General features: G+C 62.7%; 104 protein-coding genes, 1 pseudogene and 1 riboswitch (2 of these 106 running past the window's edge). Of the genes and pseudogenes, 52 read left to right on the top strand and 53 right to left on the bottom strand.

Annotated elements, in window-relative coordinates:
* Positions 1 to 249: the end of an AraC family transcriptional regulator gene (locus F0A17_RS08460; RefSeq protein ID WP_228716845.1), read on the top strand. 693 nt of this gene lie to the left of the window's left edge; the window shows 249 of its 942 coding nt (coding positions 694-942); its start codon lies off the left edge, out of view; its stop codon occupies positions 247 to 249.
* A 58-nt stretch (positions 250 to 307) separates the two neighbouring features.
* Positions 308 to 922, top strand: coding sequence for a flavin reductase family protein (locus F0A17_RS08455; RefSeq protein WP_149327905.1), 615 nt, complete (start codon positions 308 to 310; stop codon positions 920 to 922).
* Positions 923 to 929: 7 nt separating this feature from the next.
* On the opposite strand, the gene F0A17_RS08450 is transcribed toward F0A17_RS08455, so the two are convergent.
* Complete coding sequence (locus tag F0A17_RS08450) at positions 930 to 1,883, bottom strand: LysR substrate-binding domain-containing protein (RefSeq protein WP_149327904.1); 954 nt, start codon at positions 1,881 to 1,883, stop codon at positions 930 to 932.
* Between the two features lie 96 nt (positions 1,884 to 1,979).
* Between F0A17_RS08450 and F0A17_RS08445 the strand changes: the two genes are divergently transcribed.
* Positions 1,980 to 2,909 (top strand): DMT family transporter, encoded by a 930-nt coding sequence (locus tag F0A17_RS08445; protein ID WP_149327903.1) that lies wholly within the window; start codon positions 1,980 to 1,982, stop codon positions 2,907 to 2,909.
* Between the two features lie 15 nt (positions 2,910 to 2,924).
* Here F0A17_RS08445 and F0A17_RS08440 read toward each other — a convergent pair whose 3' ends face one another.
* Positions 2,925 to 3,527, bottom strand: coding sequence for a 2-hydroxychromene-2-carboxylate isomerase (locus F0A17_RS08440; protein WP_149327902.1), 603 nt, complete (start codon positions 3,525 to 3,527; stop codon positions 2,925 to 2,927).
* A gap of 335 nt (positions 3,528 to 3,862) precedes the next feature.
* Here F0A17_RS08440 and F0A17_RS08435 point away from each other — a divergent pair, with 335 nt between their 5' ends.
* Positions 3,863 to 4,183, top strand: coding sequence for a methyl-accepting chemotaxis protein (locus F0A17_RS08435; protein WP_149327901.1), 321 nt, complete (start codon positions 3,863 to 3,865; stop codon positions 4,181 to 4,183).
* 101 nt (positions 4,184 to 4,284) lie between these two features.
* Here F0A17_RS08435 and F0A17_RS08430 read toward each other — a convergent pair whose 3' ends face one another.
* On the bottom strand, positions 4,285 to 4,689 hold the full coding sequence (locus tag F0A17_RS08430) for a carboxymuconolactone decarboxylase family protein (protein ID WP_149327900.1): 405 nt from the start codon (positions 4,687 to 4,689) through the stop codon (positions 4,285 to 4,287).
* 359 nt (positions 4,690 to 5,048) lie between these two features.
* On the opposite strand from F0A17_RS08430, the gene F0A17_RS08425 reads away from it, so the two are divergent.
* The 3 genes from F0A17_RS08425 to F0A17_RS08415 all read left to right on the top strand — a co-directional run bounded on the left by F0A17_RS08425 (position 5,049) and on the right by F0A17_RS08415 (position 7,808).
* Positions 5,049 to 5,408 carry a Na-translocating system protein MpsC family protein gene (locus F0A17_RS08425; protein WP_228716844.1) on the top strand — a complete coding sequence of 120 codons (360 nt, stop codon included), beginning with the start codon at positions 5,049 to 5,051 and terminating at the stop codon, positions 5,406 to 5,408.
* A gap of 165 nt (positions 5,409 to 5,573) precedes the next feature.
* Positions 5,574 to 6,596 carry a Nif3-like dinuclear metal center hexameric protein gene (locus F0A17_RS08420; protein WP_149327898.1) on the top strand — a complete coding sequence of 341 codons (1,023 nt, stop codon included), beginning with the start codon at positions 5,574 to 5,576 and terminating at the stop codon, positions 6,594 to 6,596.
* A 108-nt stretch (positions 6,597 to 6,704) separates the two neighbouring features.
* Entirely contained in the window at positions 6,705 to 7,808 is a 1,104-nt protein-coding gene (locus F0A17_RS08415) for a hypothetical protein (RefSeq protein ID WP_149327897.1), read from the top strand.
* Between the two features lie 57 nt (positions 7,809 to 7,865).
* Here F0A17_RS08415 and F0A17_RS08410 read toward each other — a convergent pair whose 3' ends face one another.
* From F0A17_RS08410 to dctP (F0A17_RS08390), 5 genes are all read right to left on the bottom strand, one after another.
* A complete protein-coding gene (locus tag F0A17_RS08410; protein ID WP_149327896.1) occupies positions 7,866 to 9,377 on the bottom strand; it encodes a malonate--CoA ligase in 1,512 nt (503 codons plus the stop codon).
* Positions 9,374 to 10,744, bottom strand: coding sequence for a malonyl-CoA decarboxylase (locus tag F0A17_RS08405; protein WP_149327895.1), 1,371 nt, complete (start codon positions 10,742 to 10,744; stop codon positions 9,374 to 9,376). Before F0A17_RS08405 ends, F0A17_RS08410 begins: the two co-directional genes overlap by 4 nt.
* Before the next feature lie 11 nt (positions 10,745 to 10,755).
* On the bottom strand, positions 10,756 to 12,090 hold the full coding sequence (locus F0A17_RS08400) for a TRAP transporter large permease (protein ID WP_149327894.1): 1,335 nt from the start codon (positions 12,088 to 12,090) through the stop codon (positions 10,756 to 10,758).
* Positions 12,091 to 12,092: 2 nt separating this feature from the next.
* Positions 12,093 to 12,614, bottom strand: coding sequence for a TRAP transporter small permease subunit (locus F0A17_RS08395; protein WP_149327893.1), 522 nt, complete (start codon positions 12,612 to 12,614; stop codon positions 12,093 to 12,095).
* A gap of 73 nt (positions 12,615 to 12,687) precedes the next feature.
* The gene (gene dctP, locus F0A17_RS08390) at positions 12,688 to 13,686 is read right to left on the bottom strand and encodes a TRAP transporter substrate-binding protein DctP (RefSeq protein WP_149327892.1); all 999 of its coding nucleotides are present in this window, start codon (positions 13,684 to 13,686) and stop codon (positions 12,688 to 12,690) included.
* 154 nt (positions 13,687 to 13,840) lie between these two features.
* Between dctP (F0A17_RS08390) and F0A17_RS08385 the strand changes: the two genes are divergently transcribed.
* Complete coding sequence (locus tag F0A17_RS08385; protein ID WP_149327891.1) at positions 13,841 to 14,524, top strand: GntR family transcriptional regulator; 684 nt, start codon at positions 13,841 to 13,843, stop codon at positions 14,522 to 14,524.
* Between the two features lie 85 nt (positions 14,525 to 14,609).
* Positions 14,610 to 16,088, top strand: coding sequence for a protein adenylyltransferase SelO (locus F0A17_RS08380; RefSeq protein WP_149327890.1), 1,479 nt, complete (start codon positions 14,610 to 14,612; stop codon positions 16,086 to 16,088).
* Between the two features lie 29 nt (positions 16,089 to 16,117).
* Here the strand turns inward: F0A17_RS08380 and F0A17_RS20670 are convergent, their stop codons facing one another.
* The 8 genes from F0A17_RS20670 to F0A17_RS08345 all read right to left on the bottom strand — a co-directional run bounded on the left by F0A17_RS20670 (position 16,118) and on the right by F0A17_RS08345 (position 24,629).
* Entirely contained in the window at positions 16,118 to 16,246 is a 129-nt protein-coding gene (locus F0A17_RS20670) for a putative transporter small subunit (protein WP_223111510.1), read from the bottom strand.
* Between the two features lie 56 nt (positions 16,247 to 16,302).
* Positions 16,303 to 18,000, bottom strand: a complete 1,698-nt coding sequence (locus F0A17_RS08375; protein ID WP_149327889.1) for a sodium:solute symporter family protein — start codon at positions 17,998 to 18,000, stop codon at positions 16,303 to 16,305.
* 629 nt (positions 18,001 to 18,629) lie between these two features.
* Positions 18,630 to 19,943 (bottom strand): TRAP transporter large permease, encoded by a 1,314-nt coding sequence (locus tag F0A17_RS08370; RefSeq protein WP_149327888.1) that lies wholly within the window; start codon positions 19,941 to 19,943, stop codon positions 18,630 to 18,632.
* Positions 19,943 to 20,449 (bottom strand): TRAP transporter small permease, encoded by a 507-nt coding sequence (locus F0A17_RS08365; RefSeq protein ID WP_149327887.1) that lies wholly within the window; start codon positions 20,447 to 20,449, stop codon positions 19,943 to 19,945. The genes F0A17_RS08370 and F0A17_RS08365 overlap by 1 nt, the downstream gene beginning before the upstream one ends.
* Positions 20,450 to 20,529: 80 nt before the next feature.
* On the bottom strand, positions 20,530 to 21,531 hold the full coding sequence (dctP, locus tag F0A17_RS08360) for a TRAP transporter substrate-binding protein DctP (protein ID WP_149327886.1): 1,002 nt from the start codon (positions 21,529 to 21,531) through the stop codon (positions 20,530 to 20,532).
* A 69-nt stretch (positions 21,532 to 21,600) separates the two neighbouring features.
* Positions 21,601 to 22,236 carry a 3-isopropylmalate dehydratase small subunit gene (gene leuD / locus F0A17_RS08355; RefSeq protein ID WP_149327885.1) on the bottom strand — a complete coding sequence of 212 codons (636 nt, stop codon included), beginning with the start codon at positions 22,234 to 22,236 and terminating at the stop codon, positions 21,601 to 21,603.
* Between the two features lie 13 nt (positions 22,237 to 22,249).
* Positions 22,250 to 23,647, bottom strand: a complete 1,398-nt coding sequence (gene leuC, locus F0A17_RS08350) for a 3-isopropylmalate dehydratase large subunit (RefSeq protein WP_149327884.1) — start codon at positions 23,645 to 23,647, stop codon at positions 22,250 to 22,252.
* A 166-nt stretch (positions 23,648 to 23,813) separates the two neighbouring features.
* A complete protein-coding gene (locus F0A17_RS08345; RefSeq protein ID WP_149327883.1) occupies positions 23,814 to 24,629 on the bottom strand; it encodes a GntR family transcriptional regulator in 816 nt (271 codons plus the stop codon).
* Between the two features lie 157 nt (positions 24,630 to 24,786).
* On the opposite strand from F0A17_RS08345, the gene F0A17_RS08340 reads away from it, so the two are divergent.
* Genes F0A17_RS08340 through F0A17_RS08315 form a run of 6 tightly spaced genes read left to right on the top strand, consistent with a single transcriptional unit; the run spans position 24,787 to position 30,344 of the window.
* Positions 24,787 to 25,362, top strand: a complete 576-nt coding sequence (locus F0A17_RS08340) for a tautomerase family protein (protein WP_149327882.1) — start codon at positions 24,787 to 24,789, stop codon at positions 25,360 to 25,362.
* Between the two features lie 49 nt (positions 25,363 to 25,411).
* Positions 25,412 to 26,287: an isocitrate lyase/PEP mutase family protein gene (locus F0A17_RS08335; RefSeq protein WP_149327881.1), complete on the top strand. Its 876-nt coding sequence runs from the start codon at positions 25,412 to 25,414 to the stop codon at positions 26,285 to 26,287.
* Positions 26,288 to 26,328: 41 nt separating this feature from the next.
* Positions 26,329 to 27,003 carry an isochorismatase family protein gene (locus F0A17_RS08330; protein WP_149327880.1) on the top strand — a complete coding sequence of 225 codons (675 nt, stop codon included), beginning with the start codon at positions 26,329 to 26,331 and terminating at the stop codon, positions 27,001 to 27,003.
* Positions 27,004 to 27,020: 17 nt separating this feature from the next.
* A complete protein-coding gene (locus tag F0A17_RS08325; RefSeq protein ID WP_228716843.1) occupies positions 27,021 to 27,983 on the top strand; it encodes a polysaccharide deacetylase family protein in 963 nt (320 codons plus the stop codon).
* Positions 27,984 to 27,986: 3 nt separating this feature from the next.
* Complete coding sequence (locus F0A17_RS08320) at positions 27,987 to 28,922, top strand: polysaccharide deacetylase family protein (protein ID WP_149327879.1); 936 nt, start codon at positions 27,987 to 27,989, stop codon at positions 28,920 to 28,922.
* Positions 28,923 to 28,931: 9 nt separating this feature from the next.
* Complete coding sequence (locus F0A17_RS08315) at positions 28,932 to 30,344, top strand: FAD-dependent oxidoreductase (protein ID WP_149327878.1); 1,413 nt, start codon at positions 28,932 to 28,934, stop codon at positions 30,342 to 30,344.
* 93 nt (positions 30,345 to 30,437) lie between these two features.
* On the opposite strand, the gene F0A17_RS08310 is transcribed toward F0A17_RS08315, so the two are convergent.
* The 10 genes from F0A17_RS08310 to F0A17_RS08265 form a co-directional block, all read right to left on the bottom strand.
* Positions 30,438 to 31,526: a TauD/TfdA family dioxygenase gene (locus F0A17_RS08310; RefSeq protein ID WP_149327877.1), complete on the bottom strand. Its 1,089-nt coding sequence runs from the start codon at positions 31,524 to 31,526 to the stop codon at positions 30,438 to 30,440.
* Positions 31,527 to 31,694: 168 nt separating this feature from the next.
* Entirely contained in the window at positions 31,695 to 32,354 is a 660-nt protein-coding gene (locus F0A17_RS08305) for a cysteine hydrolase family protein (protein WP_149327876.1), read from the bottom strand.
* On the bottom strand, positions 32,351 to 34,216 hold the full coding sequence (locus tag F0A17_RS08300) for a TRAP transporter permease (protein WP_187774656.1): 1,866 nt from the start codon (positions 34,214 to 34,216) through the stop codon (positions 32,351 to 32,353). Before F0A17_RS08300 ends, F0A17_RS08305 begins: the two co-directional genes overlap by 4 nt.
* 77 nt (positions 34,217 to 34,293) lie before the next feature.
* Positions 34,294 to 35,295, bottom strand: a complete 1,002-nt coding sequence (locus F0A17_RS08295; protein WP_149327874.1) for a TAXI family TRAP transporter solute-binding subunit — start codon at positions 35,293 to 35,295, stop codon at positions 34,294 to 34,296.
* Between the two features lie 72 nt (positions 35,296 to 35,367).
* On the bottom strand, positions 35,368 to 36,291 hold the full coding sequence (locus F0A17_RS08290; RefSeq protein ID WP_149327873.1) for an isocitrate lyase/PEP mutase family protein: 924 nt from the start codon (positions 36,289 to 36,291) through the stop codon (positions 35,368 to 35,370).
* On the bottom strand, positions 36,288 to 37,202 hold the full coding sequence (locus F0A17_RS08285) for an isocitrate lyase/PEP mutase family protein (protein ID WP_149327872.1): 915 nt from the start codon (positions 37,200 to 37,202) through the stop codon (positions 36,288 to 36,290). The genes F0A17_RS08290 and F0A17_RS08285 overlap by 4 nt, the downstream gene beginning before the upstream one ends.
* Before the next feature lie 127 nt (positions 37,203 to 37,329).
* A complete protein-coding gene (locus F0A17_RS08280; RefSeq protein ID WP_149327871.1) occupies positions 37,330 to 38,235 on the bottom strand; it encodes a LysR family transcriptional regulator in 906 nt (301 codons plus the stop codon).
* Between the two features lie 65 nt (positions 38,236 to 38,300).
* Positions 38,301 to 39,803, bottom strand: a complete 1,503-nt coding sequence (locus tag F0A17_RS08275; RefSeq protein WP_149327870.1) for a tripartite tricarboxylate transporter permease — start codon at positions 39,801 to 39,803, stop codon at positions 38,301 to 38,303.
* Positions 39,804 to 39,835: 32 nt separating this feature from the next.
* A complete protein-coding gene (locus F0A17_RS08270; protein ID WP_149327869.1) occupies positions 39,836 to 40,306 on the bottom strand; it encodes a tripartite tricarboxylate transporter TctB family protein in 471 nt (156 codons plus the stop codon).
* A 49-nt stretch (positions 40,307 to 40,355) separates the two neighbouring features.
* Positions 40,356 to 41,378 carry a Bug family tripartite tricarboxylate transporter substrate binding protein gene (locus F0A17_RS08265; protein WP_149327868.1) on the bottom strand — a complete coding sequence of 341 codons (1,023 nt, stop codon included), beginning with the start codon at positions 41,376 to 41,378 and terminating at the stop codon, positions 40,356 to 40,358.
* Positions 41,379 to 41,505: 127 nt separating this feature from the next.
* Here F0A17_RS08265 and F0A17_RS08260 point away from each other — a divergent pair, with 127 nt between their 5' ends.
* Entirely contained in the window at positions 41,506 to 42,348 is an 843-nt protein-coding gene (locus F0A17_RS08260; protein WP_149327867.1) for a GntR family transcriptional regulator, read from the top strand.
* 65 nt (positions 42,349 to 42,413) lie between these two features.
* Here the strand turns inward: F0A17_RS08260 and F0A17_RS08255 are convergent, their stop codons facing one another.
* Positions 42,414 to 43,349 (bottom strand): LysR family transcriptional regulator, encoded by a 936-nt coding sequence (locus F0A17_RS08255; protein WP_149327866.1) that lies wholly within the window; start codon positions 43,347 to 43,349, stop codon positions 42,414 to 42,416.
* Positions 43,350 to 43,542: 193 nt separating this feature from the next.
* On the opposite strand from F0A17_RS08255, the gene F0A17_RS08250 reads away from it, so the two are divergent.
* Entirely contained in the window at positions 43,543 to 45,042 is a 1,500-nt protein-coding gene (locus F0A17_RS08250; protein ID WP_149327865.1) for a CoA-acylating methylmalonate-semialdehyde dehydrogenase, read from the top strand.
* Between the two features lie 124 nt (positions 45,043 to 45,166).
* Here the strand turns inward: F0A17_RS08250 and wecB are convergent, their stop codons facing one another.
* From wecB to F0A17_RS08230, 4 genes are read right to left on the bottom strand one after another with little or no spacing between them, the layout of a single operon-like run.
* Entirely contained in the window at positions 45,167 to 46,270 is a 1,104-nt protein-coding gene (gene wecB / locus F0A17_RS08245) for a non-hydrolyzing UDP-N-acetylglucosamine 2-epimerase (RefSeq protein ID WP_149327864.1), read from the bottom strand.
* Positions 46,263 to 47,285 carry a polysaccharide biosynthesis protein gene (locus F0A17_RS08240; protein ID WP_323849411.1) on the bottom strand — a complete coding sequence of 341 codons (1,023 nt, stop codon included), beginning with the start codon at positions 47,283 to 47,285 and terminating at the stop codon, positions 46,263 to 46,265. Before F0A17_RS08240 ends, wecB begins: the two co-directional genes overlap by 8 nt.
* 36 nt (positions 47,286 to 47,321) lie before the next feature.
* Positions 47,322 to 48,185: a dTDP-4-dehydrorhamnose reductase family protein gene (locus F0A17_RS08235; protein WP_149327863.1), complete on the bottom strand. Its 864-nt coding sequence runs from the start codon at positions 48,183 to 48,185 to the stop codon at positions 47,322 to 47,324.
* Complete coding sequence (locus F0A17_RS08230; RefSeq protein WP_149327862.1) at positions 48,182 to 49,453, bottom strand: glycosyltransferase family 4 protein; 1,272 nt, start codon at positions 49,451 to 49,453, stop codon at positions 48,182 to 48,184. The genes F0A17_RS08235 and F0A17_RS08230 overlap by 4 nt, the downstream gene beginning before the upstream one ends.
* A 186-nt stretch (positions 49,454 to 49,639) precedes the next feature.
* Between F0A17_RS08230 and F0A17_RS08225 the strand changes: the two genes are divergently transcribed.
* Together F0A17_RS08225 and F0A17_RS08220 are read left to right on the top strand one after the other, a co-directional pair.
* Complete coding sequence (locus F0A17_RS08225) at positions 49,640 to 51,361, top strand: glycosyltransferase family 4 protein (protein WP_187774655.1); 1,722 nt, start codon at positions 49,640 to 49,642, stop codon at positions 51,359 to 51,361.
* Positions 51,358 to 52,080 carry a glycosyltransferase family protein gene (locus F0A17_RS08220; RefSeq protein WP_149327860.1) on the top strand — a complete coding sequence of 241 codons (723 nt, stop codon included), beginning with the start codon at positions 51,358 to 51,360 and terminating at the stop codon, positions 52,078 to 52,080. The genes F0A17_RS08225 and F0A17_RS08220 overlap by 4 nt, the downstream gene beginning before the upstream one ends.
* On the opposite strand, the gene F0A17_RS08215 is transcribed toward F0A17_RS08220, so the two are convergent.
* The 3 genes from F0A17_RS08215 to F0A17_RS08205 are packed head-to-tail and all read right to left on the bottom strand — an operon-like array spanning position 52,077 to position 55,379.
* Entirely contained in the window at positions 52,077 to 53,855 is a 1,779-nt protein-coding gene (locus F0A17_RS08215; protein WP_149327859.1) for a glycosyltransferase family 2 protein, read from the bottom strand. The genes F0A17_RS08220 and F0A17_RS08215 overlap by 4 nt on opposite strands.
* Positions 53,852 to 54,583 (bottom strand): ABC transporter ATP-binding protein, encoded by a 732-nt coding sequence (locus tag F0A17_RS08210; RefSeq protein ID WP_149327858.1) that lies wholly within the window; start codon positions 54,581 to 54,583, stop codon positions 53,852 to 53,854. The genes F0A17_RS08215 and F0A17_RS08210 overlap by 4 nt, the downstream gene beginning before the upstream one ends.
* A 1-nt stretch (position 54,584) precedes the next feature.
* On the bottom strand, positions 54,585 to 55,379 hold the full coding sequence (locus F0A17_RS08205) for an ABC transporter permease (protein WP_187774654.1): 795 nt from the start codon (positions 55,377 to 55,379) through the stop codon (positions 54,585 to 54,587).
* Positions 55,380 to 55,443: 64 nt separating this feature from the next.
* On the opposite strand from F0A17_RS08205, the gene F0A17_RS08200 reads away from it, so the two are divergent.
* From F0A17_RS08200 to F0A17_RS08185, 4 genes are read left to right on the top strand one after another with little or no spacing between them, the layout of a single operon-like run.
* Complete coding sequence (locus F0A17_RS08200; protein ID WP_323849410.1) at positions 55,444 to 56,484, top strand: GDP-mannose 4,6-dehydratase; 1,041 nt, start codon at positions 55,444 to 55,446, stop codon at positions 56,482 to 56,484.
* 37 nt (positions 56,485 to 56,521) lie between these two features.
* Positions 56,522 to 57,241 (top strand): sugar phosphate nucleotidyltransferase, encoded by a 720-nt coding sequence (locus F0A17_RS08195; RefSeq protein ID WP_149327856.1) that lies wholly within the window; start codon positions 56,522 to 56,524, stop codon positions 57,239 to 57,241.
* Positions 57,238 to 58,176, top strand: a complete 939-nt coding sequence (locus tag F0A17_RS08190) for an NAD-dependent epimerase/dehydratase family protein (protein ID WP_187774653.1) — start codon at positions 57,238 to 57,240, stop codon at positions 58,174 to 58,176. The genes F0A17_RS08195 and F0A17_RS08190 overlap by 4 nt, the downstream gene beginning before the upstream one ends.
* 8 nt (positions 58,177 to 58,184) lie before the next feature.
* Positions 58,185 to 59,033: a glycosyltransferase gene (locus tag F0A17_RS08185; protein ID WP_187774652.1), complete on the top strand. Its 849-nt coding sequence runs from the start codon at positions 58,185 to 58,187 to the stop codon at positions 59,031 to 59,033.
* On the opposite strand, the pseudogene F0A17_RS21000 reads toward F0A17_RS08185, so the two are convergent.
* The 4 genes and pseudogenes from F0A17_RS21000 to dctP (F0A17_RS08160) all read right to left on the bottom strand — a co-directional run bounded on the left by F0A17_RS21000 (position 59,004) and on the right by dctP (F0A17_RS08160) (position 63,130).
* A pseudogene (locus F0A17_RS21000) lies at positions 59,004 to 59,983 on the bottom strand (acyltransferase family protein). The gene F0A17_RS08185 and the pseudogene F0A17_RS21000 overlap by 30 nt on opposite strands.
* Before the next feature lie 271 nt (positions 59,984 to 60,254).
* Positions 60,255 to 61,544 (bottom strand): TRAP transporter large permease, encoded by a 1,290-nt coding sequence (locus F0A17_RS08170; RefSeq protein WP_149327851.1) that lies wholly within the window; start codon positions 61,542 to 61,544, stop codon positions 60,255 to 60,257.
* A complete protein-coding gene (locus F0A17_RS08165) occupies positions 61,544 to 62,089 on the bottom strand; it encodes a TRAP transporter small permease (protein ID WP_228716842.1) in 546 nt (181 codons plus the stop codon). The genes F0A17_RS08170 and F0A17_RS08165 overlap by 1 nt, the downstream gene beginning before the upstream one ends.
* An 18-nt stretch (positions 62,090 to 62,107) precedes the next feature.
* Positions 62,108 to 63,130 (bottom strand): TRAP transporter substrate-binding protein DctP, encoded by a 1,023-nt coding sequence (gene dctP, locus F0A17_RS08160; RefSeq protein ID WP_149327850.1) that lies wholly within the window; start codon positions 63,128 to 63,130, stop codon positions 62,108 to 62,110.
* A 182-nt stretch (positions 63,131 to 63,312) separates the two neighbouring features.
* Between dctP (F0A17_RS08160) and F0A17_RS08155 the strand changes: the two genes are divergently transcribed.
* A complete protein-coding gene (locus tag F0A17_RS08155) occupies positions 63,313 to 64,359 on the top strand; it encodes a GlxA family transcriptional regulator (RefSeq protein ID WP_149327849.1) in 1,047 nt (348 codons plus the stop codon).
* Positions 64,360 to 64,426: 67 nt separating this feature from the next.
* On the opposite strand, the gene F0A17_RS08150 is transcribed toward F0A17_RS08155, so the two are convergent.
* From F0A17_RS08150 to F0A17_RS08140, 3 genes are read right to left on the bottom strand one after another with little or no spacing between them, the layout of a single operon-like run.
* Entirely contained in the window at positions 64,427 to 65,731 is a 1,305-nt protein-coding gene (locus tag F0A17_RS08150; RefSeq protein ID WP_149327848.1) for a TRAP transporter large permease, read from the bottom strand.
* 18 nt (positions 65,732 to 65,749) lie between these two features.
* Entirely contained in the window at positions 65,750 to 66,256 is a 507-nt protein-coding gene (locus F0A17_RS08145; protein ID WP_149327847.1) for a TRAP transporter small permease, read from the bottom strand.
* Positions 66,253 to 67,284 (bottom strand): TRAP transporter substrate-binding protein, encoded by a 1,032-nt coding sequence (locus tag F0A17_RS08140; protein WP_149327846.1) that lies wholly within the window; start codon positions 67,282 to 67,284, stop codon positions 66,253 to 66,255. The genes F0A17_RS08145 and F0A17_RS08140 overlap by 4 nt, the downstream gene beginning before the upstream one ends.
* A 457-nt stretch (positions 67,285 to 67,741) precedes the next feature.
* Here F0A17_RS08140 and F0A17_RS08135 point away from each other — a divergent pair, with 457 nt between their 5' ends.
* Positions 67,742 to 68,389 carry a peroxidase-related enzyme gene (locus F0A17_RS08135; RefSeq protein WP_187774650.1) on the top strand — a complete coding sequence of 216 codons (648 nt, stop codon included), beginning with the start codon at positions 67,742 to 67,744 and terminating at the stop codon, positions 68,387 to 68,389.
* Here the strand turns inward: F0A17_RS08135 and F0A17_RS08130 are convergent.
* Positions 68,296 to 69,006, bottom strand: coding sequence for a hypothetical protein (locus F0A17_RS08130; RefSeq protein ID WP_149327844.1), 711 nt, complete (start codon positions 69,004 to 69,006; stop codon positions 68,296 to 68,298). The genes F0A17_RS08135 and F0A17_RS08130 overlap by 94 nt on opposite strands.
* A 113-nt stretch (positions 69,007 to 69,119) precedes the next feature.
* A riboswitch (TPP riboswitch) is annotated at positions 69,120 to 69,227 on the top strand.
* On the opposite strand from F0A17_RS08130, the gene F0A17_RS08125 reads away from it, so the two are divergent.
* From F0A17_RS08125 to F0A17_RS08110, 4 genes are all read left to right on the top strand, one after another.
* Entirely contained in the window at positions 69,217 to 70,605 is a 1,389-nt protein-coding gene (locus F0A17_RS08125; RefSeq protein ID WP_149327843.1) for a sodium:solute symporter family transporter, read from the top strand. Its footprint overlaps the riboswitch before it by 11 nt.
* A gap of 263 nt (positions 70,606 to 70,868) precedes the next feature.
* On the top strand, positions 70,869 to 72,311 hold the full coding sequence (locus tag F0A17_RS08120) for an APC family permease (protein WP_149327842.1): 1,443 nt from the start codon (positions 70,869 to 70,871) through the stop codon (positions 72,309 to 72,311).
* 133 nt (positions 72,312 to 72,444) lie between these two features.
* The gene (ilvD, locus tag F0A17_RS08115) at positions 72,445 to 74,130 is read left to right on the top strand and encodes a dihydroxy-acid dehydratase (protein ID WP_149327841.1); all 1,686 of its coding nucleotides are present in this window, start codon (positions 72,445 to 72,447) and stop codon (positions 74,128 to 74,130) included.
* Positions 74,131 to 74,232: 102 nt separating this feature from the next.
* Entirely contained in the window at positions 74,233 to 74,421 is a 189-nt protein-coding gene (locus F0A17_RS08110) for a hypothetical protein (protein WP_149327840.1), read from the top strand.
* An 87-nt stretch (positions 74,422 to 74,508) separates the two neighbouring features.
* Here F0A17_RS08110 and F0A17_RS08105 read toward each other — a convergent pair whose 3' ends face one another.
* Positions 74,509 to 74,790, bottom strand: coding sequence for an XRE family transcriptional regulator (locus tag F0A17_RS08105; RefSeq protein WP_149327839.1), 282 nt, complete (start codon positions 74,788 to 74,790; stop codon positions 74,509 to 74,511).
* A 430-nt stretch (positions 74,791 to 75,220) separates the two neighbouring features.
* Here F0A17_RS08105 and F0A17_RS08100 point away from each other — a divergent pair, with 430 nt between their 5' ends.
* From F0A17_RS08100 to F0A17_RS08080, 5 genes are all read left to right on the top strand, one after another.
* Positions 75,221 to 76,180 (top strand): TAXI family TRAP transporter solute-binding subunit, encoded by a 960-nt coding sequence (locus F0A17_RS08100; RefSeq protein WP_149327838.1) that lies wholly within the window; start codon positions 75,221 to 75,223, stop codon positions 76,178 to 76,180.
* A gap of 85 nt (positions 76,181 to 76,265) precedes the next feature.
* Entirely contained in the window at positions 76,266 to 76,829 is a 564-nt protein-coding gene (locus F0A17_RS08095; protein ID WP_187774649.1) for a DUF1850 domain-containing protein, read from the top strand.
* A gap of 11 nt (positions 76,830 to 76,840) precedes the next feature.
* Complete coding sequence (locus tag F0A17_RS08090) at positions 76,841 to 78,862, top strand: TRAP transporter permease (protein ID WP_149327837.1); 2,022 nt, start codon at positions 76,841 to 76,843, stop codon at positions 78,860 to 78,862.
* Between the two features lie 150 nt (positions 78,863 to 79,012).
* Positions 79,013 to 79,522, top strand: coding sequence for a 5-(carboxyamino)imidazole ribonucleotide mutase (gene purE / locus F0A17_RS08085; RefSeq protein ID WP_149327836.1), 510 nt, complete (start codon positions 79,013 to 79,015; stop codon positions 79,520 to 79,522).
* A gap of 25 nt (positions 79,523 to 79,547) precedes the next feature.
* Positions 79,548 to 80,681 (top strand): 5-(carboxyamino)imidazole ribonucleotide synthase, encoded by a 1,134-nt coding sequence (locus F0A17_RS08080; RefSeq protein ID WP_149327835.1) that lies wholly within the window; start codon positions 79,548 to 79,550, stop codon positions 80,679 to 80,681.
* Between the two features lie 66 nt (positions 80,682 to 80,747).
* Here the strand turns inward: F0A17_RS08080 and F0A17_RS08075 are convergent, their stop codons facing one another.
* Positions 80,748 to 82,769: a PhoX family protein gene (locus tag F0A17_RS08075; protein ID WP_149327834.1), complete on the bottom strand. Its 2,022-nt coding sequence runs from the start codon at positions 82,767 to 82,769 to the stop codon at positions 80,748 to 80,750.
* A 184-nt stretch (positions 82,770 to 82,953) separates the two neighbouring features.
* On the opposite strand from F0A17_RS08075, the gene F0A17_RS08070 reads away from it, so the two are divergent.
* On the top strand, positions 82,954 to 85,320 hold the full coding sequence (locus tag F0A17_RS08070; RefSeq protein WP_228716841.1) for a putative bifunctional diguanylate cyclase/phosphodiesterase: 2,367 nt from the start codon (positions 82,954 to 82,956) through the stop codon (positions 85,318 to 85,320).
* 6 nt (positions 85,321 to 85,326) lie between these two features.
* Here F0A17_RS08070 and F0A17_RS08065 read toward each other — a convergent pair whose 3' ends face one another.
* Positions 85,327 to 86,127, bottom strand: a complete 801-nt coding sequence (locus F0A17_RS08065) for a TraX family protein (protein ID WP_149327833.1) — start codon at positions 86,125 to 86,127, stop codon at positions 85,327 to 85,329.
* Positions 86,128 to 86,260: 133 nt separating this feature from the next.
* Between F0A17_RS08065 and F0A17_RS08060 the strand changes: the two genes are divergently transcribed.
* From F0A17_RS08060 to F0A17_RS08025, 8 genes are all read left to right on the top strand, one after another.
* Complete coding sequence (locus F0A17_RS08060) at positions 86,261 to 87,220, top strand: LysR family transcriptional regulator (RefSeq protein ID WP_149327832.1); 960 nt, start codon at positions 86,261 to 86,263, stop codon at positions 87,218 to 87,220.
* 179 nt (positions 87,221 to 87,399) lie between these two features.
* Positions 87,400 to 87,930 carry a TRAP transporter small permease subunit gene (locus F0A17_RS08055; protein WP_149327831.1) on the top strand — a complete coding sequence of 177 codons (531 nt, stop codon included), beginning with the start codon at positions 87,400 to 87,402 and terminating at the stop codon, positions 87,928 to 87,930.
* Positions 87,927 to 89,249 (top strand): TRAP transporter large permease, encoded by a 1,323-nt coding sequence (locus tag F0A17_RS08050; RefSeq protein WP_149327830.1) that lies wholly within the window; start codon positions 87,927 to 87,929, stop codon positions 89,247 to 89,249. The genes F0A17_RS08055 and F0A17_RS08050 overlap by 4 nt, the downstream gene beginning before the upstream one ends.
* A gap of 79 nt (positions 89,250 to 89,328) precedes the next feature.
* Positions 89,329 to 90,387 carry a TRAP transporter substrate-binding protein gene (locus tag F0A17_RS08045; protein ID WP_149327829.1) on the top strand — a complete coding sequence of 353 codons (1,059 nt, stop codon included), beginning with the start codon at positions 89,329 to 89,331 and terminating at the stop codon, positions 90,385 to 90,387.
* An 85-nt stretch (positions 90,388 to 90,472) separates the two neighbouring features.
* Positions 90,473 to 91,852 carry a glutamine synthetase family protein gene (locus tag F0A17_RS08040; protein ID WP_149327828.1) on the top strand — a complete coding sequence of 460 codons (1,380 nt, stop codon included), beginning with the start codon at positions 90,473 to 90,475 and terminating at the stop codon, positions 91,850 to 91,852.
* A 172-nt stretch (positions 91,853 to 92,024) separates the two neighbouring features.
* Positions 92,025 to 93,410 (top strand): aldehyde dehydrogenase family protein, encoded by a 1,386-nt coding sequence (locus tag F0A17_RS08035; protein ID WP_149327827.1) that lies wholly within the window; start codon positions 92,025 to 92,027, stop codon positions 93,408 to 93,410.
* Positions 93,411 to 93,432: 22 nt separating this feature from the next.
* A complete protein-coding gene (locus F0A17_RS08030; RefSeq protein ID WP_149327826.1) occupies positions 93,433 to 94,608 on the top strand; it encodes an iron-containing alcohol dehydrogenase in 1,176 nt (391 codons plus the stop codon).
* 83 nt (positions 94,609 to 94,691) lie between these two features.
* Positions 94,692 to 95,429 carry a glutamine amidotransferase-related protein gene (locus F0A17_RS08025; RefSeq protein ID WP_323849409.1) on the top strand — a complete coding sequence of 246 codons (738 nt, stop codon included), beginning with the start codon at positions 94,692 to 94,694 and terminating at the stop codon, positions 95,427 to 95,429.
* A gap of 15 nt (positions 95,430 to 95,444) precedes the next feature.
* Here F0A17_RS08025 and F0A17_RS08020 read toward each other — a convergent pair whose 3' ends face one another.
* Both F0A17_RS08020 and F0A17_RS08015 read right to left on the bottom strand, forming a co-directional pair.
* Entirely contained in the window at positions 95,445 to 96,695 is a 1,251-nt protein-coding gene (locus F0A17_RS08020; protein ID WP_149327825.1) for an NAD(P)/FAD-dependent oxidoreductase, read from the bottom strand.
* An 8-nt stretch (positions 96,696 to 96,703) separates the two neighbouring features.
* Positions 96,704 to 98,971, bottom strand: coding sequence for a heavy metal translocating P-type ATPase (locus tag F0A17_RS08015; RefSeq protein ID WP_149327824.1), 2,268 nt, complete (start codon positions 98,969 to 98,971; stop codon positions 96,704 to 96,706).
* Positions 98,972 to 99,050: 79 nt separating this feature from the next.
* Here F0A17_RS08015 and cadR point away from each other — a divergent pair, with 79 nt between their 5' ends.
* The gene (gene cadR, locus F0A17_RS08010; protein WP_149327823.1) at positions 99,051 to 99,506 is read left to right on the top strand and encodes a Cd(II)/Pb(II)-responsive transcriptional regulator; all 456 of its coding nucleotides are present in this window, start codon (positions 99,051 to 99,053) and stop codon (positions 99,504 to 99,506) included.
* A 9-nt stretch (positions 99,507 to 99,515) separates the two neighbouring features.
* Here cadR and F0A17_RS08005 read toward each other — a convergent pair whose 3' ends face one another.
* Positions 99,516 to 100,427, bottom strand: coding sequence for a LysR family transcriptional regulator (locus F0A17_RS08005; RefSeq protein ID WP_149327822.1), 912 nt, complete (start codon positions 100,425 to 100,427; stop codon positions 99,516 to 99,518).
* Between the two features lie 134 nt (positions 100,428 to 100,561).
* Here F0A17_RS08005 and F0A17_RS08000 point away from each other — a divergent pair, with 134 nt between their 5' ends.
* From F0A17_RS08000 to F0A17_RS07975, 6 genes are read left to right on the top strand one after another with little or no spacing between them, the layout of a single operon-like run.
* The gene (locus tag F0A17_RS08000) at positions 100,562 to 101,533 is read left to right on the top strand and encodes a TAXI family TRAP transporter solute-binding subunit (protein ID WP_149327821.1); all 972 of its coding nucleotides are present in this window, start codon (positions 100,562 to 100,564) and stop codon (positions 101,531 to 101,533) included.
* 18 nt (positions 101,534 to 101,551) lie between these two features.
* Positions 101,552 to 103,435: a TRAP transporter permease gene (locus tag F0A17_RS07995; protein ID WP_149327820.1), complete on the top strand. Its 1,884-nt coding sequence runs from the start codon at positions 101,552 to 101,554 to the stop codon at positions 103,433 to 103,435.
* Positions 103,432 to 104,358 carry a 3-hydroxyacyl-CoA dehydrogenase NAD-binding domain-containing protein gene (locus F0A17_RS07990; protein ID WP_149327819.1) on the top strand — a complete coding sequence of 309 codons (927 nt, stop codon included), beginning with the start codon at positions 103,432 to 103,434 and terminating at the stop codon, positions 104,356 to 104,358. The genes F0A17_RS07995 and F0A17_RS07990 overlap by 4 nt, the downstream gene beginning before the upstream one ends.
* Complete coding sequence (locus F0A17_RS07985) at positions 104,355 to 105,212, top strand: beta-keto acid cleavage family enzyme (RefSeq protein WP_149327818.1); 858 nt, start codon at positions 104,355 to 104,357, stop codon at positions 105,210 to 105,212. The genes F0A17_RS07990 and F0A17_RS07985 overlap by 4 nt, the downstream gene beginning before the upstream one ends.
* Positions 105,209 to 106,579: an acyclic terpene utilization AtuA family protein gene (locus F0A17_RS07980; RefSeq protein ID WP_149327817.1), complete on the top strand. Its 1,371-nt coding sequence runs from the start codon at positions 105,209 to 105,211 to the stop codon at positions 106,577 to 106,579. Before F0A17_RS07985 ends, F0A17_RS07980 begins: the two co-directional genes overlap by 4 nt.
* Positions 106,576 to 106,911 (top strand): AtuA-related protein, encoded by a 336-nt coding sequence (locus F0A17_RS07975; RefSeq protein WP_149327816.1) that lies wholly within the window; start codon positions 106,576 to 106,578, stop codon positions 106,909 to 106,911. Before F0A17_RS07980 ends, F0A17_RS07975 begins: the two co-directional genes overlap by 4 nt.
* An 87-nt stretch (positions 106,912 to 106,998) precedes the next feature.
* Here F0A17_RS07975 and F0A17_RS07970 read toward each other — a convergent pair whose 3' ends face one another.
* From F0A17_RS07970 to F0A17_RS07950, 5 genes are all read right to left on the bottom strand, one after another.
* Complete coding sequence (locus tag F0A17_RS07970) at positions 106,999 to 107,763, bottom strand: transporter substrate-binding domain-containing protein (RefSeq protein WP_149327815.1); 765 nt, start codon at positions 107,761 to 107,763, stop codon at positions 106,999 to 107,001.
* Between the two features lie 122 nt (positions 107,764 to 107,885).
* Positions 107,886 to 108,620 carry an ABC transporter permease gene (locus F0A17_RS07965; RefSeq protein WP_149327814.1) on the bottom strand — a complete coding sequence of 245 codons (735 nt, stop codon included), beginning with the start codon at positions 108,618 to 108,620 and terminating at the stop codon, positions 107,886 to 107,888.
* Between the two features lies 1 nt (position 108,621).
* A complete protein-coding gene (locus F0A17_RS07960) occupies positions 108,622 to 109,323 on the bottom strand; it encodes an ABC transporter permease (protein ID WP_149327813.1) in 702 nt (233 codons plus the stop codon).
* A 10-nt stretch (positions 109,324 to 109,333) separates the two neighbouring features.
* Positions 109,334 to 110,104: an ABC transporter ATP-binding protein gene (locus F0A17_RS07955; RefSeq protein ID WP_149327812.1), complete on the bottom strand. Its 771-nt coding sequence runs from the start codon at positions 110,102 to 110,104 to the stop codon at positions 109,334 to 109,336.
* Between the two features lie 236 nt (positions 110,105 to 110,340).
* Entirely contained in the window at positions 110,341 to 111,330 is a 990-nt protein-coding gene (locus F0A17_RS07950; protein ID WP_149328210.1) for a succinylglutamate desuccinylase, read from the bottom strand.
* Between the two features lie 246 nt (positions 111,331 to 111,576).
* Between F0A17_RS07950 and F0A17_RS07945 the strand changes: the two genes are divergently transcribed.
* Complete coding sequence (locus F0A17_RS07945; protein ID WP_149327811.1) at positions 111,577 to 112,473, top strand: class I SAM-dependent methyltransferase; 897 nt, start codon at positions 111,577 to 111,579, stop codon at positions 112,471 to 112,473.
* A 112-nt stretch (positions 112,474 to 112,585) separates the two neighbouring features.
* A protein-coding gene (gene wrbA / locus F0A17_RS07940; protein ID WP_149327810.1) for an NAD(P)H:quinone oxidoreductase crosses the window boundary here: on the top strand, positions 112,586 to 112,600 show its 5' end (the start). Its footprint extends 582 nt past the window's final position; the window shows 15 of its 597 coding nt (coding positions 1-15); the start codon lies at positions 112,586 to 112,588; its stop codon lies off the right edge, out of view.

The following is a 112,600-nucleotide window of genomic DNA, read 5'->3' as shown; positions in this document are numbered from 1 at the left end:
GTGACGCGGACCTCACCGCTGCAGTACATCAAGTCGACGCGGCTGCATCAGGCACGAATGTTGATGATTCGGGAAGGCCTGACCGCCGCGGCCGCCGCGGCCAGGGTGGGTTACGAGAGCCCTTCGCAGTTCAGTCGCGAATTCAAGCGCTTCTTCGGTCGGCCACCCGGCGAGGAGGTGCGTGCAATGAGGGCTTCGCTGGCGTTGCTGCCCCCGACTCAGGCAGCGGGCTTGGCGCTGCCGCATTGAGCGGTTCAACGACGGGTGTAGGATGGAAAGTCATCGACAACGGCAAGAAGGACTGGCCATGAGCGACTATCTGCTGGAGGAGGCGCCGCTGAGCAGCGGGGCCATCTACCGTCTTTTCTGCGGGACGATATGCCCGCGCCCCATTGCCTGGGTGTCGACCCGGGATAGAAACGGCCACACCAACCTGGCGCCGTTCTCCTTCTTCAATGTGGTCAGCGTGGCGCCGCCAGTGCTGGGCTTCTCGCCGCTGCTCAACGGCGAAGCCCAACCCAAGGACACCATTCGCAACCTGGAGCAGGTGCCGGAGTGCGTGGTGCACATCAGCGGCGAGGCATTGGTGGACGCCATGAACGCCACCAGCGCCAGCCTGCCGGCGGGAGAGGATGAGTTCGCCCTGGCGGGGCTGGAGAAGAGGGCCATGCCCGGGGTGTCTGTGCCGCGGGTGGCGGCGGCCCCGGTGGCCTTTGGTTGCCGGCTGCGCGAGATCGTACGCTTCGGCGATCAGCCCATGTCAGGCTGCCTGGTGCTGGCTGAGGTCGTGTCGATTCATATCGACGACGCGATATGGAATGGCCGTCATGTCTCGGTAGATGCACTCAAGCCCATCGGGCGCATGGCAGGCAGCGATTATGCCCGCACCAGCGATCTGTTCGGCCTGGAGCGTCCGGCCTGAACGGTACCTAGTCCGCCTTGCCGCCGAGCGTCTCCCGGTCGAAGGCGGCGGCTTCGGCCAGCAGCCAGTCGATGAAGCGACCGACTGCGGTCGGCGCGCCACCAGTGGCGGGCACTAGCAGGTCGTAGGCCATGGGCGAGGCGAGAACGTAGCGTTCGCCGAAGGGGCGTACGAGGATGCCGCTCTTCAAGCGATCCATCGCGATGGGGTGGTTGGCGAGCATGACCCCGCGCCCGGCAATGGCCTGATCCAGGGCCAGGCCGAACAGCGAATAGCGGTGCTGTGGCGGGGCGACTTTGTCGTCGACGCCGGCGGCCTCGAGCCATTCGCTCCAGCCGGGAAAGTCGATCCCTTGTCGCGATTCCCAGCCGACGTCCAGCAGGGTGTGGTCGGCCAGATCGGCGGGTTCCCGCAAAGGCTGGCCCCGTTGCAGCAACGATGGGGCACAGACGGGAAACAGTTCATCGGCAAACAGGCGATGACTCGTCACGCCCGGCCAGGGGCCACGGCCATAGCGAATCGCCAGGCGTGCGCCGTCGCCGTGCCAGGCGGGCACGGTAAGCGATTGGTTGGCGTCGAGGGAGATGCTGAGCCCCCGCACCGAGGCTTCGAAGCCCGCCAGACGCGGTAGCAGCCACAATTGCAGGAAGGAAGGCGGGGCGCTCAGCGACAGGGTGGCGGCGCTGCGTGCCCGTTCCCTGGCGGCCGTGACCCCCGCCGCAATGCGCTCCAGGCCACTGTCGATGTCGGCGGCCAGGCGGCGCCCGGCCTCATTCAGACCCACACCGTTGGCGTGCCGGTCGAAAAGAGCCATCCCCAGTCGATCCTCGAGCTGCTTGACCTGTCGGCTGACCGCACCGGGGGTAACGCCCAGGCGGCCGGCGGCAGTCTTGAAGCTTCCTTCTCGTGCCGCTTCGGCAAAAGCCCGAAGCGCATTCAAGGGCAGGCGCTCGATGTTCATAGAGTGAGTTTTCCTGAGCCTAGGGCGGCAGAGTAATCGTTTGGAGCCAGCGCTGACAACTGCTTGACTGGCGGTATTCACGGTCAAGGAGGCGATATGGAGCGCGTCAGGCGATTGATTCGAACTGAGGCTGTAGCGAGCACGGCCTCGCGCCGCCACATCGATTTGCAGGCGAGCGGCCTGATGGTGCTGTTCTGCCTGGCGCTCGGGCTTCAGCAGGTCGCGATCAAGGCGGTTGCTGCCGATATCCCGCCGTTGGCGCAGATCGCCCTGCGTTCCGCCATCGCGGCCCTGCTGGTGGCGGCCTTGGCTTACCGGCATGGCTTGCGGCTGACTGACTTTCGCGCTCGCCTCGGGCCGGGACTACTGGTGGGGTTGGGGTTCACCGCGGAATTCGTGTTCGTGGCGTGGGGGCTGAATCATACGCTGGCATCGCACATGTCGTTGTTTCTCTACACCGCGCCGGTGTTCGCCGCGCTGGGATTGCACCTGTGGGTGCCAGGCGAGCAGTTGACGCGGCGGCAGTGGGCGGGTGTCGGGCTGGCCTTCGCCGGCATGGCCATGGCAATGGCGCCGACCACCGCTGTCGAGAACGCTGGAGCCATTCTGCTGGGCGATGCCCTGGGACTGCTGGCGGGTCTCTCCTGGGCCGCGACCACGCTGGTGATACGGCGCTCGTCGCTTTCCGAAGCGCCGCCGGTCCAGACCTTGTGCTTTCAGCTCGTCATCGCCGGCCTGCTGCTCTTGCCCGTCGCCACGCTGCTGGGGAATCTCGGCCGCATCCATGCGACCGGTGGCGTCATCGCCAGCCTCGCCTTCCAGACACTGGTGATCTCCTTTGCCGCGTTGTTGCTCTGGTTCTCGCTGTTGCGGCGCTATTTCGCCTCGCAGTTGGGCATCTTCTCGTTTCTCTCGCCGGTATTCGGCGTACTGTTCGGCGCCGCTCTGCTCGGCGAACCGCTGACGACCCACTTCATCGTCGGTGGCGTTGCGCTGCTGGCTGGCCTGTTGACGGTGACGCGTTAGGGCTCGCCGCTCGGCTCACAGTTCGCCGGCCAGTGTTTTTTCCACCAGATCGAGCCGGTCCTGGCCCCAGAACGGTTCCCCTTCGACGTCGTACCAGGGAACGCCGAAGCAGCCGGCGGCAATGGCCTGCTCGCAGGCTTCGTCGAGGCGTTGATGGCCCGGTTCTGCTTCCGACTCCTCCAGCAACGCTTGGCCATCCAGGCCGCAGGCGTCGGCGATCTCGCCCAGCGTGGCGAGGTCGGCAATGTTGCGCTCCTCGGCCCAGCACGCCCGCAGTAGGGCCAGCGTCAGCTCGGCGATGTCATGGCCCCGGGCCTTGGCGGTGAGCGCCAGGCGTGCCGCCGGGCGATCGTCGGCGGGGAAATACTTCGGTTCCACGTTGAGCGGTACGTCGAGCAGGCGCGGCCAGCGTCGCAGCTCCGCCAAACGGTAAGCCTGGCGTTCGGGCGCGCGCTTGACCAACGGCAGCCCACCCGTCCTGGGGAAGACCGCGCTGATCGTGACCGGCACGTAGTCGATCGTCGCGTCGTGGCGGGCGGCGATCTCGCCGAGCCGGGCGTGGCCCAGGTAGGTCCAGGGCGATACCGGGCTGAAGTAGTAGGTGATGCGCTTGGGCATGGAGGGCTCCTCTCATCCGCGTCGTACGGTGTTCAGAGGCTAACTCGCCCGGGGCAAGGTGTCCCGTTTTTTGCGTCCACGTCCGCCTGAGACTGTCGATCGTGGCGCGAATATCAAACGCGCGGTCGGTTTGGCTATCCCGCTTCGCTGCATGAAAGCACTAAGGTCAGCCCTTGGTTCATCCCCGGGCTGCTGGATGCCTATATCGGCTGGGAGCCAGACGCTTTCGGTGCCGATGTCCGCTATGCCGGCCGCGGGACTGGCTTCACAGACGATAGTGGGCACTTCCGGCCCTGGTGGGTGCGTGAGGCCGATGGCAGCATGCGCCTGGGGGCCTGATCGATGCTTCGGAAACGAAGGTACACAGCGGCTCCGACCTGGTCAGTCAGGCCGGCGCGACCATGAACGCGATCGTCTCCGGCGTTTCCCGGGGGAGCGACGTGCTCCAGCAGATCACGGCAGCCACCGGCGAGCAGAGCGACGGCATCGGCCAAGTCAATGTGGCGGTCGCCGAGCTGGACCGTATGACCCAGGAGAATGCCGCCCTGGTCGAAGAGTCGAGCGCCGCTGCCGAGCGGCTCGAGGAGCAGTCGCAGCGCCTGGCCGAGGTGGTGGGCGCCTTCTCCCTGGCCGACTCGACCTCCCGGGCTCCGTGATGGACGCCTGCTGCCTTACCGACAGCGACAGCCCCACGAAGCGAAGAGAGCGCCTTCTGACCGGCGCGATGCCGATCATGCGGTGAGCTTGGCGCAGCGGCTCAGTCGTCGGTCTGCTGCTCCTCGCGGTAGGTGGCGATCGCTTCGCGGGCGACCCGCATGCCGTCCATGGCCGCCGGGAAACCGCAGTAGGCCACGCACTGCAGCAGTACCTCGCGGATCTCCTCCTCGCTACAGCCGTTGTTGAGCGCGCCGCGCAGGTGCACCTTGAGCTCGTGGGGGCGGTTGAGCGCGACCAGTATGCCGACGTTGACCAGGCTGCGGGTCGGGCGTGCCAGCCCCGGCCGGTTCCAGATGTCGTTCCAGCAGTTGCGCGTCACCAGCTCCTGAAGGGGCCAGCCGAACTCGTCGGCCTGGGCCAGGGCATTGTCGACGTAGGCGTCGCCGAGCACCTGGCGGCGCGTGGCAAGTCCATCCGGATCGAGACGGTCATGGGGCGAAGTCATGGCACACTCCTCTTATTGGGCCATCCAATGTGCGGCGAACCGGGACGTTTGCCAAGTCCGCTGCGCGTACCTTCATCCGAATGTGCCATCGATACTACAATCGCGGATAGACCAAAGTTTGCCAGCTTATGCAGGAAACGGTATCTGGTATACCTGTCTGCCTTGGCTTCTCGTACTGAGCAGGCAACGCCATTTTTCCTACTTTTTCGTGAACAATATCGCATGAATAATCGATTATTCTTTGTTGACAGATTTTTTCCGCTTGGCTAAGCTGCTTTTGAGATGCTTTGGTATACCAGCTGTTCAGGCTGGCCGGGCCGAAACGGGGTCGACCTATGAGCACCTTGGGCACGAACTCCTTGGGAACGAATTCCCTGGGCCAGTTCAAGCAGGAGTTGATCAAGGACTACAACGAGGTCAACCACCGGATCTTCGGTATTGGCGTGGTGCGGCAGAAGATCGACGTGCAAGGCGATAGGATCCTTGTCATCGCCCTGCACAAGCGGGTCCCTTCGTTGGCTTACCTTAGCGAGCTCAACAGTAACGTGAGCGAGCTGGCAGACCATTATCTCATCAAGGGATTCAAGAACGAATTCAAGCAACTGCTGGTGGAAAAGTACGGTTTCGAGGTCCTGTCCATCTTCAAGGACTACGACACCGAGACCGAGCTCTCCGCTACGGTGGTGATAACGAAGAAAGATGTGCGCGACTACCTCTGACGCCGGCTGCGTCGGGCATGGTCCGCAAATCTGAAGGCAAGACGTTGACTGGTGATGTGAACTCGCCCTGAAAAGGCGAGTGCCCGAGACCGTCAGCGCAGCAGGAGGCTCCAGGCCTCTTGCTGTGCTGGCGGTTTTTTTATGTGGTTACAAAGGAGACAGCCGATGGCCAAGGTATCCGATATCGTCGCTGCGATGAGCGTGATCACAGGCGGCAGGACCGTCTCGTCCATGGACGAGGTCAAGCGGGGCGATCACCCCTTCGTGATCATGAAATCCTCAGGCATCTACGGCAAGGAAGTGCTGGAGATCCCGGGATTGATCTACGGTGATCCGAACAAGGAGGTGAAGAAGATCGCCGTGTGCATGACCATGACGGAACTGGTGATCGAACTGGCGGGGGCTACCGGTGTGGATGCCGTCGTGGCGCACCATCCGATTGCCGATGCTGCCAGCTGCGGTGGGGTGACGCTGAAGAATTACCTCGACCTCTACGACGTGGCGGGACTGGAGTGCCACGAGGCTTTCCACGGCCTGCACCCTGGCATTCCCTTCCTGCACGGCCATAAGGTATTGAAGGGCAGCATTTCCTATGGCGGCGTGCATGGCAATATCATGTTCGTGGGCCGGGCGTTGCCGGGCATCGCCACCCTGGGCGACATCCTCGATCGCCTGGATGGCTTCATGGCGCTGGATCAGGACCGCGCCCTGCTGGCCGAGGAGCGACTTGTGCGCGGCATCGAGGAGATTCGCGAAACCAGCGTCGAAACCTCCGGTTTCATCCACCTCGGCGAGCGCGACAGCCGGGTCGGGAACGTGCTGCATATCTTCCCGCATACCGGTTTCTCGCCGGAGAATCTACGGCAGGCCGTGGCTGAGAATCCCAATGTGGACACCGTGCTGGCTTCTATCAGCCGCGTTTATGCCGGCCATGAGTTGATCGAGACGGCCCGTGAACTGGGACTCAACTTCCTGGTCGGCAATTGCCATGTGATGGAGATTCTGGAGAACGGACTACCGCTGGCCCATGCCCTCGACGAGCTGCTCGAAGGAGTGGAGGTAGTGCTGTTTCGCGACCGGGTCACCTCCACGCCGGTGCACAGGGTCGGCAACGCGGCCATGCAGGCCTATGCCCGCGAGATGTCGGCAAGCCACCTGCTGGGCAAGCATGCCTTGAGCGAAACCTAGCCGGAGTATCCGAACTGAGAAAGCTGACCAGGCGAAATGCCACGATTCTCGACAAGTCAGCGATAAGTTATCCGCAAGCGCCTGATCAATAACAATAGAGGCACCGACATGAAGACCACCGTCACAACCCCTGAAGCGAAGGCCGCCCTGCCTGCGAGCAAGCGGGCCTGGAAGCGTATCGAAGTGGTTGGCATCGCGCTGCTTAGCATCTGCCTGCTACTACTGCTGCTCTCTCCTACCAGTCTCTCTGGACTGTTCAATTCCATTCTCGATTCCGTTCGACCCGTCGTGGTCGACGTCTTCCTCACCGGCGTGGTCGGCACGGCGATCATCGTCAGCGTGATCATCGGTCGGCTGCTGGAGCGGCTGGGTTTCACCGATGCGCTGGTACGCATCTTCGTGCCCGCCATGAAACTGCTGGGCGTCAATCCGGCGGTGATCATTCCCAGCGTCTACAACATCTTCGGCGACATCAACGCGGCAGGGAAAATCTCGGGTCCGATTCTCAAGAAAGCGGGCGCCACTAAAGACGAGCAGAAGCTTGCCGTGGCCACCATGGTGCAGTCGCAGCAGTCGTTCTCCACTTTCATGCTGGGCCTGATGGCGCTGACCTTCGCCGGGGTCAACGTATTTGCCGTGGTGCTACTGGCGGTCTTCCTGCCACTGGTGATCGTGCCGCTGATCCTGTCGAAGGTGCTCTACCGCGACGTCAAGCGGGTCGAGATCGGCCATCTGCCCACCTTCACCCCCGAGCGCGATTTCATGCCCACGTTGTTCAGCGCTGCTCGGGAGGGCGTGGAGCTGTTGCTGTTGATCCTGATTCCCGCGGTGGCGCTGGTGTTCGCCGTGATCGGCGTGCTCGACTATGTCGGCATCTGGGCGCCGATCGAGGCGGGGCTGGGCAAGGTCATGCTGCTGTTCAACATCCATCCCGAAACCGGCGTGCTGTCGGTGCTGGTGAGCCCGACCCTGGCCATGGGGCAGCTGCAGAGCATCGCTGGCGAGCTTGATCCCTCCCTTGTGGTGGGCTCGTTCGTGCTGGCCTCCTCGGGTCTGCCGCTGTCGGCCGTGTTCGGCCAAGTACCAGTGGTATGGGCGGAAAGTTCCGACCTTTCCGAACGCGAAGCGATGGGCGCCGCCGTGCTGGGTATCGCGATGCGCCTGGTAACGGCCTTCCTGATCGCCTTCTTTGTCACGCCGCTGGTGGTATAAGGTGGCCCGGTGCGGCCCGGCCGGTTGTTCCGGCCGGACGCGCCTGGGTCATGGCATTCAGCGATAGATGTCCTGATACCGCTTGCGCAACTCGTTCTTCTGCACCTTGCCCATGGTGTTGCGCGGCAGGGAATCGGCGAAGCACACCCGCTTGGGCTGTTTGTACTTCGCCAGGTGGCCCTCCAGATGGTCAAGCACTTGGCGTTCGCTGAGTTCGGCGCCCGGTTCCGGCACCACTACGGCGGTCACGCCCTCGCCGAAGTCCGGGTGCGGCACGCCGATCACGGCGGATTCCACCACGCCCTCCAACTCGTCGATCACTTGCTCGACCTCCTTGGGGTAGACGTTGTAGCCCCCTGAGATCACCAGATCCTTGTCGCGACCGACGATGTGCACGTAGCCCTGCTCGTCGACCATGGCCAGGTCGCCGGTGATGAAGAAGCCGTCTTCGAGCAGCTCCTCGCGGGTCTTCCCGGGCATGCGCCAGTAACCGATGAAGACGTTGGGGCCACGTATCTCGAGCATGCCGATCTCGCCCGGGGGCACCGGCTCGTGGGTTTCGCGATCGGTGATACGGTACTCCACCCCCGGCAGCGGCATGCCCACGGTGCCGGCCCGGCGCTCGCCGTCGTAGGGATTGGAGAGGTTCATGTTGGTCTCGGTCATGCCGTAGCGTTCGAGAATGGCGTGCCTCGTCTTCGCCTGGAACGCCTGGTGGGTTTCGGCGGTGAGCGGGGCCGAACCGGAGACGAACAGGCGCATGTTGGCGGTCGCTTCGGGGGTGAGGCGTTCATCCAGGACCAGGCGCGTGTAGAAGGTGGGCACGCCCATGAGCACCGTACCGCGCGGCATTTCCTCGAAGATCGTGTCGGCATCGAACCTGGGCAGGAACAGCATGCTCGAACCGGCCATCAGGGTGACGTTGCAGCCGACGAACAGGCCATGGGTATGGAAGATCGGCAGGGCGTGGATCAGGCGATCCTCGGCGGTGAAACGCCAGGCCTCCCTCAGCGTGGCGGCGTTGGAGCCCAGGTTGCGGTGGGTCAGCATGGCGCCCTTGGAACGCCCGGTAGTGCCCGAAGTGTAGAGAATCGCCGCCAGGTCGTCGTCTTCGCGCGGCTCGATGGTTTCGCGTGGGGTGGCCCGCTCGGCTGCCGCCATCAGGCTGCCGTCAGCGTCGGTACCCAGGGTTTCCACCGCCGGGCAGCCGCTCTCGCCGGCCACCTCGCGTGCCTCTTCGAGGGCGGCGGGGCGGCAGACGAACAGCGCCGGCTCGGCGTCGGACAGGAAATAGCGGATCTCGTCGGCGGTGTAGCCGGTGTTGAGCGGCAGGTAGACGCCGCCCACGCGCAGGCAGGCGAGATAGAGCAGGATCGTCTCGGGGCTCTTGTCGACCTGCACGGCGATCCGGTCGCCGGGTGCCACGCCCAGCTCGTTCAGGGCCCCGGCCAGGCGGGCGCTGATCGCCTGGGCGTCGCGGTAGGAGTAGCGGTGGCCTTCACGGGTAGTGATGAAATCGGCATCGCCGCGATCGCGCATGCGCGCAGCGAAGGTTTCGAACAGATTCATTTGGCGAATTCTCCCTTGGCCATCTTTCTGGCGCGGCGATTGAGGTCCCGGACCTCGCCGGAGCAGACCACGGTGGCATTGGCGGTGTAGTTCTCGTGATTACGCTCGATGTCGTCGAGCACATAGAGGTAATTGACCATGAGCCCGGCGGCCTGCTTCAAGCCCTTGGGCGAGGTGTCACCCAGCCAGTTGATGCGGTGCAGTTCGGCGCCGTTGCCCAGATGGAAGCGCGCCACCGGATTGAGCGGCAGGCCGGCGGCGTTCTTCTCATCGACCAGATAGCGTGCGACCAGCGGCTTGACTACGGTCTTGAGGCGCTCGCTCCGGGCCGGGTCGAGGTGCCAGTCGGGCGCGTCGAGTTCGTGCAGCACCTGGCGCAGTTCATCGGGCAGCGTCTCGTCGTTGCGACGCTCGGCGAGCCAGTGGGCGAACCCGGGCACCGGCGAGAGCGTGACGAAGTGCTTGAGCTGCGGCAGCTCCTGCTTGAGCTCCTGCACTACCTGCTTGATCAGGAAGTTGCCGAAGGAGATGCCGCGCAGGCCGGTCTGGCAGTTGCTGATGCCGAAGAAGGCGGCGGCGTCGGCGGACTCGGGGTCGTCGATGTCGCGATGCTCGCCAGCCAGGATGGGCTGGATGCGCTGAGGCAGTCCTCTGTGCAGGGCCACCTCGACGAAGATCAATGGCTCGTCGCCGATCGCCGGATGGAAAAAAGCGAAGCAGCGTCGATCCACGGCATCCAACCGGCGGCGGAGGTCATCCCAGTCGCGGATCTCGTGGACCGCCTCGTAGCGGATGATCTTCTCCAGGATCGAGGCCGGTGTATTCCAGTCGATGCGCTTGAGCACCAGGAAGCCGCGGTTGAACCAGGAGCCGAACAGGTGCGCGAAGTCGGCGTCGATGGCACCGAGCTCGCGGGTGTCGGAGCGGGGCCGTTCGTGCATCCGTTCGAGCAGCCCTTCGCGCATGCGTACCAAGGCGTGGGTGCCGTTGCTGGCCAGGTTGAGGCGGCGGAACAGCTCCTGGCGACGCGGCTCGCAGGCGTCGAACAGCATCTGCAGGCTGGCGTTGTCGCGCTGCGCGCGATAGATCGCGTAGGTTTCGTCGATAAGCGCCGGGTCGGCGGCGAAATCGCTGGCCAGCCGCTCGAAGAAGCGTGTGCGCTCCTCCTCGTCCAGGCGCTGATACATGGCGAGCGCGCGGCTTGCCAGGCTGATGCTCGAGGCCTCACCGTCGCTCTCGAGCAGTGCCCGGCACGCGTCGAGCATCCGGCGGTGATCGGGAGTGGCCGTATCGCCCTGGCGTCGCCAGAGCCTGGCGTCGCGCTGGGTGATGCTGTTGAACAGCTCCTGCAGGAAGGTCATGTTCATGTCGCGCTCCGTCAGCCCATGATCAGGTTGGGTAGCCACAGGGCGATGCCCGGGAAGAAACACAGCAGGACGATCCCGAGCACCATGCACAGGGCGTAGGGCAGGCTGCCCATCAGGATGTCGCGTAGCGTGATGTCCGGTGCGATGCCCTTGATGATGAACAGGTTCAAGCCCACCGGCGGGGTGATCAGACCGATCTCCAGGTTGATCGTCAGGATCACCGCGAACCAGTAGGGGTCGAAGTCGGCGGCGAGGATGATCGGCAGCAGGATCGGGGCGGTCATCACGATCACCGCCACCGGCGGCAGGAAGAAACCGGCCACCAGCAGGAAGACATTGATCACACCCATCAGCACCCAGCGATTGACTTCCATCTCGGCGATGGCACCGGCCACGGTCTGGGTGATGAACAGCGAAGAGAGCGCATAGGCGAACACCTCGGCGCAGGCGATCACCAACATGATCATCACGCTTTCGCGCAGGGAGTCGCGCATGATCAGCTTGATCGGCCCCACTTGCCACATGCGGTAGATGATCACGGCCAATGCCAAACACAGGAAGGCGCCGACGCCGGCGGCTTCGGAGGGCGTGGCCACACCGCCATATAGGGCGAACAGGATGCCCCCGACCACCGCCAGGAAGGGCAGCACGCGAACCAGCGCTCGCATGTTGGTATCGACGTTGGCCTTGACGGTTTCCTTCATCTGGCCGGCAGCCTGCGCCAGCGGGTTGGCGTACCCCCCGGCCAGCCGGCAGGCGATCATCGTCCAGGCCATGAACAGTCCGGCGAGCATGAAGCCCGGCACCACGCCGGCGATGAACAGCCGCCCGATCGAGGTCTCGGTGGAAATGCCGTAGATGATCATGGTCACCGAGGGCGGGATGAGGATGCCCAGGGTGCCGCCGGCGGCGATGCAGCCCGCCGCCACGCCGTCGGGATAGCCACGGGTGCGCATTTCGGGAATGCCCATCTTGCCGATGGCCGCACAGGTGGCCGGCGACGAGCCGGAGAGGGCGGAGAAGATGGTGCAGGCGCCGATGTTGGACACGGCCAGGCCGCCCGGCAGCCGGCCCATCCACAGGTCCAACGAGCGGTAGAGGTCGCGGCCGGTAGGTGACGACGCCACCGCTGCGCCCATCAGGATGAACATGGGGATGGCGACGAAGCCGAACTCGGCGATGCGGTCGAAGAAGGTCTCGCCGAAGTAGATGAGCTCGGGCAGGCCGCGGTCGTAGATCAGGGCGAGCAGCGAGACGCCGCCCAGGGCGAAGGCGATGGGGGTGCCGATCGCCATCAGCACCATCAAGGCGACGGCGACGATGATACCCAGCGTGGTCGGATCCATGCTCAGCCCTCCCCGCGCAGGATTTCGGCCACGTACTGCAGGGTCAGCTGCGTGGCGCCCACGGCCATCGGCACCAGGCCGGGCCACAGCGGCGGGTTCCACACCGTGCCGGTGGTCCAGCCGCCCTCCCAGGCTTCCCACACGTAGACCCACGCGGCGAAGGCCAGGGCGGCGCAGAAGGCGAGGCCGCACAGGGCGGCGGTCAGTTGCATCAGCCGGCGCGCGATGCCGCCAAGAGCATCCGGCAGGATGGTGATGGCCACATGGCCGCCGGTCATCAGCACGTACGGGCTGCCCAGCAGCATGGCGGCGGTGACCGCAAGCACGGTGAATTCGGTCTGCCAACTGGTGCTCATGCCGAGCACGTAGCGCACGAAGACCATCTGGCAGATAACGGTGACTCCGGCGATGAACAGGAGTCCCGCCACGTAGGCCAGCAGGCGCGAAAGTCGATCCATCAGGCCGATGTAGGCGCCGACGACGCCGAAGCGTTGTGCAAGGGGGTGAGAGTGGGCCATGGCCATGCAGTCCTCCCGGGGGTCGAAACGGGGGCCACCCGTTGCGGGTGGCCCGGCTCACGCTGGGAAGGGCGGAACATCACTCGACGGCGAGAGCCGCGTCGATGATGGCCTGGCCGTTGGGCACGCTCTCGGCGAAGTTCTTATAGGAGGTTTCGCGGGCGATCTCGAGCCAGGCGTTATAGTCCTCCTCGCTCATGCGCACCACCTCGACGCCATTCTCCTCGTAGACCGTCACCATTTCCTGGTCGATGGCAGCCGCTTCGGCGGCAAAGTACTCCTCCGCGGCCTGGCCGGCCTCTATCAGGGCCTGCTGCTGCTGCTCGTCAAGCTTCTGCCAGGTCTGCTCCGAGATCAGGATCGGTTCGTACATGAACCACAGCGCATAGTCGCCGGGTTCGGTCAGGCATTCGACCTGTTCGTAGAGACGGAAGGAGATGAATGACATCGATGAGGTATTGGCCGCGTCCAGTACCCCGGTCTGCATGGCGGTGTAGACCTCAGAGGAGGGCATCGAGGCGATCGATGCGCCGGCGGCCTCCAGCATCTGTTCGAAGGCCGGGCCGGCGGCACGCAGGTTCTGCCCCTGTACGGTGTCGGGCGAGGTAATGCACTGCTCGCTTGAGGCGAAGCCACCCGAGAGCCAGGCGTCAGCGAGTACACGAGCGCCGCCCTCCTGGATCACGTCCTTGATCATTTCCATGAACTCGGAATCATTGAGGCGTTGGGCGTGCTCATGGTTGCGAACCAGCCCCGGCATCAGCGTGGCGGAGAATTCGGGGTGGCGGCCGCTGGCGTAGTCGAGCGGCAGGGAGGTGATATCGAGGCGACCACGAACCAGGGCGCCCCACTGTTCGTCGGCCTTGAACAAGGACTGACCCGGATGTACCTGGATCTCGAGGCCCACATCGGCTTCGGCCACTTGGCGGGCCATCATCTGCACCATCTCGTCGCGGACGTCGCCCTGGCCGCCGGGGAACTGGTGCGAGGCGCGCAGCACGGTGTTGGCGGAAGCGGTGCTACTGGCGGCAAGCGCCAGGCCCAGGACAGCGATGGCGGGTAGCATGTGACGTTGCATTTGGCGTCTCCACGGGTTGTTGTTGTGTGGTGTCACTACTCTGATGTTTATCAGCGGCGCTGATGTATACTTCAATAGCCGTTGCGTATACTGATGTCAAATTCATGACAGTGAATGAAAGGCCGACGGAACGTCGCAACCGAGGAGGTAGGCCATGGCCGATGCCAAGCGCTCAAATGCGCAGCGACTACGCGACTCGCTGGAGAACGCCATCATCAACGGGCGGCTCGTGCCCGGCGAGCGGCTCGATCCCGAAGCGCTGGGACGCGAGTTCAATGTCTCGCGTACGCCGGTACGCGAGGCGATTCAGCAGCTCGTGGCCAGTGGGCTGGTCACGGTCACGCCGAAGAAGGGCACCTTCGTGGCCAGGGTGGGCATCGACCAGCTGATCGAAATGTTCGAAGTCATGGCCGAACTGGAGGGCATGTGCGGCCGGCTGGCGGCGCGGCGTATCACCGAAGAGGAACTCGCGGCACTGCGCGGGGCGCTGGAACGCTGCGAGGCCGCCGCTCGGGCCGGTGACACCGACGAGTACTACTACGAGAACGAGGCCTTCCACGACTGCGTCTACACGGCGAGCCACAACGCCTTCCTGGCGGGGGAGGCGCGCCAGCTCAAGCAGCGACTCAAGCCCTATCGGCGGCTGCAGCTCCAGGTGCGCCAGCGCATGCGCAGTTCGCTGCAAGAGCATCGGTCGATCGTGGCGGCGATCGAGAGCGGCGACCCGGCCGAGGCCGAGCGCACGCTGCGCGATCATGTGCTGATCCAGGGGGAGCGTTTCAGCGATTTCGTCTCCAGCATTCGCGATTTCGAGAAACCGCTCACCGTCACCGGTTGAGCATGCCGGGTAAGGGCCGGTAAACAGCCTCGATTTTCCCTCCGTGGCCGCCTACAGTGACGGCAGGAACGTCACTGGAGTCGCCATGTTTCCCGCTTTTACCCCACGCTATTCCCGTCTTCCGGAGCGCTTCTACGAGCGCTTCGAGCCGGTACCCGTGCAAGAGCCGCGCCTGGTTGCCTTCAACCGCGAGCTTGCGCAGGCGCTCGGCTTCGATCTTGCTGCCTTCGATGCCGAGGAAGCGGCGGTAGGGTTCTCCGGCAATGTCGTGCCGCGCGGTGCCGAGCCGCTGGCCCAGGCCTATGCCGGGCATCAATTCGGTGGCTTTGTGCCGCGACTAGGCGACGGCCGTGCAGTGCTGCTGGGCGAGGTGACGGACCGTGAAGGGCGGCTGCGTGACATTCAGCTCAAGGGGGCGGGGCGCACGCCGTTCTCCCGCGGCGGGGACGGTCGCTCTCCACTGGGGCCGGTGCTGCGAGAGTATCTGGTCAGCGAGGCGATGCACGCCATGGGCATTCCCTCCACCCGGGCCCTTGCTGCGGTAACCACCGGCGAACATGTGGTGCGCGGCATTCCCGAACCGGGCGCCATCCTCACTCGGGTGGCGGCCAGCCATATCCGCGTCGGCACTTTTCAGTACTTCGCCGCCCGCGGCGACATGGACGGCGTGCGCGTACTGGCCGACCACGCAATCGAGCGCCACTATCCTGAACTCGCCGAACGGGAGGGAAGCGAGCGCTACCTGGGATTGCTGGAGGCGGTGCAGACACGCCAGGCAGCGTTGATCGCCAAGTGGATGGGCGTCGGCTTCATCCACGGCGTGATGAACACCGACAACACCTCGATTTCGGGTGAGACCCTCGACTTCGGCCCCTGCGCCTTCATGGAGCAGTACGACCCGAAGATGGTATTCAGCTCCATCGACGAGGGGGGGCGCTACGCCTACACCAACCAGCCGTGGATCGCCCAGTGGAACCTGGCGCGGCTGGCCGAGACCCTGCTGCCGCTGATCGATGCCGATTCGGAGCGGGCGGTGGGCGTCGCCACCGAGCTGCTCGAGCGGTTCCCCGACCGTTACGAGGCCGAGTGGCTGACGGTAATGCGTGCCAAACTCGGCCTGGAGCGCGAAGAGACGGGCGACAGGACGCTGATCGAATCCTTGCTCGACGCCATGCACAAGGGCCGCGCCGATTTCACCCAGGCTTTTCGCCATCTGGCGCATGCCGCCGATTCACGGGAGGGGGACACTGCCTTTGGTGAGCTGTTCGAGCGACCGGAAGTGGCGGAAGGCTGGTTGGCGAGCTGGCGCGAGCGGCTCACCCAGGAGCCGTTGTCGGAAGGCGAGCGGGCTCGGCGGATGCGCATGGCCAACCCGGCTTTCATCCCGCGCAACCATCGCGTGCAGCAGGCGCTGACCGCGGCCATGGACGAGGACGACTTCGGCCCCTTCGAGACGCTGCTGGAAATCGTCACCCGCCCCTTCGACGATCAGCCCGGCCGCGAAGAGTATGCACGCCCGGCCGAGCCCACTGAGCGCGTCTTCCGCACCTTCTGCGGGACATGAACGGCTGTCCCGGCAGCGCTCGGGGCGGATCACACCAGTTCGCGCTGCTCCTTGCGCGCTGCGCGCCAATCGCGCAGCACCGCGCGGCAGATCAGCACCAGCACTCCCAGGGTGAGGGCAGGCCAGATCAGGACATAGAAGCCATAGAGCATTGTCATGTCGAATTCTCCTGCGGGGCCGATCATCGGCCCTCCTGCATGTAGGTTGAGGGAGGTCAGCGTGGGATGGCCGCGTTGGCCGAAGCTGTCTGGTTGCCTTGCGTGACGGGTTCGGGCCGGGGTGCGTCGTAGTCGCCCACCTGTTCGCCAATGGTGGCGAAGTCGAAGTCCGGCTGACGGCTCATCAGGCTCATCACCACGCAGACCAGGGTGCTGGCGCCATAGGCGGTCAGCGAGGCCAACAGTACGGTGTACTCGTGCAGGAAGCCGGTGGCGAAGACCAGCATTGACACCAGTGCCAGCGCGGCGGCGATGAACCCGGCGATACGGCCCAGGAAGCCGAACACCATCAGGCCGATAATCACACCGCCACCGATGCTCGCCAGCAGCTCGAAGAACAGGCCGCTGGCACCGTCCAGAGGCAACAGCTCAAAGCGCGCCAGGCAGAACAGCACCATGGCCACCAGTACCGAGGTGGTAAAGGCCTGGTTGGTCACCCGGTTCCAGAAGCAACTGGCGATGACCGGAAAGACGATGGCCCCCCATAGCGCGCCGACGAACACCAACATCACCAGGATATCCAGCGAGAAGCTGGCGAAGAGGATGCCCACCGCGGTGGCGACGATCATGGTCAGGCGACCGATCAACAGCATGCGCTTGGGGTCTGCCTTGCCGCGAGCGATATTCTTGCCGTAGACGTCGGCCATCATGATCGCCGACAGTGCCGAGAGGTCGGAGTCGGCGGTGGAGGAGAGCGAACCGATCACCAGGATGAAGAACAGCGCGATGAACAGCGGCGGCAGATAGCTGGAAACCATCTGCGGGATCAGGTTGTTCATGTCGCCGCCCATGGGCTCGATCCCGAGAGTCAGCGCCATCAGCCCGATCATGCCCAGCCCGATGACGATGGCGCCGTAGCCGACAGTGGCGGTGAGGAAGGTCGGCTTGATATGCGCCTCGTTCACCGCGAACAGTCGTTGGGAAATGGTCTGGTTGCCGATGGCGTAGGCCAGCACGGCGACGAAGAAGGGCGCGCCCTGGTTGAGGATGGCCTCCATGGAGAAGAAATTCGCCTGTTCGGCGGTGAGGTTGCTCAGGCCGGCCACGAGTTCGGTGGGGCCCCCCATGGCGAAAAACACCGCTGGAATAATCACCACGGCGATGGCCATCAGTGCCACCAACTGGGCGAAGTCGGTCAATACCGAGGCGCGGAATCCGGACCAGAGGGTATAGAACAGTACGCCAGTCCCGGCAATGATCACACCGGCCTGGAAGGAGAGCGGCGAGAGCACGGCGACGAGCGCTCCGGCGGCGGTGAAATTGACCATTAGGCTGATGACGCTGCCCAGGACGTTGGAAAGGGCGAGGATCAACTGGCTGGAGGCGCCGTGCCGGGCATGGATGAGCTCGCCCAGGGTATGGGCATTAGGGGCGAGCTTGCGGAAGCGTCGGCCGAAGGGGTAGATGAACAGGATCATTAGCGCGCCCCACAGCCCATAGTGGATGGGACCCGAGACGCCGTAGGTATAGCCGGAAGTGGCGGCGGCATAGAAGGAGGCGGCCCAGATCCAGGTGGCCGTCATGCTTGCCGCGCCGATACCGAACCCCACCCGGTGGTTGGAAACCATGAAGGCGTCGGCGTCCTCTTGCTTCTTGCCGATGCGAAGCGTCAGCAGGTAGGTACCGCTGTAAAAGGCGAACAACAGCAGCAACACGGTCGGGATCGAGAATTGATAGAGCGATTCACTGTTCAAGGGCAGTCCCCGGTAGATGAAACGGACACACCCGGGCAGGTCGAATCAGGCCGACTTGCCGGGCGCAGTGATGGAGCTGGGAGATGCCATGCCAAAGGCGGGCCAGCGCGGCGCAGGCGGACACCGAACGTGTTTCCGGTTCGGTGCGCTAGCGTGCGCTATGGGCGGACTCGGCAAGGCAAGGCCGCTGAAGAGGCGTTATCCCAGAGCGAAGAGGCTGGGTGGCGGGCGGCGCGGCATGCACCGGCCCTCGTCGGCATAGTGAGGCGACATGGATTCCCTTTCTATCGATGACGTCGACGACGGACAGTCGAAAGTGCCGGTGATCCAGTCTGCGTTCAGGCAAGACCAGGGTGTCCCGTGGCGGGACCTGTCAGGATCGATGGCAAGCGTTGTAACCCGATCCAAGGGGGCTCTACCCTACTGCCCCGTCGCGGAAAAGTCCAATTGGTGCCGAATGGGCATGCAATGGTGTCGAATTGACGCAAAGACGGCTGCGCTTGCGCAGCCGCCTTTGTAAAGACCTTGGCTCTGGAGCCTGGTGTCGAGGCACCAGAGTCGACTTCCGGTCTGCCCCGTCCGATCATCTGCGCACTGCGTTTCAGCAGCGCAGCTGACCTGGGCCTGGCTCAGTTGATCATGCCGGGTAGCCAGGTAGCGATGCCGGGAAATACGATCAGGATGGCCACCAGCAGCATCGAGCAAAGGATGTAGGGGATCGCTGCGGCGTAGATTTCGCGCATGCTGGTGCCCTGGGGCGCCACACCCTTCATGACGAACAGCAAGAGCCCCAACGGCGGCGTGGAGAAGCTGATCTCCAGAGCCAGCAGCATGATGATGCCGAACCAGATGGGATCGAAGCCGAGCACTTGGGCCAGCGGGAAGAAGAATGGCACCGTCAGCATCATGATCGAGATCTGTTCCATGAAGGTGCCGAGCACCAGCAGCACCGCGAACATGGCCAGCAGCATCAGGATCGGCGCCAAATCGAAGCTGGTGGCCCACTGAATCAGCCCGCTGGAAGCACCCGAAAAGGCTAGCAGCTGGCTGAAGGTGGCGGAGCCGAACACGATCAGATAGGCCATCAGCGTGACCTTCAGTGCCCCGATGACCGAGAGCTTGAACGCCTCCCAAGTCATGCAACGGAAGATCGCCGCCAGCACGATGGCGCCAAGAGCACCGAACGCCGCGGCCTCGGAGGGGGTAGCGAAGCCGACCAGCATCAGCGCCACGATCACGACCATCACGCTGATCATCGGCAGGATGTCGGTGACGATCAGGCGCAGCTTCTTCGCCAGTGGCACCGGCTCGAGTTCGTAGTTGGGTGCCGCGCCGGGATCGAGCCGGGTCTGAAGCCAGATGGTGGCCATGTAGAGCCCCGCCAATACCAGGCCGGGCATGATGCCGGCGATCAGCAGGGCGCCGATGTCGACCTTGGCCAGCGTGGCCAGCAGTACCGCCAGCGCCGAAGGCGGGATGATGATGGCAAGCCCTCCGGTGCCCAGGATCGGGCCGATGGCCATGCGCTTATGGTAGCCGCGACGCTCCATTTCCGGCACCAGCAGCGAGCCCATCAGCGCGGTGGAGCCCATCGATGAGCCGCTCAGGGTGGAGAAGCCGGTACCGCCCACCACGGTGACATAGGAAAGCCGCCCAGGCACCTTGCCCATGAGCTGGTCGATAGCGTTGAACATGCGCATGCCAAGGCCGGTGCGAAAGAACAGCTCCCCCATCAGCAAGAACAGAGGAATCGGTACCAGGTTGAAACTGGAGAGTGCGCCGAAGCCGTTGTTGAGCAGCTGGATGAGGCCGTTCTGGCCGCCCATGAAGTGCCAGGCGCCGATGACGTTGGCCGCCAGGAAGGCCAGGGCAATGGGCGTGCCGATGGCCATGAAACCGAGGATCAGAGCCAGAAGAAAGGCCAGGGCCAGATACCATTCCATTATTCTTTGATCCCCGCTTCGCCACTGTGAAGGATGTCCCGCCCCACCACGAAGCGGGCGAACTCGATGGCCATCATGATGAAGCACACCGGATAGGCGACGGTGAGGATCCACTTCGGCACGAAGAAGGCGCGTACGTCGTAGTCGTTGCGTGCGAGATTCATTGACACCAAGTCATAGCCTTTCCAGGCGAGCACCACGCACACCGCCATGCACAGCAGGGCGACCAGGCGGCTCAGCACCTGAAGCGCCGACGGCGGCAGCAGCGAGGTGAGCAGCTCGATATGCACGTGCCCCTTGTGCCTGACCAGCCAGGGCGCTCCCAGCAGCGTCAGGTAGAACATGGCGTACTCGGTGGAAAGGAAAAACCACGCCGAGGGCTGCAGGCCCAGGTTGCGAATCACCACGGAAAGCACGATGGCAATCATCAACCACACCAGCATGGTAGCGGCCACCAGGGCCATGCCGTTGAGCAACAGCCGATAAGCACGACTCGCGTAATGCATAGGAATACCTGGACGCGAAGTGAGGGTGGGAACGGAGCTGAATCACGAGGCCGGCTGCATGGCGGCAGGCCTCGCGATACTTACAGATCGTTGAATTTTTCGATCAGTTCATCGTAGTGCTTCAAGCCCATGGGATGGCGTTCCATCTGGCGGCGCATGCGCTCCCAGGTGGCCTCACGGGCGGCCTCGGAGAAACGTTCGGCGGCCTCGCCTTCCAGGCGGAAGACCTTCATGCCGTCGGCTTCCAGTGCGGCCTGCTGCTCCTGGGCCAGCACCTCGAAACGCTCGGCGCTCTCGCGTTCGTGTTCGATGGCGACTTTCTGCAGGATGTCGCGCGCCTCTACGCTGAGGCCGTTCCAGCTGTCCAGATTGACGATCACGCCCATGTCGGTAGAGAAGAAGGCGGGGTCGATGCGGTAGTTGAGGAAACGATCCCAGTTGAGGTCCTTCAGGCCGATCTGGGTCCAGCCGGTGGCGTTGACCACGTTGCGCTCAAGCGCCGCGTAGACGTCGGTCGTCGGCAGGCTGATTGGCTGGGCGCCAAGATAGTCCTGGAAGAAGGCGTCATATACCGGATTGCTGCGCAAGGTAAGGCCAGAGACGCTGAGGTTGCCTTCGTCGTCCAACTGCGGCTCGTCGATGGTGTAGAGATTGTAGCTCACACCGCTATCGAACCAGCCCAGATAATAGACGCCCATCTTCTCCTGATGGATCTGGTTGAGCAGGTCGATGCCGCCATTCTCGCGGGCGAAGATGGCGTTGGTATTGGACGCCACCATGGCGTCTCGCTCGGGCACGGTGCCGGCATAGAAACTCGCCGCGGTGTAGGCCATGTTGACCACACCGTTGCGCACGGCGTCCGGCTGTTCGGAAAGGCCGATCACCTCGGGGCCGCCGCGCACGTCGATCTGCACCACGCCCTCCCCACGCTCGTTCACCTTGTCGACGAACTCGAGGAAGCTCTGGGTATAGATCAGCGAGGGCGGGAAGGCATGAACGGCGGAGATGCGGTCAACGGCCAGGGCGTGGCCGGAGACCGCTAGGGCGGCAAAGCCTAGGGAGGCGATGAGCGGTTTTTTCATGGTTGTTCTCCTTGTGACAGCGGTATTCGTGTTGTGGCTTGTCATGTACCCCAAGGGCGGTCGCCGGTGTCAGCTCCGGGTAATGATCTCCGTCGAAGGTGTCGCCTGTAACCAGGGGCGTTGGCTTGCATAGTCGTCGGCAAAACGCCGGATCGTCTCTGCGTGCTGCCGGGTCATGTCGATGTCGTCCCAGCCGTTGAGCAGCTTGGTGCGCCAAGTGGGCGCGATGAAAAACGTCACGCTCAGATCGCCGACGCCGATGCGCTGCGTCTCCAGGTCGACCTGCAGCAGGCCGGGGGCATCCCCCAGGGCCGCGAGCAGGGCTTCGGCGTCCGCCTCGCTGACCGTGGCCGGCAACAGGCCGTTATTGACCGCGTTGGAGGCGAAAATATCGCCGAAGCTCGGTGCGATCACGCAGCGAAAACCGAAGTCCACCAGGGCGTAGACCGCCGCCTCTCGCGACGAGCCGGCGCCGAAGTTGCGCCGCGCCACCAGCGTCTTCGCCTCAGCGACCTGGGGGTGGTTGAGGATGAAACGCTCGGCTGGACGTCCGCTCCCGTCGTGGCGCAGATCGTGGAGCAGGAACTGGCCGTAGCCGACGCTGCGCGGCTCCTTCATGAAACGGGCCGGAATCAGCTGGTCGGTGTCCACGTTGGCCAGCGGCAGCGGGCAGGCCGGGGCGTCGATGATCTTGATCGGTTCCATCACTCGGCTCCTGTCACAGCTGGCGTACGTCGGCCAGGCGGCCAGCCACGGCCGCCGCAGCCACCATCGCCGGCGACATCAGGTGGGTCCTGGCGCCTGGCCCCTGGCGACCCTTGAAGTTGCGGTTGGTGGTGGAGGCGCAGCGTTCGCCGGCTGGCACCAAGTCGCCGTTCATGCCCACGCACATGGAGCAGCCGGATTCACGCCATTCCAGCCCTGCCTCGCGAAACACGGCGTCGAGCCCCTCGGCCTCCGCCTGTCGCTTCACCTGGGTGGAGCCGGGCGAGACGATGCCCGGCACCTTGCTACGGCGACCTTTCAGCACTGCGGCGGCGGCGCGCAGGTCCTCCAGGCGGGCGTTGGTGCAGGAACCGATGAAGATCCTGTCGATGGCGATGTCGGTGAGCTGCTGGCCGGGCACGAGACCCATGTAGTCGAGGCTATCGCGCACCTGGCGAGCGCGGGCGTCATCATCGATCCGCGATGGATCGGGGACATACTGGTCGATGGGCAGCGCCTCTTCCGGCGAGACGCCCCAGGTTACGGTGGGAGCGATCTCGGTGGCATCCAGCGTCTCTTCTCGGTCGAATTGGGCGTCGTCGTCGCTTTTCAGCGTTTGCCAGTAGGCCAGCGCCTGGTCCCAGCGCTCTCCCCGTGGGGCGAAGGGGCGCCCGAGCAAGTAGTCGAAGGTAGTCTCGTCGGGAGCGATCATGCCGCAGCGGGCACCGCCCTCAATGGTGAGGTTGCACAGCGTCAGGCGCGCCTCCATGGACAGGCGGCGAATGGCGCTGCCGGCGTATTCGATGGCATAGCCGCGTGCGCCGTCGGCCCCCAGGCGAGCGATCCAGGTCAAGGCGATGTCCTTGGCCGTGATGCCGGGGGACAACTCGCCCTCCAAGCTCAGGCGCATCTTCTTCGGGCGGCTCTGCCACAAGGTCTGGGTGGCCAGCACGTGCGCCACTTCCGAAGCACCGATACCGAAGGCGATGCTGCCCAGAGCGCCATGGGTCGAGGTGTGACTATCGCCGCACACCATCAGCAGGCCAGGCTGGGTCAGGCCCTGTTCGGGGCCGAGCACATGGACGATGCCTTGGCGCGGGTCGTCGAGGCCGAACAGGGTGATGCCGTGCTCTCGGGTATTGTCGGCGAGCTGCTCGATCATGCCGCGCACCTTGGCGTCGCCGATGGCATCGAGGCGGCGGGTCAGGGTCGGCACGTAGTGGTCGGCGATGCCGAAGGTGAGATCGGGGCGAGCTACCGACAGCGAGCGTTCGTGCAGCTTGCTGAAGGCATGGAAGGAGCCTTCGTGCACGAAATGGCGGTCGATCCATAGCAGGCTCTGGCCACTTTCGCTGCGCAGGACCTCGTGGGCATCCCACACCTTGTCGAACAGGGTCGTTGGCTTGGTCATGTCGGTCGCTTCACCGAGGCTACGTCAAGGGTGAGTGGCGTCATGCCACTTCGCGTATCACTATCCATACAACTATCTCAGCCGTACGTCACAGGTCAAATGTATTTTATTTGCTATGTTACCTGTATCAAAAATAGGACATTTTGTGGCGAAGCATGCTGATGATTCAGGCCTCGTGAGGTTCCGTTTCCATACGCTGCGATTCCGGTGCCATCGGTTCCCAATAGCGGGCCGCCTCGTCGCCGGTACGGTTGAGATCGATCTGGATGCGGTAGCGGTCGGGGCGGTAGAGCGCATCGAGGTGTTCCACCCCGCGCCCCTCTTCGTCATACACCACGCGGGTCAGCGCGATCAGCGGTGAGCCCACCGAGACGTCCAGCGCTTCGGCGACCTCGTGGGTGGCCAAGGTGGCCGAGATGGTCTGAGCGGCATGGTCGACCCTCACACCGCTGCGCTCGAGAAGGGCGAACAGCGGTGTCTGGGACAGGTCCGCCTCGTTGTAGTGCAGGGCGATGCGCTCCGGTACGTGCGTCACCAGGTAAGAGAATGGCTTGTCATCGGCCATGCGCACGCGGATCGAGCGCTGTACGCGTTCGCCATCGCGCAGCCCAAGGCCCTCGCGCACCGGCTCCGGTGGCTTGATATAGCAGAACTCCAGCAGCCGCACGTGCGAGGCCTTGCTCATCTTGACCATGTTGGGCAGCAGGTTGGCGACGCTGGCGGTCATCACCGTGGCGTCCAGCGGCTGCTGCAGCACCACGGTGCCGAGCCCCGGCTTGCGCGCCACCAGGCCCGCCTCGTTGAGGGCTTGCATGGCGCGTCTGACCGTGACCCGCGACACGCCGTACTGCTCCGCCAGCTTCAGCTCGCCGGGCAGCTTGCGCCCCGGTGCCAGACGGCCGCTGAGGATCGCATCCTTGAGCAGCAGATAGATGCGATGGGACTTGGTGCCCCCGATGGAGTTCGCATGCGTATCATTCATGGTTCGGTCCTTGTTCGTTATGCGGGTCGTAATGAAGCGCTTGACGCGATGCCTTGAGTAGACATAGAAATGTATTATGCATAGGACAGCTTTGTGTACCATGCATCCCAAAGAATAGCGCCAAACTACGACAAAGGCTTCCTGGGGAGAACCCTTCATGCCCGTCATTCAGGTCAGCCTGATCCGCGGCTACTCCACCGAACTCAAGCAGCGCCTTTGCGCGCACCTGACCGATGCCGTGCGACGCAGCATTGCCGCGGATCCGGAAGGTGTCACCGTGTTGCTGCACGAAGTGGAGCCCGATGCCTACATGCGTGGCGGCCGTCCACGAATGCCGGGGAAGGCCGCGACCGCTGAGATACCGGGCACGGTGCCCGAGGAGGTGGTGCGCGGCTTTCTCGACGCCATGGAGGTGCGCGACCTGTCGCGCGCCGAATCTTGGCTCGATGCGGGGTTTTCCATGGTCTTCCCCGGCGGCGTCGAGATGACGCGCCTGGACGAGCTGGTGGCGTGGGCCGCCGAGCGCTATCGCTGCGTGAGCAAGCGCATCGACGTCCTCGAAACCTGCGACGAAGGCGAACGTATCACGGTGGTATGCCACGGTGAGCTGCGCGGCGAATGGCTCGACGGGACACCCTTCGCTGGCGTGCGCTTTATCGATCGCTTCGAACTCCGCCATGGCCGGATCGCCCGGCAGCAGGTTTGGAACGACCTGGCGCTGGCGCGCTGCTGAGCCGGGTTGCTTGCCCCTACTTTAACGACCGTCCGAGGAAACTTGCTTCATGATTCTTTCTGCCAGCGATCTGAAGGCCAGGCTGCACGCCCCCGAGATCGTCGTGGCGCCGGGCGTATACGACGCCCTGAGCGCCTCGCTCGCCGCCGATGCCGGCTTCGATACCGTCTATCTCTCCGGGGCCAGTATCGCCTACACCCAACTCGGTCGCCCCGACATCGGCCTGGTCAGCGTGAGCGAGGTCAACGACGTGATGTCGCATATCCGCGAGCGCACCGAGCTTTCCGTGGTGGTCGACGGCGATACCGGTTTCGGCAACGCCATGAACGTAATGCGCAGCGTACGCCTGCTGGAGCGCGCGGGAGCTAACGCCATCCAACTGGAGGATCAGACCTACCCCAAGCGCTGCGGTCACCTGCGCGGCAAAACCCTGGTGCCCGAGGAGGAGATGGTGGGCAAACTCAAGGCCGCGCTGGATGCTCGCGACAGCGACTCGACCTTGATCATCGGCCGCACCGACGCGGTGGCGGTGGAGGGTACCGAGCGGGCCATCGAGCGCGCCCGCGCCTACCGCGAGGCCGGTGTCGACATGCTGTTCATCGAGGGCATTCGCAGCGACGATGATATCGCCAGCATCATGGCGGAGTTCCGCGGCCAGATCCCAATCATGGCCAACATGGTGGAAGGGGGCGACACGCCGCTGCAGAACGCCCGGGCGCTGCAAGAGCGGGGCTTTTCATTGGTGATCTTCCCCGGTGCCCTGGTGCGTGCCTTTACTCACATGGCGGGGCAGTTCTTCGACATCCTGCGTCGCGACGGCACCACTGACGCCTTCCGCGAGCGCATGCTCGACTTCGGCCAGCTCAACGAGGTGCTGGGCACCCGCAAGATGCTTGAGCTGGGCGAGAAATACGACGGCCGTTGACGCTCAGGACAATGACACGCACATCGACAAGGAGAGAGCGCATGATCTCGACCGACAAGACCGCCAAGGAAATTTTCTTCGAGGCGATGGCCAGCCCTCAGCGCGTGCCGTTCGGCTTCGGCCGCAAGGCGGTGCTGATCAACGTCGATCCGCAGAAGGCGTATACCCGCACCGACCTCTACAAGACCGCCTACGAGACCGACCCTCGCCAGCTCGAGTACGTCAACCAACTGGCGCGCGGCTTTCGCCGGCTCGGCTGGCCAGTGGTGTGGACTCACGTGGCCTTCCTCGATTCCGCCGAGGATGCCGGCGTATGGGGCACGCGCACCGACACCCCCGACTCGCTGCAGAACATCAAGTATGGCTCCGACCGTGCCGCCTTCGACGAGCGGGTGGAGATCGACCCGCGCGACGTCATCTACACCAAGCGCATGCCCTCGGCCTTCTTCGAGACCCCGCTGCAATCGCTGCTAGTGTGGCACCAGGTCGATACCGTGATCGTCACCGGCGGCTCCACCTCCGGCTGCATCCGCGCCACCGCCGTGGACAGCCTGTCGCGGGGTTACCGCACCATCGTGCCCATGGAGTGCGTGGCCGACAAGCACGAGAGCTACCACTACGCCAACCTCACCGACCTGCACCTGAAGTACGCCGACGTGATGAACGTGGCCGACGTGCTGGCCTGGCTCGAGACACGTGCGGCCGAGCAGGCCTGAGCGGCAAGGAGGCTGAGATGCAGGCAGAAATGAAAGAGCGGCTGGGCGCCTATGACTACTGGCCCTACGAGGATCGGCCGAAGATCACCTGGCCGAACGGGGCCCGGGTGGCCTTCTGGGTGGCCCCCAATATCGAGTACTACGAGCTCGACCCGCCGACCAACCCACAGCGCAAGCCATGGCCCACGCCGCACCCCTCGGTGCCCGGCTACAGCATTCGCGACTACGGCAACCGGGTCGGGCATGAGCGCCAAATGGCGCTGCTCGACAAGTACGGGATTCGCGGCTCGGTGTCGCTCTCGGTGGCGCTGTGCGAGCATCACCCCGAGATCATCACGATGTGTCGCGAGCGCGACTGGGAGTTCTTCAGCCACGGCATCTACAACACCCGCTACACCTACGGCCTGAGCGAGGCCCAGGAGCGGGAGATGATCCGCGACGGCATCGAGACGATCCACCGCCATACCGGGCAGAAGTGTGCCGGCTATCTGGCGCCGGCGCTGTCCCACTCCGAGCATACCCTCGACCTGTTTGCCGAGGTGGGCCAGGAGCTGTTCGGCGAAGAGGGTGGCATCTACACCTGCGACCTGTTCCACGACGACCAGCCCACGCCGATCCACCTGCGCTCGGGGCGGCGCTTCATCTCCATGCCCTATTCACTGGAGATGAACGACACCATCGTCTATGCGGTGAACAAGGTAGAGCCACGTCACTACCTGACCATGCTCAAGCGCCATTTCGACCGGCTCTACGCCGAGGGCGCCGAGTCGGGCACGGTGATGTGCATTCCCACCCATAACTACCAGGTCAGCTGCCCGCACCGCATCAAGGCCTTCGAGGAGGCATTGGAGTACATCACCGGCCACAGCGACGTGTGGGTCGCCACCGGCCGCGAGATCGCCCAGCACTACCTCGCTCATCACTACGACGACGCCCTGCGCGACATCGAGGCCAAGGCCGCCACGGCAGGGAGGAGCTGAGAGATGTCCCTAGGACCGGAATACCTGCACTACCCCTGGCGGCGCCACGGCTACGATCACGACCGCTATGCCTGGTCGATGCTCGGCGACCGCCGAACGATCCGCTGGCCCGGCGACAAGCCGCTGGCGGTATGGATCAACGTCTCGCTGCAGTTCTACCCGCTCAATCAGCGCGGCGTGCCATTCAAGGTGCCCAACGGCATGACCATGCCCTATCCCGACCTGCGCCACTACTCGCTGCGCGACTATGGCAACCGGGTAGGCATCTACCGCCTGCTGGCCGCCTTCGAGCAGCGCGGCGTTCGCCCCACCTGGGCGATCAACGCCCAGCTTGCCGAGCGGACACCCTATCTGCTGGAGCGGCTCAGGGCTTACGGCGGCGAGTTCCTGTGCCACGGCTGGAACATGGACCATCTGCACTACGGCGGCCAGGATCGCGACGAGGAGGCCGCGGTCGTGCGGCGCTCGGTCGAGACCCTGCGCGAGCTGACCGGCCAGCGCATTCGCGGCTGGCTGAGTCCGGCCAAGCACCAGAGCTGGAACACGCCGGAGCTGCTCGCCGAGAACGGCATCGAGTACTGCGGCGATTGGATCAACGATGACATGCCCTACGCCTTCGCCACCGAGCGGGGCGAGCTGACCATGATGCCGCTCTCGACCGAGATCGAAGATCAGTTCGTGATGTGCCAGAACCTGCATTCGGAGGACAGCTGGGTGAACCAGGTGACAGACGCCTTCGATTTCCTGCTGGAGGAGGGCAGGGCACAGGGCGGCCGGCTGCTGGCGCTCAATCTGCACCCCTGGCTGGTCGGCCAGCCGCATCGCATCGGCTGTCTGGAAGCGGTGCTCGACCACATTGCTGCGCATGCCGAGGTGTGGCAGGCGCCGGCGGGGGAAATTCTCGACGCCTATCGGGCCCAGGCCGGCGACAACGACTGAGGAGACATCATGGCTATCGTGGCTGTTGGTAGCGGTGAGGCGTTCGAGGCGCACGTGCCGCTGGTCATCGTGGGCGCTGGCGCCTGCGGTTTGGTGGCGGCACTCGCCGCCAAGCAGTTCGGTATGGATTCGGTGGTGCTGGAGCGCGACGCGCTGCCGCGGGGCAGTACCTCCATGTCCCAGGGATTCATTCCGGCGGCGGGCACGCGCTTCCAGGACGAAAAAGGCGTCAAGGACAGTCCCGAGCTGATGGCCCAGGATATCCAGCGCAAGAACGGATACGAGGCGGATCCGGCCATCGTGCGTGCCTTGGCCGAGGCCTCCGCCGGCGTGGTGGAGTGGCTGGCCGACGCTCACGGCGTTCCCTTCGACCTGGTGGAGGGCTTCCTCTACCCCGGCCACAGCCGCATGCGCATGCATGCCACTCCGCGGCGCACCGGAGAGGAGCTGATGGGCAGCCTGCTCAATGCCGTGGAGGCGGCAGGCATCGACCTGCTCACCGAAGCCCAGGTGGTGGACCTGCACGTCGACGATAGCGGCCGGGTGCACGGCGTGACCCTGGCACGTCCCAATGGCAGTCGGGAATCCATCGGCTGCGACGCCCTGATTCTGGCCTGCAACGGCTATGGCGGCAATCCCGAGCTGGTGGTACGCCACTTGCCGGCACTGAAGGATGCGCTCTACTACGGCCACGAGGGTAATCAGGGCGATGCCCTGCTGTGGGGCGAGGCCATGGGTGCCAGCTTGAAGGATCTAGGTGCCTGCCAGGGCCACGGCTCGCTGGCGATGCCGCACCAGACCCTGATCACCTGGGCGGTGATGATGCGCGGCGGGGTGCAGGTCAACGCCGAGGGGCAGCGTTTCTCCAATGAGCACGGCGGCTATTCGGAACAGGCGGCCAAGGTGCTGGCCCAGCCGGGCAGCATGGCCTGGAACCTGTTCGACCGGCGCATCCACCAGGCGGCGCTGGAATTCGAGGACTACCGCAACGCCCATATCGCCGGTGCGGTACGCACTTTCGACAGTCTGGAAGACATGGCCGTCGGCCTGGCGCTGCCGCGGGATGCCCTTCAGGCCACTTTTGCCGAGATGCACACCTTGGCCGGGAACGGTGAGGCCGATGCCTTTGGTCGGACCTTCAGCGCCGAGGATCTATTGGTGGCGCCCTATCACGCCATCAAGGTCACCGGGGCGCTGTTCCACACCCAGGGCGGGCTCGAGGTGAACACCCAAGCGCGCGTGCTGCGCAAGGACGGAGCCACTTTCGCTAACCTTTTCGCCGCTGGCGGCGCGGCGCGCGGGGTATCCGGTTCCGGGGATAGCGGCTATCTCTCCGGCAACGGCCTGCTCAGTGCGGTGGTGCTGGGCGCCATCGCCGGCCGAGAGGCGGCACGGAAGCTCTCATGCGAATCGGCGGCTTAGTCGGTTTGCCGCGAGAGGGGCCTGGCTCAGGCCCTTTTCCTTCGGCCGAGCCGACCCGCTCCCTCGCGTTGAGCAGAAAACCCAACGGTTAGCTTAGCCGCTGAAAATATTATGCATGTGATGATAGTTAGCTTGGCGCCGTTCATACGCAAGGAAATCATCGGTGATGCCCTTGCCGCGGTTGCCACCGCGCACGGCGCCGGCACGGATATCCTTGAAGGCCATGCGCCAAGTGTCGGGTAGCGGTTGGGAACCAGGAATGGTCATCCATAAGCGCAGCAGATGTCGTTTACGGAATTCCTCTTCATAATCCTCGAAGTCGGTTCTTGAATGCACGACGGTATAATTATTGAGGAGCTGTATATCGCCTTTTTCGATGTTCATTGAGAAACAGAATCTAGGCTCCTTGAGCATCTCGTCCAGCCAATCGAGTACTTCGATCTGGTCGTCTTCCAGACGCGGTACATCATCGAAATATTCTTGGGCCGCGGTGATGTTCTTACGGTTGGTACGGAAGGCAGGATAACCCTGTGATTCACCGTAAAGTGGGCAGGGGTAGATGTTTGGCTCATCATTTGCTCCAGCTCCTTGCAGGCTGAAGTAAAACGGTTTTTGCAAAGCCGCTTCCAGATCGGGGCGAGTGCGCTTGAGCTCTTCGTATATCGCCAATGAACTGGTGATCAAGCTAGTGCCACCGGATTTGGCCGGATGAATGCATAGAAGAGAGACGACATCGCAGAAGTCGACGTGAAAGTCGAGGCCGGCATTGGTGTTATAGCCACGTCCACCGTTGACTTTGTACTGGCCGCCGGTGTCTTTGACCGATGTCATGATATCACTGTTCTTGTTCTGGGTGCGGGCAACGCCGACGTGTAGGCCGATTCCCCAGTAAAGTGTCTTGATTTCATCGACACTATAGCGCTCGACGGGGAAGCCCTTGAGCAGGCAAAAGCCCCACCCCTGCTGGGTGCTGGCGTAGGCAGCCTGGATCTCCTCGAGCCCGGCTTGGGCAAGGGGGAAATCGTTCGGTGTCAGCGAGAGCAAGGGTTTTGAAGTTGACTTGGCATGCTGCAATGCGCTGTCAATATCCTCAATGGCTGCGTCGGAGAGAAAGCGAACCCAGCTTGTATCTCTTTCCACGTCACGGCTCAGCCATGAACGACATTGCGCGATCTGATTCATTCAATTTTACCTCGCATTATCTTAGTAAATGGTGTTTCATGCGATTTACAGGTTAGCGATGTCGTCTGTTTAACAAAAACGATATTCTTGAAATCTTGTCTCAAGAAAAACTGGTGCGACAGCCAGTGTCCCCACTGGCTAATGAGAAAGGCGGATAATAAAGGCGAGCTACTGCTCGAGGTTGGCTTTGAGTGTATCGAGGATGCGTGTTGAAGGTGCTACGAGGAAGCGATTTTTCATAAAAACCAGCGAGGCAGCGTGGAACTGGACATTGCTGCTGGCCACGGCATCTTCCGCAACGACAGTGTAGTAGTCGTGATGGGCACAGCTGCGCACGGATGACTCGACACAGCCTTCTGTATTGGCACCGATCAGTACTACGGAATCGATGCCGTTAGCCTTGAGAATCATGTCCAAACTTGTGCCCAGGAAGGCGTCTGGACGCAGCTTCTCGATAATGGGGTCTTTTTCTCGTGGCTCAATACCGTCACAGAACCTGGCCCCCCAGGAGCCTTCCAGTGTGTAACTGGGACTCTTGCCATCTCGAACCTTGAGACGTAACCAGGCGGGGCTATCACCCCGCCCATCGGGCAAAGTGATTTGACGCACGAAGACCGTGAGCAAGTCCATGGATTGCCACTCGGCAATGAACCTGCGCATATTGGGCAGGTGGGCCTGTGCCAAGGACATGTCTCTGCCAGCTTGGGCGAAAACACCTTCAGCCTCGAAGAAGTCGTTCTGTATATCGATGGCTACCAAGGCAATCGACTCGGGAACGAGCACCTCCTCCAGCGTTTGCCGAACCGTCTTTCCATGCAGGGTGATCATGTCGTCTCCTTGCTGATGTGATACGTCGTCTTGTTACGCAGCATGTGAATGGCCAACATAAACAGCAGCAGCGCGCCGCCGATGACGGGGAGAAGAACGCCTGGAGCGATCAGGCCGAAGGCAGACAGCGAGAACAGCAGTCGTTCCCAATACGCCAGTGGGAAAACCAGATACCCGGACATCGCAGCTCCGATCAGCGTGACGCCTATCAGACCGGTAATGGCGTAGGCAGCGATGGTCAGCCCATCACCGATCATCAGTATTTCAGGGTGGAAGACAAAGACGAACGGGATGATGAATGCGACCAGTGAGAGCCGAATGGCCGTGATGCTGGTGGGTAGCCAACTGGCTTTGGCCATGCTGGCGCTGATGAATACCGTGGCGCACAGCGGCGGAGTAAGGCCGGCAAGGATGCTGAAGTAGAAGATGAACATATGCGCGGCAATGGGTTCCACGCCGAGCCGTACAAGCGCCGGCGCCACGACAGCGGCGGCCAACATGTAGGCGGCAGCGGTTGGTAGTCCGGTGCCGAGCAGCATGGCGACGACCATGGCCAGCATCAGTGAGATCAGCAGGTGGTCCTCGCCCAGGCCGATAATGGCCGAGGTAAAGGTGACCCCCATGCCGGTAGTCGAAATCATTGCCAGGAGAATCTGCGCGCCGGCAATGAGTACGGCGATGGCAACCAGGCCAATCCCCGCATCGATACAGCCTTCTCGGAGATTGTTGAGCCGTACTTTGAAGTCGGACCAACACCGCGTGCCGAGCAAGAAAAGCACCACCAGGATGGCGGTGGCGGTAAAGGCGGCCATGGCTGGCGAGAAGCCACGTACCAACAAAGTGATAAGGGTGCCCAACGAGAGGAATACCGGGCCGGCACGGCGCAGAGTCAGCACGTCCTTGGCGCGGGGCAGCTCATCGCGTGTCATCGGCTTGTAACCAAGTCGCTTGGACTCGAAATGAATCCCGGCCAGGCAGCCAATAAAATAGAGCAAGGCCGGGACGATAGCCGCGACCATGATGGTGATATACGAGATCCCGATAAGCTCAGCCATGATGAAGGCGCCGGCTCCCATGATGGGAGGCATGATCTGCCCGCCAGTGGAGGCAACGGACTCGACTGCTCCGGCAAACGTGGGTCTGTAGCCCAGCTTTTTCATCAAGGGGATGGTGAAGGCACCGGTAGTGGCCACATTCGCTGCGGCTGAGCCGGAAACGCTGCCGAACATGGCGCTGGAGATGGTGGCGACCTTGGCACCGCCTCCAGTGGTTCGGCCACCGATAATCATGGCGAGATCCATGAAGGTCTGGCCGCCACCGGTGCGCAGCAGCACGGCGCCAAAGATAACGAACATGGCGATCACCGTGGCTGAAATACCTGTAACCATGCCGAACAGGCCACGGGTCGAGAGGTAGAGAACTTCCGCGGCGAAACGTGGGTCAAGGCCGCCGTGGGCCAGTGGACCGGGCAGGCTGGGGCCGGCTAAGGCATAGGTGAGCCCAGCAATCCCGAGCGCGGGTATGGTCCAGCCGATCACCCGACGGCAACCTTCGAGTACCAGCAGAGTCGCGATGATCGCAAAGATGAAATCGACTTGGGTCATTCTGAAGGTGAAGCCCATGATACGGTCATAGCTCCAGATCAGGTGACCGATTACGGTAACGATGCCGATGATGACGCCAATGTCGATCAGCCCAAGCGGGGTATTGCGTGCGTCATCTCGGCGCATGTCGTAAAGGCAAAATGCCAATATCAGGGTGCCTCCAACGTGGAGTGAACGCTGAATCAGGTCGGGAAAGGAGCCAAAGGCACCGGTGTAAAGGTGGAACATCACCATGGTAGTGCTGAGCAGGGCGATCAAGTGGCCGCGAAAGCGCACCATGGGAGAATAGACGGCACCCTTAACGGGCGCCGAAACGGGGGACTCTGGGGTCACGGTCAACCCTCCTCGAGCTCATCTGGCATCAGGCGCTCGGGGATTTCATATCCCTGTTCCAGGATGTAGCGTGCTACGCCGGCATGGAGCGGCGTCTGGCCGCGTTCCAGAGTCTGCTCAATGATGTTTAGACCCTTGATGGCCGAGTAGGACTCGGCGACGGTGTCGACATTTTCGACCACGGTTTTGAAGATGTCGTAGGCGGTATCCTCGGGGAGATCGGTGGTAGTTCCGATGGTGATAAACACCACACGCAGATTCATGGGGCCGGTTTCGTAGGGGGTTTCGTCAACGGCCATGAAGTCGAAGTGCGGGTATTCGGCTTGGACCTGCTCGATTTCGTCCGCCGTCCAGCCCAGAATGCGAATATCACGAGTGGTTTCGGCATCCATGATGGCGCTGTCGGGAGCATTGGGTGGGCCTGCCTTGGTAAAACCGATGATTCGGCGGTCTTGAAAGGCGGTAACCGCATCGCTCATACCGGTGCGAAACCAATTGGGCTCAACGCCGAGGGCCTCCATGGCCTCGAAGGTGGCACGCTCTGTGCCGGAGCCACGCCCACCGCCACTGAACGCCTTGCCGCCGAGGTCGGAGTAGGAGGTCACGTCGGAGTTGGCATCAACCACTGTCAGGTAAGCCAAGGGGGTGGTGACCCAGAAAGTCCGGAAGTTGGGGTTTGGGTCGCCTTCGAATGGACCAAGCCCTTGGTAATATTCAAATAGATCGGGTTCGGCCATCATCGCCCAGTCGACCTGACCTTCACTCAAACGACGCATGTTGTCGAGACCGCCGCCCGTCTCGAGCACGGAGTGATTGACGTCGTCGAGCTTGGCATTCAGCAACTGGGAGACGGCTACGAAATAGGCGTAGAGAGAGGAGGCCTGGCTGGTGGTGCCCACGGAGAGTTGCGTTTGTGCCTGGGCGCTGAAGGGTAAGGCGAGGAGCAGTGCGGTGCCGATACCGGCAGCGAGAGGGGTCTTGTGCAAGATTTTTGCGAGTCGCATGGGGATCTACCTCTTATTGTTATCGCAGCGGCGATAGGAATGAAGGCGTTCTTGTTGTTGTGTCGAAAGCACTCAGCTGGGCTCAGTGAAGCGTTCCTCCAATGATGTCCATTCCGAATAGTCGAACAGTGACCAGAGGCCATGGTGGTCGAGCATTTGGTCACGCATCGGCTCGGTGCTGCCGCTCTTGGCGAGAGTGGCAAGTAGCTTGGCGCCCTGAAAGCCGAACAGGCGCGTCAGTGAATTGGGATAGATGGCCAGGCGATAGCCGAGTGCAGTAAGTGTTGCTGAGTCAAGAAAGGGGGTGCGGCCACCTTCTACCATGTTGGCTAGGGTGGGGCATTGCAGGCGTTGGTTGATTTGTCGCATCTCCGCCTGGCTCTCGGGTGATTCGACGAAAATGATGTCGGCGCCAGCTTCGCGATAGGCCATCGCGCGGTCGAGGGCTTCTGCCAGACCATGACCGGTACGCGCATCTGTCCTGGCGATGATCATCACGTCGGCGTCATCCCGAGCATCCACGGCAGCTTTGATTCGTCCTTCCATTTCTGTGATGTCGACCAGCTTGCGGCCAAGTTCATGGCCGCACTTCTTCGGCCAGGTTTGATCTTCAATCTGCATGGCACTGACGCCGGCTCGCTCCAGTTCGCGAACGGTGCGCACTACGTTGAGTGGGCCGCCATAGCCGGTATCGACGTCACAGATGATGGGGATCTCAACGACATCGGCGATGCGTCGCGCACGCTCGGCGACTTCGGCAAAGGAGATGACACCGATATCGGGGGCTCCCAGAGCGCTCATCGAGACACCCGAGCCGGTGATGTAAGCGGCAGGAAAGCCTGCCTCGGCGACCAGCCTTGCGGTGAGGCAATCGAAACAGCCTGGTGCCATGGTCAAGGTTTCGCGGTTGATCAGCTCTCTTAGCCTGGCGCTACGCCCTTGGGCCTGGGCGAGGCCCAGGGGATAGCCTGGCCGGCGAGTTACAGCGGTAGTCATGTGCTTCTCCTGGCTGTGACGCTTGAGTACTTCTCGGCCCACTGGTGGGGTGACATGAAGCGGCGTTCGAGATCGTATACGTGATCCATGCCCATCAGGCTGTGGGTCTCGGTAAAGTCGGCAAACATCGTCGAGTCGGCCGCCGTGGTGCCTGCATGGCGAATGTGCGCTAGTGCCCGCTGCATACCGTGAATGGCACTAAGCAGGGTACTGACGGGCAGGCTGACACGGGCGACGCCACGGTGTTGGAGTTCGTCGAAGGTCATGTCAGGCGTCTTGCCGCCCTCGACCATGTTGATGGCTAGGGGGCCGCGAAAGGCATCGGCCATGGCCGAGATGGTGTCGAGGTTATCGGCTCCGTCGACGAAGACCATGTTGGCTCCGGCGTCGAAATACGCGTTGGCACGATCGATGGTCGCAGCGAGTCCCTCGACTGCCAGAGCATCGGTACGGGCGTTGATGACGAAGTCGGGGTCCTTGCGGGCATCGACGGCAGCACGGATCTTGCCGACCATATCTGCGCAGGCAATGACCTCCTTGCCTTCCAAATGGCCGCAGCGCTTGGGCATTACCTGATCTTCGAGATTGATGCCGGCCGCGCCGGTTGCTTCGATTCCCTGTACGGTGTACCAGACATTGACGGCATTGCCGAAACCGGTATCGCCGTCCGCCATCACCGGTAGTGACGTGGCGTTCACGATGGCGCGTGTGCGGTCACACATGTCGGAAAGTGAGAGAAGACTGACATCCGGCATCCCGAGATGTCCGGCCGAAACGCCAAGTCCACTGATTTGCGTGGCTTCGAACCCGGCCTGCTGGACAAGTTTTGCCGAAATCGGATCGTAGGCGCCAGGCATGACGAGTATTTCAGGGCGCTCGATGAGCGACTTGAGTATTGTTGTTGGTCTCATGTTTTTCTAATATCTCTAGGTAATTTTTCTTGCTTTAGATTGTTGCTGCCTCGGTCGTAGCACTCTTTAGCGTGCCGGCTTTATGATAAGCTAACAAAATGGAGAGCTAAGGCCAGTGATTTTTTCTTTATTCTGTATTGAGCTTTTTTGATGATGAAAGATTGTCTATGGACGAAAAATCTTTCAAGATTTTTTTAGTGATAATCAATAGCTTGTCGCGATTCTCTATTTTTCTGTTTACCAATGAGAAGCGTAGATTTGGCGTATCGTAATTTAGCGGAATCGTCTCTATGTCATAATTCTTTGCCAGGCGAGGGTCGGGAAGAATGACAACGGCTGATCCGTAACCCGATGAAACCATGGATATCACGCCTTCAAGTGACTGAAGTTCAAGAGAAGGAGGCTTTCCGCCAAAGAGTGTCATGGCAAGATGCCGTGATAACTTTCCCAAAGACGTCGTCCGATCATAAGCAATCCAAGGCTGACTCGATAAAGATTGGATGTTATCGGCATTTTCCGTTCGTCGTGGACTGATTAAACAGAAGGGAGTCTCTTTAAGCAGCTGCCATTCCAGTTGTCGGTGGTTGGCAGTGGCTGGTTCTGCCACGATGGCAGCATCTAGGTCGCCGACCTTGACGGCTTCGATCAGCTCTTGTGAGCGTCCTGGAACACAAGTAATTTCTAGGCCGGGAGCGCTTTGCCTGAGCTGATTGAAGAGAGGCGGCAGGATGACCGGCTGCATGATGCTGATGGTCCCCAATTTAAGGCGGCCCGCAATCGATGTCTGCTGACCATTGCGCAGTTGCTCGACTTCCTTGAGCAACGGCCCTACCCGTTGGCAGAGATCGCGAGCGAATGGCGTCGGGGTGACCGATTGTCCCGTGCGGTTGAACAGCGTCTTCTCGAAATACTGCTCTACCGTCTTGACCTGCATGCTGACTGCGCTGGGCGTGATATTGACGGCCTTGGCTGCCAAGGCAAAGCTGCCCTTGTCGACGATGGTCATTACGGTGATCAGGAACTCGAGCCGCATGTCTTGCTCCTTGCGCCGGTGGTCGGCTGGTGGTGGGAGAGGTCACGAAGAGCCCGCAATCAATGTCAAGAAGTGGCGCGGCGGCGCTTGACGAGGCTGCCGATGATGCGCGGTAAAACCGAGAGGAGTAGCAGAGTCAGCAGTACGAGAGTGATGGGGCGATCGGCGACGAATGCGAGGTTGCCACCGCTGATCTGCATGCTGCGTACCAGCTCGCCTTCGGCCATGCCGCCGACCAGCAGACCGACGACAGTGGCGGCGACCGGGAACCTGTAGCGGCGCATCAGCCAGCCGATGATACCGGTAGCCACGACAGTGATAGGGCCGACCATGTTACCGGTGATGGCGTAGGCCCCGATCACCGACAGCACCATCACGATGGGGATCATCAGCTTGAGCGAAAGCTTCACGATATAGCCGGCCAGAAAGATGAACCCAAGTCCGACCAGCAGCAGCAGCAATGCTTGGGCCATATTGCCAAGGATCAAGGCATAGACAATATCGGGGTTTTCGCGGATGAAGCGTGGTCCACCGGTGACATTGTGCAGGGCGAAGGCACCGAGAAGTACGGCGGTGCCGGCGCCACCGGGCAGCCCCAGTGCCAGTAGGGTGATCATCGAACCACCTTCAGAGCTACTGTTGGCCGATTCGGCGGCGATCAGCCCCGATGGATTGCCCTTGCCGAACGAGGCTGGATTTTTTGAACGCTGTTTGGCGGTGGCGTAGGCGGCAAGGTTGGCGATGCTGGCGCCGACACCGGGAATGGCGCCGATGACAGCGCCCATGCTGCCGCCGCGCAGCAGTTGGAATGGCTTGCTGGCTGCCGTCACCATTCCGCTAAGAATGTGGCGGAATCGCACCACACGCAGGCGGCTGTCTTCGACGATGTAGCGTTTGCCAATCAGGTTGAACAGCTCCGAAGCGGCAAAGAAGCCGATCAGTGCAGGAATGACTGGGATGCCGTCGAGCAGATACATGCTGCCGAAGGTGCCGCGCATCTGGCCGGCGTCGCTGTAGCCGATAGTGCTGATCAGGATACCGAGAATACCGGCTGCGATGCCCTTGGAAATGCTCGCATCGTTGAGTACGGCGATCAGCGTGACGCCCCAAATCGCCACTACCAGCATCTCGGTGGGACCGAGGCGAAGCACCCACTGGGAGATCGTTTGAACGGTGAATAACAGTAGCAAGTAGCCGATCAGGGTGCCGAGTACCGAGGCGACCAAGCCGATGCCCAGTGCTTGGGCGTGCTCGCCGCGCCGGGCCATGGGGTAACCGTCGAAAGCGGTAGCCACCGAAGAGGAAGTGCCGGGAATGTTGAGCATGATCGCAGGAATCGCCCCACCGAAGCCGCCTCCGGTAAAAATGGCGGTAAGGAACAGGATCGCCGGCAGAAAATCCATGTATAGCGTGGCGGGTAGAAACACCGCCATGGCGATCGAGATCGACAAACCCGGAATCGAGCCAAAGAACAATCCGATGATCAGTCCTGGCGGCACCACCAGCCAGGCGGCCGGGGTGTTTCCTAGCAGGTTGAGGGCAGCGTGGAAGGCCTCGGCGTTGATCATGTGGCGGGGAGCCTCTTTTCAGAGCGAATGGGTCACAGCAGCAGGGTGGGCAAGCGAATACCTAGCAGTTTGACGAACAGCAGCACGATAATGCCCGAGACCAGCGCGCTGAAGCCGACCATTACCCACCAGCGCTTCTCGCCCTGCAAATAGAGCGCCAGGCATAGGAACAGCAAGCTGCCGAGATCGAAGCCGATGATCGGAATCGTTGCCACGTAGAGGGTGAGCAGCCCCATGAACAGCACCGCGGGCAGCGCCGAGGCGTCACCCTCGGCATGTTTGGCGGCGTCGGACTGCCGATACCAGTCGATGACCTGGGTACCGACGGTGACCAGTAGCGCGGTAATGCCGATGCCGGCGGCTGGCACTATCAGCAGCCAGTCGGTGACGCCGCGTGCGGCGGCGTGAACGTCATGGGCGTAGTAACCGAATAGGGCGACCAGAGACAGCGAAAACAACACGCTGCCGAGGGGAAAACCGTGTCGCTGTGTCGAAGCTGCCATATATGCCTCCCGCAAGGTCAACCCATGTAGGCGGAGTCGAGCGCCAACGTCATTTCAGCAGCGGCGCGTACTGCTGGACGGTGCGGTAGGCCTCGTCGACTAATTGTTGACTCTCTTCGGGGCTGACCCATTCGGCACCGATACCGGCATCTTTTGCCCAGGCCTGGTACTCATCGCTCTCAAGTGTCTCCTGATAGACCTGGAGCAGCCGTTCATAGCGCTCTGGATACTCTTCCTGCAACGAGGCATGAGCGATCAGGCCGGTGACATTGCCACCCATCAGCGGTAGCGGCTCGACATCAAGGCGCTCCATTTCATCATTTAACAGCGGGGCGTCCCAGTTGTCGCTGGGCGTGTCGTTGACGACCGCTAGGGCGCGCACTTCGTCACTTATGGTCAGTGCTGCTTCGGCAGCCAGGATCTCGAAGTCGACCTGGTTGCCGGCCAATGCCGCGCGCAGCGGGGCGCCCCCGCTATAGGTGACGAAGCGTACGTTGTCGTGCTCGATATCGAGCGCATCCATTATTACCAGCGTTTGCAAGTGGCCGCCGTTGCCGACGATGATGCCTGAACTGACTTTGCCGGGCTCGCGCATCGCCTCGACCAGTTCCTCGAGGGACTGATAGGGGCTGTCATTATGAACGGCGACGATGCCATAGTCGTTCCATTGCGCGCTGAGTAGTTGGAAATCATCCCACTCGACGGGCGCACCTCCGACCTCGATGGCGCTGGCGAGGTAAGGCGTCGCCTGCATGACCAGCAGGGTATGTCCATCGGCGGCCTGCTGTTGAAAATAGGTGGCCCCCAGTGCGCCGGCGCCCCCTGGGCGATTGATGATGCTTACCGGCACCTCCAGGCGCGGCGACATGTGTTCGGCCAAGCCGCGTGCCATCCGGTCGGCGCTTCCGCCGGCGTCGAAAGGTACGACAATTTCGATGGGGCTTTGTGGCCAGTCGGCCTGGGCAGCACTGACTAGGCTAGCAAGTAGGAAAGATGAGATGCCGCCGATTAGCTTGGGCGTGCAGCGTTTGAGGGAGGCAGTGAGCTTGCATGATTGGAGGTGGTGTTTCATCAGGCATCTCCGCTGTGATTGTTATGATGGGATGGTTTCAACAAGTTGGCTCATCGAGATGAAGCTTGAACTGGCAAGGGTCATTGATGCATGGTAATTTTGTTATGTCAATAGGACATGAGGTCGGATGAGCGAAAGCCGTCAACCCGGAAACAGCCGTAATACCAACTCCAAAGGAGGCGCAGTGGCAGACCTCTCGAAACGCCAGCTAAGACGGCATGCCAGCGATCCGTGGCCGAAGCATCATCGCGTTTACTTGGTTTTGCGCCAGGCGATCCTCGAAGGTCATTACACCTCAGAGCAGCCGCTGCCCAACGAGATTGCCTTGAGCGAACAGTTTCAAGTTTCTCGTATCACCGTCCGCAAGGCGATGGAGCGTCTGGATCGTGAAGGGCTGGTGGTTCGCTACCGTGGAAAAGGTACCTTCCCGGTCGCCTCCAACGAGGCGTCGCCGGTGCAGGCGAGTATCTCGGGCGTGATCGAGAACCTTATCGCCATGGGGCTCAAGACTGATGTAAAGGTGATCGATTTCGGGTATGTGGCGGCCACGGCGGAGGTTGCGCAGGCCCTGGACGTGCTGCCCGGAGCGCTGGTGCAGAAAGCTACGCGAATCCGCAGCCACCGCGAATTGCCCTTCTCGTTATTGGTCACCTATGTGCCGGAGCCAATCGGCCGCACTTTTTCTGAATCGGATCTGGCTTCCCAGCCGTTGTTGCTGCTGCTGGAACGTGGGGGGGCCAAGGTGACCAGGGCGGAACAGACTATCACCGCCAAATTGGCCACTCCCAGCCAGGCCGGTTTACTCGATATGGAGCCGGGTGATGCCCTACTGTGCATTCGGCGCACGGTATTTGCCGAGGACGACTGTCCTGTCGAGTATATCGAGGGATTCTATCGTCCCGACACCTATGAGCATCAGATGTCACTGGGGCGCAAGACTCGTGACGATAAGCGTTTCTGGGAGGCATGATGCATCGGCATGGGGCCTCTTCCTGATTCGGCAAGTTTCGGATTGCCACCTAGCACAGCCCTGAACTAGGGCAGCACCAACTCTCGCGCCTCGCCCATTAACAGCGCCCGGTTGGCTTCCAGCGCCTCGCGCAGGAAGTCCCACAGCAGCCTCACCCGCGCCAGGCGGCGCTGCTCCTGGCGCGCGGTGATCCAGAACTGGCGCACGATCTCCACCTCATCGTCCAGCACGCTGTGAAGTCTGTCGTTGGTCTCGGCCATGAAACAGGGCAGCACGGCGAGCCCCGCGCCCTGCAGGGCGGCGGCGTGCTGGGTGGTCACGCTAGTGCTGCGAATCGAGAAGTGTGGCCCCGCTTGGCCTACTACCGCCGGGTCGAGCAATGGATCGAGATAGCTGAGCTGCTCGCTGAAGATCAGATCGTCCACATAGCCAATCAGGCGATGGCCGCCCAGGTCAGCGAGCCGGGCAAGGCGACCGTGGCGGCGGAAGTAGCTCTCGCTGCCGTAGAGTTTCAGCCGGTAGTCGCAGAGCCGCGAAATAACCAGCCCCTGGCTTGCCGGGCGCTCCACGGTGATCGCCAGGTCGGCTTCGTGGCGACTCAGGTTGACCACCCGGGGCAGGGCGAGCAGATCCAGCGTGATGCCAGGATGGCGCTCGCAGAAGGACGAGAGCAGCGGGGCGATCACCCAGGTGCCAAAGCCTTCGGTGACGCCTAGGCGAATCTGCCCGCTGAGCTGACGGTTCTTGTCGGAAAGGCTCTCGCCCGCCTCGAAAGCATGACGGGCCATCTCTTCGGCATGGGCCAGCAGCTGCTGACCGGCCTCGGTCAGGTGATAGCCATGAGTGCTACGCTCGAAGAGCTGGGTATTGAGTTTTTGCTCGAAGCGGCGGGTCCGGCGCGATAGGGTGGAATGGTCGAGCCCCAGACGCCGGGCGGCGTCGGTGAGCCGCTGGCTGCGCGCCACTTCGAGGAAGATCTGGATGTCCTGCCAGTCGAGCATGGATCACGCCTCGGGTGAGCGGCTGGAGGTTGAATGGTTTGTGCATCTTTGCACAAGTCATGTGAAGAAGTACGGATTGTCACGCCATGCCACGGCTATATAGACTCGAAATCATCATGCTTCGTGTAATTCTACACAGAAAGTCTAATCCGACTCACCCACACAACCACTACAACACGAGAGGAGCATCGCCATGTCCGTACGCGAGATATCCATGTTCATCGACGGCCAAGCCGTCCCCTCCCAGAGCCAGGAGTGGCGCGACGTCATCAACCCCGCCACCCAGGAAGTGGTGGCACGGGTGCCGTTCTGCACCGCCGAGGAAGTCGACCGCGCCGTGGCCAGCGCCAAGGCCGCGTTCAAGGAGTGGCGCAAGACGCCGCTGGCCAAGCGTCAGCGCATCATGCTCAAACTGCAGGCGTTGATCCGCGAGCACACCGAGGAACTCGCCGCGTTGGTCACCGAGGAACACGGCAAGACCCTGCCCGATGCCGCCGGTGAAGTGGGGCGCGGCCTGGAAGTGGTGGAACACGCCTGTTCGATTACCTCGCTGCAGCTGGGCGAACTGGCCGAGAACGCCGCCAACGAGGTGGACGTTTATACCCTCAATCAACCGCTGGGGGTGGGGGCCGGTATCACCGCCTTCAACTTCCCGATCATGCTACCTTGCTTCATGTTCCCGCTGGCCATCGCCACCGGCAATACCTTCGTGCTCAAGCCCTCCGAGCAGGACCCCAGCTCCACCATGCGCCTGGTCGAGCTGGCGCACGAGGCGGGCGTTCCTGCCGGTGTGCTCAACGTGGTGCACGGCGGCCCGGATGTCGCCAACCAGATCGCCGACCATCCCGACATCAAGGCGCTGTCGTTCATCGGCTCCAGTCACGTGGGCTCGCTGCTCTACAATCGTGCCGCCGCGGCTGGCAAGCGCATGCAGGCGATGATGGGTGCCAAGAACCACTGCGTGGTGATGCCCGACGCCAACCGCAGCCAGGCGATCAACAACCTGCTGGGTTCCGCCTTCGGCGCTGCCGGGCAGCGCTGCATGGCCAATTCGGTGGTGGTGCTGGTGGGCGAGGCCAAGGCGTGGCTCGACGATATCGTCGAAGGGGCGCGCAACATGAAGGTGGGTCCGGGCACGCAACGCGATGCCGACCTCGGCCCGCTGGTCTCGCCGGCCGCGAAGGAGCGCGTGGAGCGCCTGATCGGCATCGGCGAGCAGGAAGGTGCCAGGCTGTTGGTCGATGGTCGCGGTTATCAGGTGGAAGGCTATCCGGACGGCAACTTCGTCGGCGCCACCGTGTTCGCCGACGTCAAGCCGGAAATGACCATCTACCGCGAGGAAATCTTCGGCCCGGTGCTGTGCGTGGTCAGCGTCGACACCCTCAGCGATGCGATCGAATTCATCAATGCCAACCCCAACGGCAACGGCACCTCCATCTTCACCAACTCCGGTTGGGTGGCGCGCCGCTTCGAGACCGAGATCGACATCGGCCAGGTGGGTATCAACGTGCCGATCCCAGTGCCGGTGGCCTACTTCAGCTTCACCGGCTCGCGGGCCTCGAAGCTGGGCGACCTGGGTCCCAACGGCAAGCAGGCGATCCAGTTCTGGACCCAGACCAAGACCGTCACCGCGCGCTGGTTCGAACCCGAAAACGTCTCCAGCGGTATCAATAGCACGATTTCCTTGAGCTGAACCGGCCTGGTGTCAACGTGGCCTCTCCCACCTTGGGGGAGGCCACACCATTCGGGTAAACGGCCAGCGGACTAGTTGAAGAGCGGATAGTTAGGCGGTAATCACGAAGGCATAGCTGTTTTATCTACGCATCTAAGTTTGATGGCTGCCCTGCATGGCTGAAGATTAAGCGAACTATTTTGTCAGAAATTATCGCGCTTTGGTAATCATCCACCGAGGGTGGTGCTGAAGAGGCTTCTTTCAATAACTTGAGACCTTGAAGCACCCGCTCTACTTCCAGTCCGACCATCATGACAGCAGCTTCCTCCATACCTTCTGGGCGTTCGTGAGTGTCTCTCAGGTTAAGTGCGGAGAAGCCAAGTATCGATGACTCCTCTGTAATGGTTCCGCTATCAGAAAGTACAGTTCGCGAATTGACCTGAAGTTTAACGTAATCAAGGAAGCCAAAAGGCTTGTAAAGATGGACTGAGGGGGGAAGGGATGTCTTGGTTTTCTCCAAGCGCTTACGAGTGCGGGGGTGCGTGGAGAAAATTATGGGAATATCATCGTGCTCGGCTAATGATTTGAGCACTTCTACTAGTTTGCCTAGGCGTGCTGGGTTATCTACATTTTCCTGGCGGTGGGCAGATACCAAGTAGTAATTGCCCTGATGAAGTTTCAAGGTTTCTAGGACTGTTGATCGCTGGATAGCATTGGCGTAATATTCTAATACCTCGCGTAGTGGACTCCCGGTGCGGATGATTCGGTTGGATGGTATTCCTTCGCGTAATAAGTTTTCCCTGGCAATTCGGCTATAAGGGAGGTTGTAGTCGGAGATATGATCGACAATGCGGCGATTGATTTCTTCCGGAACGTTTTCATCGAAGCAGCGGTTGCCTGCCTCCATGTGAAACACAGTGATACCCCGGCGCTTCGCGCTAATTGCTGCCAAGGCACTATTGGTGTCGCCAAGAATTAGCACGGCTTGAGGTTTAATCCTCTCCAGTTCCTTGTCTACAGCTATAAGGGTCCGGCCAATGGTTTCAGCAGGCGTATCGCCTGCGGCTGATAGCTGTACATCCGGCATGCGCAATTCTAGTTGCTCAAAAAATATGTCATTTAGCTCATGATCGCTATTTTGGCCGGTGTGTAGTAAAAAGTGGTTAAAGTTTTGGTCTAGCTTGGGCAATATACGTGAAAGGCGAATGATTTCTGGGCGTGTGCCGACTATTGTCATGACCCTAAGCATGGGCCGTTTCTCCTACTAAGCCTAGTTCGCCGAGCATCAGCATGATCTCTTCAACGTTGAGTTGTTGTGTGCTGTTGGAAGCATAAGCTTCAGCAGGCACTGAGTCGGGTCCATTTTGACGAGGCCGTTCATAGTGCTGATCACGCTCATCGGCGGGGACGCGGTAGTACTTACCTAAGTCCTCTGCTACTAACATTTCTTCGCTGGAAACCAAGGTTTCGTGGAATTTCTCACCGTGGCGTGCACCGATGATTTTCTTGGGGAGGGGCTTGCCTTTCAGAAGCAGACAGAGTGCCATTGCTAGATCGTCGACCCTGCATGCGGGGGCTTTGCGCACAAATATGTCTCCGGGTCGTCCAAGAGTAAAAGCAGTAAGAACCAAATCCACTGAGTCTTCCAAGGAGAGCATAAATCGGGTCATGCCGGGTTCTGTGAGGGTTAGAGGTAGACCGTTTCGGATTTGCTCGGTAAAAAAAGGAATAATGGAGCCACGTGAGCCCATCACATTACCGTATCGTGTAGCACATAAGACTGTTCCACTATCCGAGTGTTGGCTGGACTTCGCAATCATGAGCTTTTCCATCATGGCTTTGGATATTCCCATGCTGTTGATCGGGTAGACGGCTTTATCGGTGCTCAGTACTACACAGGAGAGTACGCCATGATGAATGGCTGCGCGCAGCACGTTTTCGGTACCGAGAATGTTTGTTTTAACTGCCTCCATGGGGTGAAATTCGCAAGAAGGAACTTGCTTGAGGGCCGCAGCATGAAAAACATAATCCACACCGCGCATTACGTCTGTCACCGCTATGGAATCGCGTACGTCGCCGATAAAAAAACGGATCCTCCGGTCCCCCAGGCTGCGCCGTAATCTATCCTGTTTTTCCTCGTCTCGGCTGAAAACTCGCACTTCCCGTATTGAGCTGTGGATCACCCGTTTCAAGAATGCTTGACCAAAGGAGCCAGTGCCGCCAGTGACAAGCAAGGTTTTTCCTGAAAACAGGTTCATAGCCATTTTTTAGTATCCGATTTGTCTGTAGAAAGGCATCTATTAGCCAAAATTTTTCATGGCTTGTATCAGCATTGGCCATGTTGGTGGACTGTAGCCGGTGAGTTTTTGAAAACGCATGGAATCAAGCGATCTGTCTATCATTACGCTATCATCTATAATAGGGTTTGCTTTGCTATTGTAAATTCGGTGAATCATCAACAGTAGTTCATATTTGGATATCGGTGTGGTCGATACGTGGTACAAGCCACGTAACGCCGGCCTCGGCAGTACATACTTGCGCAGCACCCGGGCCAGTTCCACTGTGGTCAGGCCGGAAAAGATCGCTTGGCGATAACCGGGCACTGCACCGCGCTGGCTCAGAAACCAATCGAGCAGACCAAAATGGTGGTTCAGCTCTGGGCCGATGATTGAGGTGCGCAGGGTCAGCGCGTTGCCTTTAGTGACTTCGCCCATCAGTTTGGAGCGGCCATAAACGTCATCGGCGTCCGGCACGTCGCTTTCCCGGTAACCGCCCTTATCACCACGGAAAACGCAGTCGGTGCTGATGTGGATCAACCGGCTGCCGTGCGCCTCGCACAACCGCGCCAGCGTGTGCGGCGCCTGTCCATTTACCTGCATCGCAAGTTCCCGGTCGCAGCTGTCGGGCCGTTGCTTGACCAGGCCGGCGGCATTGATCACTACCGAGGGGCGGTGCGTCTCGAAGAGTGCCTCTAGCCGCTTTTCGTTGGTAATGTCCACTCGTGTCAGCAGGCACGTGCCCGGCACTTCGGGAAAGCCGGCCGGTGGTCGCTCGCTGCGCAGTGTGCCGGTGACCCGTAGGCCCGGCCGCCTGCCCAAGTCGCGCAGCAGGGTGTGACCGAGCATACCGTTGGCGCCGATGATCACGATATGCTGCTCGCTCATGTCCTAGCCCTCTCCGGGGGGGTTAGCATGGATCGTAAATGCTCGTGGAGGCGGTCGGCCAGCAGATCGGGCGCGAAGTGACGCTCGCAGTAGGCGCGCCCGGCCCGGCCCATGGCGGCGCGAGTGTCGGCGGGCAAGGCATGCAGGCGGCGCATTGCCTCGGCCAGCGCGGCACCGTCGCCTGCCGGCGCGCATAGCCCGGCGCCGGCGTCAGCGACCACCCGGGCGGTCTCGCCATCGGCGCTTACCAGCAAGGGCTTGCCGGTGGCTAGGCAGGTGCCGGTCTTGCTGGGCAGTGATCGGCTCATGGTTGGCGAGCGGGACAGGGAGATCAGCAAAGCGGAGGCGTTGGCGTACAGCAACGGCATCGCCGACGGTGGCACCCGGCCTTGGAGGATTACATTATTCAGCCCCAGCCGCCGTACTTCCTCGGCCAGCCAGGCACTGCGGCTGCCACCGCCGACCACGCGGAAGCGGATGTCCGGCTGATTGGCCAACCGCTGGGCCGCGTCGAGCAGCGTGGGCAGACCCAAGGCGCGCCCCAGGTTGCCGGCGAACAGCACCTCGAAGGGTGACGATTCCGTGCTCGCCGTGGATGGGGTTTCGAACACCGCGGCTTCCGCTGGGTTCGGGTGGAACACGCAGGATAGATTGCGGCCGGCGAATTGGCGGATCTCCTCGGGAAAGCCCTCAGAGGCCACCAAGATCCGATCACAATGGCAATACAGCCAGCCAGTCAGGCCGGAGAGCAAACGGCGTAGGCCACTGCCGATACGGAAGCCGGCAGCGTCCAGGCTGCCGGGCCATAAGTCCTGTACCCACAGCGCCATTGGTGCTTTTTTGAGCCAGCGAAACCACAGGCCTACCACGGCGAGAAAAATCGGCGACACGCCATAGTACAGAATCGCGTCGAAGTCACGGCGGCGCAGCAACAGCGTGCCGATCAACACGGCGCTGACGATGAACGACAGGTAGCTGAACAATCGGCGTAAAATACCGCCGCTACCGCGAGTGATCACCGGCACGCGAGCGATGTCGGCGCCGCGCAACGGCGTGTCCCAGCCCGCCCGCCAGATCCGGTAGCCGCTATACACCCGGCCTTCCGGATAATTGGGCTGGCCGGTGAGCACCGTGATCGTCAAACCGTCGCGGGCCAGACTGGCCACCACCTCGTTGATGCGAAACGATTCCGGATCGAAGTGTGGTGTCACAACCAGCAGGTGTTTTAAGGGTGGGAAAGCATCGGTGTGCTTGGTGTTCAAGGACATCAACGAGGATCCGGAATACGGGCAGAGCGGTCAGGCCGCGTTTCTTTTTAGCTTTGTTCTTATACAATCGCCCGCGTCGATAACGCAAGGTGCTGCCTTTATATGCGTATAAAAAAAATCGTTATTGTGTTTCTCAGGCGACTCGCGCAGTTGCTTACCATTGTATCAGAGGGGCTTCGTATTGCCATGCTGTGGCCATTCTTGGCCGCCGGGCTGTTTCTGCAGCGCGGAATTCTACGCGCGGATTTCTATGCCGGACAACCCCATGCCGGTATCGTGCAGCGGCGGTTTCCCCGCTTGCATTTTCTGTTTCGTGGCGCCTGGCGTCTGCATGACCCGCACCCGGCGTTTTCCCAGATCACGCTGTTTCGCGATTTTCCACGGTTAAGATTGCAGCCGCCGGTGCTTAACCATGTGCTCAATCCGGAAGCGGAACGCGACCTGCCTTTGCACGATCCCTCTCTCAACCGGGCGTGGGCCGCAGTCGATGTCATCACAGTCGAACCGGAACCCCAACCGAGAACCGAGCCTGAGCCCGGCCCGGTGGGCCCGCCGCAGCTGGTTGCCGCCTCCTCCGCGCCGCCACTCAGAGGGCAACAACTGGCGGCGCTGTGGCCAGTAATCGAGGAGGACGGTGAAGCCCTGCATCGGGCCGTGCCGACGCTGATCCCTACGCCCCGAGTTCGGGAATGGAGGGAGCTGGGTATCGCGCCGCCACGTCCGGCCTCTCGGGAAGCGCAGGTCGTCACCGCGCTGATGGACAGGTTTCCGGATCGCGTCGATCATCTGGTATTGCTGCCCTGGCTGGGCACCGACGGCGGCTCCGAGCGCGTCGCCGCTTGTTATCTTTCCTATCTGCGTGCCCGCTATCCACACGAGCGGCTGTGCCTGTTCCTGCCCGATGAGTTCCACAAGTATTCACCGGGCGGTGCCGATCGCCTCGGCGTGCTCACGGTGGCCATCAATGATCTCTGGCCGGAGGCGGATCTGCCCACACGCTTGCGAATCTACGACCGTGTCATTACCAATCTGCGGCCGGCCTGTGTGCACAACATCAATTCCCTGGTGGGTTGGGAATCCCTATTGAAACACGGTGCCCACCATGCCCTCGACAGCCGCCTGTTCGTCAATCTCTACAGCGATGTTCGGTTGCACCGCGAGCCCCTCGGTTACTATCACAGTCACCTGCCGTTCGTGATCGAAGCACTGGCCGGGGTGCTCTGCGACAACTGGACGGTAGCCCGCAAGGCGATAGATGAATACGGGCTGAGCCGCCGCCAGGCGGACAAATTTTTCTATGTGCCGACACCAATGCTGGGCCTTAATGGCGGCGACCCGCGGCGCGAAGTGCGTACCTATCGCCCGCCGGTTCTTTCCGGCCATGCATTGTGGATGAGTCGGGTGGCACCGGAAAAACGACTGGATGTGCTGAACGCCATAGCGCGCCTGCGACCGGCACGACAAATCTCGATGTACGGTGCGATCTTGGAAGGGTTGTCACCGGCGGCGGACCTGACGCTGCTGGACGAGCCCAACATTGATTACCATGGCCGGTTCGACACCCTTGATGATTTGCCGCTGGAGACGTTCGACGCTTACCTGTTCACCTCGGATTGCGAAGGCATGCCGATCGCGTTGCTTGAGGCAGTGAAGCTGGGGTTGCCGGTCATCGCCCCGGACGTAGGTGGGATCGGTGAGATGATTGATCAGGATACCGGTTGGCTGGTGTCCCATGGCGGCGCGGTGGAGGACTATCTGCGAGCCTTGGACGAGATCGAGGCGCACCCGGAGGAAGCGGCTAGGCGCGTGGCGCGTGCCCAGCAGCGGCTGATGGAACGCCACTCGCTGGCGTCTTTCATGGATACCCTGGAGTCGATCCCGGGTTATTTACAGGTGGCCGACCAATGAATAACGCTCCGGATCTTTCCGTCGTCATCTTCGCCGGCCGTCAGGGTCACGCTCTGCACGGTACGTTCCTGTCCGTGGAACGCGCGGTGATACGCGCCCGGGAGACTGGTGCCTCGGTGGACATCACCGTGGCCCTGCACGACGCCGACGAGGCAACCCGTGAATGGCTGGCGCAGGGCGTGGCCCACCGGTGCCTGGAAATTCAGGCAAATTGCCTCGGCGCGGCCCGTAACGCCGCCCGTGAAGCGGTGAATGGCCGTTATCTGGCTTTTCTAGATGGCGGTGAGCTGTGGTCCGGCACTTTTCTGGAAAAGGCTTTGAATCTGGCCAGGGGCGATGACCGGGAGCAGGTGCTGCGTCCGGCAGTGTCACTGGGCTTCGCGGATCGTTACTACTTACAGCCATGCTACACCACCCGGTTTATCCCTGAGCCTGATGATTTCGAGCCCAGTGCCGTGCTGGACGGCAATCCTTATCCGACCACTTTTTTGGCTGATCGGCGGGTGTTGAAAGCGGTCCCGTTTCCGCATGTGGATATCGCCCGTGGATGGAATGCGGTGGACTGGTGGTGGTGCGCCAACCTACTCGGTGCCAGCATCGAGCAGGTGCCGGTGCCTGGCACCGTTCACTACCATCCGGTGACCAGCCATGGTGAGCCGCCAGCGCCCGGGCGGTTGGGGCCGACCTGGCTGGAGCGCCCCCCGGGCCGAGCTGGCTAGCCGCGCCGGCTGTGCCGCCAGCGTTGAACGCGCTGCCAGGTCACCACCGGGCCTTCCCGTTTGAGACTGTGCAGGCCCAGGCGCAGCAGGTCCCGGGCCAGGATCAGTCGGTAGCTCCACCGCGCTCGGGTGGGAAGTGCGCTGCCCGGCGCGGGGTCGTCGAACGGCACCGCCGGATGTCGCGCCAGTTCATAACGGCGTACCGCTTCGATCAGTTGCAGTATCGGCACGTGATGCCGGCGATGGTGCGGATGATCCAGCACCGCGGTCAGAATGCTGGCCAGGCCGAGTTCGGTTTTATCCAACGAGTGAACGGTAGTGTGCTGGCTGAGCCGCACTTTGGTCAGTGGCTCGGGCAGCGCCGCCACGTCATGTTGCTCCGCCAGATCAATCCAGGTGATCACGTCTTCGCCGATACGGACGCCCGGCGGAAACGGATGCTGGCGGAGCAGATCGGTGCGCGCCATCACCGTAGGGGTAGCGATCTGGCAGCTGCCGATCAGCGCTGGATAGATACAACCGGTCAGGTGATGGGTGGTAATGATCTCTTGATCGGCGCCATCTTCGTCGATGCGCTGGTAATCGGTGTGACCGAAGTCGCGATTTTCGTCCAGCAATTGTTGTAACTGCCGGGCGATCTTTTCCGGCTGCCAGAGATCGTCGGAATCCAGAAACGCCACATAGGCCCCGCGCGCCAGGGCCACGCCCCGGTTGCGCGCGGCGGCGGCGCCGGCCGGCTCCTGTCGCACATAGTGCAGGCGCCCGTCCCGCGCGGCCAGATCGTGTAGCACCGAGGTGTCCTCCGTCGAGCCATCGTCGATCAGCAGTACTTCCAGATGGTCGTGGCTTTGTGCCAGGGCGCTGACCACGGCCTGACGGGTCCATTCCACCCGATCCCGAAACGGAATCACCACCGATACCAGTGTGGCAGCCAGCGCCTCGCGAGCACGCCGGCCGGCCAGGGGAGCCACCTTGGCGTAGGGCGTGGCGACCAGAAAAGACTCCAGGTGCCGTAGATAACGAAAGTGGGAGCCGTACATGCGCGCACCTTCCTCCGGCGTCACTTCTTCCACGAACCGTTCCCAGAGCCGGTCGCCTTCGGTCTGCATTTGCGCTAGTGTGCGCGACCCCTGTTCGTCGTGTACCCGCGAGCGCACCAACGGGTGTTCGATGAAGTGCACTGGGGTGTGGCGCAGCATGCGAAACCACAGATCGTAGTCCTGGGTGGTCTTGAGGCATTCGTCGAATAGCCCGTGCCGCTCGAACAGGGAGCGGGCCACCAGCAACGTGCAGCCATGGATGATGCCGTAGGTGAGCGGAAACAACGGCGTGTTCAACTGCGCTTCGCTGCCCAGATCCTGCATCTTCATCACATGCAGTGTTTTGCCGCCGGCATCCATCACTTCGTAGTTGCCGTAGAGCAGGGTTTCCTTGTTCTCCAGTTCGGCCAGCGCTCGCACCTGGCACTCCAATTTGTCCGGCATGTACAGATCGTCGTGACTGAGCCAGGAGAAATAATCGCCAGTCATCGCCTCGATGCCGGTGTTCAACGCTGCGCCGCAGCCGCCGTTGTCGCGATGCAGGAAGCGGATCCGGTTGCCGTAGCGCTCGGCTACGCGGCGGGTGGCGCCGTCGTCGTTGGAGCCGTCGTCAATCACGATGATTTCGTGGGCCGGCCAGGTTTGTGCCAGGGCGCTGTCGATGGCCTCGGCCAGATAGTTGGCGCCGTTGTAAACCGGGATGATAATGGAAATGGCGGGTTGAAAGACGTTCATGACCGGTCGGTGTCCTCGTTACCCGGTGAGACTTCGGTGAGGGTGCCGTGCTCCAGCCGGAACAGACGGTTGCATAGCTGTCGCACCAGGCTCGGGTCGTGGGAGGCCAGTACGAAAATTGCCGAGGCGGAAATCATCGATTCCACGCGCTGCTCCACCCGTTTTTTGAAGGCGGCGTCGCCGGCACCGAGCATTTCATCCACTAGCATGATCTCCGGAGGGATTGCGGTGGCCACGGCGAACATCAAGCGGGTGGTCATGCCGCTGGAATAGGTGCGCACCGGCAGCGAGAGAAAGTCACCCAACTGAGTGAACTCGGCGATCTCCGGAATTGCCGCTTCCATGTCGGCGCGGCTCAGCCCCATGAGCAGGCCCATGCGACGAATGTTCTCATAGCCGGATAGCTCCGGATCCAGGCCGGCGCCGATCTCGAAGATAGTGGAGACCCGCCCTTGCCGGGTGATATGGCCGGCCACCGGCGCGTAGATGCCAGCCATGGTACGCAGCAGGGTGGATTTGCCGGCGCCGTTATGACCCAGCAATCCGATCCGGTCACCATCCTCGATGCGAAACGAAACCCGATCCAGTGCGGTGACCTTGATCACGCCGTCGTCGTCGTTGAAACGCCCGCCAGTGCCCAGACTGAGCAACTGTCGCCGCAGGGATTGGGCGCGGGCGTTGTAGATCGGGTATTGAACCGTCACATCTCGGAATTCAATCAGAGCCATGTCAAATCCAGAACGGCAAGCGTTTGCCATGAGAGCCGACCAACCACACCATCGATAGCCAGCCGAGCAGCGCGCTCACCGCCAATACCAGGTAGATCAGCGGATCCGGGGGAGTACCCAGCAGCGGTTCGCGGATGGCGGTGATGGGGTAACTGAACGGGTTCAGCCAGACAAAGGCGGCGTTGATCGGTAGCTGGTGTACCCGGAACAGCACCGGGCTGAGGAAAAATAACAGAGGCATCACCGCGGTCACAGCCGGATCCAGGTCACGAAAGCGGGCGCCGGCGAAGGCAAGGGCGGTGCTGACCCAGAGCAGATTCACGAAGGTGAGCATCAGACCCAGCAGCGACAGCACCAGGTTGGCCCAACCGGTGTTCGGTGGAAACACGATCAGCACTAGCAACACGATGATCAGATTGTGGACGAAAGTGACAGTCTGGCCGATCACCGGGCCGAAGCAGAAAAAGGTGGCCGGCAAGTCGATATTTCGGATTACCGGGCCTTGCTGCACTAGGGTCGACGGCGCCTGGCTCACGCAGCCGGACACCCATTGCCACAGTACCAGTCCGATAGCCAGTGACGGGAAGTATTCTCGCGCGTTCATGTCCAGTAGCGCGGTCCACAGCACGCCCAGGCCGATCACGCCGATCAGGGTACCCAGAACCAGCCAGAACGGGCCCAACACGCTGCGAATGTAGCGTGCTTTGGTGTCGGTCCAACTGAAGTAAAGGATCACCGGCAGGCGCTGCAAAGTGCGCGTCAGGTCATGCAGGCCGCGTCGCAGCGGATCGCTCATTGTTGTTATCCACTCAAGTGCCCAAAGTACGGTACTGTCGCATTTACCGGCGCCAGACCCTACCATGAGCGCTTTCAAGGGCCATGGGGGGCGTGGGCCAATGTCGTTACAGCTTTCCGATTATCGCAATAAAAACGTTTTGGTTACCGGTGCCGGCGGCTTTATCGGCAGCCATCTTGTGGAAGCCTGCGTGGCGCTGGGCGCATCGGTGACCGCACTGATACATTATAATTCCGCCGGTTCCTGGGGCCTATTGGAACGCTTGCCCTCCGATATCCGCGAAGGGGTGCGTGTGGTAGCCGGCGACATCCAGGACAGCGATTTCGTGGCGTCGATCGTAAGCGGACAGGCGGTAATTTTCCACTTGGCTGCCCTTATTGGCATTCCATACTCATACGTAGCGCCACGCAGCTATGTGCGCACCAATGTGGAAGGCACGCTCAATGTGCTGGAAGCCGCACGCCGCTTCGACGTTGAACGAGTGGTACACACTTCCACCTCAGAGGTGTACGGCAGTGCCCTGGAGGTGCCGATTCCGGAAACCCACCCGTTGCAGGGGCAGTCCCCGTATTCGGCTTCCAAGATCGGCGCCGACAAGCTCGCCGAAAGTTACCACCGTGCCTTCGCATTGCCGGTGGTGACGGTGCGCCCTTTCAATACCTTCGGGCCGCGCCAGTCCGCCCGCGCTTTCATTCCCACGGTGATCGCCCAGGCTCTGACTTCGGATCGGGTGTGTCTGGGCGCGCTCGACCCACAGCGTGATCTTACCTATGTCAGCGATACCGTGGCCGGTTTTTTACACGCCGGACTGGCGACCGGAGTGGCGGGCGAAGTGTTCAACCTGGGCACCGGCGACACTTGGTCGATCGGCGATGTCGCCCGGCGTATCCTTTTCCTGATGGGCAGCGATCTGTCCATCGTGCAGGACAGCGATCGCATCCGTCCGGTGGCCAGTGAAGTGAACCGGCTTGTGTCCGACAACCGCCGCGCCGCCGACGCCCTGGGCTGGCGGCCGGCGATTGACCTGGACGAGGGGCTGCGGCGTACTATCGACGATCTGAGAGAGAATATCACCGCTTACAGAAGCGGTTGCTATAACGTCTAACAACTTCTATCTACAGGTCTGCTCGGGGGGACGTCCAATGATGGCTGTGGTACTCGCGGGAGGGCGCGGCACTCGTTTGCTCCCTTATACCGCCAGTTTTCCCAAACCGCTGGTACCGCTTGGCGATATGCCGGTGCTGGAGATTCTGCTACGGCAGTTGGCTACAGCCGGTGTCACCGATGTGATTCTAGCAGTCAATCATCTACACCATCTGATCCGCGCTTTTTGTGGCGATGGACGTGATTTTGGCCTGCGTATCGAGTATTGCTGTGAAGATAAGCCATTGGGCACCGCCGGGCCACTGGGCTTACTGCGGGATCGACTGGGAGAGAATTTTATCGTCGTTAACGGCGACCTGCTCACCAATTTTGATATCGGTGCGCTTATCGACCGGCACCGTGAGAATGGAAACGCCGCGTCTATGGCGGTGTATGAGCGCTGTATCGAAATCGAATTTGGGCTAGTGGAAACAAATGCGGAAATGCACCTAACAGGTTACCGGGAAAAGCCGCGCTGGTCGCATCTAATTAGCATGGGTCTGTATCTGTTTCAACGTGACGCGGTGCTACCGCATCTGGTGCCCGATACCTTCCTGGACATGCCGGACCTGATGCGAACTCTGCTGGGCGATGGCGTGGCGGTGGATTGCGTGCGCCAGGACTGCCTGTGGCTGGATATAGGGCGCCCGGCGGATTACGCTCAGGCCCAAATCCTGTTCGAGACGCAACGGGAACTATTTCTCGGGGTACAGGCGTGACGGTACTGGTTACCGGTGCCGGCGGTTTTCTTGGCGGCCATCTTTGCCGAGCTTTGCGTGCAGCCGGCCACGTCACCTTGGCGATGGGCCGACCGGAGGGCGCTGGCCGCCGGCGCGTGGACACTTATCTGGCAATGGGTGATCTGCCGGCCACCGACTGGTTGGTGGGTATATTGCGTCAGCACCGGCCTGGTTGCGTATACCACCTGGCCGGCACCGTATCGGCGCCCTCCAACGAGGCGTTGTATCGGATCAACCTGACCTATGCGCTGCGGCTGCTGGATGCTTGCGCCGCCCTCGTCGCGCCGCCCCGCGTGATCCTGCTGGGCTCGGCTGCCGAATACGGTCCACCGGAGGATCCGCTGCGCGACCTGCACGAAGCGCACCCGACCCGGCCGGTGTCCGCCTACGGTGCCAGTAAGCTGGCGCAGACCCAGTACGCGCTCAGCCAATACCGGGTACCGGTGGTGGTGGCGCGTGCGTTCAATCCGATCGGCGTGGGCATGCCGACCAGCGGTGCCGCAGGTCGGTTCGTGAGCCAGGTGGCGGAGTTGGCGAACACGGCAGCACTGGATCGGGCCGGTGGCGTGATCGACACAGGCCCGTTGCACGGCATCCGCGACCTGGTGGCCGCTCAGGAACTGGCAGGGGCGCTGGTGGCACTGGCGGCGCCGGATGTAACGCCTGGTCGGATCTATAACCTATGTACTGGCGTGGGAACTACCATGCGGGCGCTTACCGAAGCTCTGACGGCGTTGGCGCCGTTTCCGGTACGTTTCCAGCCGGTGGGCAGCGATGCCGGCGTCGACCGGGCGGTGGGCGACCCGTCCCGGCTGGCGGCGGCTGGCATTACCTTGAATCCTCCGGACCTACCCGTGGTGCTTGGCGATATGCTGCGTGCCGCCGGTGTTGAACCGCGAAACCCTTCACCATGAAATCCATCATGAATGAACCCCTGATCACTATAATCACTCCCACCTACAACCGCGCCGATCTGCTGCCGGAAACCGTGGACAGCCTGCTCGGGCAGCGTTTCGCCGATTTCGAGTATCTGATCGTCGACGATGGTTCTAGTGATGACACCGCCGCGGTGTTGGCGCGCTACCGTGATCCGCGGCTGCGCGTGCTTTGTCAGGACAACCAAGGCGAAGTCGCGGCCACTAACCGTGGCTGGTCGGAGGCGCGGGGCCGTTATGTGGCGATCGTTTCGTCTGACGACCCGATGCATCCGCTCTGGCTGGGCGCCATGGTGAACGCCCTGGAGTGTCGCCCGGAGGCGGTGGTGGCCTACCCGGATTGGGCGATACTGGACGGTCGCGGTGGCGTGCGGCGGGTGGTGCGCACGCGCCACCATGCACGTGCAGTGATGATCGCCGATTTCCAGGCCCAGCCGGGGCCGGGTTGCCTGATTCGCAAGAGCGCCGGTGACCGCCTATCGCCGCCGCGCAGGCCCCGCTTTCGTTACTGCGCCGATCTCGACATGTGGCTGCGACTGTCGCTGCTCGGCCCCTTCGTGCGAGTGCCCCGGGTCCTTGCCAACTGGCGCGAACATGACGGCTCGATCTCCGTGGCCGAGCGCACGCCCCGACGCGCCGCAGAACTGGTGACGCTAGCCCGGGATTTTTTTGCTAGGGAGGACCTGCCCGAAGAGCTAGCCGGGCTGGCGCGCGACGGCCTAGCCAGTGCTCACGGACTGGCGTCTTGGGTTGTGCGTGACAGCGATCCATCGCTGGCTGGTGATTATTTGGCCCGTGCCACGGCGCTAGGGTACGACGGTCGGTTTCACCGCTGACCGGGTACGGCGTTTCGCCAGTGCCAGCAGGCCTCGACGAAGCCGCACCTCGATCAACGCCCAACTGGCGCTGGATACCAACAGCAAGGTGACAAGATAAACCAGCAGACTGACCGGCCGCCAGCTATCGTCCGCCCATCCTTTGAGCATCCACAGATTCTGCAGCGGCTGGTGCAACATATAGATTGAGAAACTAATTTCCCCTAGCCAGACCAGCGGCCGTGCCGATAGCAGTCGGGACACAGCGCCGCGTCCGAGTGCAAAGACGTAAACCGCCAGAGCCATGATCGGAAAGGAACTGCTGAACTCGGTCCACGTGCCACCGACCGAACCCAACCGGTAAAAGCCCCAATCGATCCAGAACGCACCCAAGGATAGACCAACCAGAGTCAGGATGACCACTTCCAGCAACGAGGCGATCGCCGGCTTAAGGCGTGATGGCGAGCGACGCTGGTGGATCAGCCCCAGACCCACGCCTGTGAGAAATACCAGAAACGCACCGGCGGCCCAACGTGGGCGAAGTTCGACCAACTCGAGCCCATGTCTTCGGTGAAGACAGGCTGAAAATGGTTGCCGACCAGAATCACCACGAGCACGATCGATATCGTGGCGATGTACCACCACAGGAATCGATGCCGGGATGCCAGCACCAGTGGGAACAGCAAGTAGAAAAACACCTCATTTGAAATGCTCCATGCCACTCCGTTCAGTGAAAACGCCACGTTCAGGTTCGGGCTCCAAGATTGCACCAGCAGGAAATTAGCCAGCACCACCGTTGGCTCAGCCATGTACCAGGGATGCAGCGCTATCACAATTGTCAGTATTACGGCGTGCAGCGGCCAGATTCGGGTGAAGCGACCAAAATAGAAGGCGGGCCACTGCCGGGCATGGCGCAGATCCGGATAGGCACCAGGGACATGGCTAAAGTCACCGAAGTGGCTCGCTAGCATGACCTCACCGGTTTCCAAGGTCGAAGGCTGGGCTGGTTCAAGGAAGCCTAGCGCAACAGGAAACGGATTTCGGACATGCTCAAGGATATTCGCGAGCAGTGTGAATCCGAACTGTGTGAAGCCAAGGAGGCATTGACGAAGACGAGAACTCGTGTGGTCGCTGCAGGCGAAACTGACTCGAGAGGGGCATGCAAAGGGACCCCGAATTGGCTTAGTAACCAACTTCGGGGTTGAGTACAGAGGAGGGTTTTGCTAATTACGATCTGTTACGTTAAATTTGGAAATTCGTTGCCCAAAGGATAATCTCTGGAAAGGCTGTGAATATCCCTACTGCCCCGAGGAGAATCATCCAGTAGGGCAAGGATGCCTTCGCAGCGGCGGTCAGGTCGACATCATTATTCGATATTGACGACAATACGAATAGGTTAAGACCCACTGGTGGAGTGATCATGCCGATCTCGATCAGCAGAGTGACGATGATACCAAACCAAATGGGGTCGAAGCCCAGGCTGGTGACCATCGGGAAGGTGATGGGAAGCGTCATTAGCAAGAGCGAGATACCGTCGAAAAAGCATCCCAGAACGATATAGACAATGACGATCATCAGCAGGATGCCGTAGGGCCCCAGGCCGAAGCCTCCGATCGCATCAACGGCAGCCCGCGGTATACCCAACAGGCTTACGGCCTGGGATAAAATCACCGTTCCTATGAGAATCATGCCAATGGCGGCAAACATTAACGAAGCATGTTTGAAGGCTTGCCACAGCCGTTTCAAGGTGAGATCGCCCCATGTCATCCCTAGTACGATGCTCGCAACCACTCCAAGCGCGGCGGATTCGGTAGGCGTTGCGATCCCTAAATAAATTGTCCCCAGGACGAAAAAAATGAGAATGGGGAGCGGCCAGATTTCCAGCATTCCATGTCGGATTTCGCTCCAGTTTATTTTCTCGTTCGATGCTGGCGTTACCGCCTCTCCGATTTGTGAACGGATCATGATCCATACAGAGAAAGCAGCAGCTATCAGTAGCCCCGGTAACATGCCGGCGATGAAGAGTTTGCCGATAGAAACGTTCTGGGTAGCGCCGTAGATGATTAATGCCAGGCTGGGTGGAATCAACAGTCCCAGTGTTCCTCCTGCCGCTAGGGTGCCCACCACCACGCTAGGCTTGTAACCACGGCCCTTGAGTTCGGGATAGCCGACTGAGCCTATCGCTGCTGCGGTTGATGTGCTGGAACCGCTGACCGCACCGAAGAGGGTGCATACTGCGATATTGGTATGCAGAAGTTGGCCGGGGATACGTGAGAAAAGTGGTGTCAGGCCGTTATAGACCCGCTTGGATACACCGCTTGCTAGGAGAACCTCGCCGAGGAAGATGAACAGCGGAACGGCGCTGAGCGTGAAATCGGTGAGCATGTTCCATGTGGCATTGATAGCGAGTGGTGTGGCGCCGTTGGCCTGGAAGTGAAGCAGGAGAATGCCGGTTAAACCAAGTGCTGCGCCAAGGATCGCACCGCTCGCGAGGAAAACGATTAGGCTTCCGCTGAGTAATAGCCAGCTCATCAGTGTATATCCTCCGCTGGATTTTTTTCCGAGAGCGGTTGGCTTATCCCATGCCGTAATTGCACGAGCAAACATAGCAGCATGGAAAATGGCATGATCGCCATCCAGGGCCATAAGAGAAGACTGCTGATATCAGTCCGAGAGTTGATGGCATATGAAAAGCCCATAAAACTCCATGCTTCAATGGCGAAGATCAGACAGAAGGCTATCAGCGTGAGGGTTCCAACAGCGTCCATGATTCGTGCCGCCGGAGCAGGTACAAGATTCATAAGTATTTCAATGCGGATATGTCTGCCCTTGTCGAGTACATGTGGAAGGCATAAGAAAGTTAATGAAAGGAAAAGCAGCCCCGCGAGCTCATCGGAAAACCTAAGGGGGTAGCCGCCAAGATAACGCATCAGAGTACTGATGAAAATTAGCGTCGTCATGAGCGCCCCGCAAATCACGCCAAGAACAAAAACTACGTATGCCGTTCTCTCTATCAAGAAATTGAATTTTTTAATCATCAAGGTTGCCTGCCCAGGAAAAGCGAAAGGAGCCGGCAATCGACCGGCTCCTTGTCATTATTGGGAGAGTGCTTGCGTCACAGTATTATAATAACGAATGCCATCATCCCCGGATTTCTCGGCCATGGCTTGCCAAGCGCTCCACGCCGCTGATACGAAAGTATCGACATCTGCTGCGGAGAAAGGCTGTAGTACTGTGATTCCTAAAGATTCACGCTCTTCCCGTGCCAGTGCTTCACGCTCTGGATCAACGGCTAGCTCGCGTGTCGTTTCCCAGACTTCCTGTCCTGCCTCTTCGAGCGCCTGGCGTTGATTCTCATCAAGCCGGCCCAACGTCTTCTCACTGATGCCGAATAGCCATGGCGCGGCAGCCCAGGGATGTAGGTAGGATTCGTACTTTGTGACCTCCTGCAGCGAAACGGTTTTGGCCACCGTCGAGAGGTAATAAGCGCAATCCACGACACCTGTTTGTAATGCCATGTACATGTCGTTCTGGGGAATCACTTGCGCAGAAATCCCCAACGCATCAAAAGTATCCACTAGGTGTCGTGACCAAACACGTACTTTCTTTCCCTGTAGATCTTCAAGTGAGTCGACAGGTTCTTTACAATGTAGGCCGACATCAAAAATGGGTGCTACTACACCGCCAACTGTTTGGATATCCCATTGGGAAAATCCGTCGTCGTACATTTCTGTGATAACAGGGAGGATGTCGAGGTGCTGTTCCGATTCGGTAATCGCACCCTGCGCATAAACCGATGCTAGGGCGGGCGCATCACGTGTATAATACTCGCCATATAACAGTGCCATGTCGACCATGCCATGTTGCAAGGTCCGCAGGATGTCGGCTTCTTTTAAGCCAAGAGCGCCAGCATGGTAGACTTCGATTTTTAGCTCGCCTTCGGATTTTTCTTCTACTAGTTTGGCGAATCTATCAATATGCTCAGCTTCTGGCCTGGATTGTGAGAGACCGCTATGGAATTTAAGAGTTACGGTGTTCGCCTGTATATTCCCGGAAATGGCTATCAAACCAAGCAATAATGCTTTAAATGCTATTTTTGTGCTATTGTGATTTATCATGTTGCGCCTTTGTCATTAGGAGTGGGTTTTTATCATGCTGTAGAACCTACTTGCCAAAAGGGCCCATTTGCGACATCATGATGCCGGCTAGCGACATGGGGTGACGAAATCGGGCGCTGGTGCCTAAATGGTCGTTAGTAACTTCGAATAAACACAATTCCAATGGCATAAGCGGAGGCGCGATGGTGGCACATTTCGCAAGCTTGCTGAAAAACAAAAACATGATATATATCGAAGGCAATGGCCCTTTTCAGGCGACTTCGGAAGTGCGTCGGGTGGCCTTTCTGCTGTTGGAAAATTTCTCCATGATGGCTTTCACTGGGGCGGTTGATGCATTGGTCACCGCAAATCTGATGCGCCCGTCTACCATCTATGAAGTCCTGGTGGTGGGTAATGACGGCGATACGGTACTTTCCGATTTGGGAATCGAGATATCGGTTGATTGCCAGCTATCGCAGCTCGACGAGAAGCAGCTTGATATTCTTATCCTCTGTGGTGGCCTTCGTGTCCCGCCACGTACCAGTGCCGCCATACGTTCCAAGCTAAGAGTCGCTGGTAACGCCGGCGTGATGCTTGGCGGTCTATGGAATGGAGCCTATTTTCTTGCTGAGGCGGGCCTGCTGGATGGCTACGAGTGCGCTTACTATCCCGATGGTCGGGCATTGATGATGGAAGAGTTTCCTCATGTGATGATATCCAATCGTAGCTTTGTGCTGGATCGGGATCGCGTTAGCTGTGCCGGTGCCAGTAGCTCCTTGAATATGATGCTTGAAATCGTAAAAAACGATTGCGGAGAAGAATTCGTAAGCGCTATCGAGGAGGTTTTAAGTTGCGATAAAATGGCGGAAGTTATCGATGTTTCTGTCTGCAGCATTGACCGCAATCCTACCTTGCCGGAACCTTTGAAAATTTCTCTGCAGTTAATGAGAAATAACATTGAAGAACCTCTTTCAATCATGGAGATTAGCGAGTGCGTGGGTATTTCCAGACGTCAACTTGAAAGGCTGTTTTGTCATCATGTCGATGCCAGCCCTTCGAGGTATTATCTGGAGTTGCGCTTGACGCATGCTCGGCAGCTTCTCCAGCAAACAAACAAGCCTATTGCCGAAATTGCCGTTGCCACGGGCTTTGTCAGCATTTCTCATTTTCGACGTTGTTTTCATCAGTTGTTTGATATCTCCGCTGGTCGCTTTCGTAAAGTATATCAAGAGGATAAGAACTCAGCATGAATCGTTGATTGGTTGAGTCATGCAGAAAGAGGACCATTGCACGGCCAGCCGTGCAATGGCGGTACATCTAACTAGCAAGTAATGTGGGCAGCCATAAGGCGATTTGCGGCCACACGCTAATTAATGCTGCGGCGAGGCACATTAGTAAGAAGAAGGGGGCCGAGGCCCAGGCCACCCGGCCAATGTTCTCACCGGTCATGCCCTGTAGCACGAATAGGTTGAAGCCGACGGGTGGGGTGATCTGCCCAAGCTCCACCATGATCACCAGGAAAACGCCGAACCACAGTGGGTCGAAGCCTGCCAGGATGACGATGGGCAGGGTGATAGGCAGGCTCATCACGGTGATCGAGATGCCGTCGAGAAACAGCCCCAGCACGATATAGAACACCGCCAATGCCATGAGCAGGGCCATGGGCGTGAACTGTTGCGCGGCGATCCAGGCGGCCAGCTCCCGAGGCAGGTGCAAATAGCCCATGGCCGTGGAGAGCAGCATGGCGGTGACCAGCAAGCTACAGACCATGGTGGCGCTGATCAGGGTGCCCTTGAGGGCATCGAGCAGCATGGGCAGAGTGAGTTGGCGCTCCAGGGCGAGCAAGCCCAGGGTGGCGGCAACGCCAACAGCCGCGGCTTCCGAGGGTGTAGCGATTCCTGAATAGATCGAGCCGATGACGATAGTGATCAAGGCCACCACCGGGGTCAACAACGTCAAGGCTTGCCAGATTCCTACCTCACTTCCGGTTTGCCGGGGAGCGAGGTGCGGCTTCAGCATGCTGCGCAGAATGATGAAGCCGCTATACAGCAGGGCGATCAGCAAGCCTGGTATCACACCGGCCATGAACAGTTTGCTGATCGAGACCTCGGCCTGGACGCCATAGACAATCATCACGATGGAGGGGGGGATCAACAGGCCCAGGCTGCCCGCTCCGGCCAGTGAACCGATCGAGAGGTCGCGATCGTAACCGCGGTTGGCGAGTTCTCGAGAGGTAATCTTGCCGATGGTCGCTGTGGTGGCGGCGCTGGATCCACTGACGGCGGCAAACAGCGCGCAGCCGAACACATTGGTGTGCAGCACGCCACCTGGTAAGGGGCGCGTGAGTGGGGTCAGCCCCTTGAACAGCCGTTCGGAGACGTTGGAGCGGAAGATCAGCTCGCCCATCAGGATGAAGAGCGGAATGGCGGAAAGCTCCCAACTGTTTCCTGCTCGGTAGAGAATCCGCGAGAAGATCAGTCCGATCCGATCAAGCTCGAAACCTCCCAGCCACCACAGCGAACCCATGGCGGCGATCACCAGGGCGGCGAAGACCCAGGTGCCCATGGCCAGCACCGTGATCAACAGTGCCGCCACGCCAATGGCGATCCATACCATGTCCATAGTCGATGATCCTCATTCTTATTGTGCCGGGTGGGTATGGCGCGAACGTTTTGTGACGAGCTGGAGGCTGCGGACTACCAGCGTGAAGCACAGCAGCCACAGGCCGAGCAGCACGATGCCTTCGGGAACCCATAGCGGTGTTTCGGCCAGGGTGTCGCTGGTGATGCCGCGCTGATAACTGCGAACCACGTTCTGCCACCAGAACAGCGATAGCCAGCCGAAAGCCGCGAAGCTGGTGACGGCAATAAGCAGTTCCAGCGGCCAGTGCCATTTCCCGGGCAAGCGGTCTAGAACCAGTGCGACGCGGATCAGCCCGTTCTTCTCCAGGACATAGGGCAGGCCGAGGAAGGTCATGGCAGCAACGGCATAGCCGATGTATTCATCGAGGATGAATGTCGAGTGACCGAACAGCCGCAACACGATTTCGAGGATGATGTGCCCGAACATGTACAGGATCAGCAGAATCGCGACCCCTGCCGCGAGGCGGTTCAAGCCTCGCGACAGGGTGGCCAGCCAGCCGATCATGGTGTCTGTCCATTGTGGAAGGTTTCGAGGATTTCCTGACCGCGCTCGCCCATGTCATCCTGCCAGCCGCTGATGACTGGGCTCGCGGCCTCGGACAGCGCTTGTTGGAAGTCCGCTGAGACGGGGTCGTGGATCGACACGCCATTCTCTTCGAGCGTGCCGTAGTTGCTCACGGTTCGTTCGCGTACCGCTTGCCAGTTGTGTTCATCCGTACGGCGGGCAGCTTCACGCAGGGCTTCCTGCTGATCCGATGAGAGGGATTCGAAGGCATTGCGATTCATGTGCACCATGTTCAACGGGATGGCGTACTGGATGCCACTGAAGTGCTGCTGGTGCTCCCAGAAGCTGGCATTGGCGCCGGCCTCGGCGGAGGTCAGCACAGCGTTGATGCCACCAGTGGCCAACTGCGGAACCACGTCTGCCCAGGACAGGCTGACCGGGGCCGCACCGGCATTGCGTAGGGTTTCGGTGCCGTTGCGGTCGAAGGTGCGGATCTTCAGGTTCTGGAGGCTTTCGCTGGAAGTGACGGCTTCACGCGACCAGATGCCGCTGGCCGGCCAAGGCGAGGCGTAGAGCAGAACCTGGTCGTTATCCTCGAACACCTCGTCGTAGTAGGGGCGTGCGATCTCGTAGAGTTGGCGGGCTTCGTCGACGCCATCCACCAGGAAGGGAAGGGAGGAAAGCAGGAAGATGGGGTCGATACCGCTCATGGTACCCGACAGGGTATCGGCAATCTGTACGGCGTTATCGGCCACGGCGTAAAAATGGTCGCCGGACTTGAATCCCAATGCGCCGCCGGTATGCAGCGTGATGTCGACTTCACCGTCGGTGAGCTCCCTGACCTGTTCGATGAAATAGGCATCCCCCTGGGCGTGAATGGAGTTAGCGTTGTATTCGTTGGAAAAATCCAGGCGTGTGGCCGCTTGAGCGGAGGCCGCGATGCCAAGGCACAAGACAAGGCCGATTCCGGGCAATGACAGCCGTGAATGAGTGAAGTGCACTGCTGAGGCGAGATTGGTAACGGACATTGAGAGACTCCGGTTATTGTTAGCTATTTAGCAGTCCCATATTTCTCCTTGCCCACGACTGCCCATTTGCGTCCTCCTGGATGTCAATTGCGACGACCAGGCAGGCGGCTCCTGCTCCCTGCGACTCCAAATAGGCTTACCCTCTCACTGAGCTAACATCGTCACCTTGGCGCCCGGCGGCCCCGCTTCGCGCAGCGCAGCGACATGCATCCCGGCTACAGCGGTGGCATCGTAAGGTCACGACCTTGGAGGCGGTGCGCTCGCGGGATGCTGGCCGGTATGGCCAGTTGAATGGCCGTTTTTCCTGGAGGATCGCATGGTCGTTCAAGAAGGAGAGTCGTAAACGCGTGGTCACGTGTTCCCTGCGGCTGGAGCGTGACGGAGGTCGCATGGACAGAGGTACGACGTTGACGTTAACTGTACGGCGACAAGAACGACAATGTCCCTGGAGAACGCCATGACAGTTTCGATCAGCCGCTTTCCCGTTCCCGAGTCGATCCTTGACCTGCCTGACGATATTCGCGAGGCCATTCTCGCCGTGCAGGAGAAGGCTGGGTTCGTACCCAACGTCTTTTTAATGCTGGCGCATCGGCCGGGCGAATTTCGTGCTTTCTTTGCCTATCACGATGCGCTGATGGAGCGCGAGTCCGATACGCTGACCAAGGCCGAGAAGGAAATGATCGTCGTCGCCACCAGTGCGCGCAACCGCTGCCTCTATTGCGTGGTGGCCCATGGCGCGCTGGTGCGCATCTACAGCAAGAACCCGCTGCTGGCCGATCAGGTCGCCATCAACCACCGCACCGCGCCGATCGACGAGCGTCATCGTGTGATGCTCGACTTCGCCCTTTACTGCGGCCTGGAAGTGGGAGAACTCACCGATGAATGGCAGGCTCGCCTGATCGAAGTTGGCTTCACCCAGGACGACATCTGGGACATCGGCGCCATCGCCGCCTTCTTCGGCCTTTCCAACCGCCTGGTCACACTCACCGGCACGCCTCCCAACGAGGAGTTCTACCTGATGGGAAGGGTGCCGCGGGAGACGCCCACTAGCGAGTCTCGGCAATTCTCCAGCAGCATCAGCACCGGCTCCAACTGGCTGACGTGAAGGGTCAGGACGCTGTTGCCGGATGCCTTGTCTGTGGGACAGACCACGGCGAACTCGCCTTCCTCGAGATGAAATTCGTGAATTTCGCGAGAACCTTCAGCGGTTTCGCACTGGATCGAGCGGTAGCTGTCGTCCTCGCCGTAGGTGAGGCGGTGATAGACCTTGAAGAAGGTGTAGAGAATAAGACCCCCATCGAAGGCCGGCCAGCGCGCCGGAATGGTGCGGGTTGCCTCGTCGAGCGCTTGTCCTCGGGCCTCGGCGGCAGCGATGGCCTCGGCCAGTGGGCGAGCCAGCAGCGTGCCATCATCCTGGGGGAGAGGGGCGGCCCGCTCCAGCGCTTGACGGTAGCCGTCGCGGACCCGGTCGAGGTCGGCCAACGAGGCGATACGGTGGTCCCGGTGCGCCAAGTCGACGGGCTCGAAGCCGCCGTTCTCCCAGCCGTGTATTACCCGCAGCGCAAGTCGATCGTTTGCCATGGGCTGGTATACCAGCGCCTGCAGCGCGACGCGCAAATGCAGCTGGCGTTCGGCGGCCAGGTTGTCGAAAGCGGTGTAGGGGTCGGCGAAGATGGCATGCAGCCGCCCGGGGGCATGTTCCTTGGCTTCGGTAAACGGCATGATGGTTCCCTGCGAGGGTAGTCGTTCTGGTTATGCCGCTGTTATAACATTCCCGGGGATGCGAGGTCATATCGGCTTGGCTGAATTTCCTACGCGCTCGATTGCCACTCATTCACTGTCGCCAGGGGAGTCTTGTCGCGGCGAGGCTGAGAGGGCGCAATGCGCCGACCCTGGACCTGATCCGGTTCATACCGGCGGAGGAAGTGCGACATGCCCTACCTGACCTCAGCCGTGCTTGGCGCGGCGCTGCTCTGTTTTGCTCTCCTGGGCCTGCGGGCCCGCCGGGCCGATGGTCCCCTCGACGACTACGTGACCGCCCGAAACTCTCAAACGGCGGCAACCTTGGGCCTGTCGTTCCTGGCCTCGGGCATGGGCGCGTGGATTCTCTTCGCGCCGCCCGAGATCGGCGCCTTCGCCGGCCCCGTGGCCCTGGCGGGCTACGCCATCGGATCGGCACTACCGTTCATCGTACTGGGATTCTACGGACCGGCGATACGTCGCCATCTGCCGGAGGGCCGCAGCATCGGCGAGTTCGCCGAGGCATGCTATGGGGCCGGCGTGCGGCGCTGGGTGGCATTGGTCTCGATACTCTATATGGCCTGCTTCCTGGCTGCGGAGCTGACCGCCATCGGTGCCATCACCGCCATGCTCTCAGGGGTACCGCCGGCGCTGGTGGTGGTCGGCGTGGCCGTTACCACGTTGCTCTACACGGCTGTCGGTGGCCTGCGTGCCAGCCTTGCCACCGATCGCTGGCAGGCGTGGTTGATGATCGCCCTGTTGCTGCTGGTGGGTGGCGTGGCGCTTGCGCGTCTGCCCTTGATGCCCGCCGAGGCGACATTCCCCTCGATTGCTGCCGGCGATGCGTTGGGCGTGGCACTGACGCTGGTCATTGCGGTGACCGCCGCCAACCTCTTTCACCAAGGCTACTGGCAGCGGGTCTGGGCGGCGCGCGACGAGCGAGCGCTGTGCCGCGGCGCCTGGCTGGGCGGCCTCGCCACGGTAGGGGGCGTTGTCGCGGTGGGTGGGTTGGGCATCCTGGCGGCCATGAGCGGACTGGCGCTGGGCGAGCCGCCCATTCCCTTCTTCGCGCTGCTGACCGAGGCGCCGGGCTGGCTGGCACTGCCGGCGCTGGTGCTGGCGGTCACGCTGGTGGCGTCCAGCGTCGATACCCTGCAGAACGGCATCGCATCATTGGCGGTAGCGGGGTCCGGTCGGCGTGGGCTTTCCATCGGGGCGGCACGACGGGTGACCGTGGCCCTGATGGTGCCGGTGGTGATCGTAGCCCTGCAGGGGCTTTCGGTGTTGCGGCTGTTCCTGATCGCCGATCTGCTGTGTGCCGCCATCGTGGTGCCGGTATTGCTGGGCCTCTGGCGGCGCATGACACCCGTGGCCGCGGTGGCGGGTGGCATGGCCGGCATGCTTGGTGCCGTGCTGCCGGGCTGGATGATTCAGGGTAGCCTGGCGGCCGGCGTACTGGCGGCGAGCTTCCCGGGCAGCGTTCCCACGCTGCCGCCCTTCCTCGGGGCGCTCGTCGTCTCGACCCTGGTGAGCCTGGCCGTGGCCACGGCAGCGCCACACAAGCGCGCCCGCACGGTGTGAGTCGACTTCTGGGTCGGATCGCCCGGTCGCTACGGCGCTAAGTTCGCTCTTCCGCCGTTCGCGATCGGCAAGGTCATCCACTGCGCGCCAGCTCACCGCTGGGCATTTCGTTGGGTATGAGTCTCACAACCTAGGCCAACCATTGCTCCGACCAAGGTCTATTCTGCTAAAAGATCGTCGCGGATTGTGGCGGTTTCGTTGATTATTTTGTTAATCGTGAGGTAAATATTTAACACTCGACAAGGACAAATCGTGAGGACGATATGACCCGGGAAACCGCGACAGAGTCGGGCCAGCTGGCTCGTGTGCTGGCCCGCAAGGATGTGCTGGCGTTGGCCTTCGGCGCCATGATCGGCTGGGGGTGGATCGTGCTGACCGGCAGCTGGATCCAGTCCGCCGGAAGCCTGGGCGCGATCACGGCCTTTCTGATTGGCGGTTTAATCATCGTGCTGGTGGGCCTCACCTATGCCGAGCTCGCTTCCGCCATGCCCCAGGTGGGAGGGGAGCACGTCTACAGCTATCGCGCCCTGGGGCACTTCGCCTCTTTCCTGTGCACCTGGGCGATTACCCTGGGCTATGTCAGCGTGGTGGCCTTCGAGGCCGTGGCGCTCCCGACTGTCGTTGAGCATCTCTTCCCCGGTTATGCCGTAGGGCATCTGTGGACCATTGCCGATTGGGATGTGCAGGCGACCTGGGTAGCCGTCGGCGTGGCCGGTTCGGTGTTGATGATGTGGGTGAACTACGTCGGTATTCGCACCGCGGCACTGGTGCAGAAGCTGGTAACCCTGCTGATCCTGGTGGTGGGCATCATGTTCATCACCGGCGCGCTCTTTCAGGGCAATGCCGCGACCATGGAGCCGCTGTTCTCCGTCGAGCAGGGCGTCGTGGGCGGCATCATGATGGTGATCATCATGGTGCCCTTCATGTTCGTGGGGTTCGATGTCATTCCCCAGGCGGCCGAGGAGATCAACCTGCCGTTTCGCGAGATAGGCCGCGTGCTGATGATCTCGGTGATCATGGCGGTATTCTGGTATTCGCTCATTATCCTCGGCACGGCGCTGATGCTGAATCCCGGGCAGTTGGCTGCCAGTTCCCTGGCCGTGCCGGATGCCATGCAGGCCGTCTTCCAGGCGCCATGGGCGGGCAACTTGATGATTCTGGCCGGCATCGCCGGTATCGTTACCAGTTGGAACGCCTTTTACGTGGGCGGATCGCGTGCGATCTATGCGCTGGCGCACTCCGGCATGCTGCCGGCCTGGCTGGGCAAGCTGCATCCCAGGCATCGCACCCCCACCAACGCCATCCTGGTGATGGGCGTTCTCTCCTCTATCGCGCCGTTCTTTGGCCGCCCGGCCCTGGTCTGGCTGGTGGTGGCCGGCGGCCTCGGCATCGTCATCGCCTATCTGTTCGTCGCGGTTTCGTTCGTGGTGCTGCGTCGTCGTGCCCCGGAGATGCCGCGCCCGTTCCGGGTGCGTCATGGCAAGCTGGTGGGCAGCCTGTCGATCCTGCTCTCGCTGGGTCTCATCGCTTTGTACATGCCCGGCAGCCCCTCTGCCCTGGCGCCGGTGGAGTGGTTGATGTTCGCCGGCTGGATGCTGATCGGCCTGGCGCTCTACGCTTGGTCGAGAAAGCGCTACGGTACCGCTTACAGCGATCGAATGATGATGCGCGAGCTGGCCGGCGCGGATCCCTACCCGGGGCGCTGACGGTACAGCCGCTGACGATCCCGCAAGGCCCGCGTCGCTATCGACCGTGCCTTGCGGGCGACATGCGCATTTGCCACCGCGCCTGCGGACGGCCACCCTCTGTAGATCACCCGATCGAAACGGAGACCGCCCCATGAGCGATACCTCGGATCCGCGCCGCCGTCATTCCGCCCCGGTGGTGGATGGCGTGGGCAAGTCGGCCAGCCGCGCCATGCTGCGCGCGGTGGGCTTTTCCGATGAGGACTTCACCAAGCCCCAGGTGGGCATCGCTTCCACCTGGAGCATGGTCACGCCCTGCAACAGCCATATCCATGAACTCGCCGAACGGGCGCGCGACGGAGCCGATGGCGCCGGCGGCAAGGGGGTGGTCTTCAATACCATCACCATCTCGGACGGTATCGCCAACGGCACCGAGGGCATGAAGTACTCGCTGGTTTCGCGTGAAGTGATCGCCGATTCCATCGAGACGGTGGCCGGTTGCGAGGGTTTCGACGGCTTGGTGGCCATCGGTGGCTGCGACAAGAACATGCCGGGCTGTGTGATGGGCCTGGCACGGCTGAACCGGCCGAGCGTATTCGTCTATGGCGGCACCATTCAGCCGGGACGCAATCATACCGACATCGTCTCGGTGTTCGAAGCCATGGGTGCCCACTCGCGTGGCGACATGGACCTGATCGAACTGAAGCAGATAGAGGAGACGGCGATTCCCGGGCCCGGTTCCTGCGGCGGTATGTACACCGCCAACACCATGGCCTCGGCCATCGAGGCACTGGGCATGAGCCTGCCGGGAAGCTCGGCCCAGGAGGCCGTATCGCAGGCCAAACGCGCCGATTGCGAGGCGGCAGGGGCCGCAGTGCTCGAATTGCTCGAACGCGACATCAAGCCCAGCGACATCATGACTCGCGAGGCGTTCGAGAATGCCATCACCGTGGCGATCGCCCTGGGTGGGTCCACCAACGCGGTGTTGCATCTCATCGCCATGGCCAGCACCGTCGGTGTCGAGCTCGGACTGGGGGACTTTACCGCCATCGGGCGCCGCGTGCCGGTGGTGGCCGACCTGCGACCCAGCGGACGTTACATGATGAGCGAGTTGGTGGCGATCGGCGGCATCCAGCCGTTGATGAAGCGGCTGCTCAACGCGGGGCTCTTGCACGGCGATTGCCTGACGGTCACCGGCAGAACGCTAGCCGAGAACCTGGCCGGGGTCGACGATTACCCGCTGGATCAGAACATCGTGTCTCCCTTGGACAGGCCTCTCAAGGCCGAAAGTCACCTGCGCATTCTCTACGGCAATCTGGCGCCGGACGGGGCAGTGGCCAAAATCACCGGCAAGGAGGGCACGCGCTTCTCCGGCACGGCACGGGTGTTCGGCTCCGAGGAGGAAGCGCAGGCGCGCATCAACGACGGCAGCGTGGTGGACGGCGACGTGGTGGTGATCCGCTACGAGGGGCCCCGGGGAGGCCCTGGCATGCGCGAGATGCTCACGCCCACCTCGGCGATCATGGGGCGCGGGCTAGGCAACGACGTGGCGCTGATCACCGACGGCCGCTTCTCCGGCGGCAGCCATGGCTTCGTGGTCGGGCATGTCTCGCCCGAAGCCTACGACGGCGGGCCGCTGGCCTTGGTACAGGATGGCGATCTCATCACCATCGATGCCGAGGCCGATACCCTCGAGGTCGAACTCACGGACGAGGAACTGATGCGCCGGCGCGCCGCCTGGCGCCGCCCACCGCCGCGCTATGCGCGCGGCGTGCTGGCGAAGTACGCTCGCACGGTGAGTTCGGCCAGTACCGGCGCCGTCACCGATCTCATGGAATGACGGAGTCACGGCGCGTTTGGCAATGCCCGGGGTCTTGGCTAGGTTGAGGGGGCGCGACGTGAACGCGTCATTCGTAGCTGAAGGCAACGGCAAGGAGGCAACATGCCCAAGAGCGGACCCAAGCAAGCCCGAGTCGAGCCGATTCGTGATGCCGAGGACATCAACCTGCCGGTCACCGGTTGGCATGTGATCGACGAGACGGACCCCGACAACGAAATCGTCGTTTCCGAGCACGAGACGGAGGTCGAGGCCATCAGGGCGGCGGAAGAGTACGAACAGCGCGAGGAGTGAAGGAGACGGCTATCGACCGGACACAAACAGACGCCTCGTCCATGGACGAGGCGTCTGCGGTCGGGATTCATGCATGCCGAAGCGCATTCAGTAATTCAAGGCGCCATCCGGATCGATGCTGCGATAGACGAGGCGTAGCTCATCGATAGAGAGGTGCTCTAGGCGTCCTGCCAACAGATCGCTGATCTTTTGCGCCGGTAGCCCGGCGCGGCGAGCGATCTCACGGCAGCCTAGGTCGGATACGGCGATCAGCCGTGTGACGATACGCATGAGGCGTGTACGTTTTTCCAGGTCCCTGACGTCGAGGTCAGGGCATCTTCGCGGGGGGTCGAGGAGTTCCGCGCTGGGGGTATGACGTGCCGTACTCATGATGCTCCAGTGGGCGATTGCGACACACACACTATGGGGGCATTTCGGCATTTTTGCCAGTGTCGTATGTCGTCTTTTTCGTCTTGTCGCGATTGCCGCGACCAGGCGCTCCCGGCCGCGGCGCGAGCGGCCGGGAAGCGTTCGCGTAGCGTGGCGATCCCTCCTTCCAGGTGCCAGCGGCTCATCGCCCAAGGGCGGCTCGGTCAAGCGCCCGCCGGGACCGAACAGAGGGTGCACATCGAGTTCCCACGAGGCGGGAGTACCGCTGCCGACCTTTGTGGAATTGCTAATATTTCCAACAACGTAGAAAGTATCGAGTGGCCCCTCTACGCGAGGGCGTGCTAGTTTTTGAAAGTGCCCGGGCTCTGCCTCGGTGTGCCATGATACTTCTACAATCACAAGCAATCCGGTTTCAGGACGGAGGAAATCCATGCGAGCTCTCAAATACGCTGCAGCCGCTTCGCTGTTGGCCGTGGCCCCGCTGGCGAGTGCCCAACAGCTCTCCATCGCTACTGGCGGTACTGGTGGTGTCTACTACCCGATCGGTGGCGGTTTCGCCGAGATCATCAACGACCATCTCGAAGGTTACGAAGCCACTGCCGAGGTGACCGGCGCTTCGGTCGAGAACATGGGCTTGATCATGCGCGGCGACGCCGACCTGGCCCTGGTACTGGCCGATACCGCGCTGCAGGCCTATGAGGGCAGCGGCGATTTCGAAGGCCGCCAGATCGAGAACACCCGCGCGCTGGCGTCGGTCTACCCCAACGCCGTGCAGTTGGTGGTGCTGGCGGATTCCGATATCGAATCCCTGGAAGACCTGAAGGGCAAGCGCGTCTCCGTCGGTGCTCCAGGCAGCGGTACCGAGCTCAATGCTCGCGCGCTGCTGGAAGCCAATGGCATCACCTATGACGACATCACACCGCAGCGCCTGAACTTCAACGAGACCGCCGACGCCATTCGCGACGGCGACATCGACGCCGGTTTCTGGAGCGTGGGGCCGCCCACCAGCTCGATCCTCAACCTGGCCGCCACCCGCGACATCCGCCTGATCGGCCTCACCGACGAGGAGATCGCCAACGCCCAGGAGGAGGAGCCGGTGTTCGCCGCCTACGAGCTCAAGGCCGGCATGTACGATGGCATGGACGAGCCGGTACAGACCATCAGTATCCCCAACGTGCTGGTTGTGAACGCCGACATGGACGAGGAGCTGGCCTACGACCTGACCAAGTTGCTCTTCGAGCGCATCGATGACCTGATCGCGGTGCATCCGGCGGCCAACGACACTACCGTCGAGTTCACCATGGAGTCGACGCCGGTGCCGCTGCATCCCGGAGCGATCCGCTACTACGAAGAGGTCGATGCCGAGATCCCCGACAAGCTGCGTCCGTAACGCGGCGCCGCGGCCAGGAATGTGATGCATGAGAGTCGCATCGCTGTCGAGTCTGGCAAGGAAGTGCATGGCAGGGTGGACGAGGATGTCCGCCCTGCCGTCGTGTTGCTGCCCGTTTAATGGCGGGCTGCGTTGCCTGCTGGCGTCGGGATTCGTCGGCTGGCTGGGCCTGGGGGCGGTGGCTGCCGACGACGGTGCGTCGCTGGCCGTACTCGATGCCGCGGACGAGACCTTGGTCGAGGTGCCTCTCGAGCCCGGCATGCGTTGGTGCCTGGGTTGGAATCACTCGGTCAAGAAATTTCCGGTGCTCGATTGTTATCGCTATCAAGAGGGGCGGATGGTGCTGGAACGCAGCCATCAGCCCGATTTTGCTGCGGGCCTGGGGCATACCCTGGGGCGTGGCGTACAGGTTTCCGACGGACAGGGCGGTTACTGGATCGAGGATATCGACGAGCCCGTCCCCGGAGACCGTTATACCTTGCGGGTCGGTTCGCCAATCGTCGACCATCGCCTGCTTTGGCAGGCCGAAGGGAACGAACACAGGGTCAGTCTGAGCGAGCTGGCTGCCGGCGAGCGCGTCACCCTGCAACTACGCAAGCCAGAAGCCTTATCCGAGCCTGAAGACCTAAGCAAGCCTGACGACGTCTGACGAGGAGCCCGATGAACGAATCCAACAGCCCGCCCGTGACGATGCCCGGGAGTCAAGCCATTCAGTCGCGTTTCGTGTTATGGCTGATCACAATCGTGGCGGTGGGGCTGTCTCTGTTCCAGCTCTATTCGGCGGGAATCCAGCCGCTGGGCCTTTTCTATCAGCGCGGTATTCACCTGGCGCTGATCATGATGCTGGCTTTTCTCATGTTCCCGGTATTCGGCCCCCACCGCAAGCGGGGTGTGATCGGCTGGCTGATCGATATCGCCTTCTTCTGCGGTGCCGTGATCACCGGCGGTTACCTGGTTCTCTATCTGGACGAGATCATCAACCGTGCCGGTTTCTGGAGCGAAACCGATATTCGCGTCGCCATCATCGCCACGCTGACGGTGTTGGAGGCGAGTCGGCGCGCGGTGGGCCTGGGCATGACCGTGATCGGGGCATTGGCCATCGTCTATGCTTTCGCCGGGCCACGCGGCGAGCTGCCCTGGCTGGCCGACTGGATGCCGGGCATCATGAGCCATCGCGGTTACGGCCTGGATCGCGTGGCGGGCCAACTCTACCTGGGGCAGGAGGGCATCTTCGGCCTGCCGCTGGGCGTGGCGGCCACCTACATTTTCATCTTCGTGCTGTTCGGTGCCTTCCTCGAGAGCACCGGCGCCGGCAAGTTCTTCATCGACATGGCGTACGCCGCCACCGGTCGCCAGCGCGGCGGCCCGGCCAAGGCGGCGGTTCTCGCCTCGGCAGGCATGGGGTCGATTTCCGGTAGCGCCATCGCCAACGTGGTCACCACAGGCGCTTTCACCATCCCGCTGATGAAGCGGTTGGGCTACAAGCCGCACCAGGCCGGTGGCATTGAGGCCGCTGCCTCCACTGGCGGCCAGATCATGCCGCCCTTGATGGGCGCCGGTGCCTTTCTGATCGCCGAATACACCAATACGCCCTATCTGGATGTGGTCAAGGTCAGCATCCTGCCGGCGATCATGTATTTCGCCACCGTTTACCTGTTCGTGCACATCATCGCGCTCAAGCAAGGCATGCAGGGCATGGCCAGGAGCGAGTTGCCCCAGATGCGCGACGTGATGCGCGAGGGCTGGCACTTCCTGTTGCCGCTGGCCGTGCTGGTATGGCTGCTGGTGATGAACATGTCGCCGATGCGCGTGGGCTTCTACGCGGTGGTGACCATGGTGGCGGTGGCGGTGCTGCGCTACACGTTCTGGTTTCTGTTCATTGCGCCGCGCCAAGGGCAGAAGGTGACGCTGGCGAGCGTGCGCCGCGTGCTCTGGGCCGGCTTGGTAAAGCTGGTCGAAGGGCTCGAACTCGGCGCGCGCAACGCCGTGGCCGTCTCCATGGCCTGCGCCGTGGCCGGCATCATCGTCGGTGTGGTCGGCCTGACCGGGTTGGGGCTCAAGTTCTCCTCAATGATGATGGCGTTCTCGGGGGGCAACCTGCTGCTGGCGCTGCTGCTGGTGCTGCTCGCCAGCTTGGTGCTGGGCATGGGGCTACCGGTCACCGCGAGTTACATCGTGCTGATTGTGCTGGTGGGGCCGGCGCTGTCCAACGAATTCGGTGTGCCGTTGTTGATCGCCCACTTGGTAGTGTTCTGGTATTCGCAGGACTCCAACGTCACGCCGCCGATTGCCCTGGCCGGCTTCGCCGGGGCGGCGATCGCCGGCAGCAAGCCGATGGAAACGGGCATACAGGCGTGGAAGTTCGCCAAGGGTCTTTACCTGATTCCCCTGTTCATGGTCTACAACCCCGAGCTCATCATGGGCGGCCCGGTGTTGGTCGTGGCCTGGAATGCGGTCATCGCGATCCTGGCGCTGTGCGCCTTCGCCGCGGCGCTCGAGGGCTACCTGTTCACGCGCATGTCGTGGCTGCCGCGCATCGCCATTTCCGCCGCCATCGTGGCGGTGTTCTATCCCAGCCTGCTGGTGGAGGCAGCCGGTGTGGTCGTGATGATCGTGGCGATCGGCGGCAACTGGCTGGCCAGCCGGCGCGAGACAAGCGCCACCGGCGCCGGCCAGGCCTGATCGCGAACGGCGGTCGCTCCTCCTGGAGGGGACGGGCGTCTGCCCGGTTGGTCAAGATGACGGCGCCTGCGGGCGCCGTTAGAATACTTGCCCTTCGATTTCGCGTCGTGTCTGTCGCGCCGCCTTTCAGCGTCACTACGGGAGCCGTACATGCAGTCCTCCAACCAGCCGCCGCGCGTCGGCGTGATCATGGGTTCAAAGTCCGACTGGCCGGTCATGGAGCACGCGGTGGCGATGCTCGAACGCCTGGGCGTATCGTACGAGACCCGCGTGGTGTCGGCCCACCGCACGCCGGACCTACTGTTCGATTATGCCAAATCCGCCGCCGAGCGCGGCCTGCAGGTGATCGTGGCCGGCGCCGGTGGGGCTGCCCACCTGCCGGGCATGGTGGCCTCGCAGACCGCGTTGCCGGTGCTCGGCGTACCGGTGGAGTCAAAGGCGCTCAAGGGGCTCGATTCGCTGCTCTCGATCGTGCAGATGCCGGGCGGTATTGCCGTGGGGACGCTTGCCATCGGCAAGGCCGGCGCCACCAACGCCGGCCTTCTGGCGGCACAGATCGTCGGCCTGCAGGACGAGAAGGTACGTGTCGCCGTCGAGGCCTTCCGCACCGAGCAGACACAGACTGTGCTCGACAATCCCGATCCCCGTCCCCAATCCTGATTGAGCGACGAATGAGGTGCCTGACATGAATATCGGCGTGCTCGGTGCCGGCCAGCTTGGCCGCATGCTGGCCCTTGCCGGCTATCCGCTGGCTAACCGCTTCACCTTTCTCGATACCACCGGCCACCCCAGCGCGGGGGTCGGTGAGGTGATGATCGACACCGACCAGAAGCACCTCGCCGCGTTTCTCGACAAGGTCGATCTGGTCACCTACGAGTTCGAGCATCTGCCGGTATCGCTGGTGCAGGCCATCGAGGAGGCGAAGCCGGTCTATCCTTCGAGCGAGGCGATCCGCATCTGCCAGAACCGCGCCGAAGAGAAGGCGCTGTTCGATCGCCTGGGCATTCCCACCCCGGCCTACCGCCTGGTGGAGAGCGCCGAGGCCTTGGAGACGGCGGCCCACGAACTGGGCTGCCCGGTGGTGGCCAAGTCGGTCACGGAGGGTTACGACGGCAAGGGCCAGGCGGTGCTGCGCGACCCCGCCGAGGCCACCGAGGCCTGGCGCAGCATCAACCACCCCCGGCTGATCGTCGAGGCCTTCGTCGACTTCGTGCGCGAGGTATCGATCATCGCCGTGCGCGGACGCGATGGCGAGGTGGCGTTCTATCCTATGGCCGAGAATCTTCACGTCGACGGCATCCTGCGCTACTCGCTGGCCCCTTTGCCCGACCTCGATGAGGCGGTACAGCAAACCGCCGACGGCTATATTCGTGCGCTGCTCGATGAGCTCGACTACGTCGGCGTGCTGACCCTGGAGTTGTTTCAGACCCGCGATGGCAGGCTGTTGGCCAACGAGATGGCGCCACGCGTGCACAACTCCGGCCATTGGACCATGGATGGCGCCGTGACCAGTCAGTTCGAGAACCACCTGCGCGCGATCCAGGGCCTGCCGCTGGGCGATACCTCGGCGCGCATGCCCACCTGCATGGTCAACGTGATCGGCCACGAGGGCGACCCAATGGCGATACTCGCCATTGAGGACGCCCACCTGCACCGCTACGACAAGAGAGAGCGGCCCGGGCGTAAGCTCGCTCACGTCAACCTGCTGGCGGGAAGCCACGAGGAATTGCTCGAGAAGGTGCGCGCCTGCGCCGGACTGCTGCCCGAAGCACCGGAGCCGCGCTTCAGCTTCGAGAACACGTTCCGCCAGGACAACTGAGTCGGCCGACGCAAGACCGCTCAACGGACCCCGCCATTGGCGGGGTCCGCTGCGTTACACACGGCATTACGCGCCGATGATGCCGCCGTCCTCGCGGGTGATCACCAGGGTCGCCGAGCGGGGAAGTGCGCTACCCCCTTCGGGCCAGTGACTGGTCAGCTCGCCTGCGGCGAACGCCTCGGCCGATGTGGTGGCGCCGGGATGCTGCACGTTGACGAACAGGGTGCGCTGGTCCGGTGTCATGGCGATGCCGGTGATCTCTTGACCGACGGGCCCGGTGAGGAAGCGCTTCAATTCGCCGGTTTCGGGGTCGGCCACCAGCATTTGGTTGTTGCCGAATACCTCGTGGTTACCGCTATTGACCACCGATTCACTGATGTCGGTCTGGATCCACACGCGGCGATCGGGATCGATCCACAGGCCGTCGGGCGAGGCAAAAATGGCCTCTTGATCGAGGGGGGTACCGTCCAGGTGGCGGCCGCTCTCCTGATCGCCGGCCAGCAGGAAGATTTCCCACTGGAAGCGTTCGGCGGCGTGGGTGCCGTCCTCCTGCCAGCGAACGATATGACCGAAATGGTTCTCGGCGCGCGGGTTGGCGGCGTCGACTTGCTCCTCGCTGCGGCGGGTGTTGTTGGTCAGGGTGAAGTAGACCTGGCCGGTGGCCGGATCCACTGCGCCCCACTCCGGGCGATCCATCTTGGTGGCGCCGACGTGGTCCGCGGCGCTGCGCGCATTGACCAGAATCTCGGCAAGGTCGGCGAAGCCGTTCTCCGGCGTCAGCCCGTTCTCCCCTGGGGCGAGCGCCAGCCATTCGCCACTGCCATCCTCATGGAATTTCGCCACGTAGAGCGTGCCTTCGTCCAGTAGCGAGCCGTCGGCGCTGGCGGCTTGATAGGGCTTGGCCGAGACGAACTTGTAGATGTACTCGAAGCGGGCGTCGTCGCCGGAATAGCAGACTACCGGCTGGCCTTCCACGGCGGGGGCGAAGACCACGCCCTCGTGGGCAAAGCGGCCGAGGTGGGTGCGCTTGACCGGTATGCTCGAAGGATCGTAAGGGTCGATTTCCACCATGTAGCCAAAGCCGTGAGGTTCGTTGCGATAATCCTCTCTCGGCGAGGCACCGCGGGAGCTCGCGTCGAAACGCGCGAATTCATCGGCGCCGCCTGCGGCCCTGTGCCACTGATAACGTCCCTCGCTGCGCGACTCGATGCCGTAGCGAGCCTGGCGGCGATCGATCTCGGCATCCTGGTTGGCGAAGTAGCCGGCCCAGTTTTCCTCGGCGGCGAGGTAGGTATTCCATGGCGTGACGCCATTGGCGCAGTTGTTCAGGGTGCCGCGGGTCATGCTGCCGTCGGGGCTGTACTTGGTCGTGACGTGCTCGGTGCCGGCCACCGGTCCGGCCAGGCGCATCGGGGTCAGGCCGGTAATGCGCCGATTGCGTTCGTCCTCGATCACCTGCCATTGGCCGTCGTCGCTCTGGCGCGCCCGGACCACCGATACCCCGTGAGCATTGAGTTCCTTGAGTACCTGGTCGGCGTCACGAGAACCGTCTTCGTACTGCGGGAACCCCTCCGAATCGAGCGCCAGCCCTTGGGCCTCGGCATGCATGAAGCGTGGCTCGACGTACTCGTGATTGAGCACGAGAAGGCCATCGCGGGAGCTGCCTTCGAGGGGGAAGAAGTGCATGCCGTCGTGGTGGCTGCCCACCTGGTGGCCTTGGTCATCGCCGCTGGCTTCCAGAGAGGCGGCCGGCATGGAGCCGCTAATGGGCGTGCCCCACGGGATGAAGGTCTGCACGTTATAGCCTTCCGGCACTACCACGCTATCGGTGTTGCTGACCGGGATCGCCTGGAAACCGATGCGCGTCGGGGCCGCCTGCGTGCCGGCGGCCAGCGCGCTGCCGAAGGGCAAGGCGGTGGACATGGCCGCGGCCACCGCGGCGGCCAGGCTGCCGCGCAGCAAGGTACGTCGATGCATGCGGGCCGCGAGGATATCGCCAAAGTAGTCGTTGGACGTCGGATTACTGGCGGGTTCGTCACCGGCGGCGAGAATCGGGTCGACCTGGCCGGGCTGGCGAGGCTGGGTCATGGCAAGTCTCCAAAAGGTGGAACGGGACGAATCCATAGGGTGGTGAGGGTACGTTGCAGCGATATGAACGAGTCGCGACAGTTCGTCGCGATGACTTGCCCGTACCGCGTCCGCTCCATGCGTTGAGGGGGCGCCTCGCCAAACCTCGCTGCATCGGGTAAAGATAGGAGCTGACATAACGACAATGAATACGGAACTGATCGCCCGCATGTCATTTTCGCTTCAGGAAAAGCGCCTCGAGGTCATCGCCGAGGCGGTTCCGGTTTCCTCGCACCGTCTGCAGCTGGCTGCCGAGCAGGTGCGCCTGCTGTATGAACGACTGTGGCAGCCGGTTTTGTCCAGCGTACTCGCCGCCCTGCTGCTGGTGGCGGCGATGTGGCCCATCATGCCTGCGGGCTTTCTCGTTGCGTGGCTCGTAGCGCTGGTCTCGGTCTCGGGAGGGCGACTGTGGCTGGCCAGGTATTACCAACGTCAGCCGCCCCGGCACCGGCTGCAGCGACACTGGCTATGCCGCTTTGCCTGGGGTGCCGCGCTGGCAGGTCTGGTCTGGGGCGTGGCGGGGCTCGCGATGTTCACCATGGATCACCTCGGCCAACTGGCGGCGCTGACGATCGTACTGGCGGGCATTGCCGCGGGTGGGGTGACGACGCTCTCTTCGGTATGGTGGATGGCGCCGTTGTTCGTTTTGCCGGCCATGCTGCCGTTGCTTGGCCAACTGCTGGTTCAGGGCTCGTCGCTCGCCTGGCTGCTGGCATCCTTGATCGTGTTGTTCCTGGCCTTGGTACTGGTCATCAGCCACCGGCTCAACCGCATCATCACCGATAATATCGCCTTGCGCCTGGTCGTCACATCACGCGAGCAGCAGCTTCGCGTGAGCGAGGCACGCTATCGCGCCATTTTTCGTCACACGCCGCTGGGTGTGCTGCACTTCGATAGCAAGGGCCGGGTGGTCGACTGCAATGAGGTGTGTCTGGATATTCTCGGCACCAGTCGGCAGCGCCTGCTGGGCATGAACCTGCTGACTCAAATCGACGATGAGCGTGTCGTGCGGGCGGTCCGCGATGCCCTCGAGAGCGGAACCGGTTATTTCGAAGGTACTTACCGTACCGTGGTCAGCGGCAAGCAGACGCCGCTGCGCGCCTTCTATAGTGCACTGCGCAGCGAATCCGGCGAGGTGGTCGGTGGGGTGGCCGTCATCGAGGATTTCACCGAGCGCAAGATTGCCGAGGAGACCATCCACCGTCAGGCTTACTTCGACCCGTTGACGGAGCTGCCCAACCGCCGGCTGCTGATCGAGACGCTCGCTTCGACCATTCGCGACCGGCGCGACGATGGCCGCGTGGGACTGGTGATGTTCCTCGACCTCGATCGCTTCAAGATCATCAACGATACCTTGGGCCACGCGGTGGGTGACGAATTGCTGCGCCAGGTCAGCAAGCGGCTGTTGCTGAGCATGGGGAAGGCCGACATGGCCGCCCGCCTCAGCGGCGATGAGTTCGTGGTGCTGATGCCGGCGCTGAGCGGCGATCGCGAGCTGGAGTTGCAGCGGTCGGAGCAGCGTGCCGAACGCCTGCTTTCCACCCTACGCCGGGCCTACGATCTGGGCGGTCAACGCATCAGCGTGACACCGAGCATCGGCTATACGCTGTTTCCGCTGGGCGACGAGGATGTCGGCGATGTGCTGCGCCACGCCGATACCGCCATGTATCAGGCCAAGGTGAAAGGGCGTGCCCAGATCTGCGGTTACGAGCCCTCGATGCAGACTCAGATGAGCTGGCGTCTGGAGATGGAGCAAGCCTTGCGTCGCGCGCTGGCCGAGGAACAGTTGAGCATCGCCTGCCAGCCCCAGCTCGACGAGCGCGGCGAAGTGATCGGCGGCGAGGCGCTGATGCGCTGGGAGCATCCGCAGCGTGGCTGGATCTCGCCCGAAGTGTTCATTGCCATCGCCGAGGAAAGCGATCTGATCACGGAACTCGAGACCTGGATGCTGGACCGATGCTGCGCGCTGCTGGCGCGGCTGCCGGCCGAGATCCTGCCGCGCCTGTCGGTCAACATCAGCGTACGTCACTTCACCCAGCCCGGTTTCGTCGAAGGCCTGACCTGGGTACTGGGAGCTCACGGTATCGAGCCTTCCCGGCTCACGGTGGAGTTAACCGAAAGCATCATGATCGACGGCCTGCAGGATGCCATCGAACGCATGCAGGCACTCAAGCAGCTCGGTGTCCAACTGGCGCTCGACGACTTCGGCACTGGCTTCTCCTCACTCTCCTACCTCAAGTCGCTACCGCTGGATGAGCTGAAGATCGACCGCAGCTTCGTCAGTAGCCTCGATACCGACAGCAGCGACGCCACCATCGTCGAGACGGTGCTCGCCATGGCACAGCATCTCGGCATCGATGTCGTGGCGGAGGGGGTGGAGAACAGAGCGCAGCGGGATTTTCTGCTGATGCGGGGATGTCGTCTGTTTCAGGGCTTTTACTTCCATCGCCCGATGCCGCTCGAAGACTTCGAGCGGCTATTGGCCGAGCGGATAGGGACGGATGCTGGATGATGCCGCTCAACCAAGGCCACCGGAGGCCCAGAGCCACAGGGCGATCAGGGCAAAATGGCCGGGGTACCACGCCAGCCACAGCCGGCGGGGCATGACGCTGGGCACCGCCGGGGTCAGACGATGGGCGCCGGCGGCCAGCCACAGCACCGTCAGGCAGGTGGCCACGGTGAACGACTTGGCCATGTCGGAGCTGTTCATCAGCCCGGCCACGATCAGCAGCGGAACGGACAAGGCCACCGCGCCCAGGCGCTCGACCAGGCCATCGCCTGCGGCATGCAGGTGATGCATGGCCAACATGAACAACGGGATCAGCAGCAACCCGCGATGGCCGTACTCGACCCAGTCGCCGAGCAGGTACCAGACGGCCAGCGTTGCCGCGACGCCCAGCCCTACCCAGGGGCTGCCCAGGGTGCCGGCCCGCACGCGGGCGAACAGGTCACGCAGCCAGGCGCCCCAGGCCAGCCCTAATGCCAGGGTGAAGCAGACATTGAGGAGGAAGGCGTCGGACGCCCGTGGCATCAACATGTAGGGCAGCTGCGCCACCAGGCCGATGATCAGGATGCGCCGGGCATAGCGCAGCGGATTGCGGGTATTGAATAGCCCATGCCAGGCGACCATGGCGGCGAACAAGGGAAAGGCGATCCGGCCGATCGAGGCGCCGGCCCAATCGAGTTCCCAGTGGCTTGGCAGCACGTAACGGGTCAGGTGGTCGATGGTCATGGTGGCGAGCGCCAGCCATTGACCCCAGCCGGTCCATGTCGAGGTGGGGCGATCCGGCGCCGAAAGGGCGGCGGCTTGTGCGGTCATCGTGACCTCCCTGTGGATGACGTGTCGACGGCGGAATGATGCCACCTTGTTGACCGAGGCGCGGCGAGGGGAGTTCCTTCTCGCCGGGTAGCGGTTCGTGAACGAGCGACGGTTCGGAAAGAGGACAGCAGCAATGCGCAGCGGTTTCGGTTTCGATCTTCGCAGCATGGAGATATTCGTCGAGACCCTGGAGCAGGGCAGCCAGAGTGCGGCGGCCCGGCGGCTCGGGCTCAAGCAGTCGTCTGTGTCCCAGAGCCTGGCCAACCTGGAAGAGAGCATGGGCGTCACGCTGTTCAAGCGCAACTGCCGCCCGCTCGAGCCAACCAGCGCCGGACGCTTCTTCTACGACCGCTCCCGGCGCCTGCTGGACGAGGCGCGCAGCACGCGCCGCGAGCTGGTATCTGGCGATTTTGGCCATTTGCATCAGGTGCGCCTGGCGCTGGTCGACTCGCTGGCCACCGCCGTCGGCCAACCCTTGATTGAGCTGATTCGGCGCTATACCCGTGACTATACCCTGACCACCGGCCTGTCGCACATGCATGCGCACTCGCTGCTAACCCGGCACGTGGATATCATCGTTTCCGATGACCGGCTGGAGAATTACGACGGCCTGGAGCGCCACGCCCTGCTGCGCGAGCCCTTCGTCCTGGTGGTTCCCTGCCACTGGAGCGGCCCGCTGGACAACCTGCGCTGGCTGGCCCGTCACCTGGATTTCGTGCGCTACACTCCCCAATCGCTGATCGGCCAGGCCATCGAACGCCATCTGCGGTTGAATCAGCTCGAGCTGCCGGCCAGGCTGCACCTCGACAACACCTTCGCCTTGCTGCGTTTGGTCGGGGCCGGTGCCGGATGGACCATTACCACGCCGCTGTGCCTCTACCAGGCTGGCCTCGAGGCGCTCAACGTCACGGTGGCACCACTCCCATTGGCACCGCTCAACCGCGAACTGACGCTGGTGGCCAGGCGCGACGAGCTGGGCGAACTGCCGGCGCTTCTCGCCCGTGACAGCCGGCGCCTGCTGGATAAGCACTTTAACGCCCAGCTCGACCGGGTCCTTCCCTGGCTTTCCGCCGAGGTGGCCACACGGTTCTGATCGCGCTCTATTTCCTGCACCCGAAGCGGGCACATCAAACGCGACATTGCCTCGTCATGTACCACTATCGATTTCATCGATAGTCTGGCCGTCATCGACATCGATGCACGTTGCGCTTTCGCGCCGCCGGTATCAAGACTGGTCGAAACCCAAGGTGACGAACAGGCCGGGGCCGAACGATGCCAAGAATAATAACGCTCTACGTGCGCTGGGTGGATAGGTTCAACCGCGTGGTGGGGCGCATCACCATGTTCCTGATCTTCGCGATGATCGGCGTGTTGCTCTACGCCTCGGTGGCGCGCACTGCCTTCAACAGTCCGCTGATCTGGAGCATCGAGGTCTCGCAGTTCATGATGGCCGCCTACTACATGCTTGGCGGCGCTTATGCCATGCAGATGGGCGCGCACGTACGCATGGATCTGTTCTATTCGGGCTGGTCCGATCGTACCCGCGCCATCGTCGATGCACTCACCGTCGTGCTGCTGCTCGTCTTTCTCGGGGCGCTGCTCGCCGGCGGCATCTCCAGTACCGAGTACGCCCTGCGTTACGGCGAGAAGAGCTACACCTCATGGGCGCCACCCCTGGCGCCGATCAAGAGCATCATGACCTTCGGCGTTCTGCTGATGCTGCTGCAGAGCGTGGCGATCCTGTTCAAGGACATCGCCCGGGCGCGTGGCATTCCCCTGGAAGACGGGGAGACTCGGCAATGAGCTATGAAATGATCGCTCTGCTGATGTTCTCGACCATGATGTTGTTGCTGCTGACCGGGCAACGGGTGTTCGGTGTGATCGGCTTTGTCGGCGCCGCCTCGGCGCTGCTGCTGTGGGGCCACGGCGGCGTGGAAATGCCGTTCAGCGCCGCCATTCAACTGATGAACTGGTATCCGTTGCTGACCCTGCCGCTATTCATCTACATGGGCTACATGCTCTCCGAGTCGGGTATCGCCAGCGAACTCTACGAGATGTTCCACGTCTGGATGGGCTCGCTGAAGGGCGGCCTGGCGGTGGGTACCATCGGCCTGATGGTGGTGGTTTCGGCGATGAACGGCCTGAGCGTGGCGGGCATGGCCATCGGCGCGACCATCGCGCTGCCGGAACTGCTGCGGCGCGGCTACGACAAGATCATGGTCACCGGCGTGATCCAGGCCGGCAGTTCGCTGGGGATCCTGGTGCCGCCCAGCGTGGTGCTGGTGCTCTACGGCATGATCGCGCGCCAACCGGTTAGCCAGCTGTGGCTGGCCGGGGCCATTCCGGGGCTGATCCTGGCCGGGTTGTTCGTGCTCTACATCGTCATTCGCTGCCGCCTGCAGCCACATCTCGGCCCGGCGTTGCCCGCCGAGGAGCGCCGGATGAGCCTGGCCGAGAAACTCAAGTTGCTGCGTGCCGGCATCCTGCCGCTGCTGATTTTCTTCTTCATGACCGGACTGTTCCTGATGGGCGTGACCAGCCTGGTGGAGAGTTCGGCGGTAGGGGCGGTGGCCGCCACCCTGGCCGCGCTGATCAAGCGCCGCCTGACCTGGAAGGTGATCGAGAGCACCGTGCATAAGACGCTCGGCATCAGTTGCATGTTCATGTGGATCATCCTCGCGGCATTGTGCTTCGGCGCGGTGTTCGACGGTCTCGGTGCGGTACGGGCCATCGAGAACATCTTCCTCGACCGTATCGGCATGAGTCCATGGCAGATACTGGTGATGATGCAGCTCTCCTACGTTCTGCTCGGCATGTTCCTCGACGATACCGCCATGCTGGTGATCGTGGCGCCGCTCTACGTACCGCTGGTGATCAGCCTGGGCTTCGATCCGATCTGGTATGGCGTGCTCTACACCATCACCGTGCAGATCGCCTACATGACCCCGCCGTTCGGCTACAACCTGTTCCTGATGCGCGCCATGGCGCCCCCGGAGATATCGCTCGGCGACATCTACCGCAGCGTCTGGCCCTTCGTCGGCATCATGTTGATCGGGTTGGCGCTGATCACGATCTTCCCGCAGCTGGCGCTGTGGCTGCCGCAGCTCTATCGCGGCTACTGACTCCCAGGAGGTGAACCGCGGCACGACGATCGAATACCACGATTCTTCCGACAACAAGCAAAACAGCAGGAGAAGACCCATGACCAATCGTCGCGATTTTCTCAAGAAGGCGGGCCTGGCTACCGCCGCCACTGTCGGGGCCACGACTCTCTCGGCGCCCTACGTGCATGCCCAGTCGCGCAGCCCGATTCGCTGGCGCCTGCAGACCTACGCCGGGCCGGCACTCGCCGAGCACGTGATCAAGCCCTCCATCGATGCCTTCAACAAGGCCGCCAACGGCGAGATGGAAATCGAGCTCTACTATGCCGACCAGTTGGTGCCCACCGGCGAGCTGTTCCGCGCCATGCAACGCGGCACCATCGACGCCGTGCAGAGCGACGACGACTCGATCAACGCCCCGGTCGACGTCTCGGTGTTCGGCGGCTACTTCCCGTTCGCCTCGCGTTACAGCCTCGACGTACCGGCGCTGTTCCACCACTACGGCCTCAGGGAAATCTGGGAAGAGGCCTATGGCGAGGTGGAGGGCGTCACCTGGCTGGGCTCGGGCGCCTGGGATCCGTGCAACTTCGTGACCCGCGATCCGATCCGCAGCCTCGACGACCTCGAGGGAAAGCGTGTGTTCACCTTCCCCACTGCGGGCCGCTTCCTGAGCCGCTTCGGGGTGGTGCCGGTGACCCTGCCATGGGAGGACATCGAGGTCGCCATGCAGACCCGAGAGCTCGACGGCATCGCCTGGGCGGGCATCACCGAGGCCTACACCGTGGGCTGGGCCGACGTCAGCAATTACTACCTGACCAACAACATTTCCGGCGCCTGGGCTGGCTCCTATTTTGCCAACACCGAGCGCTGGAATGAGGTGCCCGAGCATCTCCAGACCCTGTTCAAGCTGTGCATGGACAGTTCCCATTACTATCGTCAGCACTGGTACTGGTGGGGCGAGGCGCACTACCGCACCACCGGCGGCAAGCTGGAGCTGACCTCGATTCCCGAGGAGGAGTGGCAGCGGCTGGAAGACGAGGCACTGGCCTTCTGGGACGAGATCGCCCAGGAGAGCGACCGCAGTGCGCGGGTGGTACAGATACTCAAGAACTACCGCCAGACCATGCAGCAAGCCGGACCTCCCTACCGCTACGGTTGAGCGGAGCGGGATGCGCCGGGCACGGCGCATCCCGCCAGCGTTCGCCACCAAACGACGACAACAAAGGGCGTGCGAGGAAGCAGCGATGAGCCGACTTCAGGCGAGAGACGTGAAGGATGCCGACGGTGCCAGGCGGATCGTCGAACAGCGTGGCCTGACCCACGTCAAGGTAGGCATGTTCGACATGGATGGCGTGATGGTCGGCAAGTACATGCGGCGCGACAAATTCTTCCATGCGCTGGAGGCGGGCTTCGCCTTCTGCGACGTGGTGCTGGGCTGGGACAGCAAGGACGAGCTCTACGACAACGTGACCTACACCGGCTGGCACACGGGCTATCCGGATGCGACGCTGCGCGTTCTGCCCGAGAGCTGCCGCGAGCTGCCCTGCGAGGGCGATATGTTGCTGTTCCTGGCCGAATTCACCGGTCCGGCGGAGACGATCTGCCCGCGTGGGCTGTTGCGCAGGGTGCTGGCTCGGGCGCGTGAGATGGGCTTCGTCGCCTGCGGTGCGCTGGAATACGAGTTCTTCCTCTTCCAGGAGACGCCGGAATCGATCCGCGAGAAGGGCTTTCGCCATCTGAGGCCCCTAACCCCCGACATGATGGGCTATTCCATGCTCAGGAGCTCCGTGCATGGCGAGCTCTATCACGAGCTGCTGGCGCTGGCCGAGGCCATGGACTTCCCCATCGAGGGGTTGCACACCGAGACCGGCCCCGGCGTGCTGGAGGCGGCGATCTGCGTCGATGAGGCCCTTGCCGCCGGCGACAAGGGCGCGCTGTTCAAGACCTTCACCAAGGTATGGGCACAGCGCCGCGGGCTGATGGCCACCTTCATGGCCAAATGGTCGCCGGACTACCCCGGCCAGAGCGGGCATATCCACCTGTCGCTCAATCACGCCGATAGCCACGAGTCGGCCTTCTTCGATGCCGACAAGCCCCACGGAATGAGCGATATTCAGCGTCACTTTCTCGCCGGCCAGCAGAAGCTGATGCCGGAGTTCCTCGCCATGTTCGCGCCCACGATCAACAGCTACACCCGTCTGATCCCGGGATTCTGGGCACCCACCGACGCCACCTGGGGGGTGGAGAACCGTACCACTGCGCTGCGCGTGATTCCGGGCAGCGCCAAATCGCAGCGGGTCGAGTATCGCCTGGGCAGTGCCGACGCCAATCCCTACCTGGCGCTGGCGGCGGCGATCGGCGCCGGGCTTCACGGCATCGAGCATCGTCTGGAGCCGGACGCGGCGGTGATCGGCAACGCCTATGAACTCGAGCATCCCCCGCATCAGGCGCTGTCGCGCACGCTGTGGGAGGCCGCCCAGCGGCTCAGGGCCTCGGAAGCGGCACGCAACCTGTTCGGCGACGCCTTCGTCGAGCACTTCGCGGCCACCCGGGAGTGGGAGGAAAGGCAATTCCGGCGCCATATTACGGATTGGGAGTTGGACCGCTATTTCGAAATCATCTGAGAAACAAGTCATACGCTATTGCGCTCCGCATCATGCACGCGGGCGGTGCTCGGAATCCTCACATACTGAAGTATGCTCCGGTTCCTGCGCTCCGGCCGCGCACGACCTGCGTTCGCTCATGACGCGTCTTCTCTTGTTTCTTTCGGTGCACCAATGAGTAGGAGAACGCCAATTGGCCACACAGAAAACGATTTCCCCGGTCGACGGCTCGGTCTACGTCGAGCGGGAGCAGGCCGACCCGGGGCAGGTCGAGGCGACGTTGATAAGGGCGGTAGCGGCGCAGCGCGAGTGGCGCGAAACGAGTCTCGACGAGCGCGCGCGGGTGTGCTCGGCGATGGTCGATGTCTTCGTCGGGCGACGCGACGAGCTGGCCCGCGAGCTGACCTGGCAGATGGGCCGGCCGATTGCCGTGGCCGGCGGCGAGATCGGTGGCTTCGAGGAGCGCGCACGCACCATGATCGCGCTGGCCGAAGAGGCGCTGACGCCGATCCGGCTGGCCGCAAAATCCGGCTTTACCCGCTACATTACGCGCGAGCCGCTGGGCGTGTCGTTCATCGTCGCGCCCTGGAATTTTCCGTTCATGACTGCGGTGAACGCCGTGGTGCCCGCGATCATGGCGGGCAATGCGGTGATTCTCAAGCACTCCGCGCAGACGCCGCTATGTGCCGAGCGCTTTCAGCAGGCGTTCGACGAGGCGGGATTGCCCGAGGGTGTGTTCCAGCACTTGCACCTTTCCCACGAGGCCACCGAGGCGCTGATCCGCGACGGGCGGGTCGACCATGTTTCCTTCACCGGCTCGGTGCGGGGCGGGGCGATGGTGGAGCGCTCTGTTGCCGGGCGCTTCATCGCCACCGGCCTGGAGTTGGGCGGCAAGGACCCGGCCTACGTCCGCGCCGACGTGAACCTCGACGAGGCGGTGCCCGGGGTGATGGACGGCGCCTTCTTCAACTCGGGGCAGAGCTGCTGCGGCATCGAGCGCATCTACGTGCACGCCTCGATCCTCGACGCCTTCGTCGAGCGAGCGGTGGCCTGGGTGCGCCAGCTTCGGCTGGGTAACCCCACCGACCCCGAGACCACTCTGGGACCGTTGGTTCGCCCTGCAGCGGCGGATTTCGTACGTGGCCAGATCGAAGAGGCGGTCGCCGCCGGCGCCAGAGCCTGGATCGACCCCGGCGACTACCCGCTCTCGCTGCCGGGCAGCGCCTATCTGGCCCCGCAGGTCCTGACCGGCGTCGACCACTCGATGCGGGTGATGACCGAGGAGAGCTTCGGTCCGGTGGTCGGCATCATGCCGGTATCCTCCGACGACGAGGCCGTGGCGTTGATGAACGACAGTGGGTTCGGCCTCACCGCCGCCGTCTTCACCCGCGATGTCGCAATAGGCGAGGCCATCGCCCATCGGCTCGAGGCCGGTACCGTATTCACCAATCGTTGCGATTATCTCGATCCGGAGCTGGCTTGGACCGGGGTCAAGCAATCGGGGCGGGGCTGTTCGCTGTCGCGGATCGGTTATGAAACGCTCACCCGGCCCAAATCCTTTCACTTGAAGCATGCCTGAACCGGCGGCTCAGGAGGCCCACATGACGCTCGACCATTTCACGACGGGTTGGAACTATCCGGCCAACATTCTCACCGGAGCGGGCCGCATCCGCGAGCTGCCCGAAGCATGCAAGGCGCTGGACATGCATGCGCCGCTGCTGGTGACCGACCCGGGACTGGCGGCGTTGCCGATGATGCGGGACTGCGTGCAGGCGTGCCAGGCCGCCGGGCTGCGCATCGCCGTGTTCAGCCAAATCAAGGGCAACCCCACCGGACGTAACGTGCTCGATGGCATGGCCGCCTTTCGCAGCGGCAGCCATGACGGGGTTATCGCCTTCGGCGGTGGCTCCGGGCTCGATGCTGCCAAGGCGGTGGCGTTGATGGCCAATCAACGCGAAGGGTTGTCGCTGTGGTCGCTGGAGGACATCGGCGACAACTGGAAGAATGCCGATGCCCAGGCCATCGCTCCTGTCGTCGCCGTGCCGACCACTGCCGGGACCGGCTCCGAGGTGGGGCGCGCCTCGGTGATTACCGACGAGGCGGAGCATGTCAAGCGCATCATCTTCCATCCCGGCATGGTGCCCGACACCGTCATTCTCGACCCCGAGCTGACCGTAGGCCTGCCGCCGGCGATTACCGCCGCCACCGGCATGGATGCGTTGTCGCACTGCCTGGAGGCGTGGTGCTCGCCCAGTTATCATCCCATGGCCGAGGGCATCGCCGTCGAGGGCATGCGCCGTATCGACCGCTATCTGCTACGCGCCTACAGCGACGGTAGCGACCTCGAGGCGCGCATGAACATGCTGGTGGCGTCGAGCATGGGGGCGACCGCTTTCCAGCGCGGCCTGGGCGCCATGCACGCCCTGGCCCATCCGCTCGGGGCGCTCTACGACGCCCACCACGGAACGCTGAATGCGGTGCTGATGCCCTATGTACTGCGTGCCAACGAGCGCGCCATCGGCGAGCCGATGGTGCGCCTCGGGCGCTATCTCAACCTGGACCAGCCGGGCACGGCGGCGGTGATCGACTGGGTGCTGGGCCTGCGCGAGCGGCTCGCCATTCCGCACACCCTGGCCGAGCTGGGCATCGATATGCGCCAGGCCGACAAGATCGGGCGCATGGCGATGGCGGATCCTTCGTCGGGCACCAACCCGGTCGCCTTCGATGCCGACGCATACCGCGATATTTTCATGGCTGCCGTGGAAGGCCGCCTTTAGGCGTCGTCGGAAGATTGCAGACGAAGCTCAAGGGCTTCTGGGATGGCGGTGCCGTGCGACGGGACGGTGTCCAGGGAAGGTCAATGAAAGGAGATTCACCGATGCGCATCGGGCTATTGCAGTGCGATGACGTGGCGCCAGAACTGCGCGAGGCCCACGGCAACTATCCGGAAATGTTCGCGGCCCTGTTCCAGCGGGCCGACCCCACGCTGGAGTTCCAGGTGTGGCGCTGCCTGGACGGGGAGATTCCCGACGATGTCGATGCCGTCGACGCCTGGATGACCACCGGCTCGAAGTATGGCGTTAACGATGGGCTGCCCTGGGTCGACGAGCTGTGCGACTTCGTGCGAGAGCTGTGGCGCGATGGCAAGCCGCTGGTGGGCATCTGCTTCGGCCATCAGCTGATGGCCAAGGCGTTGGGCGGTGAGGTGGTCAAGAGCGAGCGGGGCTGGGGCGTAGGCATGTCGTTCAACCGCGTCACGGCGCGGGCGGCGTGGATGGAGCCCTGGCAGCCGGGCATCGACCTGCTGGTCAGCCATCAGGATCAGGTCGAGATCCTTCCCCCCGAGGCTACCATTGTCGGCGGCAGCGACTTCTGCCCCCACTACTTGATGCAGGTTGGCGAGCACTTCCTCGGTGTGCAGGGGCACCCCGAATTCACCAAGGCCTACTCCCGAGACCTGATGGCGCTGCGCCGGGAGCTGGTGGGCGACGAGCGGGTGAACCAGGGAGAAACATCGCTGGCCGCCCCGGTGGACGATACCCTGATGGCGCGCTGGATACTGAATTTCCTGCGGCGTGCGATAGCGGCACGCGATTGAGCTCGTAGGCCTGACTCAGCGAAAACGACCGGCACTGCAGCCGGCCAGCCAGGCGGGGGCTTCGCCCTTGAGGCTGGCCACCAGCAGGCGCCCGGTGGTGGCGGCCAGGGTCAGGCCCAGATGGCCGTGGCCGAAGGCGTAGCTGACGCCGGGCAGGGCCGACGCGGGGCCGATCACCGGAAGCGAGTCGGGCAAGGAGGGCCGAAGGCCAAGCCAGGTGTGGCTCGGCTCGCCGAGCGGGCCGAACAGCGCCTCGGCATGACGGCGGATGTAGGCGAGCCGCCTGGGGTTGGCGGGGTCGCCGTTGTGGCCAAGCTCCACGGTGCCGGCGATGCGCAGGCGGCCCTGCATCGGCGTGAGATAGAAGGCGTACTCCCCGGGACTACAGGGGCGGCTGACCAGTCTCCTGACGGTGGGGAACTCCAGATGATAGCCGCGCTCGGAGATCAGCGGAATTCGGTCGCCAGCGGCCAGCGCCAGCGGTTGCGACCAGGGACCCGCGGCGACCACGACCTTTTCGGCTCGCCAGGAGGCCTGGTCGGTATCGATGCCGACGCCGCTGCTGCATGACGCGAGCCCCAGTGCCTTGGCACGCACCCGTCGAACGCCGCGGCCTTCCAGGTGTTCGGCCAAGCGCTGGGCCAGGAGCAGCGGGTCGCTGACGTGGCAGGCGTCGGGAAACAGGATGCCGCCCTGGGCGCGGCCCTCAAGGGCCGGCTCCAGCTCCGCCAGTGCCTTGGCGTCGAGGCGCTCTTGCATGACGCCGAAGCGCTCGCGCACGGCGAACTCGGTCTGGGCCTCGCGCCAGCCCTTGGCGCTGAGATAAAAGCACAGGCTGCCGCGCTGCTGCACGAGGCTGCCGCTCTTTTCCAGGTCGTCGAGGATGAGCCGCCAGTCGTCGACCGCCGGTGCCAGTAGCTCGCTCAGGATGTGAGTGGCCTGGGCGGCGCTGCGACGATTGGCGTGCTGCATGAAGCGCCACAGCCACGGAGCGAGCCCGGGCAGGTGCCGCCAGCGCAGGTGAAACGGCGAGTGCGGCGATAGCAGCAGCCCCGGCGCCTGCCGCCAGATGGAGGGCTGGGCCAAGGGCTCGATGGCGTAGTTGGCCAGCACGCCGGCGTTGCCCGAGGAAGCGGCGGAGCCCGGGGGCTCGGGGTCCACCAACACGACCTCGAAGCCCTGCCGCTGCAGGTGCCAGGCGCAGGCCAGGCCGACGATGCCGGCGCCAATGATCATGACCTCGGCGTGTTGCGGCGACTCCCTCATGACAGCCCTTATTGCACCGTGTTTTCCTCGAAGACCTCATCATGCCCGAGATCACGTCGCAGCCTTTCAACGCCTGGCCGCCTGCCATGGCGCAGCAGGCGCAGACCGTTGGCCACCACGATCAGGCTGGCGCCCATATCGGCGAACACCGCCATCCACAGAGTGGCATGACCACTGAAGGCCAGCGCCATGAATACCGCCTTGAGGCCCAGGGCAATAGTGATGTTCTGGATCAGCAGCGAGCGTGTACGGCGCGACAGGCGCAGGAAATCGGCCAGTCGGCGCGGGTCGTCGTCCATCAGCGCCACGTCGGCGGTCTCGATGGCGGCATCACTGCCTAAAGCCCCCATGGCAAAGCCGATGTCGGCGCGGGCCAGCGCCGGAGCGTCGTTGATGCCATCGCCCACCATGCCCACCGCGCCGTGCTGGGCGCGGGCCTCGATCATGGCCAGCTTGTCTTCCGGCAGCAGCGAGCCGTGGGCCTCGTCGATGCCGGCCTCGGCGGCCACCGCGGACACGCTCGCCGGGTTGTCGCCGCTCAGTATCAGGGTGGTCACGCCCAGGCGATGCAGCGCTTCGACCGCCTCGCGGCTCTCTTCGCGCAGCGGGTCGCCGACGGCAAACAGCGCCAGCGGGCGGGTCTCCTCACCCAGGATCACCAAAGTCTCGCCGCGGGCCTCGTGCTCGGCCAGGTGGGCTTCGAGCGTGCCGTCTATCGTCGCGAACTGCTGCATCAACCGGCGATTGCCGAGCCATACGGCCCGTCCCTCGAACTGAGCGACTACGCCTCGGCCGGGCAGTTCCTGCACGCGGTTCACTTCCAGCGGAACGATGCCATCTGCCTCGGCGGCACGCGCCAGGGCCGCTGACACCGGGTGCGAGGAACGGCCGGCGAGTCCTGCTGCCAGGCCGCGCAGCCTGAGCCGGGTGGGTTCGTCCCGCGTTGGGTCGAGCGGGTGCCAGGCACGCTGGGAGGGGCGACCCTGGGTCAGGGTGCCGGTCTTGTCGAAGGCCAGCGTAACTAGCCGATAGCCCTGCTCGAGCATCTTGCCGCCCTTGATCAGGATCCCCGAGCGTGCGGCGGCCGCCAGGCCACTGACGATGGTCACCGGGGTGGAGATCACCAGCGCGCAGGGGCAGGCGATCACCAGCAGAACCAGCGCGCGATAGACACCTTCGAACCAGCCGATGCCGAACAGCCATGGCCAGGTGAGCGCCACCAGCAGGGCGATGGCGAACACCGCCGGGGTATAGACGGCGGCGAAACGGTCGATGAAGCGCTGGGTCGGGGCGCGGCTGGCTTGAGCCTGCTCGACGGTATGGATGATGCGGGCCAGGGTGGTGTCGCTGGCTGCCCGGGTGGTTCGGTAGAGGAACTCGCTACCCTGGTTGACGCTGCCGGCGAACACGGCCTCGCCCGGTGTCTTGTCCACCGGCAGGCTCTCGCCGGTGATGGGCGATTCGTCCAGCGCCGGGTGGCCTTCGGAGACGCTGCCGTCCAGCGCCAGGCGTTCGCCGGGGCGCACGCGAACCAGGCTGTCGACGGCGACCTCACCGGCCGGGAAGGAACGGAAGCTGCCATCCGGCTGCTGCACGCTGGCGCTCTCCGGTGCCAGGTCGAGCAGTTCGCGAATGGCGTTGCGAGCCCGGCCCAGCGAGCGCGCCTCGATGCGCTCGGCCAGGGTGAACAGCACCAGCACCATGGCCGCCTCGGCCCACTGGCCGATCAGCAGCGCGCCGGTCACCGCCACGCTCATCAGCGCGTTGATATTGAGGGTGCGGTGGCGCAGGGCGATGAAGCCCTTCTTCCAGGTGGGCAGGCCGACCAAGGCGATGGCCGCCAGTGCCAGCGCAGCCGCTAGCCAGGGTTCGGCCAGTTCCCGCCAGTGGCTGGCCTCGGCGGCCAGGGCGAGAACGGCGGCTACGCCGATCTTCCACCATGGCGCCTCGTCGCTGGCGGCCGGCGCGGTACGCTGGGCTGGGTCATCGTGCTCGGCGGTCATGCCGGTGGCGGCAATGCGGTGTCGAATGACCTCCTCGTCCGCATCCCGATGGTGCACGGTGAGCCGGCGGCCGATCAGGTCGAAGTCGAGCCGCTCGATGCCCGGCATGTCTTCCAGTGCCCGGCGCAGCAGTCCCTCCTCGGTAGGGCAGCACATCGCCTCGATGCGCAGGCGCAGCGAAGCGACGCCTGGCTGTGGGTCCTTCGGCCGCGTCGGGGGTGGGGAGGTATCGACGCTGCAGGTGCCGCCGGAGCAGCAGGATCGTTCGGCCATGGTAGAACTCCGTGTCATTGGTCTACCATGATGGAACACCCTGTAGCCACTACAGGGTCAAGCGACTTGTGAGGTGCTCATGAAGATCGGTGAACTGGCCACCCGTACGGGCTGCCCGGTGGAAACCATCCGCTACTACGAGCGTGAGGGGCTGCTACCCGAGCCTGCTCGTAGCAGCGCCAACTATCGGCTGTATGCCGAGCCCCACACCGAGCGGCTGCGCTTCATCCGCCACTGCCGCACGCTGGACATGACGCTAGACGAGATACGTACCCTGCTCGACTATCACGATCACCCGCGCCAGCCGTGCAATGCCGTCAATGGCCTGATCGACGATCATTTGGCTCACGTGGAGGCCCGCATCGAGCAACTGCAGGCACTGCGCCAGGCACTGGCGACGCTGCGCTCGCGCTGCAATGGCGAGACTGATTCCAGCCATTGCGGCATCCTCCAGGAGCTGGCCCAGCCAGCTCTGCGTGAACTTCCCGCCGACACCGGCGAGCCCAGCCACGTGCCGGGGCCGCACCGGAGCTGATCGGCCGTTTCACTCGAATCGATCTGCCTGGAGCCGGGCGGCATGCTCCCGCACCCGCTCCAGCATGGCGCTGGCGGCGGCGGAGAGAGGGGTACGCGTCGGCGTGATGATGCCCAAGGTGCGGGGCATGCGCGGTCCCGTCAGCGGTCGCCAGCCGATGCCCTCCGAGGAGATCTGACGAAAGCTCAGCGAGGGCAGGGCGGAAACGCCGAGCCCGGCAGCGACCATACGACCCGCGGTACCAATCTGGCTGACCTCACACATCAGATCCATCTCGCTCCCTAGCGTCTGCAGTACCTCCTCGATCGCCTGGCGCGTGCTGGAGAGGCGACTGACGGCGATGATGGGATAACGCAACAGCGACTCCCAGCTCACCTCGTCGTGAGCGAGCAACGGGTGCCCCACGGGACAGACGGCCACGAAGTGATCGTCGATCAGCGGCTCGAAGCGGGTCGCCTCCGACCCCGAGGGCCGTACCGAGAAACCGATGTCGGCGCGCTGGTCGCTGACCAGATCGTCCACCTGATTGGCGAGCACGTCGTGCACGCTGATGGCGATGTTGGGGTGACGGCGACGGTAGTCGGCCAGCACGGCGGGAAGGAACCCGGCAGCAAGAGTCGGTAGTGCGGCCAGGGTCACCTTGCCGCGCTGTTTGTTAAACAGCTCGCCGAGATCGCCCAGCGCCTCCTCCCAGTCGCCGATAAGACGCCTCGCCGTGGGCAAGAAGACTCGCCCCTCGGGGGTGAGCTGTACCCCGCGGGGCGAGCGGTTGAACAGGACGCCTCCCACCGCCTGCTCCAGCTTGCGAATGGCGATGCTCAGCGCCGGCTGGGAGAGATGCAGGCGCTCCGAAGCCTCGACGAAACTGCCGAGATCGGCGATGGCAACGAAGGCCTTGAGCTGACGAATGGAGGGTTGCATAAATAAATTAAAAGTCTCGTTCGATTAATTATATTAGACAAATAACAGCTGAGTTTTCCATTCTGAAGGCGGCCGAACGTATTTCCGTTCTGGACGACAACCGACAACAATCCATTCAGATGGAGCAAACGCCAATGTTCTCCCTCAAAAAGCCGCTGACGGCTGCGCTGATCGGCGCAAGCCTCGTGGCAATCTCTTCTCAGGCCGACGAGCAGTTACTGATTGGCTCTACGTCCACCTCCTCCAGCCAGTACGGCTACTTCGTCGCCGTGGGGCAGATCATCAATCAGCAGGTTCCCGAGACGAGTGCCTCGGTGGTCGAAACCGGCGCCACCGTGGACAACCTCAGGCGTATCCTGCGCGGCCAGGTGGACATGGGCCTGGTGACGACCAACGTGGGCTATCACGCCTACGCCGGAGAAGGCGAGTTCGCCGAGCGCCCGGTGGACAACCGTCTGCTGTGGGTCTATTCCCAGGCACCGCAGAACGTGGTGATGCGCGAGGATGCCGGCGTCGAGTCGATGGCGGACCTCGACGGGGTGCGGCTCAACCCGGGTATCACCGGTTCCGCTACCGAAGCCACCACCGTGGCGGTCATGGAGACGCTGGGCATCGAGCCGGAGTACGTTCGCGGTTCCACCACCGACGTGGTCGCGGGGGTCAAGGACAACCGCATGGCCGGCTACGTCAAGTCGGGGGTGGGCAATAAGCTGGACGGCTCGTCGCTGGATATCGCCACCTTCACGCCGATCGGGGTGCTGTCGCTCACCGACGAGCAGGCGAATCTGCTTCGCGAGCGGATGCCCGACATCTCGGTGGTGGAGATTCCCGAAGGCGCCGCAGAGGGCATTCCCGCCTATACCACCTGGAGCTTTGGCCTGGCCATGCATTCGGGCCCTGACCTCGATGAGGAGACCGCCTATCAGATCGTCAAGGCGGTGATGGAGAATCCCGAACCCCAGGTCAGCGCACTGGCCAACCTGGCCGAAGTGGACCTCGCCGAGCTGACTCTGAATAGCGGTACCGTACCGCTGCATCCCGGAGCCGCACGTTACTTCGAAGAACAGGGCTACGAGATTCCCGAGCGGCTTCGGCCGGTGGAATGAGGCAAGGAGCCCGGTCCCATGCGTGAAAAAAGCCTGATGCTCGTCGCCTTGGTGCTGGGGGGCTTCATCCTCTACACTTCGGCGGTGGGGCCATTCGAGAGCCTGGTGCATCGCAGCGTATTCCTGGCGCTGGTGATCGGGCTGGGCCTGCTGACCTATCCCCTCGGCGCCGGCACTCGCTGGCGCCCGCTGGGCATCGTCGTCGATGCGATACTGGCGACGGGCGCCATCGGCGCCAGCCTCTACGTGACCCTGCATGCCGACGAGATCCTGACCACCTTGCCATGGGCCACCTCACGGGACATGCTCCTTGCCGGTGTGTTGGTAGTGGCCATCCTTGAGGTGGCGCGGCGCGCCATCGGCTGGATCTTTCCCGTGCTGGTGCTGGTCGGCATCGCCTACGCGCTGTTCGGCAACCGGCTCTCCGGTCCGCTGAGCCATCGCGGTTTCGATAGCGCCTTCGTCACCGAGACGCTGTACCTCGGAGATCTGGGTATCTGGGGCATGCTGCTGGGCGTGGCCGCCACGACCATCGCCGCCTTCGTGCTGTTCGGCAGCCTGCTGCTGCATACCGGCGGCGGCCAGACCTTCATCGACCTGTCGATGCGCATCGGTGGGCGCAGCCAGGGCGGGGCGGCCAAGATCGCCACCGTGGCTTCGAGTCTCTTCGCCATGGTCAGCGGCAGTGCCGTGGCCAACGTGGCGACGACGGGCAACTTCACCATTCCCATGATGAAGCGGCTGAAGTACCCGCCGGCTTTCGCCGGCGGCGTGGAGTCGGTGGCGTCGACCGGCGGCCAGATCGCGCCGCCCATCCTGGGCGCGGCGGCCTTCATCATGGCCGAGATCCTGGGTATCAGCTACGTGACCATTGCGCTTGCCGCGCTGCTGCCCGCGCTGCTTTTCTACGTCGCGGTGTTCTTCACCCTGCACCTGGTGGCGGTACGAAGGGGCCTGCCGCTGGTCCCCGAGACGGAGCTCCCGACCTGGAGCGAGGTGCTTACGCCCAAGCGCATCGTGCCGATACTGGCTGCCCTCGGTGGGCTGTTCGGCGGCGTGCTGCAAGGCTACTCCATTCAGTTCTCGGCCTTTCTTGGTGTGGCGCTGCTCCTGGCAAGTTATGTGGTATTCGCTGCGCTCGGGCGCACTTCGCCGAGGCGCATGGCGCATATGCTGGTGTCCGGCCTGGAGGATGCCGGCAAGGGCATGGTGATTATCGGCGTGCTGTTGGCCGGGGCGCAGATTCTGGTGGCCATGCTCAACCTGACCGGCATCGGCGTCACGCTCTCCACGCTGGTGGTCAGCGTCGCCGGCGAACAGCTGTTCCTGGTGGCCCTGATCGTCGCCGTGATCTGCCTGATCATGGGCATGGGCATTCCCACCACGGCGGCCTACGTACTGGTGGCGGCGGTGCTGGCGCCGGCATTGACCCGCATCGGCGTCGAGCCACTGGTGGCGCATCTGTTCGTGTTCTATTTCGCCACCATCTCGGTGATCACGCCGCCGGTGTGCATCGCCGTATTCGTCGCCGCCGGCATCGCCCAAGCGGGTTGGCTGCAGGTGGCCGGCCATGCCATTCGCCTGGGTGCCACCACTTATATCATTCCGTTCCTGATCCTCGCCTACCCGGGGTTGATCGGGCTGGGCGACACCTGGGATATCGGCCTGGCCGCGATCAAGGCGCTGGCCTTCGTGCTGGCCTTCGCCGGCGTGCTGGGCGGCGCTCGGTTGACCGGCCGGCGCTCGCTCGATGCGCTGGCGCTGGCGCTGGCCGGGATCCTGTCGGTTCTGCCCATGGCATTGCCGAGTCTGGCCGGTGTCATGACGGTGGCCGGACTGTACGGCTGGGCCTGGCAAACCGCACGTCGCGATGCGCGGCTGCCTCAAGGAGCGGGGTCATGAACCAAGGACGACGCATGCGACAGATCGCAATCATTGGCTGCGGCACCATCGGGGCAAGCTGGGCCGCCTACTTTCTCTCCCGAGGCTTGACGGTACTGGCTCACGATCCCGACCCGGCGGCACGGGTGGCCTTCCGGGAGCGGGTCGCCGCCGACATGACGGCGCTCGGCGCAGAGCCGCTTACGCCGCGGCTATGTGACACGGCGGCAGGAGCGGTCGCCGAGGCCGATCTGGTGGTGGAAAACGCCCCGGAATCGATCGATCTCAAGCGGAGTCTGCTGCGCGAGCTGCAGGCGGCGGCTCCCGCATGGACGATCGTGGCCAGCAGCACGTCATCGTTGAAGCACTCCGATATCGTCGGCGAGGTGGCCGACCCGGGGCGGGTGGTCATCGCCCATCCCTTCAACCCGCCGCACCTGGTGCCGTTGGTGGAACTCTATGGGCCCGACGCCTCCGTCGTCGCTCGCCTCGCTGACTTCTACCGTGCCATCGGCAAGCAGCCGGTGATAATGCGCCGGGAGATGGTGGGGCACATCGCCAACCGGCTCTCCTCGGCGCTATGGCGCGAGGCGCTCTACTTGCTGCAGGAGGGGGTGGCCAGTGTCGAGGACATCGACCGCGCCGTCACTGCGGGGCCGGGACTGCGCTGGGCCATCCAGGGACCGTTTCTTACCTATCACCTGGGGGGAGGCCAGGGCGGCATTCGCCACTACCTCGACCACCTCGGCCCCAGCCAGCAGTATCGCTGGGCGAGCCTGGGCGAGCCGACCATGAGCGACGCGCTCAAGACGCGTGTGGTGGAGGGCGTGGAAAAGGCCACCCGAGGAGAGGCACTCGATGTGCTGTTCGCCCGTCGCGACGCCCGCTTGGTGGCGCTGCAGCGGACTCTGGGCGAGGCGGCCAACGAGGAGATGACGCCATGAGCGAAACGAACGCAACGACACCCTGCCTGCTGACGGTCGCGCCCAACGGCGCTCGGCGCGGCTATGACGATCATTCCGCCATTCCGCTGACGCCCGGTGAGCTCGCTCGCGATGCGCGTGCCTGCCTGACGGCGGGAGCCGCCATGATGCATCTGCACGTGCGCGAACCGGACGGGCGCCACCTGCTCGATGTCGGTGCCTACCGCGAAGCGCTGGCTGCCATTCGCGAGGCGGTCGGCGACGCCATGGTGCTGCAGGTCACCAGTGAGGCGGGCGGACGCTATCGGCCCTTCGCGCAGCGTCGGGTCATCGCTGAGCTGCAGCCAGATGCCGTGTCGCTGGCGGTACGCGAGCTCTTCGCCGAGCCGGCGGAGGCCGAGGCGAGCGGTGCGCTATGCCGCGAACTGGCCGAGGCGGGTACCTCGATCCAGTACATCGTCTACTCGCCTGAGGAACTCGTTGCTTTCCATTCGCTTCGCGAGCGCGGCATCGTTCCCGGTGGACCGGCGTGGCTGCTCTTCGTGCTGGGGCGCTACGAGACGCCTCCGGTAGCCGACCCCTCGCGTCTGCCCGCTTTTCTCGAGAGGCTCACGGTGGACGACCGCTGGGCGGTTTGCGCCTTCGGCCCCACCGAGGCTGAATGCATGGGCCTGGCCGCCCGACACGGGGGGCACGCGCGGGTCGGCTTCGAGAACAACCTGTGGCGGCCCGACGGCGTGCGCGCCGCGGACAATGCCGAGCTGGTGAGTCTGGCGCGACGGCGGATCGAGGCCGAAGGACGCCGGTTGATGACTCCGCGGGAAGCGCGGGCCTTCCTCGGCTTGATCAGCCGCGCAGGGGAGAGGCAATCATGACAGTGGTGATTGGATGCGGTGCCGGATTCTCCGGCGACCGTACGGATGCCGCCGGCCCGCTGGTCGACGCATTGCTCGGCTACGATGCGCCGCGCGCGCTGATGTTCGAGACCCTGGGCGAGCGCACCCTGGCGGCCGCGCAGCTGCGCCGCGTGCAGAATCCCGAAGGCGGCGACGAGCCATTGCTCGAGGCCTTTCTCGCCCCGGTGTTGGGCGACTGTCTGGCCAACGATATCAGCGTGCTCGGCAACTTCGGCGCAGCCAACCCCGGAGCCGCCTGCCGACGCATCGCCGAGCTGACGAGCGCGGCGGGTTTCGCCGAGGCGCGCCTGGCCGTGATCGAGGGCGACGACGTGCGCGAGCGTCTCGGTGAACTCGACTGGACGGCCTGGGAGGGAGAGCGCCGCGAACTTCCCGACGCGGCTCGCGTCGTGGCCGCCAACGTCTATCTTGGCGCCGAGCCGCTGATCGAGGCGTTGGCGAAACGTGCCCAGGTGGTGATCGCCGGGCGCGTGGCCGATCCGTCACTGGCGCTGGCGCCGCTGTGTCACCATCACGGCTGGGCCATGGACGATTGGGATCGCCTGGCGGCCGGCGCCTTGGCGGGGCATCTGATCGAGTGTGGGGCCCAGGTCACCGGTGGCTATTTCGCCGACCCAGGGGTGAAGGAGGTGCCGGGCATGGCCGAGCTCGGCTACCCGCTGGTGGAGGTCGAGCGCGACGGACGCTTGGTCGTCACCAAGCCGGCCGGCACCGGCGGGCTGGTCACCGAGCAGACGGTCAAGGAGCAGTTGCTCTACGAGATCCACGATCCCGCGGCTTATGTCACGCCCGACGTGATACTCGACCTGACCGGCGTCGAGATACGCCAGATCGGTCGCGATCGGGTGGCCATCCACGGTGTCCGCGGCAAGCCTGCGCCGTCGCGGCTCAAGACCACCATCAGCTTTCTCGACGGTCACCAGGGCGAAGCGGAAATCTCTTATGCCGGGCCGAATGCGGCAGCACGTGCGCGATTGGCACGCGATACCCTGCGCGAGCGTCTGGCGCGGCGCTGCCCGCCCGACCTGCGTATGCGTTTCGATCTGATCGGCGTGTCCAGCGTGTTCGATGGTGACGAGATGCCTTGGCGCGAGTCGTCCCGGTCAACGGTGGAGGACGTGCGGCTGCGCCTGGCGGTGGAGCATGCCCGTCGAGAGGTGGTCGAGCTGGCGACACAAGAGCTGCTGGCGCTCTACTGCTGTGGGCCGGCGGGAGGTGGGGGCGTCCGACGTCACCATGAACCACGACTCAAGACGGCCTCCTTCCTGGTGCCGCGCGAGCAGGTGACGCCAACGGTCGTGCTCAATCGGGGAGGCGAAGCATGAATAACGACGTTACGCTGCTGCATCGCTACGCCCATGCCCGGGCGGGCGACAAGGGCGATCGACTCAACCTGGCGGTATTCGCCCACGACACGCGCCATTACGCCTGGCTGCTCGAACAGCTCAGCGAGGCTCGCGTCATGACCCTGTTTCACCATCGTGGCGTAACCGCGGTGCGCCGCTATCCCATGCCCAATCTGGGTGGGGTGAACCTGGTGCTCGACGACGTGCTGCAGGGTGGGGTCAATGGCGCACTGAACCTGGATGGCCATGGCAAGACGCTCTCGGCGCTGTTGCTGTCGCTGCCGGTGACTCCGCCACCCGGCGTCGCTTGAGCGGTCGTCAGCCTCGGGCATGCCAAGACCCGCTCGCAGAGGGCTCACCCTTCCCCGGCGGCGCCGGGGAAGGGTGAGATACGGCGCTTACTTTTCGAAATAACGCTGGTAGATTTCGTCGTACGTGCCGTTTTCCTTCAGCGTGGCCAACGCCTCGTTGAAACGCTCGGCCAGCGCTTCGTCGCGCGGACGGAAGGCGATGCCGAAACCGTCGCCGAAGTACTCCTTGGGCTCGGTGATCATCTCGCCCACCACCTTGTATTCCCGCTCCTCGCTGTCGAGCAGAGTGGACTTGCCCACCGGGAAGTCGAGGAACACGATATCAAGGCGCTCGGCCTCCATGTCCAGCACCATGTCGTCGGCGGTGGAGTAGCGGCTGATATCGGCCACGTCGCCGTAGTGGTCGGTGACGTAGTTGTCCTGCAAAGTGCCGCGCTGTACGCCGATGGTCAGGCCGTCGAGGTTTTCGGTGCTGGGCTCGTCGATATCGGCTTCCTCGGGGGCGAACCAGGCGGAAGGCGGCGTGATGTACGGGTCGGAGAACAGCACGGTGGCGCGGCGCTCATCGTTGATGGTCATCGACGACATGATGGCGTCGTATTTGCGCGACAGCAGGCCGGGGATGATGCCGTCCCACTCCTGTTCGATCCATTCGCAGGTCACACCGATCTCTTCGCACAGGGCATTGCCCAGCTCGATGTCGAAACCGGTCAGCTCGCCTTCGGGCGTGCGGTACTCCATCGGCTCGTAGGGCACGTCGACGCCGAAGCGCACGTGATCGTAATCGCGGGCCTGGGCGTTGCCGGCGGCCATGGCAAGGCCCAGCAGGGATACTGTCAGCAGTTTTTTCATCGTTCGTTTCCCTTTGTTGTCGTTCGTGCACCGTTTGGGTGACGTCGCGCCTGAATTTAGCGCAGCTGCGCCGGGGCCGAAAGTCCCCGGGCGCGGTTTTTCCAACGCCTGTTTGACGTTGATCAGGTGCCGTTGAGCGGCTTGAGATGCGCCAGTAAGCGTTTCTCCAGGTAGCGGAAGAAATAGAGAATCATGAAGGTCAGGCAGAGATAGATCAGCGCGGCAAAAATGAACGCCTCGAAGGGAGCATAGTAACGTGCATACACGAAGCGTGCCGCGCCGGTGATGTCCATCAGCGTGACCACGCTGGCGATGGCGCTGGCATGCAGCATGAAGATCACCTCGTTGCCGTAGGCCGGCAGGGCGCGCCGAAAGGCGCTGGGAAGAATGATGCGACGCATCGTCAGCCCCTGCGACATGCCGTAGGCCCGGGCCGCCTCGATCTCGCCGCGCGATGTCGCCTTGATCGCGCCGTGGAAGATCTCGGTAGTGTAGGCGGCGGTATTGAGCGTGAAGGCAATCAGTGCCGGGTAGAACGCTTCCTTGAGAATGGGCCAGAACATGCTCTGCTGGATGCCGTCCACGAACACCACGCCGTAATAGATGATATAGAGCTGGACCAGCAGCGGCGTGCCGCGAAATACGTAGGTGTAGAAATAGACCGGCAGCTTGATCCAGCGATGTTTCGAGCCGCGCAGGATCGCCAGCGGAACCGCCAGCACCAGCCCGACCAGCAGCGACAGGAAGACCAGTTGAGCGGTGGTGACCAGCCCGGTCCAGTAGTAACCGAGGGTCTGCGGGGTGAAGATGACGTTGCCTTCCAGCAGGGCGGCGAGCCATTGGTTCAGTGGTTCCATGTCAACGCTCCCCGAAACCGATGTTGTAGCGTTTTTGCAGGCGGGCGAAGAGCCACTCCGATACGCTGGCGATCAACAGATAGATGATCGCTACGGGGACCAGGAAAGTGAACGGCTCATGGGTGGCACGAGAGGCCTCGGCGGCGACGCGCACCATATCGGAGAGACCGATCACCGAGACCAGGGCAGTGGTCTTGAGCAGTACCATCCAGTTGTTGGAAAGCCCCGGCAGCGCGTGGCGCATCATCAGAGGGAAGCGAATGCGCCGAAACACCAGCCACGAGCCCATGCCGTAGGCCTTGGCCGCCTCGATCTGGCCGTGATCCACTGCCATGAAGGCGCCACGAAAGGTCTCGCCCATGTAGGCGCCGAAGATGAAGCCGATCGTGATCACTCCAGCGACGAAGGCGTTGAGGTCGATGTACCAGTCCACGCCGAACCGGTCATAGAGCATGTCGGTGATCATGTTGAGCCCTATCTGGCCGCCGAAGAACAGCAGCATCATCAGCACCAGGTCGGGCACACCGCGAATCAATGTGGTATAGAGCGTGGCCGTGCGATGCAGCAGCCAGTTGCGCGACATCTTCGCGCTGGCGGTCAACAGACCGAGCAGAACGGCCAGAGCCAGCGACAGCACCGCCAGTTGAATCGTGACCCCGGCACCTTCGAGCAGGCGAGGGCCGTAGCCATGAAGATCGAGCATGATGTCTCCCTCAATACTTCGGCGCCAGGAACTGCTTGAGCCGCGGCGAGGTGGGATTGACCAGCACGTCCTGTGGCGTTCCGGCTTCTTCGATGAGGCCTTGGTGTAGGTAGATGACCTGGCTCGAGACGTCGCGGGCGAAGCCCATCTCATGCGTCACCACGACCATCGTGCGGCCTTCCTCGGCCAGGTCGCGCATGACCTTGAGCACGTCACCGACGAGCTCCGGGTCGAGCGCCGAAGTGGGCTCGTCGAACAGCATGACCTCGGGATCCATGGCCAGGGCGCGCGCAATGGCGCCGCGCTGCTGTTGGCCGCCCGACATCTGCGCCGGGTAGGCGTCGGCGCGCTCGGTCAGGCCGACTCGATCGAGCAGGGCGCGTGCCTTCTCAACCGCTTCCTTGCGCGGCACGCCGAGTACGTGGATCGGCGCCTCGATGATGTTCTCCAGCAGCGTCATGTGAGCCCACAGGTTGAAGCTCTGGAACACCATCGACAACTTGGCGCGCATGCGCACGACCTGCTTCCAGTCGGCGGGCTCACGGCCGTGTCGGGTCTGCTTGAAGTGAATCTCCTCCCCGTGAACGATCAGGTCGCCCTCGTCGGGTTGTTCGAGCAGGTTCATGCAACGCAGGAAGGTGCTCTTGCCAGAGCCGGAGGCTCCGATCAGAGTGATGACGTCCCCTTTCCTGGCCTGGAGAGACAGGCCCTTGAGGACTTCGGTGTCGCCGAAGCGCTTCTTGATATTGCGCACTTCGAGGGGAATCGGGGTATCGGCCATGAGACGGGCTCCAGATCGGGACGAGTCGCCGGGGCGACGGCCGTTTAAGCGGGCAGGCTCGAAAAAGGGGCGATTCTAACAGGCCTTGACGCTTTGGGCAGGGTGGTCTGGATGCGGTTTCGTTGGACGATGGTCGATAGGAAGGATATGAAAACACATTTCTTTGCTCCAGGTTATTCTTATCAGGTAGCTGAAAACGTTGGAAAATGACTTTTCTTGAGATGTTTTTTCTCGAATTAGTGGGGCGGGTCCGTGGGCCGGGCCAGCAGGGCGGCGCGCGCGCCGAGTTCCACCGCGGCATTGGGAAAGACCACGCTCAGCGGGGCTTCCTCGACGATGTAGGGACCGGCCTCGGCGTCCACGGCGAGTTGGGTGCCGGGTGCGAATTCGGTGAAATTCGGGGTGTCGTCGTCAAAACACAGGCGGAAGTCGTGCGACCGTCGCACCAATTCATGCGCGACGCGGAAGAACACCATACGCTCGGTGGTCGCCTCGGCGGGCTCGCGCCCTTCGAGCAGTGCATCGAGTAGCTGCCCCATCGGAGCGAGCGGCGTCAGGTCGTTATGGCCGAAGGGCAGGGCGCGGCCCAGTTCCAGCGTGAAGGCTTGAGCGCCGTGATAGTGTTTCGAATAGTGCGAGAAGGTCCAACTGTGACGGTGCTGGTGCAGCACTGCCTGGATATCCGCCGCCGCCAGCCAGCGCCACTGCTCGGGACGGGTGGGAGAGTCGGCGTAGGGCTCGACCACGAAGCGGGGAAAGCGGCTGTCGCGAATCGCCGTATGCAGGTCGTAATGCAGCCGTTGTCGATCGGCATGCCGTGCGAAGAAGGCATCCACGGCCGCCATCAGCGTTCGGGCGCGATCAGGCTCCATGCCCGCTTCGTCGAGGTCGCGGCGGAACAAGCGGTTGAGGTTGGTATCGACATAGCGCGCACCGCGACGGATCGCCTCGGGATTCCCCAGTATCACCAGCACGGGGGCGCCCAGTGTCTGTCGCCCGGCCTCGAGCCGTGCCAGGCAATCTCCCAGAAGCTCGATGGGCGCCGTTTCATTGCCGTGGATACCGATCGAGAGCACGCAGGCCCGAGCGGTGGCGTGACAGGTGTCGGGCGACAGTTCGAGAATGCCCGGCTCATGAAGGAAGAAACGCCCGCCGGCGAGCCGGCCCTCGCGTGCGGTTGCGGTGTCGGTACCTTCCAGACTGCGTGCGATCCATTCCGCCAGCATGGCCTGTGTCCTGGTCATGTGAGTCTGGCCACCATCCGGCCACGCGAGCGAGATCACAACCCCTCGCGTCGGGTTGGTGAAAGCCCGGGTGCGATATTGAAACTGGTGTGGAAACGGCGGAAAGCGTCGCGAGCGCTGAATGGGGCAGGCGACATCAGCCTTTTTACGTGCCGACCTTTGGCCAATAGGGGGGGAACCGGGCGAGGGCTAAGCTGGCGCATGCCACCCGCCGGCCAGGAGCCCGACATGCCGAGCCTCAAGCCCGATAGCGCCATCGACCTTACCCGACAGCTCAATGCGCACTATGCCGTCGAGGGGGAGGACGGTGAAACCTTGCTGACCCGATTGCGCGGTGCCTTCGCGGCGGCGGGTCGCGATCCCGATCGCTTGAGCCTCGACGATATCGCCGGCATCGATCAGCTGCACCTCGGTGGCCGGCGCGCAAGCCGCGCGCTTGCCGAGCTAGGGGAGCTTGATGGGGGCAAGCGCGTGCTCGACGTTGGCTGCGGCACCGGGGGCGCCGGTCGACTGCTGGCCGCCGAGTATGGCTGCGACGTCACCGGGATCGACGTGACCGCCGCTTTCGTCGGCGTGGCCGGCTGGCTCAGCGCCGCCACCGGGCTCGCTTCGCCTACCCGTTTTCTTTGCGCCGATGCCGGCCAAGTGCCGTTGCCGGCGGGCAGCGTGGAGATCGTGTGGTGTCAGCATGCGCTGATGAACATGCCCCACGTACCGCGCGTACTGGCGGAATGGCAGCGGCTGCTCGTACCCGGCGGACGGGTCCTGCTGCATGAGGTGGTCGCCGGCGACAACCCCGAGCCGCTGACGCTACCGGTGCCCTGGGCGCGGACCCCGGCCACCAGTCATCTGCGCGATCGCGAGCGGCTGCAACGCGACCTGGCGCTGGCGGGCTTTGAACCGCTGGAGGTGAGGGACGTCTCAGACGAGGCGCTGGCTTGGCGGCAGGCCCACAGTCAGCGCGAGCAAGCGGCGGGACCGGCGGGGTCGTCTGCGGGCTCACTGCCCGGTCCCGGGCTCCTCTTCGGAAGCGATTTCGCACAAATGGGACGCAATCTGAGAGATAACCTGGCGGCGGGCAAGGTACGCATCCTGGCTGGCGTATGGCATGGCATGCGTCGATAGGGTCGAATGCCTGCAACGAAAGGCTTCGCTTTTCTTCACGCCACCCCTTTCTATGCTGTAGGTAGCCCTCGGTCCTAGCCGGGGAAGTCTGAAACACGAAAGGAGGCGGAAGATGACCAAGGTGCTC

The sequence above is a fragment of the Billgrantia pellis genome (assembly GCF_008297955.1).
GTDB classification, from domain to species: domain Bacteria; phylum Pseudomonadota; class Gammaproteobacteria; order Pseudomonadales; family Halomonadaceae; genus Halomonas; species Halomonas pellis.
This window is presented reverse-complemented; position numbering and strand designations above follow the sequence as displayed.

Bases quoted from the DNA above. Each gene is read 5' to 3' on its own strand.
- F0A17_RS08285 (WP_149327872.1), bottom strand. From the start codon at position 37,202: ATGAGACCAACAACAATACTCAAGTCGCTCATCGAGCGCCCTGAAATA.
- F0A17_RS07975 (WP_149327816.1), top strand. From the start codon at position 106,576: ATGAATAACGACGTTACGCTGCTGCATCGCTACGCCCATGCCCGGGCG.
- F0A17_RS08185 (WP_187774652.1), top strand. From the start codon at position 58,185: ATGAATGAACCCCTGATCACTATAATCACTCCCACCTACAACCGCGCC.
- F0A17_RS07995 (WP_149327820.1), top strand. From the start codon at position 101,552: ATGCGTGAAAAAAGCCTGATGCTCGTCGCCTTGGTGCTGGGGGGCTTC.
- F0A17_RS08450 (WP_149327904.1), bottom strand. From the start codon at position 1,883: ATGAACATCGAGCGCCTGCCCTTGAATGCGCTTCGGGCTTTTGCCGAA.
- F0A17_RS08325 (WP_228716843.1), top strand. From the start codon at position 27,021: ATGCAGGCAGAAATGAAAGAGCGGCTGGGCGCCTATGACTACTGGCCC.
- F0A17_RS08060 (WP_149327832.1), top strand. From the start codon at position 86,261: ATGCGCAGCGGTTTCGGTTTCGATCTTCGCAGCATGGAGATATTCGTC.
- F0A17_RS08265 (WP_149327868.1), bottom strand. From the start codon at position 41,378: ATGAAACACCACCTCCAATCATGCAAGCTCACTGCCTCCCTCAAACGC.
- F0A17_RS08170 (WP_149327851.1), bottom strand. From the start codon at position 61,544: ATGAGCTGGCTATTACTCAGCGGAAGCCTAATCGTTTTCCTCGCGAGC.
- F0A17_RS08050 (WP_149327830.1), top strand. From the start codon at position 87,927: ATGAGCTATGAAATGATCGCTCTGCTGATGTTCTCGACCATGATGTTG.
- F0A17_RS08025 (WP_323849409.1), top strand. From the start codon at position 94,692: ATGAAAGGAGATTCACCGATGCGCATCGGGCTATTGCAGTGCGATGAC.
- F0A17_RS08135 (WP_187774650.1), top strand. From the start codon at position 67,742: ATGACAGTTTCGATCAGCCGCTTTCCCGTTCCCGAGTCGATCCTTGAC.
- F0A17_RS08000 (WP_149327821.1), top strand. From the start codon at position 100,562: ATGTTCTCCCTCAAAAAGCCGCTGACGGCTGCGCTGATCGGCGCAAGC.
- F0A17_RS08270 (WP_149327869.1), bottom strand. From the start codon at position 40,306: ATGGCAGCTTCGACACAGCGACACGGTTTTCCCCTCGGCAGCGTGTTG.
- F0A17_RS08330 (WP_149327880.1), top strand. From the start codon at position 26,329: ATGATCTCGACCGACAAGACCGCCAAGGAAATTTTCTTCGAGGCGATG.
- F0A17_RS07965 (WP_149327814.1), bottom strand. From the start codon at position 108,620: ATGGAACCACTGAACCAATGGCTCGCCGCCCTGCTGGAAGGCAACGTC.
- F0A17_RS08445 (WP_149327903.1), top strand. From the start codon at position 1,980: ATGGAGCGCGTCAGGCGATTGATTCGAACTGAGGCTGTAGCGAGCACG.
- F0A17_RS08455 (WP_149327905.1), top strand. From the start codon at position 308: ATGAGCGACTATCTGCTGGAGGAGGCGCCGCTGAGCAGCGGGGCCATC.
- F0A17_RS08090 (WP_149327837.1), top strand. From the start codon at position 76,841: ATGAACGAATCCAACAGCCCGCCCGTGACGATGCCCGGGAGTCAAGCC.
- F0A17_RS08290 (WP_149327873.1), bottom strand. From the start codon at position 36,291: ATGACTACCGCTGTAACTCGCCGGCCAGGCTATCCCCTGGGCCTCGCC.
- F0A17_RS08020 (WP_149327825.1), bottom strand. From the start codon at position 96,695: ATGAGGGAGTCGCCGCAACACGCCGAGGTCATGATCATTGGCGCCGGC.
- wecB (WP_149327864.1), bottom strand. From the start codon at position 46,270: ATGCTTAGGGTCATGACAATAGTCGGCACACGCCCAGAAATCATTCGC.
- F0A17_RS08420 (WP_149327898.1), top strand. From the start codon at position 5,574: ATGGCCAAGGTATCCGATATCGTCGCTGCGATGAGCGTGATCACAGGC.
- F0A17_RS08130 (WP_149327844.1), bottom strand. From the start codon at position 69,006: ATGCCGTTTACCGAAGCCAAGGAACATGCCCCCGGGCGGCTGCATGCC.
- F0A17_RS08250 (WP_149327865.1), top strand. From the start codon at position 43,543: ATGTCCGTACGCGAGATATCCATGTTCATCGACGGCCAAGCCGTCCCC.
- F0A17_RS07970 (WP_149327815.1), bottom strand. From the start codon at position 107,763: ATGAAAAAACTGCTGACAGTATCCCTGCTGGGCCTTGCCATGGCCGCC.
- F0A17_RS08065 (WP_149327833.1), bottom strand. From the start codon at position 86,127: ATGACCGCACAAGCCGCCGCCCTTTCGGCGCCGGATCGCCCCACCTCG.
- F0A17_RS08075 (WP_149327834.1), bottom strand. From the start codon at position 82,769: ATGACCCAGCCTCGCCAGCCCGGCCAGGTCGACCCGATTCTCGCCGCC.
- F0A17_RS08380 (WP_149327890.1), top strand. From the start codon at position 14,610: ATGTTTCCCGCTTTTACCCCACGCTATTCCCGTCTTCCGGAGCGCTTC.
- F0A17_RS08015 (WP_149327824.1), bottom strand. From the start codon at position 98,971: ATGGCCGAACGATCCTGCTGCTCCGGCGGCACCTGCAGCGTCGATACC.
- F0A17_RS08395 (WP_149327893.1), bottom strand. From the start codon at position 12,614: ATGGCCATGGCCCACTCTCACCCCCTTGCACAACGCTTCGGCGTCGTC.
- F0A17_RS07980 (WP_149327817.1), top strand. From the start codon at position 105,209: ATGACAGTGGTGATTGGATGCGGTGCCGGATTCTCCGGCGACCGTACG.
- F0A17_RS08080 (WP_149327835.1), top strand. From the start codon at position 79,548: ATGAATATCGGCGTGCTCGGTGCCGGCCAGCTTGGCCGCATGCTGGCC.
- F0A17_RS08150 (WP_149327848.1), bottom strand. From the start codon at position 65,731: ATGGACATGGTATGGATCGCCATTGGCGTGGCGGCACTGTTGATCACG.
- F0A17_RS08235 (WP_149327863.1), bottom strand. From the start codon at position 48,185: ATGAGCGAGCAGCATATCGTGATCATCGGCGCCAACGGTATGCTCGGT.
- dctP (WP_149327892.1), bottom strand. From the start codon at position 13,686: ATGCAACGTCACATGCTACCCGCCATCGCTGTCCTGGGCCTGGCGCTT.
- cadR (WP_149327823.1), top strand. From the start codon at position 99,051: ATGAAGATCGGTGAACTGGCCACCCGTACGGGCTGCCCGGTGGAAACC.
- F0A17_RS07955 (WP_149327812.1), bottom strand. From the start codon at position 110,104: ATGGCCGATACCCCGATTCCCCTCGAAGTGCGCAATATCAAGAAGCGC.
- F0A17_RS08410 (WP_149327896.1), bottom strand. From the start codon at position 9,377: ATGAATCTGTTCGAAACCTTCGCTGCGCGCATGCGCGATCGCGGCGAT.
- F0A17_RS08210 (WP_149327858.1), bottom strand. From the start codon at position 54,583: ATGGCTCTGATTGAATTCCGAGATGTGACGGTTCAATACCCGATCTAC.
- F0A17_RS08400 (WP_149327894.1), bottom strand. From the start codon at position 12,090: ATGGATCCGACCACGCTGGGTATCATCGTCGCCGTCGCCTTGATGGTG.
- leuC (WP_149327884.1), bottom strand. From the start codon at position 23,647: ATGACCAAGCCAACGACCCTGTTCGACAAGGTGTGGGATGCCCACGAG.
- F0A17_RS08280 (WP_149327871.1), bottom strand. From the start codon at position 38,235: ATGCGGCTCGAGTTCCTGATCACCGTAATGACCATCGTCGACAAGGGC.
- F0A17_RS08045 (WP_149327829.1), top strand. From the start codon at position 89,329: ATGACCAATCGTCGCGATTTTCTCAAGAAGGCGGGCCTGGCTACCGCC.
- F0A17_RS07985 (WP_149327818.1), top strand. From the start codon at position 104,355: ATGAGCGAAACGAACGCAACGACACCCTGCCTGCTGACGGTCGCGCCC.
- F0A17_RS07950 (WP_149328210.1), bottom strand. From the start codon at position 111,330: ATGCTGGCGGAATGGATCGCACGCAGTCTGGAAGGTACCGACACCGCA.
- F0A17_RS08040 (WP_149327828.1), top strand. From the start codon at position 90,473: ATGAGCCGACTTCAGGCGAGAGACGTGAAGGATGCCGACGGTGCCAGG.
- leuD (WP_149327885.1), bottom strand. From the start codon at position 22,236: ATGGAACCGATCAAGATCATCGACGCCCCGGCCTGCCCGCTGCCGCTG.
- F0A17_RS08345 (WP_149327883.1), bottom strand. From the start codon at position 24,629: ATGAATGATACGCATGCGAACTCCATCGGGGGCACCAAGTCCCATCGC.
- F0A17_RS08100 (WP_149327838.1), top strand. From the start codon at position 75,221: ATGCGAGCTCTCAAATACGCTGCAGCCGCTTCGCTGTTGGCCGTGGCC.
- F0A17_RS20670 (WP_223111510.1), bottom strand. From the start codon at position 16,246: ATGACAATGCTCTATGGCTTCTATGTCCTGATCTGGCCTGCCCTCACC.
- F0A17_RS08230 (WP_149327862.1), bottom strand. From the start codon at position 49,453: ATGTCCTTGAACACCAAGCACACCGATGCTTTCCCACCCTTAAAACAC.
- F0A17_RS08415 (WP_149327897.1), top strand. From the start codon at position 6,705: ATGAAGACCACCGTCACAACCCCTGAAGCGAAGGCCGCCCTGCCTGCG.
- F0A17_RS07960 (WP_149327813.1), bottom strand. From the start codon at position 109,323: ATGCTCGATCTTCATGGCTACGGCCCTCGCCTGCTCGAAGGTGCCGGG.
- F0A17_RS08195 (WP_149327856.1), top strand. From the start codon at position 56,522: ATGATGGCTGTGGTACTCGCGGGAGGGCGCGGCACTCGTTTGCTCCCT.
- F0A17_RS08320 (WP_149327879.1), top strand. From the start codon at position 27,987: ATGTCCCTAGGACCGGAATACCTGCACTACCCCTGGCGGCGCCACGGC.
- F0A17_RS08430 (WP_149327900.1), bottom strand. From the start codon at position 4,689: ATGACTTCGCCCCATGACCGTCTCGATCCGGATGGACTTGCCACGCGC.
- F0A17_RS08105 (WP_149327839.1), bottom strand. From the start codon at position 74,790: ATGAGTACGGCACGTCATACCCCCAGCGCGGAACTCCTCGACCCCCCG.
- F0A17_RS08340 (WP_149327882.1), top strand. From the start codon at position 24,787: ATGCCCGTCATTCAGGTCAGCCTGATCCGCGGCTACTCCACCGAACTC.
- F0A17_RS08315 (WP_149327878.1), top strand. From the start codon at position 28,932: ATGGCTATCGTGGCTGTTGGTAGCGGTGAGGCGTTCGAGGCGCACGTG.
- F0A17_RS08225 (WP_187774655.1), top strand. From the start codon at position 49,640: ATGCTGTGGCCATTCTTGGCCGCCGGGCTGTTTCTGCAGCGCGGAATT.
- dctP (WP_149327850.1), bottom strand. From the start codon at position 63,130: ATGATAAATCACAATAGCACAAAAATAGCATTTAAAGCATTATTGCTT.
- F0A17_RS08070 (WP_228716841.1), top strand. From the start codon at position 82,954: ATGAATACGGAACTGATCGCCCGCATGTCATTTTCGCTTCAGGAAAAG.
- F0A17_RS08365 (WP_149327887.1), bottom strand. From the start codon at position 20,449: ATGCATTACGCGAGTCGTGCTTATCGGCTGTTGCTCAACGGCATGGCC.
- F0A17_RS08110 (WP_149327840.1), top strand. From the start codon at position 74,233: ATGCCCAAGAGCGGACCCAAGCAAGCCCGAGTCGAGCCGATTCGTGAT.
- F0A17_RS08125 (WP_149327843.1), top strand. From the start codon at position 69,217: ATGCCCTACCTGACCTCAGCCGTGCTTGGCGCGGCGCTGCTCTGTTTT.
- dctP (WP_149327886.1), bottom strand. From the start codon at position 21,531: ATGAAAAAACCGCTCATCGCCTCCCTAGGCTTTGCCGCCCTAGCGGTC.
- F0A17_RS08255 (WP_149327866.1), bottom strand. From the start codon at position 43,349: ATGCTCGACTGGCAGGACATCCAGATCTTCCTCGAAGTGGCGCGCAGC.
- F0A17_RS08310 (WP_149327877.1), bottom strand. From the start codon at position 31,526: ATGAATCAGATCGCGCAATGTCGTTCATGGCTGAGCCGTGACGTGGAA.
- F0A17_RS08095 (WP_187774649.1), top strand. From the start codon at position 76,266: ATGTCCGCCCTGCCGTCGTGTTGCTGCCCGTTTAATGGCGGGCTGCGT.
- F0A17_RS08440 (WP_149327902.1), bottom strand. From the start codon at position 3,527: ATGCCCAAGCGCATCACCTACTACTTCAGCCCGGTATCGCCCTGGACC.
- F0A17_RS08155 (WP_149327849.1), top strand. From the start codon at position 63,313: ATGGTGGCACATTTCGCAAGCTTGCTGAAAAACAAAAACATGATATAT.
- F0A17_RS08005 (WP_149327822.1), bottom strand. From the start codon at position 100,427: ATGCAACCCTCCATTCGTCAGCTCAAGGCCTTCGTTGCCATCGCCGAT.
- ilvD (WP_149327841.1), top strand. From the start codon at position 72,445: ATGAGCGATACCTCGGATCCGCGCCGCCGTCATTCCGCCCCGGTGGTG.
- F0A17_RS08240 (WP_323849411.1), bottom strand. From the start codon at position 47,285: ATGGCTATGAACCTGTTTTCAGGAAAAACCTTGCTTGTCACTGGCGGC.
- F0A17_RS08055 (WP_149327831.1), top strand. From the start codon at position 87,400: ATGCCAAGAATAATAACGCTCTACGTGCGCTGGGTGGATAGGTTCAAC.
- F0A17_RS08145 (WP_149327847.1), bottom strand. From the start codon at position 66,256: ATGATCGGCTGGCTGGCCACCCTGTCGCGAGGCTTGAACCGCCTCGCG.
- F0A17_RS08030 (WP_149327826.1), top strand. From the start codon at position 93,433: ATGACGCTCGACCATTTCACGACGGGTTGGAACTATCCGGCCAACATT.
- F0A17_RS08200 (WP_323849410.1), top strand. From the start codon at position 55,444: ATGAGCGCTTTCAAGGGCCATGGGGGGCGTGGGCCAATGTCGTTACAG.
- F0A17_RS08140 (WP_149327846.1), bottom strand. From the start codon at position 67,284: ATGTCCGTTACCAATCTCGCCTCAGCAGTGCACTTCACTCATTCACGG.
- F0A17_RS08220 (WP_149327860.1), top strand. From the start codon at position 51,358: ATGAATAACGCTCCGGATCTTTCCGTCGTCATCTTCGCCGGCCGTCAG.
- purE (WP_149327836.1), top strand. From the start codon at position 79,013: ATGCAGTCCTCCAACCAGCCGCCGCGCGTCGGCGTGATCATGGGTTCA.
- F0A17_RS08370 (WP_149327888.1), bottom strand. From the start codon at position 19,943: ATGGAATGGTATCTGGCCCTGGCCTTTCTTCTGGCTCTGATCCTCGGT.
- F0A17_RS08215 (WP_149327859.1), bottom strand. From the start codon at position 53,855: ATGAACGTCTTTCAACCCGCCATTTCCATTATCATCCCGGTTTACAAC.
- F0A17_RS08305 (WP_149327876.1), bottom strand. From the start codon at position 32,354: ATGATCACCCTGCATGGAAAGACGGTTCGGCAAACGCTGGAGGAGGTG.
- F0A17_RS08335 (WP_149327881.1), top strand. From the start codon at position 25,412: ATGATTCTTTCTGCCAGCGATCTGAAGGCCAGGCTGCACGCCCCCGAG.
- F0A17_RS07990 (WP_149327819.1), top strand. From the start codon at position 103,432: ATGAACCAAGGACGACGCATGCGACAGATCGCAATCATTGGCTGCGGC.
- F0A17_RS08205 (WP_187774654.1), bottom strand. From the start codon at position 55,379: ATGAGCGATCCGCTGCGACGCGGCCTGCATGACCTGACGCGCACTTTG.
- F0A17_RS08120 (WP_149327842.1), top strand. From the start codon at position 70,869: ATGACCCGGGAAACCGCGACAGAGTCGGGCCAGCTGGCTCGTGTGCTG.
- F0A17_RS08385 (WP_149327891.1), top strand. From the start codon at position 13,841: ATGGCCGATGCCAAGCGCTCAAATGCGCAGCGACTACGCGACTCGCTG.
- F0A17_RS07945 (WP_149327811.1), top strand. From the start codon at position 111,577: ATGCCGAGCCTCAAGCCCGATAGCGCCATCGACCTTACCCGACAGCTC.
- F0A17_RS08295 (WP_149327874.1), bottom strand. From the start codon at position 35,295: ATGCGACTCGCAAAAATCTTGCACAAGACCCCTCTCGCTGCCGGTATC.
- F0A17_RS08405 (WP_149327895.1), bottom strand. From the start codon at position 10,744: ATGAACATGACCTTCCTGCAGGAGCTGTTCAACAGCATCACCCAGCGC.
- F0A17_RS08260 (WP_149327867.1), top strand. From the start codon at position 41,506: ATGAGCGAAAGCCGTCAACCCGGAAACAGCCGTAATACCAACTCCAAA.
- F0A17_RS08275 (WP_149327870.1), bottom strand. From the start codon at position 39,803: ATGATCAACGCCGAGGCCTTCCACGCTGCCCTCAACCTGCTAGGAAAC.